This window comes from Vibrio sp. 5S239, assembly GCF_041439575.1.
Lineage (GTDB): Bacteria > Pseudomonadota > Gammaproteobacteria > Enterobacterales > Vibrionaceae > Vibrio > Vibrio kanaloae.
The window spans coordinates 57672-143556 of sequence record NZ_JBGOOM010000002.1; the positions used below are offsets into that span (position 1 = coordinate 57672).

The window sequence follows — 85885 nt, forward strand, 5'->3', positions numbered from 1 at the left end:
CCCTATGTTGGTGCAATCGTTCATGTGGCTTTTCCGCCCTCTAAGAGCCAAGAACGTGCAGCGGGAAATTTATTTAATTTTAATCAACAACTTAAAAGTCAATTCTGTTGCACGAAAATTACGCCATGCAGTTGGAACACATCTTGCGTTCACTGTTGAGTCTTTAATTAATTACATCATTGAATCGCACGATATCAGTGCAAATCAGATAAAGCGAAGGAGAATGCTTTAATGAGTGAAACGGTGACTCAAGTTCATAGTGCAGTACAAACCCTTACCCAAAGTTCAGATACTTTATTCCTATTACTCGGTGCCATCATGGTCTTCTTGATGCACGCTGGCTTCGCCTTTCTCGAAGTCGGTACTGTTCGAAAGAAGAACCAAGTCAATGCGCTGGTTAAGATTCTCTCGGATTTTGGTGTATCCGCTATTGCTTACTTCTTTATCGGCTACTGGGTCGCTTATGGCGCGCACTTTTTTACCGATGCTGAAACGCTATCACAAGGTAATGGATACGAACTGGTTAAGTTCTTCTTTCTAATGACCTTTGCAGCGGCTATCCCTGCGATTGTTTCTGGCGGTATCGCAGAGCGTGCACGTTTCTATCCCATTTTGATTGCGACACTGTTTACCGTTGGTTGCATCTACCCATTTTTTGAAGGCATCATTTGGAACGGTAACTTTGGCTTCCAGGCGTGGCTAGAAGGCCAATTTGGTTACGGATTCCACGACTTCGCGGGCTCTGTTGTTGTTCACGGCGTTGGCGGTTGGATTGCATTGGTCGCAGTTTACTTCCTAGGCATGCGCAAAGGCCGTATCCGCGCTGGCAAACACACCAACTTCGCACCGTCGAACATTCCATTCTTAGCTCTGGGTTCGTGGATCTTATGTGTGGGTTGGTTTGGCTTCAATGTGATGTCTGCTCAGGCTATTAATGGCATCAGCGGCCTAGTTGCGATGAACTCATTAATGGCAATGGTCGGCGGTATTCTTGCGGCGCTTGTGGCAGGAAAAAATGACCCAGGCTTTATCCATAATGGGCCTTTGGCTGGTTTAGTCGCGATTTGCGCTGGTTCAGACTTGATGCACCCACTAGGCGCTTTGGTGACGGGCGGCGTTGCAGGCGCTTTGTTTGTTTACTTGTTCACGTTCATGCAAAACAAAACACAGATTGACGATGTATTGGGTGTGTGGCCTCTACACGGCGTGTGTGGCGCTTGGGGTGGCATCGCAGCTGGCATCTTCGGTCAGCAAGTATTCTGGGGGCTAGGGGGGGTGAGTTTTGCTTCTCAGGTTGTCGGTACGTTAGCTGGTATAGCTGTTGCTCTGACTGGCGCTTTGATTGTTTATGGCGTGCTGAGCAGACTAACTGGCTTACGTTTGAGTGAAGAAGAGGAGTTCAACGGTGCGGACCTTTCAATTCATAAAATCTCTTCTATCAATGAAGACTAACGCTAGTTGCAGCGTTGAGTTGTAAGCTATTCAAGTAAATATAAATTAAGAAAACAGTGAATAATAAGCGGCTTCGGCCGCTTTTTTGTGTCAGTTGAAAACACATCGAAAGCTTCGGTAAGAAAGCCAAGCGATAGCCAATCGAGTTATGTCACAAATAACCAATGAATTCAGTTGGCTAAGACTATGGTCTAATTCCTAAAACTATTGTTGAAATTTGATCAGTGCTAAGCTGTTACAAAGTGACATATTGAAAAGGACGTTATATGCATTTCCCATATCGAAATATCGTAATTCTTACTGGCGCAGGTATTTCAGCGGAGTCAGGGATTCAAACATTCCGAGCACAAGACGGGCTATGGGAAAACCATAAAATCGAAGATGTCGCGACACCTGAAGGCTTTGAAAAAGATCCTGACTTAGTACAAGCTTTTTACAACAAACGTCGTTCCGGATTGCAAAGTGACAGCATTCAACCAAATTCAGCCCATAAGGCGCTAGGTGAGCTTGAAGACAAACTCGATGGCAAAGTCACGATCATTACTCAAAATATCGATAATCTGCATGAGAGAGGCGGTAGCAGCAATATCATTCACATGCATGGTGAGCTACTAAAAGCACGCTGTAGCGAGTCTAATCAGGTTATCGAACATAAAGATGACATCGACACTGGTGAGCTTTGTCATTGTTGCCAGATTCCCGCGCAAATGCGTCCACACATTGTTTGGTTTGGCGAAATGCCTCTAAGAATGGGCGACATATATTCAGCGTTAGAAGACGCAGACTTGTTTATCTCAATCGGTACATCAGGTGTGGTTTATCCAGCGGCCGGTTTTGTACATGACGCTAAAATGCATGGCGCACATACTATCGAAATAAACCTCGAACCAAGTGCAGTTGAAAGTGAGTTTGAAGAGAAGCGTTACGGCAAAGCAAGTATCGAAGTACCTAAACTGGTTGGTGAACTGCTGAGCACGGAGCCAGGATCTTTAACGGCTTAATTAAGGTATAAAACGACGACAGGCTGAGGCTGGTCGTTGTTATGCCAGCTCTACCCGAGCAGCGTCTACTAGGAACCATTTAGGGTAAACAAGTAAGTTGTCGTTTTGTTTGTGTATATCCATACAAAACACTTAAAACTCGTCTGTGTCAGAGCGCTGGGCTTTTTTCATGACATACATAGCTTTATCAGATTCAATCAATGCTTGTTTAAAATTTTCTCGTTGGGCAACTTCGATACCGTATGAAAATGATATGTCTTCATCAAGGAGTAAGTTGGTAACTTGTTTAATAAACTCCCCACCGCGGCCAAGTTGAATGGTTGCTACAAACTCATCGCCGCCAACACGAAACACCATTTCATCTTCAAGTACTACCTGATTTAGTGCTTGAGAAAAACGAACAATCATTAGATCACCGACTTGGTGCCCTTGGTGATCATTCACTTGCTTTAACCCATCTAAGTCGAAATAAATCAGCTCAAATTCTTCAAGCTTAATCGCATCGAACTTTTTACGATTATATAGTCCTGTAAGCTCATCTTTCTTACTTTGGTCTTTTAAGTGGGTATTTAATTTAGTGATACCGATGGCGATTAACAAAAAAGCAATTTGAAGTAAGCCATCTTCGAGAAAGGTATCAATTAGCTCATTTTGGTCAGCCCATTCATCGAGATATTGGACTTCACTCGATACATCATAAAATAAATTAAAGATAAGTAGCAGTGAGCCGAGCATAAGTGTTCTATTTCGGCGAATAGAACGGCGAGCAACAAAGCAGATATATGTCGTAATGACGAGCGTATTCGTTTCAAAGAACAGATCGTAATTAGAATCAACTTGAATAAGTGAGTTCAGCCCAAACAAAAGGAGTGACGTTAGAAGCGTTAAAATCACAACGAGTAGAATAGGGTTTGTTGGCATAACAAATAATACTCCGTATTGCTTCCTTTTAATCTTCTATAAAGTGTAGATAAAAATAAAGCGGCTTACGCCGCTTTATTAACCTATCGGTAAAAATCTAGTTGTTTACTTTAAGTTTTTGGAAGTACTCGTCATAAATGACGCTCGCTTCGCCAACTTCATCTTGCCAAACGCCGTTATCCATCACTGATTGTGGTGGGAAAATACTCTTATCTTCAGCAAATTCTTTAGGAAGAAGAGGGTAAGCCGTTTTAACTGGCGTCGGGTAGCCGATCTCTAGAGCAATTTTAGCTGCGTTTTCAGGACGAAGAAGGAAGTCGATCATTTTATGTGCCGCTTCAGTGTTCTTAGCGCCTGCTGGAATCGCTAGGCTGTCCATCCAGAAAATAGCGCCTTTCTCTGGCCAAATAATGTCAATTGTTGCGCCTTCTTGACGCGCCATGTAAGCAGAGCCATTCCAAAGCATACCAAGAGATACTTCACCCGCTAAGAAAGGGTTCGCAGGGAAATCTGAGTTGAATACCAATACGTTTGGCATTAGCTTACGCAGTTCTTCGTACGCTTCTTTGATTTCTTCAGGGTTAGTCGTGTTTGGAGAGTAACCTAGCTTAGACAGGGCAATGTGGAAAACCTCACGAGAGTCATCCATCATCATCAATTGACCTTCCCACTGCGTATCCCAAAGATCACCCCAGCCTTTAACTGAAGACTTATCTAGCATATCTGAGTTAATGCCAATACCTGTTGCGCCCCAAATATATGGTATCGAGTAGTTGTTGCTTGGGTCAAATGGCTTATCTAAGTAATTTGGGTCCAAATCTGCAAAGTGGCTTAGCTTGGTTTTATCAAGCTCTTGAAGCATGCCTTCTTTACGCATCTTAGAAACGAAGTAAGTCGAAGGAACCACTAGGTCATAACCTGTACCTTGAGTTTTTAACTTAGCGTACATGCTTTCGTTAGACTCATAGGTTGAGTAATAGACTTTAATGCCAGTTTCTTCGGTGAAGTCTTTTAGTACTTCATTTGGAATATATTCAGACCAGTTGTAAAAATACAGTTCTTGGTCAGCTGCGAAAGAGGGCGTAGAAAGTAAAGTAGCAGCACACAATGCGCCGGTATACAGTGTCTTTTTCATTACTGTTCCGTTCATTTGTTTGATTTGGAGCTGGGTAGTGAACCCAAAGTAAAAGGATTTTTAAAAATCGCGCTAGATTATATCAGCGATATAACAAAATAGGCAGCCTAAGCTGCCTATTCATTGATATTCTTATTTTTAACTTGTTTATTATCTAAATAGCCTTGTTAAGTAAACCAATGACTTATTAGCATCTGGTGACCAGAGCAACTAGACAACTAACTCTCTTACTGACCGGATTTAAGCTTCATGAAGTAATCTTCGTACTTCACGGTCTTGTCGCCAACCGCAGCTTGCCATTCAACACGGTCAAGGTCTTCTTGAGATGGGAACAGAGCAGGGCTGTCTTTAAACTTCTCATTAGACGCTTTAACTGCCGTTAGGTAGCCTGTGTCACGAGAGATTTGCTCTGCGATTTCAGGGCGAAGTAGGAAGTCGATCATCTTATGAGCCGCTTCTACGTTTACCGCACCAGAACTGATTGCAAAGTTATCAACCCAACCGATGCCGCCTTCTTTAGGGAAAATCAGTTTAATTGGTAACCCTTCATTTTGCGCTGCAGCCGCAGAACCGTTCCAAAGCATACCAAGACCTACTTCACCTGCCATGTACGGTGCGCCTGGATTGTCTGAGTTAAATACGAGAACGTTTGGCATTAGCTTTTGCAGCTCAGCGTAAGCTTCGTCGATCTCTTTCTCGTTGGTTGTATTACCTGAATAACCTAACTTGCGCAGTGCGATGTGGAACACTTCACGCGTGTCGTCCATCATCATCAGCTGACCTTCAAGCTCCGGCTTCCATAGGTCAGCCCAGCTTTGGAAGTCTTGTGGGTCGTACATGTCTGTGTTAACAGCAAGACCTGTGATCGCGACTACGTGTGGAATAGAGTAGTCGTTGTTCGGATCATATGGCTTATCTAGATAGTTTGTATCTAGATTCGCAAAATTGTTTAGCTTGGTTTTGTCGATCTTTTGAAGCATGCCTTCGTCGCGCATTTTAGACACGAAGTAGGTTGAAGGAACCACAAGGTCGTAACCTTTATTGTGTGTTTTTAGCTTTGCGTACAAAGTTTCATTCGACTCGTAAGTCGAGTAAATTACCTTGATACCAGTTTCATCAGTGAACTGTTCTAGAATCTCACTGTTGATGTAAGGCCCCCAGTTCATGAATACCAATTCTTTGTTATCTTTTGCAAAAGATGGTGCAGATAACATTGAAAGCGCACATGCACTACCAGCCAATAGAGTAGCCCATTTTTTCATTGACGTTAGCTCCAAACTAAACGTGGCCCGAAGGCACTAGATAGAAAAACAGAACGGCAATTTACCATTCTGTTTATGATTAACACTTTGTAGAACATGAAGTTTGTTAACTTCTTATCAAGTCCGTCTTTATATAGAATAGGAGACTTATTTGATCTTCTCTCTCGCTAGTAACTGAGAAATAATCACCAGTACTAACGACACCACTAACATCACTGTTGCTAGGGCGTTTACCTCAGGAGAGATACCCACTTTAACCATTGAGTAAATCTTCAGTGGCAAGATTTCATAGGTTGGGCCTGTTACGAAAGAGCTGATGATCACATCGTCCAGAGACAAAGTGAAGCTCAATAACCAACCCGCAGCAACTGCTGGCTTAGCAAGAGGTAAGATGATCTGTTTTAGGATCGTCCATTCGCTCGCGCCTAAGTCTTTTGCAGCTTCTAGCATCTTCACATCAAAGCCATTCAAACGACTGTAAACCGTAACAACAACGAACGGCAGACAGAAAGTAATGTGCGCCGCAAGTAGGGTAAAGAACCCCAGTTGAACACCCATTACCAAAAATAGTGCAAGAAGCGAAATCGCCATTACGATATCTGGTGACATCATCACGATGAACAACATGCCATTTACGATGCCTTTACCTTTGAATTGGTAACGGAATAGGGCTACTGCTGTAAGGCTGCCGACAATCGTTGCGGCTGTTGCTGAGAACACCGCTACGTTGATCGAGTGCCACGCAGCCTGCATTAGGCTGTCGTTGTTAATCAGCGCGTCATACCACTTAGTGGTGAAGCCACCCCATTTCATACCAAACTTATTGGCATTAAATGAGTTTGCAATCAATACAATAATAGGTAGGTATAGAAACGCGTATACCAGCGCCATAAAGCTGAACTTAACTGTACGACCCATTAGTCTAGCTCCACTTTCTTATTCAATAGCTTACCTGCTCGGTAGTAGGCGTATAACATCACAGCCATTGCCATGGTCAATGCGATACTGGTTGCTGCGCCAAACGGCCAGTCTCGAGCGTTGAGCACTTGGCTCTTAATCACGTTACCAATCAATAGGTTCTTAGCGCCGCCTAATAGGTCAGAGATGTAGAACATGCCTAACGCCGGAAGAAGTACTAATAAACAACCGCCGATAATGCCTGGCATCGTTAAGGGTAAAACAACCTTCAATAGCGTTTGAAGTTTATTCGCACCTAAGTCTTTAGCCGCTTCTAAATAAGTATCGTCTAGCTTTTCAATCGCTGAGTACAACGGCAAAATCATGAACGGGAGTAGGATATACACCAAACCGATCATTACTGCTGTTTCTGAATACATGATACGTAGCGGTGTATCGATAATGTCTAACGCTAACAAGCCCTTATTCAACACACCTTGAGTACCCAGCACCACTTTTAGTCCGTAAGTACGGATCAAAGAATTAGTCCAGAATGGTACAATCACTAGGAACAACATGATTGGACGCCACTTCACCGGCATTTTTGCCACGATGTAAGCGAACGGGTAACCAATAATTAAACAAAGTAGGGTTGCGACAATCGCCATATAGAAAGAGTGCATCAGCACTTTAAAATACAGCGGGTCAGCCAAACGCACGTAGTTATCGAGAGTGAAGGTCATCTCGATCAAGTTCGCTTCATCACGAGTTAAGAAGCTAGTACCGATGATCATGATGTTTGGAATCATCACGAACAGCACTAACCAACCTGTGATTAAAGCAACAATTGCGTTTTGTAAATTAAACTTCTTGCTCATCTTCTAATACCACTTCCCAGCTCTCAACCCAAGTTACTGCAACTTTTTGGCCCAGTGAGTGATCAACATCAGGGTCATCTTCGTTGAAGAATTCGCTAACCATGACACGCATACCAGATTCAAGTTCTACGACTGAATCTAATGTCATGCCTTTATAGGTTCGCTCGACAATGTGGCCAACAATACCGCGTTGCTCAGACTCTTTAATTTCTTCGATACGAAGATCTTCAGGGCGAAGCAATACTTGCAGTTTTTGACCCGGTGTTACGTCTTTATCGTGATAGATAATGGACTCTTCACCTTCGATTGTCGCAACAATGCGTTTTTCATCTTGACGAGATTTTGCTGTCGCTTCGAATACGTTAATTTCACCAATGAAACGTGCTACAAATAGGTTCTTCGGCTCTTCGTAGATCTCTCTTGGTGTGCCATCTTGTTCAATCACGCCATCACGCATAACAATGATACGATCAGACATAGACAGCGCTTCTTCTTGGTCGTGTGTTACAAAAATGAAAGTGATACCAAGTTGGCGTTGTAATTGTTTCAGCTCAATTTGCATCTGTTTGCGTAATTTGTAATCAAGAGCAGATAGAGATTCATCCAATAAAAGGACTTTTGGCTTATTCACGACGGCACGAGCGATTGCGATACGTTGCTGTTGACCACCGGATAGCTGGTGTGGTTTTCGTTGTGCCATTTGTTCTAAACGCACCATTTTTAAAGCATCCATGACACGAGGTTCAATCTCGTTGCTTGGAACTTTCTGCATGCGTAAGCCAAATGCCACATTATCGAAGACTGTCATATGCGGGAATAGGGCATAGCTTTGGAATACAGTGTTAACATGCCTTTGTTCAGCAGGAACTTGAGTTACATTCTGACCAGCTAATAGTATTTGACCACTATCTGCAGTTTCAAAACCCGCAATCATTCTTAATACGGTTGTTTTACCACAGCCTGATGGGCCTAAAATCGTGAGAAACTCACCATGATTTACGTTTAGATCAAGATTGCCGATGACTTCTTTACCATCGAAACTTTTACTAATGCCACTAAGTTGTACGACTGGCTTTCCTACTGATTTTTTAGCTTTCAACGTCTGTTTTTCTCCACCTTGGTTCTTTTTGACACCTGTTGCTATACACTTTTAAGGCGCGCATCATAATCACCAAAAACGTGAATTCAAAGCACTTTTTACCATTCGAAGATAAAAAATTTCGCAGGTAAAAGTAAACTTCTTTGACCATACTGATATTTACAAGCTTTACAGCCAAATAAGTGTTTAATTATTAACCATTAAGACTTAAAAGCAAAGCTTGTTACAGATTCATATTTTAGTTTATATCCGACATATGAGTATAATGAAGACAATTTTTTATCAATAAGTTAGGTGGCTTCGATAAAGTAAGTACACCTAGGTATCATTATGAACGACGACATCGAAAAAGATTTTAATCTGGGCGGTAGTATCGACCGTGCACTTTCTGGCGATTATGAGCTCAAAGCAACGGCTGTATTCCAAGAGGCTTGGAAACAAACCATCAGTCACTTTCTTTCGTTCTCTCCTGCTATTGTTGCTCTGATGTTCGTGCAACTGGCCATTTTTTATATCGCATTAAAATTACAACTGGGGGATCCTGCGGTTATCCTAGATGCCGTTATAGACCCAGAGGCTTTCACCCCACAAATCGTTGAATCTATTTTCATTGCTAACTTTAGCTATGAAGTAGTCAGCGCTCCTATTTACGCTGGTATTAGCTTAATGGCAATGAGCCACGCTGCAGGCTTACAAACCAAGACTCGTCACATAGGTAAAGGTCTACAATTTACAGTGCCTGTTATCTTAGTCACTTTGTTCAGCCTTATGTTACAAGGTATCGCGGGGATGATACTCCCGTTCCTTTCTATCTATTTCTCACTTGCATTTAGCCATGCAATTCTGTTGATTTGCGATAAAAAAGTACCTCCAATGCAATCACTGTTGCTTTCTTTGCGGGCCGTAAACAAGAAAATCCTCACTATCGCGTCTATCTACTTAATGGTGATGTTGATGTTCATCATTGCGGCGATGATGTATGGCATTGGTTTAATTTTCGTTCTTCCATTCTTTTTCCACGTGAAAGGTATTCTTTACCGTGAAATGTTTGGCATCAAGTTAAAGCTTATTGCGTCAGACAGGCCAAAGGATGATGACGACAATAACGACGGCAGCGGTAATAACGACAGTAACAACAAAAACCCACAGGTGTTCGATGCATAAAGACACGCAGGCAAGCGCAAGCAAATCACTTGCGCTTAAAGTGACGGCACTGGCTCTTGTTGGGTCTATCTCACTGATTGGTCCTTATATTTACCAAGAAGAAGAGCGTCGACGTACGACAGAACAGAATTCCAATTCGACCGACCAATTTGGTGACTTGACGGTTTCTTCGAGCACACCAAACTTTGCGGCCATCGAAGATGTGAATGAGAAAAAGGACACGTTCTTTTCGTTCCTGCGTCCAAGCATCAATATTGAAAACAAACGTATCACCAAAGAACGCGCGTTTTTAACTAAGCTCTTTGAGTCTGGTTTAGACAGTATTGATTCTGAAGACGCGTCTTATGCGAAAAGGTTAGGGAAGTTGTACAGCCTGCCAGTACCTACTGAAGGTTTGGATCAAGCATGGCTGACAGAGATGCTTAACCGCGTCAATGTGCTGCCAGAGGCGCTTGTACTGACACAGGCAGCGAATGAGTCAGCTTGGGGCACGTCGCGTTTCGCCACCAAAGCGAACAACTATTTTGGACATTGGTGTTACGCCAAAGGTTGTGGCCTTGTTCCGCTACAACGTAACGAAGGTAGCTCGCATGAAGTCGCAACATTCTCTTCAAGCCAAGAATCCGTACATCGTTACTTTATGAACCTTAATCGTAATCGTGCTTACGCCGATCTAAGAGCGATTCGTGCAAAACTTGCTGCGCAAGGTGATGATCTTTTAACAACCGCAACGGCGACAGAGCTCACCAATGGCTTGTTAAAATATTCTGAGCGAGGTTCAGACTATGTGACTGATTTACAAGCTATGATCCGTCACAACAAGGTATACTGGAAAAAGTAACTCATTTTGATACCAACTTGGTTGCCTTCGATAGTCGGCTTACACCAAGTAATATCACAAAAAGAGCAGCTCATTGGCTGCTCTTTCTATTTATAAACGCTCAACTTCGACAAGATTATAAGAATGAAAAAGACAGCACTCGCTTTATTAGCCTCATTAAGTCTTGGGGTTTCTCTTCCTGCTTCAGCGCAAGAATACATGTTCACGTATTCTAAGCTTTATACTCAGCTGAAAAACAACACCAAAGAAGGGCATGATGACGTCAAAGTAGCGGTCTTCTTTGTTGATCAACAAGCTCAGCAAACCTGTCACATCAGCAAAGCTTGGATGGAAAAAGAAGAACACTACGAAGAGCTAAAAGTCTCTCCAGCCAATGAACTGCTTCTACCGGTAGATCAAAACCTACGCTCAGCAAACCCTCTTATCTTTGTACAAACTACAGAACAAGAGTGTGCGTATTCTTTGGTTGTGATGACGCAAGAGCCTTTAGCCGGCGCAGTAGAAGTGACTCAACTAGAAAGCCTATTGCCACAGATGCAGGCGATGCTTGAAGATGTCAGCGGCATGTTCTCTGGTTGGTTCACGCCAGATATCCAAGGGTTAACGCTGGAGTTCGCTAATAAGCTTGAAGGCAACATCGAGCTTTCAAACGGCAAGCAACTACCAATCAAAGAAGGACGTGCGAAATTCACCTTAGAAGAACTGAATGGAAGTGACAGCATCACGTTACCAGAACCAACAGTTCGCGTATTGCCGTACATTCCCGCGCAATAATTTTTAACGGAATCATTGTTAGCGAAATCATTCCTCTATGCTTTCGTGACATATCTTAAAGCAGCCTCATCGGTTAAGAGCAGGCTGCTTTTCTTTATTTGTGATACCAACCGAGAGCTTACTAAAACGCGTCTCTCTAACCGTTTAGGGGCTTATCGAACAATAAAAGCAGAAACTTTCTAATACTCAGCTTGGTTATACTGCCGTTACTATTTCAACCTCAAATAAAAATCCGTATAATCCACGCCCTAAAACATCCCACTAGCAATCTACAGTCGGTAATACGACAGTGTGAGAGTCGCAATGAACCAAAACGATAATAGAAAAGAAACACTTGAATTCAACAAACTTCAGAAACGTCTGAGAAGAAATGTTGGAAATGCCATCATCGACTACAACATGATCGAAGAGAATGATGTTGTAATGGCATGTATTAGTGGTGGTAAAGATTCATTTGCGATGTTAGACATTTTGCTACGTTTGCGAGAAGCAGCACCGATCAAATTTGATGTTGTGGCGGTAAACCTAGATCAAAAACAACCTGGGTTCCCTGAACACATTCTTCCTGAGTACTTTGAAACGCTGAACATTCCTTACTACATCGTAGATAAAGATACGTATTCAGTGGTTAAAGAGAAAGTGCCAGAAGGCAAAACAACGTGTGGCCTATGTTCTCGTCTTCGTCGTGGTACTTTGTACTCATTCGCTGAGAAGATTGGGGCAACTAAGATCGCACTTGGCCATCACCTTGATGATATCGTTGAAACTATGTTCCTGAACATGTTCCACGGTGCTCGTCTAAAGGCAATGCCACCAAAGCTTCGTTCAGATGATGGTCGTAACGTTGTTATTCGTCCACTGACTTACTGTCGTGAAACGGACCTGATCAAATACGCAGAACACAAAGAGTTCCCAATCATTCCTTGTAACCTGTGTGGCTCTCAAGAGAATCTACAGCGTCAGAACATTAAAGCGATGCTAATTGATTGGGACAAGAAAACTCCAGGCCGTGTTGAGAAGATCTTTAAATCAATCCAGAACGTTAGCCCAAGTCAACTGGCTGATCGCGAGTTGTTTGACTTCATAAACCTTCCACTTGACCGTAGTGAAGATCGCAAAGCATACGAATTCGAAGAAGCTGAAATATCATCTTCAAACATTGATGAGTCAATGTTCATCGACGTAACGAATGTTTAGCCACTTGAGTGAATAAAGATGATTTTAGCCATTCTGTATTTGGAATGGCGTTGCTCTAGATAAACAAAAATGCCTCAAGCAATGCTTGAGGCATTTTTTATAAGTTAAACTTGTCGCTAACTTAACCTTTCGAAAGGTTAGGGTCTAATGGGCTCACGTAACCAGACGGTTTAAGAGCAAGCACGTCACAATTAATCTTGTCGATCACATGTTCCGCAGTATTACCAATAAACACAGCAGACAAACCGGTACGGCCCGTAGTACCAAGAATCACCATCGCAGCGTTATTTTCAGAAGCTACACGAGGAATAACATCTTCAGGCAAGCCTTGCTCAACCACGGTTTGTTCTTCACACATACCGTGCTTCTGACGCAATGCTTTCATTGCCGTTAAGTGATGGCCACGAACTGCGTCGGTATAAGATGTTGGATCAAACTCTGGCAATTCAATTGTTATATTCGCCGGTGTCACAGGGTAAGCATTAACCAAGAACGGTTCTGCATCCAAGCGGCCGGTGATCTCCAGTAATCTATCAACCATCGTATCGTTGAGCTCTAAGTGAGCTTCTGTCTCTGAGCCTACGTGAACTGAAGCAAAGATCTTCGCATCATCAGGCCAGAAGTCATTTTTAACCAGCAGCACAGGGCTAGGGCATTTTCTAAGTAGGTGCCAGTCAGTAGGAGTGAAAATAACAGATTCTAAAGTATCGTGCTTGCGCGTACCTTTGATTAAGATATCGTGGTCACCACTGTATACTTCTGCAATGATCGCCTCGTACGGGCGGTTGTGCCACACGACTTTAACGTTGAATTCAATGGAATCATCAAGGTAAGGTTCTGCTACTTTATTCATCCAGATCTCACGTTGATGAATAACTCCTCTGCGCATTGCGTCTCTTTCGTCGACAGAGAGCATCGATGTCATCTCATACGAGAAATCATAGATCGACAAAAAGAAAGTGATATGGCTTGTTGAGGTGCTCTTCTTCGCAAGTTGGATAGCACGAACTAGAGCAGGTTGCTCATCGTGATTAATGTCAGCGACAACTAAAATTTTGTTATAGATACTCATAACTAAGCCTACTTTTCAGAACGAATATATAAATAATGTAGCGTAGTTATAGAGAGATGAAGAGAAATATAAGAGGTTTTAAGGGAGAAATATGATGTAGCTCATTATTAGGCTACATCATTGATATCTAGACTATTCTTTTGAAACACCAGCGAGTTCCATCAACGTATCATGATCTTCGATAGTGATGTATTTTCCTTTAACACTCAAGATGTCAGCTTTTTGGAAACGCCCCAAAAGGCGACTAATCGTCTCGACAGTTAGACCTAGGTAGTTACCAATGTCGCCGCGAGTCATAGTTAAACGGAACTCTCTAGGGCTAAAGCCGCGTTGAGAGAACCGAGTAGAAAGATTGTAAAGGAATGCTGCAAGACGCTCTTCCGCATTCTTTTTAGAAAGAAGCAGAATCATTTCTTGGTCACCTTTAATCTCATTACTCATCAGGCGCATAATTTGCTGACGCAATTTAGGCATTTTCCCCGATAAATCATCAAGAATTTCGTATGGGATTTCACATACCATAGACGTTTCTAGTGCTTGAGCGAAACTAGGGTGTAGATCACCTGTAATCGCATCGAAGCCAACAAGGTCACCAGCTAAGTGGAACGCAGTAATCTGCTCATCACCTTGCTCGGTAATCGTATAGCTCTTGATCGTTCCAGAGCGAATAGCATACAGAGATTTAAGCTCGTCACCGGCTTTAAATAGCTCTTGGCCTTTTTGAATAGGCTTTTTTCTTTCAATGATCTGATCAAGTTGATCGAGTTCAGATTCATTCAAAGTAAATGGAATACAGAGCTGGCTAATACTACAATCCTGGCAATGGATTGCACAACCACCAGACTGAACACGTTTCGTCGCAGGCTTTTCAGAAATCATAACAATCTTTCACTATTTGACATACATCAATATTTTAGCATTCCTTAATCCTAAAGGGTAGTAAAAAAACCGGGTTTAAAGAATAGCTATACGGTATAAATAATAAGGTGTAGAGCCATATATCCAGTATAAAAGCCGTAAATTAGGATTAAAATTGCGCCTAACTGGCGAAATAAATCAACTTGTTGCAGTTTCTTGAAGAAATTAGCCCCCATACCAACGGCTAACATTGCTGGAAGGGTCCCTAAACCGAAGGCTAGCATGATTCCCGCTCCGTCATACCAGCTTCCAGATACCGCTGCCCACGTAAGCATTGAATAAACAAGGCCACATGGGAGCCAACCCCAGATGAAACCAAATGGTAAAGCGTGGCTGGGGTGCTTCAATGGCAGAAATGATTGACCTACAGGTGATATATAACGCCATAGCTTCTGCCCGACTTTTTCGAAAAACAACAATCCAAACCACCATTTTCCAATGTACAACCCTAAGATGATCATAAAGGCGGCAGCAAACAGACGAAGCCAACCAAGCAAAGCATTGAAATCGCTTAGTTGACCAATCGAAGAAATTGCACCGCCAATCAAGCCACCAATTACGGCATAGCTTAATAGGCGTCCAAGGTTATACAGGAGGGGAGTAATAGGGGAAGGTTTAGTGTTGCCAATCGAAAGAAGCGAAGCGATGCCACCACACATTCCCATGCAATGACCTGAGCCTATCAATCCAACAACAAAAGCGCCGATCCAATCAGGTGTCATCATTCTTTTTTTCTAAACTAGTTTGGCTTTCTACGCTAACGTAATTTTCTCTAGAGGCAGGGGCGCTCATCTCGGCTTTCTTGTCCGCAGCTGGTTTGTTGTCAGAGTTATGGTTAGCATGGCTGTCTTCATCGAATAGAATACTATGGCCTTGACGTTCAAGATCTTCAAACTGCTCGCTCTTTACTGCCCAAAGAAAGATTCCGACTGCGATGCACACAAGTACGATCGCTATTGGAATGAGGATGTATAAACTTTCCATTATTTCCCTTGCTCTTTTAAAAGCCTTAACGAGTTAGACACAACTATAATAGAGCTAGCCGACATGCCGACGACGGCAATGTAAGGAGCAACTAAACCAGACACTGCTAGAGGAAGGATAAGCAAGTTATACCCCAATGACCACGCCAAGTTTTCACGGATTATCTTACGCGTTTTTAGCGCTAATGTACGTGATTTAAGTAATCTATCGAGATTATCACCCAATAGCACCATATCCGCTGAGGCTTTCGCTACATCTGTACCTCCCCCCATTGCAACCGAAAGGTGAGCACCTGCAAGTATAGGCGCATCGTTAATACCATCACCAACCATCATAGTAATGTCATTTGCATCTCGAGAGTTCAGGTAGGCAAGTTTATCTTCAGGTTTCGCGTTAGCAACAATGTCTGTAATGCCGATCTCTTCAGCAACAGGCTTCGCGTTAATCAAAGAATCGCCAGTCAGCAGAGTCGTTTTGATTCCCGCTTCTTTAAATTGCTTAATAAACTCGATGCTTTCTTTGCGAATGGGATCTTCATAAGTGAACGTCGCGATATGACGCCCCGCCATTGACAAATAAATACCGTTACTTTCCGATGGTTGAGCTTCACCTAGAATGAATTCACTACTACCAATCGCCACTTCTTGGCCATTCCACTCACCAGTGATGCCTGAACCAATCACGTTATTGACTGACTCTACTTCGATATCATCAGAAAGATGAGTCTTGAACGCTTTAGCTATAGGGTGATTAGCGTGTTGTTCTAGGCTTGAAGCAATTTGTAAACATGTCTCTCTATTAAGGTCTGAAAAGGTGTCTACTTGGCTGATGCGAATATCCCCCTCAGTCAAGGTACCTGTTTTATCAATGATTAAGTGGTTAACTTTACACAGAGTTTCGAATACGTGCCCTTTACGCAGCAAAATACCAAAGTTCCCCATACAAGAGGTTGAACAGGTAATTGCCGTTGGTGTTGCAAGTGATAAAGCACATGGACACGTTGCAACGAGTACTGAAAGCATGATCCAAAACGCGTCTTCTGGACGTGTTTGATGCCAATAGAACCAGGTGCCGAATGAAATAACTAAGATAACTGCCACAAAGTACCGTGCGACCACATCAGCGATTTCCGCGATGCGAGGCTTAGACAACTGCGCTTCATCTTGCAGACGAACGATATTAGAAATCACCGAATCGGCCTTAGATGCCATCACCTCTAATTCAAACGATTCATCACCATTCAGTGTGCCAGCAAAGACGGCATCACCTTCGTTCTTAACCACATGAATAGATTCGCCAGTCAGCATTGACTCATCGATGTGAATTCTGCCAGACAATACTCTGCCATCAGCAGGAATATGTTCGCCCGGTAGAACACGAATCCGATCGCCAACCTTCAAGGTTTTCACCGGAACTTGATCGCCATCTAACGTTGTCGCCATAGCAGGAACGAGCTTAAGCAGGTTACCACTAGCAGCTGCTGCTTTACGACGAGCGCGCATTTCAAGGAAGCGACCAAGTAGAAGGAAGAAGGTAAACATTGAGATTGATTCAAAGAATACTTCGCCTTGTTCTGTAACTGTTGCCACTACACTCGCAACATAAGCAAATAGCAGAGCAATCGACACAGGCACATCCATGCCTAGCGTTCGGCCTTTAATGCTTCGCCACGCATTAATATAGAAAGGTAGCGCTGAGTAGAGCAGGACAGGGGTTGCGAAGATCAAACTAACCCAGCGGAAGTAACTCTTGAATTCCGGCTCTAGGCTACCAAACACTTCAAGATAAAGTGCCACAGCCAACATCATGACTTGCATGGTCGCCAAACCAGCAACACCAAGACGATAGAGGTAGTTTTTCATCGAGCGATGATAGGCGGCTTCTTGTTGATCGGCTTCAAAAGGTGCAGCTTTGTAACCTAGTGTATGGATTGCTGATAACAACTCGCTAAGTTTCACTTGCGTATTATCCCAACTAAGCAGGGCACGGTTAGTGGTGGTATTAACACGAATGCTACCGACCCCGGCCTTTGAAGAAACTTGTTTTTCAATAAGCCATGCACAGGCTGCACAAGAGACGCCTTCAAGTGACAATGTCACTTCAGAGGCATTTTCAGAGCTACGAACGAACTCTAGTTGGACATCTTCATTATCATAATGGCTGAGAGCCAGAAGTTGCTCTGGTACTAGATCAGCTTTTTCAGCTGGAGCGGTGCGATATTGGTAGTAAGAAACCAAACCGCTATCAACGATTGTTTGGGCTACGGTTTCGCAGCCCGGACAACACATCTTTCGAGTCGCTCCTAAGATCTCTACTTTAAAATCCGTTTCCGCTGGTACATCTTCACCGCAGTGATAACAGGATTCACACATAAGCTTTTAGTTCGTTAGTTGAGTAGAAGTTTCAATAGGGAAGTTCATGCGACCTTGCACTAACCATTCAGAGTTATGTGGAGAAAGCTCGATAAACCATGGACCTTGCATTTCGTGGTCTAGAGTCAACGTGTAATTGCCGCTCGCATCAGCGGTAAGCAGCTGAGTGAAATCACGGTCAGGCAGTGTTCTGTGAACGAACATTGCGTTAATAGCAGGGAAGTGATCAAGTTTGCCTTTATTTAGAGTAATGATAACAGAGTTACCTTTCTCATTAATTGAAGCCGAGAGACCAAGTTCTTTAGCGATGTTTACTTTCGAAATATCGACATTAATGCCTTTTCCTTTTTTATAGTAATCCTCAGTCACCAAATCTACAGAGTTCTCTGTAAACACAATAACCGTCATGATGGTCCAAATAACTACTGTCGCCGGCAACGCGATTAAGAACCACGGCCAAAACTGTTTATACCAAGGCTTTACCATAAAAAATATCTCAAAAAAGAATAAAAAGAAGGGGTTATAAAATAAAGGAAAGACAGCCTCTTAAAAAGAGGCTGTTATTGAAATGTTACTTATTATCTGAGTTGCTTAAACTCCACACGTATGATGCAACAAGCTGAACTTTGTCTTCGCCTAGAATATCTTTCCAAGCAGGCATTACGCCAGAACGTCCGTTCATTACTGTTTCAGTGACATCAGCGCGAGAATCGCCGAACAACCAATCGCGGTCTGTTAGGTCAGGCGCACCTACAGCAGGGTTACCCTTACCATCAGTACCGTGACACGCAGCACACACGACGAAACGTGCTTTACCAGCTTCTGCTTCACGTGCGTTCACACTACGTCCAGAAAGGCTAAGCGTGTAGCTAACCACTTCTTTAACGCCTTGCTCACCAAGTGCATCTTTCCAGCCTGGCATTTGACCAACACGACCGTGCATGATCGTCGTCACAATAGCTTGTGGCTCACCGCCATATAGCCATGCGTCGTCAGTTAGGTTAGGAAAACCTTTCTGACCACGAGCATCAGAGCCGTGACACTGAGAACAGTTTTGCAGGAACAAACGTTGACCCACTTTGATTGCGTCAGTATCTGATGCAATGTCAGGGACAGAACGTAGGCCGTTTTCGTCGTGAGCTAGCTTTTTAAACGCTTCACCAAAGTAGGTATTTGCATCATCAAGCTCTTTAGCGTATTCGTCTAACTGTTTGTTAGCTTGAGCTGCAGCGATTGCAGAGCGAGACTCTTCTACGCTACGAACTGTTTGATTTGAACTCGTCCAACCTAGTAGACCTTTAAAGTTACCAAGGCCAGGGTATAGAGCAAGATAAACAGCTGCAAACACAATTGTGCTAACGAAAAGGTACGTCCACCATTTAGGTAGTGGGTTATTGAGCTCACGAATACCGTCGTATTCATGGCCCATATCATGACCCTCTTCTACGCCTGTTTTATCTTTAAAACACCAACGAAGTAAGACCGCACAACCAATTAGGGTACCAATCGTAATCGCACTAACCCAGATACTCCAGAATGTACTCATTACTTTGTCACTCCTTCATTTTTAGAACTTGTTGCTGGCTCGTCGTCAGCAAACACTAGGTTCGCATCTTCGTCGAAACGTGATTTACGGTTCTTGCCGTATGCCCACCAAACGATACCGATGAAGCAAGCAAAAACAGTCACAGTCCAAACACTTTGAAATGTAATAATGTCCATAATTATTCCTTATTTCATTGCGTGGCCAAGCGATTGAAGGTAAGCGATGATTGCATCCATCTCTGTTTTTCCTTCAACATCTTGTTTAGCATTAGCAATTTGTTCGTCTGTGTAAGGAACACCAAATTGATTACGGAAGAGTTCAAGCTTCTGTTGAGTCAATTTGCCATCAAGTACATTCTCAGCAAGCCAAGGGAAACCTGGCATGTTTGATTCAGGAACAAGTTCACGAGGATCTAGAAGGTGAACACGATGCCACTCATCAGAATAACGGTCACCAACACGTGCTAGATCAGGACCAGTACGCTTAGAACCCCATAGGAATGGATGTTCCCAAACGCTTTCGCCAGCTACTGAGTAGTGGCCGTAACGTTCAGTTTCAGAGCGGAAAGGGCGAATCATTTGGCTGTGACATACGTTACAACCTTCGCGGATATAGATATCACGACCTTCCATTTCCAGAGCAGAGTAAACTCGTAGGTTTTCTACAGGTTCTGTTGTCTGTTTTTGGAAAATAAGAGGTGTGATCTCTACTAAAGCACCAAAGCTGATAGCAATAACGATCAAGATCGCTAGTAAGCCAACGTTTTTCTCGACCAACTCATGGCGATTATTTGAATTTGAGCTCATTCTAAATCTCCTTAAGCCGGTTGAGGGATAGCTTTAAGGCTATCTTTAGGTGCTGAAACAGTTTTGTACGTATTGTATGCCAGTAAGAACATACCAGATAGGAAGATGAAACCACCTAAGAAACGTACAAAGTAGAACGGGTAAGACGCTTCTACTGACTCTACAAAGCTGTAAGTCAACGTACCGTCAGAGTTAACTGCACGCCACATCAGACCTTGCATCACACCAGAGATCCACATCGCAACAATGTAGAAAACCGTACCAATCGTTGCTAACCAGAAGTGAACATTGATTAGAGATACAGAGTACATACGCTCTTGACCAAACAGTTTAGGAACTAAGTGGTAAACCGAACCGATAGAAACCATTGCAACCCAACCTAACGCACCAGAGTGAACGTGACCGATAGTCCAGTCCGTGTAGTGAGATAGTGCGTTAACCGTTTTGATTGCCATCATAGGGCCTTCGAAAGTCGACATGCCGTAGAATGATAGAGAAACGATTAGGAAACGTAGGATTGGGTCATAGCGAAGCTTATGCCAAGCACCTGATAGAGTCATAATACCGTTGATCATGCCACCCCAAGAAGGAGCAAACAGAACCAAAGACATAACCATACCTAGAGACTGAGTCCAGTCGGGAAGTGCAGTGTAGTGCAGGTGGTGAGGACCAGCCCAGATATACAGAGACACAAGAGCCCAGAAGTGAACAATCGACAGACGGTAAGAATAAACAGGGCGACCAGCTTGTTTAGGAACGAAGTAGTACATCATACCTAGGAAACCAGCTGTCAATAGGAAGCCTACCGCATTGTGTCCGTACCACCATTGTACCATTGCATCGATTGCGCCTGCATAAATCGAGTACGATTTAAACGCAGATACAGGAACAGAAAGGCTGTTAACGATGTGTAACACGGCAACCGTGATGATGAAAGCTCCGAAGAACCAGTTTGCTACGTAAATATGCGATGTCTTACGCTTAATCATAGTTCCAAAGAACACGACCGCATAAGCTACCCACACAAGAGTAATAGCAATATCGATTGGCCATTCAAGTTCTGCGTATTCTTTACCAGAGGTCATACCTAACGGTAAAGTAATTGCAGCGGACAGGATAATCGCTTGCCAACCCCAAAAGGTAAAGGCTACGAGAGGGCCACCAAAGAGACGCGTCTGACAGGTACGTTGTACAACATAATATGATGTTGCAAACAGCGCACTTGTACCGAACGCAAAAATAACCGCATTAGTATGCAGGGGACGTAAACGACTGTACGTCAGCCACGGCGTATCAAAGTTTAGCTGTGGCCAAACTAATTGAGCGGCAATCAAAACACCAACGCCCATACCGACAATACCCCACAAAATTGTAACGAGGGTAAATTGACGGACGACCGTATAGTTGTAGTTTTGTTCAAGCTGCTTTTCTTGGCTCATTTGCATGCTTCCAATTTCTTATTTACTACACTTTACTTCCAACACGACTCACGTCGTAATGCCACCCAAATTAGAAAAGGAAATTCAGCCTATTCATGACTTTATTTCCACTTGCTGATTTTAAAAAAAAGTGGCATTTTCAACGCGACACTATACTTGAATTAACAAATCAATGACAGAGTAGTAACCTTACGCATGGTCCGGAATTGGATTTTTCTTTAAAAACTTTGAACTTTGTAACAAGGAGTAAAGATTATAATGGCTGCACAAAAGCTAACAAAAGGCAGGCTTGTTCAAATTATCATCATATTGGTTGTTTTAATAGCTGCATTTACTTGGAGAACAGTAACATACGTTAACGACGAAACAATAGACTGTATAATTTCAAAACCTTGTCAATTTGGTATTGAACAACATAATGTTTTAATTTCAGGTTATAGCAAGGGGTATTCAATCAAAACATCCGAAACTGGTAAATTCATCATTAATTATGATGGCAGCGGAACCTTAGAACCAAACGGGGGCTCTCATTGGCTACTACAAACCAATGATGAAACTGCCTTAATAACGGTTACATTCCCACAACAGGTCAGTACATATTCTGTAAATCTATCTAAAGCAAACTGAATCACGGCATCGATACTTTTGTAGAAACATATACTAAATCAGTGAAACACAGTGCATTAAAGTGTTATAAAGAGAACATTAATAAATCCTTCAGCAATCTATGAAATTTATATCAAAAGTCTCTTATTCCTTAGATTATAAAGTAGCGGTCGATGAGTTGCTCTTCGGAGTAGTAAAAAGCGATGATATCGCCTGTCTTATTTGCTACTGCACAGAAGAGTACTCAACGTTAGCTGTGCAGCAACATTTGGTCAACGCTCTTCCTCATACTCCCATTCATGGATGCACTACTTGTCACGGCATAATGACCGAAACAGGGTTCCATTCTGGCCCTGTGATTGGCGCACTTATCATTTATGATACAGGGATCAACGCCTACGGAACGGGTATCGAGCACTTCGGTGATTCTATAGAAAAAAACACCTTCCGAGCGATCGATAAAGCACTTAAAAACGCCAACCGAGAAGGCGAAATACCCGATTTAATCTTGCTTCATTCTACGCCTGGCAATGAAGAAAAAATCATGGCAGCCATAGACAACAAGTTTGGAACAGCCGTACCAATTATTGGTGGCAGTGCTGCAGATAATCAGGTTTCCGGCAATTGGAGCATATTCACCGAAGAATCTCTCTCTGTTAACGGTTTATCTCTAATGGCGGTGTTCGCTTCTCAATCGATATATTCATCCTTAAGCGCCGGCCACACACCCACACAGTACTCTGGTACCGTGACTAAAGTCAGAAACAGAGTATTGTTGGAGATCGATCATAGGCCTGCTGTCACCGTTTATAATGAATGGACCAATTTCCACTTAGGTGACAGTGATGACGGCTATATATTCGAAAAGTCTTCTGTCTATCCATTGGGCAGAAAAGTAGGTTCTTCATACAACTACCCATATTTCAAGTTGTCGCATTCAATCCGAGAAACCGAAAACAACGGGATCGAGTTATTTACCGACATAAATGAAGGCGATACCATCTATTTGATGCAAGGCTGCAAACAACAATTAATAGGCCGCGCAGCCAACATCATTCATTCATCTTACTATAATGATATGGAATTTGAGGAAAAACTGGGGGCTATTAATATATTCTGTGCGGGTCCGATGTTAAATCTAAAACAAGACATGGATGAGGTATGCAACCAAATAAATCAAGCACTTGATGGACTACCTTACATTTGCTCTTTCACATTTGGTGAACAAGGTAGACTCTCTGGCGGCGAAAATGCACATGGAAATTTAATGGTGTCGTCAGCAACTTTCTATAGGCTAAAAAAATAATGAGTTCTGAAGGTCAAGAAGAGCTACAAGAAGCCCGTATTGAACTGCAAAAACTAAAATCACGTGAACGGAAATTAGCTGAAGAAAATAGGGTGATCTTATCAACCATTTCGGCTATCAGTAAAGCGAATAACATCGCAGAGATATTCTCTAGTATTGAATTTGTACTCAAAAAATACATAAAATTCGATGATTTTATCGTGATCTCAAGGGTCGGGAATGAAGGGAAATTCAAAACTTTGTTAACCAATAATAGAGTATTTGGAAAGATAAAATGGAGTGATAGCGGTAAACTATCGCGAGTGATAAATGGAGAATGCGTAATCCTTTTTGAACCCAAATCGTTGGGTGAATTTAACTCTTTGCATCCCATCATACTCGACCAAATTAACTCTGTTTTGATCACCGGCATTGATAGTGGATTAACTCAATCCGTCATTATCTTTGTTCATTCCAACACCAAGCATTTTGATATTGAAACCAAAGCTACCCTAAGCCGTTTTCGTCCGCTAATTGAACGAGCGGTGTTTGATATAGAAAATAAAGAGAAACTCGAAGCCACCGTTCGAAAGCGAACAGCGGAGCTTGTCACAGCAAGAAAAGAGGCAGAAAGAGCCAATAAGGCAAAGTCTGAATTCTTAGCAATGATGAGTCATGAGTTAAGAACCCCATTAAACGCGGTCATAGGCTTAATCGACACACTAAAGTCAACACAGTTAGATGAAGAACAACAGTCTATACTGCTTAATATGAGTACATCATCTGAGCTTTTGTTAGCAATTATCAGTGACGTGTTGGATTTTTCTAAAATCGAGTCTGGAAGTTTCTCTTTGGCTCCTCAATGGAGCGACATAAGAGACGCTGTAACTTTTGTGTTATCTGAACAAAAGAAGACAGCAGACAATAAGGGATTGGAGTTAACCTCTACGAGTTATATACCTGAAGGGGAACTTCATTATACCGATCCAACTCGCTTAACACAGATTCTATTTAATCTGATTGGTAACGCGATAAAGTTCACCGAATATGGACATGTTCACGTATCGATTGATTACCAACAGAGCTCTTTTGATATAACGGTGGAAGATACCGGGATTGGCATTAGCTCACAGCAAATTTCGTCATTGTTCAGCCCGTTCGTACAAGCCGATAGCACAATCACACGTAGGTTTGGTGGTACAGGTTTGGGGTTAGCTATCACTAAGCGACTTGTTGAATTGATGGGTGGTCGCATTAGCGTAGAGAGTAAGCTAGGTAAAGGTTCTAAGTTCAAAGTGCATTTACCCGTGCTCACTAGAGCAATGAACAAACAGGATTGCACTAAAGCAAATAAACGCTCTCGAAAGCTAAGAAGTCGCTATGCAGTTTTAGTTGTTGAAGATAACCCAACGAATCAAATGGTGATCAAGTTAATCCTAACGCGACAAGGGCACGAAGTTTTTATTGCAAGTAACGGTGAAGAAGCACTTAACTTTATCGAGAAAGGCCACGATCGGATAGACATTATTTTAATGGACGTGTCGATGCCAGTAATGGATGGATTGACCACAACAAAATATATTAGAGATGCCAATATCGAAACACCAATCGTTGCGTTGACAGCGCACACATCAATAGAAGACAGATATTCGTGTCTAAATGTAGGCATGAATGATTTCGTAACGAAGCCTGTACGAACCAAAGAGATAACAGAAGCAATTAATAGATTAATGCTTAACGCCTAATAAACATATTTCTTAAATGAAGATTAAGAAATATGTTTATTAGGTATTTTATGGTAAATACCTACCATGGTTAAATACACAGTATAAAACAAGAGAATAACAACACAATACGAAGGCAGGGCATCACACAAAGAGTCCTGCCTTATAAAAACTAAATATTATTTAACATAATATACATAATACGCACTTAGACTAGTTTGATTTTGAGGGGCTTTCTAAGCTCATACAGAACTTCTGAACGTTGTTACTGACAAGGTTTTACGTGCATGTTCCATTGCTTGTTGGTCTGTCTCATATGGTCCATAGATTTTTACGTTGTGGTTTTCATCTCCATCAATGTTTGTAACTGACATGAACCAGTCACCAACCAAGAATATCTCATCAGCAAGTTCATTCACTTCTTGGAAGTTTAAGCCAACAACATTCGACACCATACATTGAACTTGGTCTGTGTCATCTCGATAGCCAAGCATCTGTACATGATTTTTTGTTGGATTCACTTATGAGCAGCATTTCTTTTAGTAACTCTAAGCTGTCGAAGACTTTTTTGTACTGAGACGCTTGGCAACCATTATTTTAACTACCTCATGAGCTTGATACCGAAGCGTTTTAATTCCAGTCCACCGAAGTTATTCACGGTAAAGCTTGAGCTATCACGTTCATAGGTCCTGAACACCAATATCTTTTTGAAGAAAAAGTAACACAAGTGCGAATAATTATAACTTTAACCTATTGTTTTAAAGAAGCTTGAAATCAGACGTCAACCTAAACTAATGTCTCGACTACGTGGAGAACGCATAAAATTGGCGAGATTTATAATTATCTTTTAAATCAGGTGGTTAGATGTAATTTCTAATAGTTCAAAGCCCTTTATTTTGTTAAGATATTCTCTAAATCAATAATATAAAAGGCTTAATATGAAAATTAGTACAATCGCCCTATCACTATTCACCATTTTTGGGATGAACACATACACACTTGCTAGTAACAATGAAACCTATTCTAGAGACCTTGGTAATTTTTACGCTGGCATCGATGCCGGATTTTATAATGAAACTGAATTAGAATACCGTGGTAGCGCAATTGAAGATTCATCTGATCTATCAGGCTTCAGCTATAACTTAGTTGGTGGCTACGAATTCAATACGCACGATGCTGTCAAATTGGGATTAGAGGCCGAATACCGCAAAATCGGGAAAGTTAACTATAGCGACGTAATGGATGTTGAAGGTCAAGCTTTCTTCGTTAATATTAAACCTAAGTTTATTGTTAAAGGTGACGTACTAGATCTGTATGTGTCTCTATTAGCTGGCATTGGTTCTATGGATATGGAAGCAAAAGCATTCGGAGTGTCAGACTCGAAATCTGAAGCGGCTTATCAGGTTGGCGGTGAGCTTGGTGCGATCCTTACAGACAACATCGACATCCATCTTGGTTACCGAAATGCACGCGTGGAAATAGACTCCGTCGATGTTTCATCTCAAACGGCATACATCGGTGCAAGGTACCATTTCTAATCTCAATTCAATCGTAAGCTTTATTTCAAATCAAGCCGTTCTTTTCGAGTTCGGCTTTTAAATCTTCAGGTTCCCTACTCGACTTCTATTTTATAGTCGTAACTTTCTCTACGGTTAAAGTTACGTTGTATCTTATTCAAAAAATCCGAGAAGCTTATTAGCTGCTGTCCCACACTGTAAAATCACGCTACTATTTTTGTTTAAACTTTGATCTATCAATCAGTTACATGAACAAACAAGGTGATTAAGCAATCAAATGCAATACATTCTCACTCTTATTGTAATTATAAGTGGTAACATCAGGAAATTTTGTGAGATAGGTGTTTGATATGTTACCGAGGCTTTATAAGTTCAGATCTCTTCACGATAGAAATATACAGTCAATATCTGAGTGCTCGTTGTGGTTTGATTACGCAAAAACTTTTAATAACCCTTTTGAATCTAACCTCGCGCTAAACGAAAACCTTCAAAACGATTTCAAAGTAATGTGCTTCTCTCAATCTAGTGATCACCCAATATTGTGGTCACAGTATGGCGATAATTTCAGGGGTATGTGTATCGAGTATGATCTTAATCATTATAAAGGCAAAGCTGACCTCAACTGTTTTAAAGTCCAATATGAAGATGACATCACCGTTTTTAATTCGCCTCCCAAAGATGATAAAACGACTAAGGTAGGTACCGAATTATTTAAAATCAAACATTCTAATTGGCGTTTCGAGCAAGAATATCGATGGGTATTGCCTGATGAAGAGATCGTTGGGCATAAATTATATCTGAATAGAGAGTGTTTGAGGTCAGTGATTCTTTCAGAACACGCCCCTGTTGATAGAAAGCTGAAAGTCCTAATGACTTGTCAAGAGCTAGGCATTCCCGTTAAACATGCGAGAGCTAAGCAGGACTCATTTACTTTTCAAGTTGTTAACTAAGCTTAAATCGATCATAAAAAGTTACACTGCAACAAAAAAGAGTCACATTAAATGTGGCTCTCTTCTCTCTATTTCTACATATCTGTGGTTAGTTTACCAGGAACTTTACTTTGTACTTGCCCTATCGTCTCAGCCGCCATTTGTACTGTAGAGAACCAATACGACCGATGTTTGGAGTTAAATAAATCACTATTATCTAACGCTTCATACACAGAGAATTTTCTACCTTGAGCCAGTGCTGCACCACAAACGGTTCGTTCAAGAGTTGGAATATCATTTACTTCCTCAAGAAGCGCGTACTTTATGTATTGGTTGTCCGGGCTCCAATCAATAAATTCGACAATTTTTTTAAGTAACTTGAGTTCCAATGGCTTGACCATTGCTTCGAGAAACTGTGTATTGGGTAAAACTTCAGTACAAGCGTAATATTCATCATGCCTATCACTTGCATCTCGGTAATCCAGCATGGTTTTAACCAATGCGTCTTCAAACGTTGAAGAAAAGTGGTTACAAATTAAGAATAAAGGCAAAACTCGTATCACACCAAGCAAGATACCAACATTAGGATCTTTTACAGAGGTTTCTTGGAGTCTAAGCCGCGTAACGTTTGAAGTTACGACTAGGTGTTGCCAAACCTTAGGCACAATATGTTTAATATTGCCATCACTCCACTTAATCAGTTGCTGGCTCATTAACAAAGGAAACAATAAACGACAATTTTCTATTCCTATCTGCCGAACTGCTACTTTAGGATCAAGAATGACTTTAGATTTCTTTCCATACTTCTCGGCAAATTCTTGATTGGAAACAAATTCGATTAAACTTGAGCTCAATGACCTGCTTTTAGCTGATATTTCATGGAGTTTAGCAAAGTTTAAAGACGGCGAATAAGCAACGCTAGCAAGCTGATTGTAATCTGGTAATTCTGAAAACAACGAGCTTATTAAGGTGCTTTGGAGCTTATCAAGCATTAGATCCGAGGCTGCATTGCTAACATCATCAATAACGTATTGTAGTGTTTGTTGCTTCGCGACCACTTTCTCGCGATGTGCATTAACTCTGTCTTGTTCGCAACGTAATAAAATACGTTGGTTATGTGAAATACGGTCGGCTTCATCAAAAATGACACTATCACAATATCTATTTTCTAAACTCAGCAGCGTATCAACCGTAGATTGTTCTAGTTTGTATTGTGGCGATATTAACCATTTGGTAAAACGTGCCTCGACGTTCATCGAGACTTTCCTAGAGATTTCTATGACTTCAGGGGAATAACTTTTATTTACTAACAACAACCGTGACTTTCCTTTGCCCTAAGATTTATTTTCTGGCATATCCTGCCTTGATAACAAAACTAATATTAATAGAAATTAGATATTGGTTCACGAAATTGTTTCAATAAATTTACAGAATTTTAGTTATAGTGCTTTAGGTTATCAATCCGTGATATGAAGGCGGATATACTTTTCAGGAAAACTGTATTTGAACTTTTTCTTTTTCGGTAAATGCTTTTTAGCCTGTTTGCAAACTTTGCTATCACCCGATGTCCTCACCTTTTTGATTCTTGTGTATCCCTTCGAGTGCTTCATCTCGATCATTAGGTCACAATAGCCATACATATCAGTATTGCTATTGTTTAGCCCTTTAATGACGCTAGCTTTGATCTTTTTTGCTACAGGATTAATCAGTGAATCATCGGAAGATGCGGTCGGAGATAAAACACACAATAAGAATACTAAATATCTCATACTGTTCTCTCTTAGTGGAAATTAAGAACAGTATGCTAATAGTTAAGATAGGTTGAGAATTAACTTAGTATGACTGTTTACTAGGTAAGGCGTAGTTCTCGACAATTACGCCCTCTTTGAACCTTTAGATTTAAATCCATTGTGCGGGAATACGTTGCGAATGCGCTGCTGAACGCTTTTAGGTACATCTTTAGTGAACTTGAGATTATAACCAGAGCGTTTGGCATATACTTTAAGTTCTCCCTTGAAGTGATTTTTATGACCAATCTCTTCAAGGTTGTGTTTAAAACTAGGTGGAAGATGACCTTTAACTTGCTCGATCGCCCCATCGTTAAATTTGATTTTTAATACTGGCCTATCAATTGCGACCAACCAAAAAACCAATACTGCACCAATTAAGATTACGTACATCATAATGTCACCACTACAGTTGATGATTATTTATCGTCAGAAAGGAGTTTACTCAGGTCTTCTTTGAGACTGGTTACTGTCTTACTGGCTTGTTCACTACGAGATGCTTCACTGACTAAGTACTCGATGGCATCAGATAGAGTGCAACCAAGCTCGTTAGCTCGTTGGGAAAGTTTCTCCCATACACGATAATCAAGATCGATCGATTTCTTCTTCGTGTGAACTTGTTCTGCGTTGAAGTGACGCTTTCGCTTGGCTCTGATCGCTTGTTTAAGCTTGTTATCGATCTCTGGAGAGATGTTATTAGATATCCACTCAAGAACACCTGTGGGTTGATGTTCGAGTTTCAATAAGGCTTGTACAGCAACCTCAGCTTCACTTGAATCAATATGGCAGGTGATCACTTCACCTTCTTTCCATTTTTTGACCAGATAGTTCCATTTCCAACCACATTCTAGATTTTCAAGTTGCTGATATTTCATGTCTAATCTCGAGAGTTAATCCTAGTGACAGCGTAACCCATAATGGGCTGTTTAACAATTATTGTCTTGTAAGAATAGACTAAGATAATACTTATTTTGGCTTACTGAACTGTAACTACAACATAGAGCTACAAGCGAGATCGGTTTTTCTATATAATCCCTACCTCATTATCGTAATCAGAAAATTAAATGACTCAAGTAGATTGGCAACATGTTACGCCTCAGTACGACGAATATCACGCTCAATTAGAGCAATTCCCTGACATCTCGCCTTTCCCGTTTTCAAACATTCAACATAGATTTAGAGATGCGTTAACCCGTTTTACTCGCTTATCTAACCTTTCGCGTGTTTTACTTGTAAACGCTCCAGACAATTCTATCTATCGTCAGATGATTGTCGAATCTTTAGTTACTGCTTTAGATGATCAAACACAGCCTGTAATAAAAACTGAATCGTTAAATGCTATTTCTTTGTTTAACCAAGTTCAATCAAAAGACGGTAAAGTTATTGCGACAAAGCCGGGCTTACTGGCTAGAGCAAACAACGGCTACCTGATCGTTTCAGCAAACTTGATCTTGGCAAACCCGGGAAGCTGGCTATTGTTAAAGTCAGCGCTCCTTGGTGATGCGGTAGAACCAATCAGTAGTAACCCTGAACACTTAAACCAATCTCCGGCTTTACCTCTCACTTATGACATTAAGCTGATTGTTGTTGGAGACAGATCCCAATTAGGTGACCTTGATTATCTAGATAGTGATATTCAAACCGGTTTTTGCCTATTCAGTGAAATTGAACAAGACATCAAGCTTTCACACGACACTTTGACTCAATATCTTGGCTATCTAAAATGGCTTCAGCAACGTTATAGCTTGCCAAAAATTACGCAACAAGCGCTAATTGGAGTTCTTACCGCTGGCGCTAGGGAGACCGAAGATCAAAGCTATATTCCGTTGTGCCCTATTTGGCACAACGCATTGCTGAACGAAGCTTTGATTGAAGCTAATAACGGAGAAATTGACCTTCACCACGTTCAACAAGCTCAGCAACACAAGTACAACCGTGAATCATATCTGCCTGAGCGTGCTCTTGATGATATTCGAGATGGTCAAGTCATTATCGAAACAAAGGGTGAACAAGTAGGTCAAGTTAATGGTCTGACTGTTATCGATGTACCGGGACATCCAATATCGTATGGTGAACCTGCACGTATTTCATGTGTCATTCATTTTGGTGATGGTGATATTGCCGATGTTGAGCGTAAAGCCGAACTTGGTGGTAACCTTCATGCGAAAGGCATGATGATCATGCAAGCGTTTTTGAGCAGTTCGCTCAACTTAGAAGATCCCCTGCCATATGCAGCTTCCGTGGTATTTGAACAGTCGTATTGCGAAGTCGACGGAGATAGCGCTTCTCTAGCTGAGTTATGCTCGTTAGTAAGTGCGCTTTCTGAATACCCTATTAACCAGCAAATAGCGGTTACAGGCGCTGTTGACCAATTCGGTCGCGTACAAGCGGTAGGCGGGCTAAACGAAAAAATTGAAGGCTTCTATCATGTGTGTAAACACAATGGCTTAACTGGCGAACAAGGCGTGATCCTTCCAAAATCTAACTTAAGGCATCTGGCTCTGAAACCTGATCTCATTGAGAGCATCAAAAATGAAGAATTCCATATTTGGTCTGTGTCTAATGTAGATGAAGCAATTCCTCTGATTATGAACAAACCATTTAGAGACGATGAACAAGAAAACGTTCTTAGCAAAATAGCGGAACGTATTGAAAACTTTGAAAGACATGAACACCGTATTGGAATTGTTGGACGCATTAAAAACTGGTTTGTCTAGTACTGATCGGACTTGTTTAGCGTACACCTGTTCACTAATATGCACCTATCAAAAATCGGAGTAATTGATAATGCAAAACAAACGTGATTCTTACACTCGCGAAGATCTTCTAGCATCAAGCCAAGGCGAACTATGGCCAGAAGGTCCTCAACTACCAGCACCGAACATGTTGATGATGGATCGCATCACAAAAATGTCTGAAACTGAAGGTGATTTCGGTAAAGGGTTGATTCTTGCTGAGCTGGATATTACTCCTGACCTATGGTTCTTTGACTGTCACTTCCCTGGCGATCCAGTAATGCCTGGTTGCCTAGGCCTTGACGCAATGTGGCAGCTTGTTGGGTTCTACCTTGGTTGGGTTGGCGGCAAAGGTAAAGGCCGTGCTCTAGGTGTTGGCGAAGTGAAATTCACAGGTCAAATTCTACCTACAGCGAAAAAAGTCACTTATGAGATCCACATGAAACGCGTTGTTAACCGCCGCTTGGTGATGGGTCTTGCTGATGGTCGCGTACTTGTTGATGGTAAAGAGATCTATGTTGCTAAAGATTTGAAAGTTGGCCTTTTCCAAGATACGTCAGCATTCTAATCGAATCGTTAAAGTTTTAATAAAGTGGTCGCTGACCGCTTTATTTTTGCCTCAATAAATTTAGTTATAGTGCATTAAAATATACTGAGAACTTATTAAACCTATATATGTCCACCAGCTATAGTAAGACTCTAGATAATTTGCTCAGAATTACTAGCCCACCTCTAGTATCTGTATCATTTAAATATCTCTTTCAGAAACTAACAAAGCCCCAGCAGTTGTAGTTAACAACAGGCAATGGAGCCTTGATTTTGGAATACGTTACGCCCTATTACTTATAGAGACCTGAATGCTTATCATCTTTAGCATCTCGCCAGCCACCTAACCAATACGATCTAGAATCCATTTGGCTGTATGGGCAAGCTTCTTGCGACCTACCATTCAAACCAGCCTTGTAGCCTTGAGATTGTGCTCGTTCTAGTCGATCTCGCTTCTGTCTCTTCATCGTGCAGTCCTCATACAGGTGTTGATTTACTAACATATAATGATTACAACTTTGAGGAGTTTTTGTAACTCCAACTTTAAGAATCGATCAATTTTTCACTTTTCTCAAGGCGAAAAAAAGCCCGAGTTCAGAATTGTGAACTCGGGCTCATGAGGTGAAATTATTTAAATTTTCTACGGAACCCTAACAGAACAAACACAGTCAAAGTTAACCAGCCTAGGCTACCACCTTGGCGATCGACTTTCTCTGAGTCGGAACTACGAGTTTGAATATCATCTTTAGTAGCACCAGCTATTGGAACCAGTTTAACAGCAACAACTTCTTCTACTGCGTTAGATGCAGCGCCACCACAGTAAGAGTTATGAGATGTTGTATCATACGCTTGAGCTTTACCACCAACGGTACATTTGATAGCTGTTGCTGAAATCACACCTGCATCATTAATGTCAGTTGCGTCAATAATTCGGAACTGGTTGTTATTTCCAGAAACGTTACCATCATTGGTTAGATCATCTAACCACCAAGCTTGGCCGTTAAAGATGTCTACACGACGCTCATCTTTCGAGGAATCGACATTGTACGGGTAGATAAAACCACGATGCCTACGCTCACTACCATCAACCTCACGAGTCGTTTCTGCGTCAATCTGACCCACAAACTCATTGAAGTTGTTCACAGCTTTAGCTTCACCACTTGAGCCACCGAAGAAGATACCGCCAGACAGATATGTTGCAGTAGGAGTAGATGCAGACGCATCTGTCACAACGAACATCTTGTTACCTGCGCTACCACTCTCTGGTACATAGCCGTTACGCTTAGAGTAACCAACAGCGAACAAATTATCGTTAATATCGGTCGCTACTGAGTTACTGTACTTATAGTCATCAGATGAGTTCGAGTTAACCGCAGCACCACTAATCGATTTAGTTACCCATGTGTTACTGCTATCAGACAAGTCCAGAGATTTACTGATAAAAACCGCCGCATCCATATCTTGTAGGTCACCACTACCATCTGTAGTGTTATAACCTACACCATAAAAAACGGAATTTGACTCTGCGATAGAACGCATACTACCTTGAGCAAAGAAGTCACCCGTTTTCGCTGGAAAAGCAGAGTTGTTATCCCAATCGATTAGTTCAGTCGTCGTACCATCCCAAATCGCAGCTTTAGAACTAAATACTTTATCGGGTTTAGAGGTATCAGTCGTACCACGGTCTTCGGAAACACTACCTACATTATAAACGGTGCCATTGCTCGCTTTAATCGCTCGCCACGCACGAGTTTCCGAAGAGCCAACTGGAGCTACCGAATCAGTATGAAGGGCAGTATTACGGATACCGCCTTCTGATTTAACACCCAAAGGTTCAACTTCTGTCGCAGATTGAGCATAGAGTGAGTTAATGACTGTGTTTCGGCCTGTAAATGTATCCCCACCTTCAACAAAAGCCTTTGCATTCACATAAGTAAGATCTGTCCGCTCTTTGCTCCAAGCGTTCCAATGATCTGTAGCCCACGCTTCACATGTTGAATATCTTAACTCACGGTTACAGTAGTTTTCAAAGTCATCGAACTCTTGAAGGTATTGGAACGCAGCGTCCATAGCAAACGGGACTTCTTCGCGATAACCGATACCATCAACGGCATTGCGAGTTTCACCAGCAAGTTTAAATGAACTGTCCGCACAGTTAGTTGCATTAGAATCAAAGCAACCTAGAGGTAACTCATCATCAGGTAATGCTGGCAATTGTGCGTTAGCGTTTACAGCTTTACCTGGCTGAATCGCTACACCAAAGATCTCAGAGATTTCAGGTTCATCAGCAAAAGAAGGCGTTACTTCAACAACCTTGTAAAGCGCAGCGTTGGCGTTAGTTGCGGCAAAAACCAATGCTGCAACTGATGTTAATTTAAATTTAGTACAAGTCATTATTACTTCTTAACTTTCCTGTTGTAGTGCCTCGAGCTCTTCCCAGCGCTCAAAAGCAACTTCAAGCTCCTGCTCTGCTGCAGATAGCTTATCTAATACTGGTTGTGTCTGCTCTACAGATTTCGAAAAGAAGCTTGGATCGTTGACTTCTTCCTGAAGAGTTTCAATTTGAGTTTCCAATTCTTCTAAACGCATTGGTAACGCTTCTAGTTCTCGTTGTAGCTTATACGATAACTTCTTAGGTTTAGCCTTAGCTGGGGCTGTTTTGGGAGTTTCCTCAACTACTTTTTCAGGCTTTGATGGCTTTTCAACCTGTCGGTACTCTAACGCTTGCTTTCTTTGTTGCTGAGCATCGTGGTAGCCACCAACAAATTCTTCAATCACGCCGTTACCTTCAAAGATCCAGCTTGTCATCACTGTATTATCTACAAATTGACGATCGTGGCTTACTAAAAGAAGTGTACCCTGATAGTTGGCAAGCAAATCTTCTAAAAGTTCCAAAGTTTCGATATCGAGATCGTTGGTTGGCTCATCGAGAATCAATAAGTTGTTCGACTTAAGGAAGATACGAGCTAATAACAGACGGTTTTTCTCACCACCAGATAGTGCCTTAACAGGGGTACGAGCACGTTTAGGAGAGAATAAGAAATCTTGTAAATAGCTCAGTGCATGGCGCTCACGGCCACCGACTGTCACTTCTTGCTTACCATCCGCTAAGTTATCAATTACAGACTTCTCTGGGTCTAGGGTTTCCCGGTATTGGTCAAAGTAAGCAACTTCAAGCTTAGTACCGCAATGCAAGCGACCAGAATCAGGCTTAAGTTGGTCAAGAAGCAACTTAAGTACCGTACTCTTACCACAACCATTCGGGCCAATCAGAGCAATACGATCGCCACGCATAATGTTGAAGTTGAAGTCCTTGACAATCTCTTTGCCTTCGAAGCCAAAGTTAAGATTCTCAGCTTCGAATACAATCTTGCCTGAGCGTTGACCATCATCAATCTGGATAACCGCTTTACCCTGCACTTCACGACGATTGATGCGTTCTTCTCGCAGTTTCTTCAGTGCACGTACACGGCCTTCGTTACGAGTTCGACGAGCTTTAATGCCCTGACGAATCCATACTTCTTCTTGAGCAAGCTTCTTGTCAAATTCAGCGTTTTGCATCTCTTCAACACGCAACGCTTCTTCTTTCTCTACTAGGTAGTTTTCGTAATCGCCAGGGAACGAGCTCAGCTTTCCTCGATCAAGGTCAACGATACGTGTTGCCATCGATTTAATGAACGCACGGTCATGCGAGATAAAGATGATTGAACCACGGAAATCTTTCAGGAAGCTCTCTAACCATTCAATGGTCGCAACATCTAAGTGGTTAGTCGGTTCATCTAGCAGAAGCACGTCAGGGTCACACACAAGTGCACGAGCAAGCGCCGCTTTACGTTGCCAACCACCAGATAAATCAGTCAGCTTTGTTTCAGCTGTCAGCTTAAGTGCAGCCATTACGTTACTTACGCGATCTTCAAAGCGCCATGCGTTCGCATGATCCAACTGCTCTTGAACGCGAGTAAGGCGATTTAAGTTCTTTTCGCTAGGGTCAGTACCAATGAGATCCAGAAGATCATGGTAGATCTTCAACTGTTCGCCAATTTCCGCTAGGCCACCAGCAACGTAGTCATAAACGGTGCCTTCTTCATTACGCGGTGGATCTTGCTCAAGGCGAGATACAACCACATCTTGTGTGATTTGCATCTTGCCGTCGTCCATGATGATGTTCCCAGACAGGATTTTCATCAATGTAGACTTACCAGCGCCATTGCGCCCTACTAAACACACACGTTCGTTTTCTTGCAGTGCAAAGTCCGCACGATCTAATAACGGGTGATCGCCAAACGCTAATTGCCCGTTATGAATTGTAAGTAATGCCATTCTTCTTTAACCAATCATTAAGTTCTAACAAGCCAAATGGCCAGTTAAGCTCTGAGCTTTGAGAAAGGTCAGAGCTTTCAAATTTGAGTACCGGAATAGTGACCCCGTAACGGGAAAAGAGCTCATCATCAAATGCAATGTCGACAACGTTGACATGATGGCTAATGTTTAACTGTTCCGTGAGTTGAAATGCCATCTCACATAGATGGCACCCTTCTGTACTGTAGAGAGTCAGCAATATATATCCTTATACAATCTCTTAACTACTTATGAGTAATCAACCAGCAGTTATGAATGTGCTTATTGCGAGAGAAGTCCAATGGAAGCGTCTTAGCTGAGATATTCTGAGCTTTAAGACCTAACGCTTCCAGACCTTCTAGATCCATTTTGAAGTGACGTTTGTTGTTAGAGAACACAATCGTGCCTTCTTCACGAAGAAGACGCTTAAGGTTTTCCATCAACTGAATGTGATCACGTTGAACATCGAAAGATTGATCCATACGCTTAGAGTTTGAGAACGTAGGTGGATCAATAAAGATCAGATCGTAAGAACCCTGCTCTTTAACCAACCACTGTAAGCAATCAGCTTGAACAAACTGATGTTGACGACCAACACGGCCATTAAGCTCCATGTTCTGTTTTGCCCACTCAAGGTAGGTATTCGACATATCAACCGTTGTTGTAGAACGTGCGCCGCCCACTGCAGCATGAACAGATGCACTACCTGTGTAAGCAAACAAGTTTAGGAAATCTTTACCTGCAGCCATCTCACCAATACGACGACGAGTGATCTTATGATCTAAGAACAAGCCTGTATCTAGGTAATCATGAAGATTAACAATCAGCTTAACGCCGTATTCGTTCACTTCTAGGTTCGATGAGTCTTGAGCCATTTTTTGATATTGAGAACGACCTTTCTGTTTCTGACGCACTTTAAGCACAACGTTGTTCGCTTCAACGCCAGTCACTTGAATAGCTGCACGGATGATATCGGTTAGACGACGTTTTGCTTTATCTTCTGGTACGTCTTTAGGGGCTGCGTATTCTTGAATCACTAGGTGACCTGGATATACGTCAATCGCTACATTGTATTCTGGTAAATCCGCATCATAGATACGGTAACAATCTAATTGCTCTTTCTTAGCCCACTTGCCTATTTTACCGATATTCTTTTTAAGACGGTTCGCAAAATCAGGCGCAATCAATTGTTCTTGCTCGCCTGTCGGACGCTCTGACATCGGACGATCTGAGATTGAGTAATTCTTTTGGTGACACGGTAACGCACCGTTGTTCAATTTGAACTGTTTGTCTGCACGCATGCGTAAGCAGCTAAGTAGTTCGTCTGAACTAGAGAAGATAGACGCGTTACAACCGCCAAATTCCGCTTTAAGCTGCGCGCCGAACGCCGTGTAAAGTGCAATAAGACCCGGCTCTGTACCAAGACGCTCACCATAAGGAGGGTTAGAAACAATCACACCATCAGTAAACTCGGTAGGACGCTTAAGCTTTGCAGCATCGCCTACTTCGAATTCAATCAGTTCTTCAACACCAGCACGACGAGCATTATCGCGCGCTGTTTTGATCATACGTTCATCATTGTCGTAGCCATAGAACTTACATTCCACTTTCTTAACACCACGACGGCCTTGAACATTCGCTTCCGCTTTCACTTCAGCCCATAGCTCAGGTTCAAAGTCTTCTAGTGATTCAAAACACCACTTCTGACGTTTAACACCTGGAGCCATGTTTGCAGCCATCATAGCCGCTTCAATCACTAACGTACCTGAACCACACATAGGGTCTAAGAAAGGTTTAGTTGCATCCCAACCACTTCGAATAAGGATTGCAGCAGCAAGAGTTTCACGTAATGGTGCTCGACCTGATTCAGGACGGTAACCACGTTGGTGAAGACCGCTACCTACCATATCAACACCAAGAATCGCTTTATCACGGTGTAGACGAACGTGAATACGAACGTCTGGATTTTCTTTGCTGATTGAAGGACGTGGCAAAGACTTCTTCTCGAAGCAATCAACAACGGCATCTTTTACTTTCATCGCACCGTATTGGCTATTACGGATTTCGTTGTTCGTACCATTGAAGTCAACAACGAAACGCTTAGAGCTATGGAATTGATTTACCCAGTTAACCGCAGTGGTTGATAGGTACAAATCCATGTCGTCCATACAAGTGAATTCAGAAAGGACACGTACAAATCGAGAAGCCAGACGGCTCCATAAACAACAACGATAAATTTGCTCATTGGTCGCTTTGAATTTAACACCTGCTTGAACAGGTTTTGCGTTTGTAATCCCTAGTTGGGTTAGTTCTTCAACTAATAAATTCTCAAGGCCATTTGAGGTAACCGCTAGATATTGATTCATAGTGTTCTTTTATTGATAAAAATTAGCTCGATTATACCTGAATTTGCTACTAGAGCATCACACTAAACTCGGATTTTCATTGAATCTTTCAACTAACTGGCTAGCAAATGCGCAGTGTTGAAGCGATCGCTTACCCACATCCCCTGAGGACACAAGACCTATCAAACCAACTCCATTTCTGACCATCTATTAACCAAAGTAGCAATGTGAATTTATATTCACCTTAAAATTGGTATATACCAGTAAACATTTATAGGTGAAATTTAGTTACAAAAGACTTAAAACAGGGAATAATGGCAGGCAATTTCCACTTCTAGTAGTGGAAATAGGCAGAAATTAAGGTGAAAAAATAACCATAAGTTCACTATTTATATGATTGGGAGGTGATGTATTTATCAAGATGAGATTTTTTAGGCACAAAAAAATCGGCTATTAAGCCGATTATGAGGAAGGTTTCTGTGAGTTTTGTCTAGTGAGGAACGTTAAATGACATACTAGATTAGAAGCTAACCTACCATCGCTATGTGTGTTTTATGCAGGATAGTATTCGCGTCTACCATTCTATCGTGCATTACTTTGATTGAGTCTCCAAAGCGCAGCCCTTTTGAAGGCGTCAGCAGGAACTCTTCTAGGTCGACAAATGCACATAGGCTCGCACACTCTCCCACTTCTAATACAATGAAATACCCTAAGCTATGCTCGTTATTCATTTGTACAATATCCCCTTCCTGAGGATATTCATGGCCAGTGCCTTGTGAGTCGAAAAACCAACTCTTAGGCTGTACAGGCTTATGGAAGCGCTTTGCTGCCACACAATAGAGTGCCAGTTCAGCTTGACGAGGCTCAGATAGATCTAAGCCAGAAATTTGTTCTTTGAAGGTTTGGTATGCAGATGCATCATCAACAGTGAATTCATTATCTTTAAACGCGCAGTCCACCAGCTTGTTGCGGACCAGATTCGTTTTAAAAACCATATCCTCTCCGAGGTTTAGCATTAATGAACATTGCTGATCATCATAATACCAATTCCATGTATCGCTAGGTTTAAGCATCATTTCGTCTCACACTGTTGAACCATTCCGTTAGGTAAAACGCAAAATTACCTTCAATTACAGTAATTTTACTGAGCAATAGGCAAAAAAAAAGAGGAAATGAATTCCTCTTTCTTATCGCTTTTCTCTACAACTCAGTGAGTTACAGTGTATCTTTTAACAAGACGATGCCAGATTGTCGCTTTTATAAGGATAAAAGCTTTTTGAAGCTTATAAATTTTTGACGATGTCGCCTACAAGGCCTGGACCTTTGTAAATGAAACCAGAGTAAACTTGTACAAGCTTAGCGCCAGCCATCATTTTCTCTTTTGCAGCAACATAAGAGTCAACACCACCTACCCCAATGATCGGCAGTTGGTCACCCAACTCTTCGTGGAGTTTACGAACCACTTCAGTACTGCGAGATTGAACAGGACGTCCACTTAGGCCACCCGCTTCATCGCAATGCTTCATGCCTTCAACAATACTGCGATCTAATGTTGTGTTGGTTGCGATCACACCATCGATCTTATTTTTGATCAATGATTCGCAAATCTGGCTGATTTCGTCATCACTTAGATCTGGAGCGATCTTAAGAGCAAGCGGGACATATTTACCATGCTTCGCTTCTAATTCAGATTGCTTGGTTTTCAATTCAGACAATAAATCATCAAGAGCTTCACCATATTGTAATGAACGAAGTCCTGGAGTATTTGGTGAAGAGATATTTACCGCAATGTAACCTGCGTATTGATATACCTTCTCCATACAGATCAGGTAATCCTCCGCACCCTTTTCAATTGGTGTGTCTTTGTTCTTACCGATGTTGATACCTAAAATTCCGTCATAGTTTGACTTCTTAACATTCTCCACAAGGTTGTCGACGCCTAGGTTATTGAAGCCCATGCGGTTGATAATACCTTCGGCTTCAACAAGACGGAACAAACGAGGTTTTTCGTTACCTGCTTGTGGACGAGGAGTAACAGTCCCTACTTCCACGAAACCAAAACCCATTGCGCCAAATGCATCAATACATTCGCCGTTTTTGTCTAGGCCGGCAGCAAGGCCAACTGGGTTTTTAAAAGTAAGACCCATACACTCTACAGGTCGGTGAGGTAATTGTTGACGATACAAAAGATCAATAGGTGTACCGGTGAAGCGTTTGAAATTTTGGATTGCAAGATCATGTGCCTTTTCGGCATCAAGTTGGAAAAAGCCAGTTCTGGCTAGACGGTAAAGCATTGTGCCTCCGATAGAAAAAAGCGCCGTGTAAACGGGGCGATATTATTTACTTATTTACCCAACTATTCAATCTATTACTGTCTGTAAGGATAAGATAATCGAGTTTGCTAAAGAAAGAGGTTCATTATTAAGCAAACGTTATCGTATCCTCCAACGAGTGATCCACTTGACTATCATTCATGTAACGAGCATTTGTCAACTCGGCCAATTATAAGCTAACTTGACCAAGCATAAGTGACTCAACAAAATAATTAGACACGTCATTCACTATTCAGCTAAACGAAAAAGGCAGACCTATGGCCTGCCCTTGTTTCTTTTCGTTTTTATCTAATCGCTAGTCTGTCGACATGCAGTTTAAGTTCAATAGCATCAACTCTCGCAACGCTACTGAGAACTTAGCAAATTCATGAACCGAACCAACTTTGAATTCGTTCAAGATACTTTCCCAACGATGCAGAGAAACAGAGTTACTTTCCATCCAATCATCCAATGCTTTAATCACATCAAGGTCGGCACCACAACCGCAATTAAGCACTTGGCCAGTTAGCTGACGTTGCTGCCAATCCAGATCTTCTCTGAATGCCGCACGTGCCAGAGCTTGCCAGTTGTTGTCCACTGCTTGGCCATTGATTTGTTTCAAGAACCAGTGCAGAGACAAACGGTCACCAAGGTTAAAGTAAAGCTTAGACGCTTGTTGTACTGTTTTACCGGTTTCACGAGCCACTGTGGATATATCCAGTGCTGAGTACAGGCTAGACAAACGAGCCACTGAATTAGCCAACTCAGCGTTGACACCTTGGTCAATCCATAGTTGAGCCATTGCTTGATGCTCTTCTACTTCTGAAGCCACTAGGTTTTCATCCAGTTTCTCAGTAATAGCCGCCACATCCCCTTGGTAAAGTTCAATCAATGCATTCACTGATTGCTTACCATTGCGGTTTCTTAATAACCAACGCGCTAGACGACGAAGCGTACGACGCACATGATAAAGCAACTCGTATTGAGCTTCAGAGCTTGAGATATTATCCAGCTCACGAATGCTTTTCAGAACTTTACCTAAACCGTAAATCTCACGGGATGCCGCGTAAGCATTTGCAATCTCAACAATGTTTGCGCCTGTCTCTTCTTGCAAACGAGTCACGAAGTTACAGCCCATCTCGTTAACCATTTGGTTAGCAAGCGCAGTCGCAATGATCTCTGCACGAAGTGGATGGTTATCCATGTGCTGAGAGTAGTTACGGCGTAACTCTGTTGGGAAGTATTGCATCAGTTGTTGAGCATGGAACTCATCATTCGCAATATCATCGCTCACAAGATCTTCTTTTAGAACCATTTTACCGTAAGCGATCAATACTGATAGCTCAGGTCTTGTTAGTGCTTGACCTTGCTTCTCACGCTCTAGCAGCGTTTCGTCATCTGGGATGTATTCCAAACCACGATCCAAGTACCCTGCTTTTTCCATTGTGTGGATAAAGCGGATCTGCTCTTTCACTAAGCCTACACCTTGATGCTCAGTAACAGAGATAGACTCAGCTTGGCAGTAAGCGTCGTCTAGTACGATATCACCTACTTCGTCTTCCATAGATTCAAGAACTTGGTTACGTTGCTTAACGGTTAGATCACCATTAGACACCAAGCCATTCAAGAAGATCTTAATGTTAACTTCATTATCCGAACAATCTACACCACCAACGTTATCAACAAAGTCAGTATTAACTCGACCGCCCGTTAGAGCGTACTCAATACGACCCAATTGCGTCATACCCAAGTTACCGCCTTCACCAACAACCTTAGCTTTCAGGTCACGGCCGTCAATACGTAGCACGTCATTTGCACGGTCACCTACATCGGTATGAGTCTCGTTTGAAGACTTAACATAAGTACCAATACCGCCATTCCAAAGTAGATCCACTTTCATAGACAAGATCGCTTTGATCAAATCATTTGGCGCCATTGATGCTTTTTTGGTACCCAGCATTTTCTGAATTTCAGGTGTTAAAGGGATAGATTTCGCGCGACGAGAGAAGATGCCGCCACCTTGAGAAATCAAATCTTTATTGTAATCTTCCCAGCTTGAACGAGGCAGATTAAACAGACGATCACGCTCTACCCAACTTGATGCTGAATCTGGATTTGGGTCAATGAAGATGTGCATGTGGTTAAACGCAGCTTGTAAGCGAATGTGCTTAGATAGCAGCATACCGTTACCAAACACGTCGCCCGCCATGTCACCCACACCAACTGCAGTGAAATCTGTTGTTTGGCAGTTGATGCCCATTTCACGGAAGTGACGCTTAACGGATTCCCAGCCACCTTTAGCCGTGATACCCATTGCTTTATGGTCGTAACCGTTTGAGCCACCAGATGCAAATGCATCACCCAGCCAAAAGTTGTACTCTCCAGCTACTGAGTTGGCGATATCTGAGAATGTCGCGGTACCTTTATCGGCTGCAACAACCAAGTAAGGGTCATCTTCATCGTGACGAATCACGCTCTTAGGAGGAATAACCTCGCCTTCGATGATGTTGTCAGATACATCCAGTAATGCACGAATGAAACGTTTGTAACAACGTTGACCTTCAGCGAAGATTTCATCACGGCCAGACATTGTGTGCTGGCGTTTACAAACGAAACCACCTTTAGCACCAACTGGGACAATTACTGTGTTCTTAACTTGCTGTGCTTTAACTAAGCCTAGAATTTCAGTACGGAAATCTTCTTGACGATCTGACCAACGCAAACCACCACGAGCGACTTTACCTGCGCGTAAATGCACACCTTCTATATCAGGCGCATAGACAAAAATCTCGAATGCAGGGACAGGAGCCGGAATATCTGGAATCTCGCTTGGTCTCATTTTCAGAGCCAACCAAGGTTTAAACTGTTTGTTTTCGTCTAACTGGTAATAGTTAGTACGAAGTGTCGCAGTGATCATTTCCATGTAACGACGAATGATACGATCATCATCCAAGCTTTCTACATGATCCAACTGTTCAGTGATCTTCTTAATAAGATCTTGTTGACCTTTTGCGCTACCCTTCAGTTTCGGATCAAAACGCTTGCCGAATAAGCTCACTAACCCTTTAGCTAACTCTGGGTAATGAGACAATGTGTCTTCAATGTATTGTTGGCTGAATGGGAAACCAACTTGACGCATATAACGAGCATAAGCACGTAAGATTGAGATTTCACGGCCAGAAAGACCAGCGCCCAATACCAAGCGGTTGAAACCATCACTGTCTAACTCGCCCGCCCAAATTGCCGCAAAGGCTTGTTGGAAAAGATCGCGAGCTTCACGAAGATCAACGGTCTTGTCGCTCTTATGCAGCATTGAAAAGTCCAAGATCCAATATGTTAAACCATTGGTCTTACGCACTTCGTAAGGGGACTCGCCAATCACACGTAGACCAAAGTTTTCTAGCATTGGCATTACTTCAGAAAGGTGAATTGGCTCGTCACTGTGATAAAACAGTTTCAAACGAACGGCTTTCGAATCTGCTGCTTCTTCTTGAGGACGGTAGAACAGCATACCAAGTCTGTTATCTTCGCTTAATGCTTCCAAACTCTCGATATCGGCCACCGCAGAACCAGGCATCATGTCTTCTTTGTACGAGCGTGGGAACGCACGCATGTACTCTTTAGACAGTGGGAGTCCTTTACTTTCACCAAAGTTAGCAATGATTGACTCAGATAAGCGGTCATCCCACGTAGACGATACTTCCATTAAATTCTGCTCAATTGTTTTCACGTCGACATCCATGTTGTTGTTATCAACACGAACAATATAATGCGTTCTCGCCAACGGGCTTTCAGAGAAATAAGTTGTAAATTCAACTTCTTGTTCGCAGCCAAAGTACTGCTTCAAGATGCGCTGCGTTTGACGACGAAGTTCAGTGTTGTAACGATCTTTTGTTACATAAACCATACAGCTAAAGAAGCGACCAAACGGGTCTTTACGAACAAACAAGCGTAGAAGGTCACGATCTTGCATTTGCACAACGCCAGTACCGACTTCCAGTAGCTCTTCTTCACGAGCTTGAAGCAGTTCATCACGCGGGTAATTTTCAAGAATGTTATGCAGTGCTTTGTAAGAGTACGACCCCTCACGGTAACCACTCGCCTCAATAATACGCTCTACTTTTTCACGAACCAATGGAATCGTTTCAACAGTTTGATTGTACACGGCAGAGGTATAAAGACCGGTAAAACGATGTTCACCGATTACCTTTCCATTCTTATCAAACTTCTTAATACCGATATAATCATTGTAAGCAGGTCGATGAATACGTGAAGCCGTGTTTCCCTTGGTGAGAATAAGTACATAAGGTTTTTTTGCCTCTAAGCGTGCCGAATCAGAAAACTCCGACAACTTAACATTACGTACGCGATCTGAATTTGCGAACAAACCAAGACCTTGCTCTTTAGTCGGTTGCAGCTCAGTGTCACCATTCACAGATACAAGGTCATATTCCTTGTAGCCCATAAAGGTAAAGTTGTGTTCACCTAACCAACGAAGAAACGCCAACGTTTCATCAAAGCGCTGACCGTCAACTGGTATGCTATCTTTTTGCTTTTCAACTTTATTAGTTACTTCTTCAAGTCTTTCAACCATTTTAAGCCAGTCATTCACAACTAAGCTAGTATCTGTGAAAATATCCAGTAGTTCCGTTTTAAGCGCTGTCATTTCGGCTTTGCTGCTAAGACGATCCACTTCGATATGGAAAAGCGACTGGAACGCGCCTTTATTGTTACTCACGCCAACCACACTTCCGGCGCCAGAACGATCAATTTGCGTTGGGTTATGCAGCATAAGGTGAGAAGAAAGATCTAAGCGTGTTAATGCCATTTTTACAGAATCAACGAGGAATGGGCTGTCTGGTACCACTATCTCAACGATGGTGTGAGTAGATTGCCAACCTTGGCGACTTACTGTTGGATTAAATACTCGAACAGAAATTTCGTCAGGTTTTTTTTCGTTGATGTGATGCCATAAACTAACTACAGCACCATATAAATCAGATTCGTTTCTTTGGATTAAGTCGTCTTGAGAAACATTACTAAACAAATGTTGAGCAAGTTGAGTTACGAGAGGTCGATGAGCAAGGTCAAGTTTGTCTTGAATGAGTTTGTACACTTTTTCAAGTAAAACTGGAACCACAGTTTCACGTGCGGTCATAGTCACACTCCACAATTAGAATTGTATTTTATTATAGGGGGATCACTTAAGCTGGTGTTTGAATTCGCGCTGTAAAGCCCACTTCTACTAACGAGTTAAGCAAAGGTAATGCATTCGTTTATTGTAAAAGCATTATTGAAAAATAGTTAATTGTTTTGGAGGTGGTAAGAGGTGAAATGTTTGATTATGTGATTAAGATTCCTTTTAAGTCACTGGGCATGTCGAGCTTTACAGAGCTTCCAACTTTATAAACTTATTTTTTTGGTCAGTTGTAAGCCTAAACCGTCCTCTGACTCCTGTTTGTGTAAGAAGTGGTCTGAATCGAGTTGCCGGTAATTGTAAGCGTAAACCTGTTGTTGTTATCACTTGAACTTTACTTGCCACACCAGAATAGCTAGCCATAAATTGTTGATATGAGATATTAAGTTGGAAAATATAGTGGTTCATACATACCTGTTTAAATATACAGTATCGATGTTTTGCGCCACAAAATCAGTGACAGAGATGCTCTGTCACTGATTTGCAGTTTAATAATGCTTTAGTTTAACTCAAGCCTCTAATGCTTTATTAACTTTTTCAAAGAGATCTTTAGCTAAGTTATCCATATTCTTTAACGTCTCAAGTTCATTCTTGATCAGAGCTTGGCGCTCATCATCATATTTACGGAACTTAAGTAGCGGGTCAATTAAACGCGAAGCTACTTGCGGATTGCTGCAGTTAAGCTCACGTAATATTTCACCGGCAAACGCATACCCCTGACCAGACTTATCATGGAACTGTACCGGGTTCATGTTTAAAAATGAACCAACCAAGTTACGAGTACGATTCGGGTTTTTCAAGCTGAACGCTTGGTGTGACATAGATTGTTTGATCACTTCAAGCGCATTTGAACTTGGGTTAGTACCTTGAAGAGCAAACCACTTATCCATAACAAGACCATCGTGTTTCCACTTGTCACTGTAATCCGCCATCAAGGTTTCACGACAAGGTAGCTGTGCACTGTTTGCCGCGCCCATTGCTGCCATGGTATCTGTCATGTTGTTTGCGTGCTGATACATTGCAACAACCAAATCATTGCCCTGCGCAGTATGAGCCAAGTAACTTAGGCAAACTTTACGCAGAGTACGCTTACCTATCGAATCATGATCAATCGTGTAATCGTTTAATACATGACTGTGATAAACCGCCGACAATTCATCTTCAAGCTCTTTCGCTAGCGTAACTTTCATACTATTTAGTACCAATGCGATAGCATCGATATCTACACGCTCATACCAACCAGACACTTCATTGTGGCTTGGTAAAGAAAGCATCTCCGCAATAAACGCAGGTTCTAGCGAGTCACTAAGTAACACGCCACGGAATGCATCAACAACAGAAGATGAAAGTTCGAAACCTTGGCCCTGTTGAACCTTCTTAATATTACTGCGAATATACTTAGCCAATAGCATTTGGCCAGCATCCCAACGAGAGAACTCATTGCGCGCATTCACCATCAAAAAGATAAGCTCTTCATCTGAATAGTCGTACTCCAATTTCACTGGTGCAGAGAATTCACGAAGCAATGATGGGATTGGTTGCTCAGAAACGTTTTCAAATACAAAGGTTTGCTCCGCCTCTTTCACATCTAATACGTTATGAACTGGCTTTCCGTTACATTGTAACTCAACTACATCACCAGACGCTGTGTACAACTCGATATCTAAAGGGATATGCAAAGCCTGCTTTTCAATTTGATCATGAGTTGGCGCCGTCACTTGACGAGTTGTTAAAGTGTATTGTTTCTTTTCTGCGTCGTAGTGACTTTGAACAGAGAGCGTCGGCGTACCAGACTGGCTGTACCATAAACGGAACTGAGACAGGTCAACGCCCGATGCGTCTTCCATTGCTGCGACGAAATCTTCACACGTTGCAGCTGTGCCGTCATGACGTTCGAAGTACAGCTTCATGCCTTTTTGGAAACCGTCTTCCCCCAACAATGTGTGGATCATCCGGATCACCTCACAGCCCTTTTCGTACACGGTCAAGGTGTAGAAGTTATTCATTTCTATCACTTTTTCTGGGCGAATTGGATGAGACATTGGGCTCGCATCTTCAGCGAATTGTGGACCACGGATGATACGCACATTGTTGATACGATTGACTGCGCGAGAACCAAGGTCTGATGAGAACTCTTGATCGCGGAATACGGTTAAACCTTCTTTCAAACTTAACTGGAACCAATCACGACAAGTCACTCGGTTACCTGTCCAATTGTGGAAGTATTCATGACCAATTACCGCTTCAATACCCAGATAATCTGTATCCGTTGCGGTCTGGTCGTTGGCTAGAACAAACTTAGAGTTAAAAACGTTCAGGCCTTTGTTTTCCATCGCCCCCATGTTGAAGAAATCAACGGCTACGATCATGTAGATGTCTAAATCGTACTCTAAGTTGAAACGCTCTTCGTCCCACTTCATTGAGTTAATCAAAGAAACCATCGCGTGGTTAGCTCTGTCTAGGTTACCTTTGTCAACAAAGATTTCTAGGTCAACCTTGCGGCCTGATTGCGTAGTGTAAGCATCACGAAGTACGTCAAAATCACCCGCAACTAAAGCAAACAGGTATGCCGGCTTTGGATGTGGGTCTTGCCATTTCACCCAGTGACGACCATTTTCAGCTTCACCTTCATCAACACGGTTACCATTGCTTAATAAGAATGGGTTTTCTGCTTTGTCGGCGATAACCGTTGTGGTGAATTTTGCCAATACATCCGGGCGATCCATGTAGTAAGTGATGCGACGGAAGCCTTCAGCTTCACATTGAGTACAAAACGCACCACCCGATTTGTACAGGCCTTCAAGTGCACTGTTCCCCTCAGGATCAACTTCAGTCACGATCATTAATGTGAATTCTTTTGGAAGGTCATTCAATGTCAGTTGAGTTTCAGACAGCTCGTACTGCGTCCACTCTTTGCCTTCAACCAAAACAGACACTAACTTCAAGCCCTCACCATCAAGTACTAAGGTCGAGCTATCTTTCTCTTGCTTAACACTAGACACCGCCGTAATGATGGACGCTGAATCGTACAAATCGAAAGTAAGATCGATTTCAGAAATAGTGTGAGATGGTGATTGATAATCTTTACGATACTTGGCTTGAGGTGTATGTGCCATGACGGGTTCCTTTTGATCGTTATACGTAATTATTTGTTAACTGTATATATCTAAAGGTTGAGCGCCAAGAACACAAGGGGAATATTAAAAAAAGGAGGCATTGTAGGAAAATGCCTCCATGTTTTGCTATTTTATCAATCAAATCAGAAAGGAACGGCTAAGAAATGAACTGTGTGCCATATTTTCAGCGAGCCGGTTTTATGGTTAAAACTCGTGCTTAACGTATGCGATTAAGCACCGCGAACATGTCTCCCTCTTCACCTTGAAGCGTCAATACATCACTGTTCAATGTGTAACGAGTGCCGTGCTCACCATTCTCATAAAGTAGTACTAACTGGTCACCCTCAGTGTAATACACACCACGGCGAATGACTTCCCCCCCTTCTTCATCGGACACTCTGAACATGAAGATAAAATCAGGTTGAAGCACTAAATCCATTTTTTGAATGTTGCTTGCACGCAAATCGCTTCCAGACAGTTCGGCGCTTGACCAAATTCCTGCCAGGGCGTTAGGCAAGGCTTTGGTGAACATAACACCGTTAAGATTCAGCATATTGTGATTACTGCTGTACGCGTAAACCTGAGGCTCAGAAGTATTCAAACCCAAAATAATGGTGTCTTCATTGGCGTTATACAAACCTTCCCAATGATCCACACTGTAGTCTTTCTTTTGGATATCGATAGTGAATGAGTAATTGGAATCAAGAGTGAGTTTGATTGCTCTAAAATTTTCAGTACCTTGCTCAGGATCTGGATTCATCAAATACCAATCGCCAAGCAACAGAGGAAGGTCAAAATAGGATAAATTGCTATCACTTTTTGATTGTTGTTCGCCTGAAGTAACTTCGCTACCAAAAGCAACAAAGCTTAGACAAGATAAAAATAATAGAATCCATTTCATAATAGCCCCCTCGTTTCTTTTAATCTTAGGTCCGTAATGCATAGAAAGCGAAAAAACACGAGCTAGATCACTAAATTTTAAATACGAAGTAACATAAGTGACATAAGTGACATCATCATTAGCATGAATGTATCTACATTAGTCGATTATTAGAGGGCGGTTTGGCAAAGTAGCGAGGGATAAAATTTAAAGATTACGTAAAATTTAAGGAAAAAAAGCGAGCCTAGGCTCGCTTTTCAAATATTGCACGTTTGAATTACTACCTTCCGGTAACTATCCGATCTATTTTTTGATCATATCCAGCATGATTGCAACAGACTCATCAAGATAAGCATCCGGGGCTTCATAGTCTTTAGGAATATCATCCAACATTTTAAACGCCTCTAACTTAGCGGCTTTTTGACGTTGATTGATACGCTCTAAACGAAGTGCTTCCACATCATCACCTTCTTGCTTACGTACCTTTTCATTGAGAGAAAGGTCGTTGTCATCTTTATCTGCCTTATATTTTTCAATATCTTGCGCGATAAAGCCAAACTCCATATCAGAAGCAACACGAGCTTGGTGTTTAGCGGTTAAAGTGAGGATTTTATCATCATTACGTTGTAACATTGAGTAATTAGCTTTATCAATACTGTCCCAAGGCAAAGCATTATCTTCAACGCTTTCCCCCGTGTCATCTGACTCAATCGGTGTTGGGTAAGCAATATCAGGCACTACACCCTTGTTTTGCGTACTACCACCATTGATTCGGTAGAACTTCTGGATTGTATATTGAACGTAGCCCAACTCTTTATCAAACAAATCATAGATATGATTCAAAGAACGATGCTGTTGTACCGTTCCTTTACCAAAAGAGTTCTCTCCTAAGATGATTGCACGACCGTAATCTTGCATCGCTGCTGCAAAGATCTCAGATGCTGAAGCACTGTAGCGATTTATCAAGACCGTTAATGGACCTTGGTAACTGATTTCGCCATCAGTATCACTGTTCACCTTGACACGACCGTAGCTATCACGAACCTGAACAACCGGCCCCTCTTTGATAAATAAACCAGAGAGTTCGGTTGCTTCAGTCAATGCGCCACCACCATTGTTTCGAAGGTCTACGATAATACCTTCAACACCTTGCTGTTTAAGCTCAGTGATCAATTTATCGGTATCTTTAGAAAGGCCAACATAGAAACTTGGTACCTCAAGAACACCAATCTTCTTACCATCTTTTTCGATAATTTCAGACTTAACGGCACGGTCTTCTAAACGAATCTTATCGCGTACAATTGTGACAACGTGACTTTTTGCATCGTTACCTTCCGGCAAGATCTGTAGCTTAACTTTAGTCCCTTTCGGACCCTTAATCAGTTGCACTACATCGTCTAAACGCCAGCCGATAACATCCACGACTTCTTCACCGTCTTGGCCTACACCGACAATGCGATCACCATCACTCAATTGTTTGCTGTTTGACGCAGGGCCACCAGCAACTAACGAGCGAATAACGGTATAGTCTTCAGTCATCTGCAGCACTGCACCAATACCTTCTAGAGATAGATTCATCTCAGATTGGAATTGTTCTGCATTTCTTGGAGAAAGGTAACTGGTGTGCGGATCAACTTCACGCGCGAATGCGTTCATGTAAATTTGGAAAGCATCTTCGTTGTGCGATTGCGTAATACGCTTCATCGCATTGTTGTAACGCTTTTCCAAAACTTCTTGAATCTCTGGCCACTCTTTACCAGTAAGTTTTAGATTCAACGCATCGTATTTAACGCGTTTTCTCCAAAGCTCATTCACTTCAGCGATATCTTTTGGCCATTCAGCTTCACTACGATTGAGCTCAATACTTTCATCAGTATCAAACTTAATCTCTGTATCTAGCAAAGACAATGCGTATTGAAAACGTTCAAAACGCTTCTGCATAGACAAATTATAAACATCGAATGCAATCTGGTTATTGCCTGCTTTCAGTTGATCATCAATTTGTGTAGATGACGCAGCGAAAGAGTCAATATCAGCTTGAGTGAAGATATTACGATTATAGTCCAGCATCTCTAAATAACGATTAAAGATAGCTTGAGAGAAATCATCGTTGAGATTGAAGTGTTTGTAGTGAGAACGAGTAAATCGAGAAGTCACACGTTTACTAGCAGTTTCGTGTTGGGCCTCAGGAACGAGTAGAGGTAAATCGTCCTGAGATAATTTGGCTTCGAGAGCCTGAGTTGAAGCTGCTAGCCAAAAGCTAGCAGCAATCAATGTCAATTTTGAACGGCATTTCATGCGTAGGAGTATCTCCTTTAAGCGCGCAAGTGCTCCGCTTTAACAACCATTTGTAGGCCGTTTGCTAACTGAACACGCACATCTTCCTTATTGATTTCAACAATGGTCGCAGCCATGTTTCCTTTACCCATGTTCACATTTACTTCTTTGCCAGCGATAAATTCGTCAGCGTTCAAAGCGCGAGTTTCAACAGGCTTTTCGACTTTTGGTGCTTTAGGCGCTTGACGACGAGGCTGCTGAGCTTTCTTCGCCTTAGGTTTTGCTTTGCCTTCTTCACGAGCTTTTTGTGCTTGTTCTTTACGACGAGCTTGAACTTTCGCTTTGCTTTCTGCAAGTGTAGCTTTAGCGTGTTCTACGTGCTCTTCTTCTAGTGTGCCACACGCGTTGCCGTCTAGGTCAACACGTTCCGCACCAGCTTTTACGCCGTGCAGGTAACGCCATGATGATGTGTACTGTCTTAACGCTGCACGAAGCTGAGTCTTACTTACTTTTTCGTCTTCATTTAGACGTTCAGCAAGATCTTGAAAAATACCAATTTTAAGTGGTTTAGCTTCACCTTCTAGAGTAAAGCATTTAGGGAAACATTCAGCAATATATGCGATAACTTCTTTGCTGTTTTTTAACTTTTCAGTGTTTTCCATGTGGGTTCCTGGTTTTTGCGGTTTTCCGCGAGCATTAAGAAAATATTTTTACGTATTATAAAGAGATGCTTGGGAAAAACCACAGTAAGAGAATAATTTATACCTTGTTCGCGTGCGAATTAAGCAGCTTTTCCACTTCTTCCATAAAAAATGTCAATCCATCCTCATCGATTTGAGAGAAACGGCCAACATTTGGGCTATCGATATCTAGAACGCCCGCGACTTTCCCACCAATCGAGAACGGAATTACGATTTCTGAGTTACTTGCAGCATCACAAGCAATGTGTCCTTCGAACTCATGAACATCATGAATGCGTTGGACTGTATTTGTCGCAACCGCAGTTCCACATACACCACGCCCTACCGGGATTCGAACGCAAGCTGGCTGGCCTTGGAATGGACCTAGTATAAGTTCACCTTGTACCTCAGATGGGGTTTGCTTCATTAAATAGAAGCCCGCCCAGTTCAGATCATCCAATTCCATGAATAATAATGAGCTGATATTGGCTAGATTAGCAATAAGATCGGTTTCTGATTCAATTAATGCAACAGCTTGTTTGGTTAAGCGTTGGTAATGTTCTATTTTCATATTAACTTCCAATTAAATTGAGACTTCCATTATCAAGAGAACGCAGTAAAATGCGGCCATTAAACCAAATAGGACTTATTCTCATTACAATGAACAATTCAGAAGACACTATTAGCCGTTCTTGGTTAATAACTCAAGTAAAAAAACACAAGTCCAAATTACTGTTTGCTAACATTATTGCCATTTTTGCAACTCTCATTAGCGTTCCTATCCCGTTGCTAATGCCACTCATGGTCGACGAAGTTTTGCTTGATAAGCCCGCTTCTGGCTTAGAAATGATGAACCACCTACTTCCTTCATCGTTACAAACACCGACTGGCTATATCGCCCTGACTTTACTGTTAGTCATTATAATGCGTACGGCAAGCCAAACGCTGAATATTCTACAAGGACGTCAGTTTACACTCGTATCCAAAACGATCACCTATCAGATGCGCAGTAAGATGATAGATAAGCTTGGTCGTATCAGTATTAGACAATACGAAACTAGAGGCAGCGGCGGTATTAACGCCCACTTAATAACAGATATAGAGACTATCGATAAGTTCATTGGCTCTACCCTGTCTAAGTTTCTGATTAGCTTCTTGACGGTATTAGGGACAGCAATGGTTCTATTGTGGCTCGATTGGCGTCTTGGGTTGTTTATATTACTGGTCAATCCTGTTGTCATTTACTTTTCTCGTAAACTAGGTAGTAAGGTTAAACACCTTAAAAAGTACGAGAATCAATCTTTTGAACGCTTTCAGAATCGGTTGGTTGAAACGTTAGACGGAATCTATCAACTTCGCGCTGCTAATAAAGAGCGTATTTTCTTAGACGAACTTAAGGCCCAAGCAAACCAAGTAAGAGTCGATGCGGACAAATACGCATGGCAGTCTGAAGCCGCTGGTCGTTTATCATTCTTACTCTTTCTATTAGGTTTTGAACTGTTCCGCGCAGTCGCGATGCTGATGGTGCTATTTAGCGACCTAACTATCGGTCAAATTTTTGCGGTATTCGGCTATTTATGGTTCATGCTGGGCCCTGTGCAGGAGTTATTAGGGATTCAATTCTCTTGGTATAGCGCGAAAGCAGCATTACATCGTATCAATGAGCTTTTAATGTTAGAGGAAGAAAAACGTCCGATTAGTAAAGTCAACCCGTTTAATGAACATGAGGAAGTGACAGTCGACATCGAAAACGTTACCTTCTCTTACACGTTAGAAAACACTGTTTTAAATAAACTATCCCTACATATTCCGGCTGGTAAGAAAGTCGCTTTGGTGGGTGCCAGTGGTGGTGGTAAATCAACGTTGATCCAGTTGTTAATTGGGGTTTATCAAGCGGACTCTGGCTGTATACGCTATAACGGTGAAACGAGCGATGACATCAGCTTTGATGTGATTCGCAATCAAATTGCCGTTGTTTTACAGCAACCTATACTCTTTAACGATACATTAAGGCATAATCTGACCCTTGGTGCAGAATACGACGAAATGTCACTGTGGCGTGCACTTGAAGTCGCTCAAATGCAAGATGTTATCAAGCAACTGAATAATGGTTTGGATACTCCAATTGGTAGGAATGGCGTTCGACTGTCTGGCGGTCAACGACAGCGCTTAGCAATCGCCCGCATGGTACTGAGTAACCCCAAGTTTGTTATTCTTGATGAGGCGACATCGGCGCTTGATACGGCTACTGAGTCAGCTCTACATAAAGCGCTAAGCGAGTTTTTGAAAGATCGCACAACTTTGATAGTGGCTCATCGATTATCAGCGGTGAAACAGGCCGATCTAATCTATGTTTTAGAAGATGGGCAAGTCACACAGACGGGAACACATGGTGAACTGGTTGAACAACAAGGACTATATCAAACACTTTATGGCAGTGTGCAATCGCACGCCTGATGTACGCGACCCTATACATTTAAGTCAGGTTAATGGCCTGACTTACGTTCTAACTTCGGAGGTCATGTGACCTCCTCTACCAACAATCCATCATCAGATAGGCCAACGACAAGCCATCTATTAAGTAAACACTTGTGCGATAACAGTAACGTAAGACTGTGCCAAGGCTGCGAGCTTCCTGTTGATAAAGTGGAGATATCACAAGGAAAATCAGCGTATTGTCCAAGATGTGGCACTCAGTTATATCGTGGTGGAACACCAAGTCTCTCTGGAAATTTAGCTATTGCTCTCACGTGCTTGCTGCTATTTATCCCCTCTCACTTTTTTGATTTCATTAGTATACGTCTGATTGGAGTAATGATACCTGCGACTCTGCCATCCGGCGTGTTTACCTTGATGGGCGAAGGTTTCCCTTTACTTGGCTTACTTATCCTATTCTGTAGTTCTATTGCTCCTTTACTTGTCTGCGGTTCTGTTCTGGTCAGCCACTTATCGCTTCGCTTCAGACTTTTTACTCCGTTTCGTTACGCACTCACTATTGTCCAAACCCTTAAACATTGGATGATGTTAGATGTATTTTTAGTGAGTGTGGCGGTCTCATGCTTCAAGCTCCAAGATTATTCAGACATATTTGTCGGCCCTGGCTTGGCAGGTTTGCTCTTATTGCAACTGTTCAGTGTCTTACTGGTAAGTCGTATCAGCGTACGACGCTACTGGGAAGCGTGGACTAAAGAGTCGGACTACTCTTTCCCTGACAGTAAGAAAGTTCATTGCCACAACTGCCATATGTCTCAACCTGATGGACATGTGTGCATACGGTGTCACCACGACTTATATCACCGCAAGCCCTACTCTATATACAAGACTTGGTCACTGTTATTCGCCGCTACAATCGCAATTATACCGGCCAATATTATCCCGATATCGATACTTATAACGAACGGTCAAAGGCTTGAAGACACGATTATTTCTGGTGTTGCGTCCTTAGTTAATAGTGATATGTATGGCATCGCCGCGATCATATTTATTGCAAGTATCGTAGTGCCAGTTGCCAAAATACTCGGCCTCACGTACATCTTAATTTGCATTCAAATGAAACGCGCGGTCTACCACAGGCAGCGTATGACGATTTATTTCATAGTAAAATGGGTGGGTAAATGGTCCGTCATGGACTTATTCGTCATTTCAATCATGATGACCTTGATCGACCGTGGACAAATTTTAAACTTTACACCAGGTTATGGTGCTATCGCTTTTGGCTTCGTTGTCGTGCTTACGATGTTAGCAGCCGAAAGTTTAGATCCTAGGCTAATTTGGGATAACTACACCTCTAAAGATGAGTCAGTGAATGAACAACGATAACCAATCACAAACATCATATTCACCAGAAGTGAGAAAAAATAAAGGTATTTCTCCTTTATGGATTCTACCAATTTTAACCGTCGTTCTGGCTGGTTGGCTGGTCATGAAGTCAATACACGATGCAGGACAACGTGTGCAAATTTACTTCTCGGATGCTGCTGGCTTAGTGGCAGGTCGAACCACTATTCGCTACCAAGGTTTAGAGGTGGGTATGGTGCGAGACATAACTCTATCCAAGGATTTGTCTAGCATTTACGTCGATGCCGACATTTACCCTGAAGCACAACAGCTCTTATCAAAAGGCACGCGTTTCTGGTTGGTGAAGCCAACAGCGAGCTTGTCTGGTATATCGGGTTTGGACGCGCTAGTTTCAGGCAACTATATCGCGATTCACCCCAGTGAAACAAAAGAAGAGCCAGAAACCGTGTTTTACGCATTAGACTCTTCCCCTTCAGATTTATTAGCATCAGAAGGACTGAATATCTCACTAACGACAGAAGATCTTGGTGGTGTATCTGTTGGTTCTCAGATCGTGTACCGAAAAATCCCAATTGGCGAGGTCTACAATTACCAACTCAATAAAAATGCCAAATCTGTCACCATTCAAGCTGCGATCAAAGATGAGTATAGCCATATCATCACAGACCAAAGCCGCTTTTGGAACGTGAGCGGCTTAGGCGCCAGTATTGGTTTTTCTGGTGTTGACGTTCGCTTAGAAAGCTTGAGTGCCCTTCTTGGTGGTTCTATTGCGGTCGATTCTCCAGGAGACGGCCAACCCGTCAAAATGAACACCAAGTTCAAACTCTATCCTGATTTAAAGACTGCAGGACGTGGTATCTCAATAAAGATCGCGGTACCTGATGATAACAAGATCAGTTCGACGGGTGCTCCTATCATGTACCGAGGTATTGAAATCGGTCAAATTACCGACTTGTCCTTGAGTGAAGGTCGGGAAAATGTTGTTGCATCTGCGGCAATCCAACCAGCATTCAGCGATTTCTTAAACAGCGGCAGTAAATTCGTTCTTGAAGAAGCCGAGCTATCTCTTACTGGCATGAAAAATATCGCCAACTTAGTGACTGGTAACTTCTTGACCTTAGTACCTGGAGAAGGCAAAAAAGCGCGTCGATTTACCGCTATTCGTAAAACCGAATACAGCCAAGAACAAGAGAAATCAGTGGCAATTCGCCTGACGTCAAACAATTCATTTGGCTTAGATGTGGGCACTCAACTACTTTACAAAGGCATTGCCGTCGGCTCTATCATCCAAGTAGGATTAGTCGATGGTGTTGGTAAGAGCTCTGATAAACACGAAGTGTTCATGGATGCATTGATCGATAATGAATACGCTCACCTTATCAAAAGCCACAACCGTTTCTTTGTGACAGGCAGTGCCACTGCAGAACTAACCGAATCCGGTTTAAGTGTTACGGTTCCACCTGCAAAACAGCTTCTTACTGGATCAATTAGTTTTGTGAGCGAAGGTAAACCTGAAGCTCGAGCTGACTACCAGCTTTTTCAAAGCAAGTCGCTAGCTGAAATTGCTAAGTTTAATCAGTCTGGGTCCAAAACTCTTTCGCTGTTCGCTAGTGAATTACCCTCGATATCTAAAGGAAGCCCGCTTCTCTACCGCAATTTACAAGTGGGTAGCATTTCTGATTTTCAGCTTGCTGATGGTGGTGTAAGAATCAAAGTTACGATCGAAAATCGTTACACTCACTTACTCAATAAGCATACCGTTTTCTGGAACCGGTCAGGCGTTGAAGTTGATGCGTCGCTATCGGGTATCAGTATTAAAGCTGCACCGGTTAAAACCCTTATTCAAGGCGGTATTGCTTTTGACTCTCTACCGGGAATCGATAACAAACTCGGCGATGTGTGGAAGCTTTATAAAGATTCGAAATCCGCTCGAAAATTTGGCCGCGCGATTACTATCACCTCTTCCGGCGATCTAGAAGTCAGCAAGGGCATGGCGATCAAATATAAAGGTGTCACTGTTGGTGAGGTTACTCTGGTGATTCCGAACTTCAACAAAGGCGGTATTGAAATTACCGCGCGTATCTTACCTGAGTACGTTGACAAGATTGCCGTGGCGAACAGTCACTTCTGGTTGGCAGAACCTGAGATTGGCCTTAACGGTATCAAAAACGTCTCTGCGCTGCTCTCTAAGCACATAAATGTAGATCCGGGCAAAGGCGAAAGAAACACGAAATTTAAGCTCAGCAAGCGACCCGTGCAGCCTGAAGGCAAGATATTCCAGCTACAAAGCGAAACGCGAGGCTCGGTATCTGAAGGCACTCCTATCCTATTCCGTGAGCTAGAAATCGGTAGTGTAATCGATGTTCAGCTAGGCGAGTTTGCTGACCGCATCATCTCTACAATTCAAATAGAGCCAGACTACGCCTATCTAATCCGCGCAAACACTGTGTTTTGGAACATATCGGGCGTCGATGTCTCTATCGGTCTCTCTGGTGCAAACATCAAAGCCGGAACGGTAGACAGTTTATTAAGAGGCGGAATTACCTTCTCAACGCCACCGACGAGTGAACTACAGCCAGTGGCAAGCGAAGACCAGTCTTTCTACCTATACCCTCAAGCAGAAGATGAGTGGAAGTCATGGAGAACCGCGATTCCTAGTCCATAGAGTGTCCCCCCTAATGCTTAACGAAGATTAATTTTTCATCAAAATGCAGCTATTCGGCTGCATTTTTGTTGTTTGCCGTAAATATTGTTTAGGACGACCTCTTTTTGCTTTAAACTCCCCCGCATTAATGCAATAAATCGAGATACTCTTTTGCACGCTAACGTATATATCCCAGAAGAATTCCTAACTCACATTAAAGGCATTATGCCAAGCCACTTAGACATGGCTTCTTTTATCGCATCTTGCCAAAAGCCACTTCGTAAAAGTATTCGAGTAAACACACTAAAGATCAGTGTCGGAGACTTTCTCGTACGTGCGAAAGATAAAGGTTGGGAACTGGAACCTGTGCCGTGGTGTGAAACGGGATTTTGGATCACCGCTGATGAAAGCGAGGCGCCTTTAGGCAATACAGCTGAACACATGTCTGGCTTATTTTATATCCAAGAAGCCAGCTCTATGATGCCACCTTCTGCATTGTTTCAAGGCGAAAAAGACTATCAAGCCGTGTTAGATACAGCTGCTGCACCCGGCTCTAAAACAACGCAAATCGCGGCGCTAATGAATAATCGCGGCGTACTGGTTGCCAATGAATACGCAGCAAGCCGAGTGAAAGTACTTCACGCTAACATCGAGCGTTGTGGCGTTCGCAATACAGCGCTGAGCAATTTTGATGGACGTGTATTCGGCGGCTGGTTACCAGAACAGTTTGATGCCGTATTACTAGACGCCCCCTGCTCTGGTGAAGGTACGATTCGTAAAGACGCGGATGCGATGAAGAACTGGACGTATCAATCTGTAGTCGATATTGCCGACACGCAAAAAGACCTGATTGAAAGCGCATTCCAAGCTCTTAAACCTAATGGTGTTTTGGTTTACTCAACGTGTACGCTTAGCACCGAAGAGAACCAACAAGTGTGTTATCACTTAAAAGAGACCTTTGGTGACGCGGTAGAATTTGAATCTCTAGAATCCCTGTTCGACGACGCAAAAGCAACCACGACAGAAGAAGGCTTTCTACACATTTTTCCACAAGTTTATGACTCGGAAGGCTTCTTTGTTGCACGTATCCGTAAATTAGCGTCTGTTACTCCACCAGAAGTTAAAAAACGTATGGGTAAATTCCCATTTGAAAAAGCATCAAAGAAAACTCAGCAAGAAGTCGCTGAACAACTGATGAGCACTCTCGATATCGAATTGCCAAGCGATACTCAAGTTTGGATTCGCGACAAAGACGTTTGGCTATTCCCAGAAGCGCTAGAACCTATGATCGGTGAGTTCCGGTTTTCTCGCATGGGAATTAAGATCGCCGAAACCCATAAAAAAGGTTACCGCTGGCAGCACCAAGTGGCGACAACGCTTGCAACAGGTAATGAAGCTAATGTTGTCGAGCTAAGTATTGAAGATGCTCGTGAATGGTTCATGGGACGCGATGTTCGCCCTGAAAACTTGTCAGGAAAAGGTGAAGTACTAGTGAAGTACAATGGTGCAATCATCGGCCTTGGTAAGTGGGTTGGTAACCGAGTGAAGAACGGTTTACCACGCGAACTAGTGCGCGATAAAAACCTTTTCTAAAAGCTTTCGCACTCAACACACTTTGATAAACAAAAAGCCCAAACAACGTAAATTGTTTGGGCTTTTTCTATTCTATCGGTCATGTAACTCAGTGTGCGAGCGCTTGTAAATCAACAGCTAATTATATAAATATCAATTCAAGTCACTATTTCCAAAAAAGAAAAATTACATTTTAGGGAATCTAAACTAGACTTCAATCTAATAGTCAAAAGATTAAAATGATTAGCGTAGGCTCTTCGGAGCCCTTTCCCCTAAGCCCGAACAGGAAGGTTTGGGCTTTTTTTTGACCGAGAGGGCCGCTTATTTAACTAAGCTGATACCTTCTTTGTCGATAGTGATCTTGCCAGATTTGTACAGACCACCAATTGTCTTCTTAAACGTACCTTTACTGGTTCTAAATGCAGAGAAAATAACCTCAGGAGAAGACTTATCATTCAAAGGCAAGTAACCGCCTTTCTTCTCAAGCAGATCAAGAACCTTAATACTTAGATCATCCATTTTCTCCACACCAATCTTCTGAAGTGACAGATCGATTTTCCCATCTTCTTCACGAACGTTTTTGATGTAACCTTTCAACGTTTTACCAATGAACAACTTACCGATAATCTCCGATGGGAAAATCATGCCCCAGTGTTCACCATTCACGATCGCTTTGTAACCCAATTGGGTGCGTTCAGCGATAATCAGATCCACTTGCTCGTTTTGCTTATAAGTAGCAGGTGTATTGTCTAACCACTTATTGAACTTCGTTGTACCTACAATACGGCTAGATGCTTTATCGATATACACATATACTAAGATTGATTGACCTTCGTTTAAGCGGCCACGTTGCTCACTGAAAGGAACCAGTAGGTCTTTACCTTTCACGCCCCAACTCATGAATGCACCAGTGCTGTTTACACCTTCGACAGTCATCAAGCCAAACTGACCCACTTGAGCAACAGGCTTTTCTGTGGTTGCCGCTATCTGGTTGTCAGAGTCAATGTATAAGAAAACATCTAGTTTTTGACCAATTTCCACACCTTCAGGAGTAAACCGTTTCGGAAGCAACACAGTTCCATAGTCACTAGCATCAAGGAATACACCGAACTCTGCTTGTTTTACTACTTCTAAATTGTTTATTTGACCAATATTAATCATCAAGATTGTCTCTACTTTAAATTTGGCGGAGATTATACGTGATCTCTGATATGCTTTCGCTAGTTTCATTCATATTTTTATATTCTAGGAGACATCGTTGATCACCGTCGATAAACAAGATGCGATAACACTTAAAATTAACCATGCAATGGCTAAGACAAAGAAGCTCGACATGGACGTTTATCTATTCATCCCCGGTGAACTCGGACTGACGCCAGAAGTACTGTCTGAAAGTGCCTTCTTTTACAGTTCAATTACTCAGCAACGAGCTTACTACAGTGATAAAACACTCTTGCCACTGGTACACAGCCGTTTGGCAAAACGCAGACGCTTGTCCACCACACAATATCGTGTAAGTTTGAGTTTGTTTGCGTATCAATATGTCATCGCTTTAGATAAAGCAGTCAGTAGTTTAAATAAAACTGATAGTGACAATGTAACGGCTGATGAAGTCGACGAAGTCATTGAGTTAGCGTTGGATATTTTGAAGAAGCTTCGTCGAAGTATTCCTTATGAAGAAAACCTCAAACGTTACTACGAAAACATTGATAACTACCTCTCTTGGTACACCGAGCAAAAATTTTTATCGCTGGTTTCACACATGCCACGCGGTAGTGAATATTCCACTATCAAAGAGCGTCTCTTAATACTCTGTGATAAGGAAACGGCTCACCGTCAACTCAATCGTTATAACTCAGCCAAGGTAAGAGAAGACGTTACTCGTCTGAGTAACAAAATGCGCTTACTACGCCGCTTGATTGAGCACCCTATTGTTCTCAAAGAGAAAACCACATCACTGGGTAAAAACGTAAAGCGTGCCGTTAAAGGTATAGCTACAGGTTTAGTCATGGTAGTGGTTACCACAACCGTCATATTGGCTCGTGATTTCCTGGGGGAGATTACCGCTTCTTTCATTGTGTCTATGTCATTCATCTATGCTTTACGCGAGATATTCAAAGATGACTTAAGGGATATCCTTTGGCGTTGGCTTCGTAAAGGCAAACCAAGGTGGAAACGTCGCTACTTTGACCCAACTACCAACAAATTAGTCGGCCATAAGCTTGAATGGTTAGATTACGCAAACTTTTCTAAGTTAGCTGATCGCATTCAATTGCTCCGTAAGAGGCGGGTTGTACAGCGTGAAGAGCAGGTATTACATTATCGTTCGCACACAGAAATGTCGACATCTACATTTATGAGTGGTTACGAGGAGACTCGTGAAACGCTTTCTATCAGCCTAAGAGCACTGACACGTTTGATGGACAAGAGTTCAAATAAGGTTTATCGCTTGAATGAGGGGCAAGTCAGTCGAGAATCCGTTGAAAAGCGCCACCTTCTTAACTTGATCATCAAAGAAAACAACCACGATAGTGATCCAACATATTACCGTTGGAAAATAGTAATGAACCGTTCAAAAATTGTTGATATAGAGCAAATCACTCAAGAGTCTTAGCGTTGTACGGTATGCGGGAAGCAAAATCACATACCGCTCTTCCACTTATTCAAATTTCCATCAACTTCCGAGCTATTTCCTAGACGGGACTTTCTTGATCGAAAGCGTTAGCGTGAATTCGGCCATCGGTTCATCACCATGCAAAGATGGACAGGTAGCGGTAATAGTCACGGGTTGGTTAACACGCGCTCCAGTCGAGATCGTTTCGGCTAGCATAGTATTGATGAGCTCACCGTCGTTACATGTGAAATGTACGTCACCTTCAGGGCGTTTCAAAAAGTTGCCTGTTACCTCTTTAAACGCCAGAGAAATCTTCTCTCCTTGCTGCTGGGATTTACTCATAGCAAGAAAGCCTCCCGCGACATCAGCTCCCACTGCTAGTACACCAAAATACATACTATTTAAGTGGTTCTTAGTTCTTCTTTTTAGAGGAATCTTAAGCTCAACATGCTGATCATCAAGAGCGAGTAACTTCGGCCTACACAACCAAATTAACGGCACTTTAAACATACCAAACATAGTTAAGTAGAGATTAGCTTTTTGTAGATTAGTTAGCATCCAAGTCACCTAGCACTATTAGTCATCTGACCAGTTAATAGACTCAAGATAGCAATGTCAAAAAAATGTTACAAAAAAGAGATATCATCTAACGATAATATCTCTTTCATTCTCGAAGAATTAACGCTTCAAGCACACTTATATCGCTGGGCTTATTAGTCTATGCGGTAACAACCGTATCAACACCTTCAAGATCGGCAATGTAACCTTGTAATCGAGGATAATCTACCAACCCTTGAGTCACTAGCAATACTGGTTTCTTAACATGAAGTGTTGCTTTAACGATCATGTCCAATAAGGTAATAACCGCTTCGTTCTGGGGATCAAAGGCATGTTGTTGTGCTTCATTTTGCTTATCTACACCTAAAGTGAAAGACGCTAAACTATCGATATTCACTACCGTGCCATCAAAGTAATGCAATAATCGTTCACTCAAAATTACAGCTGATGGCACATCGCACGAAAACAACACTTTCAAGCCATTCAACCCACGAGGTAGCCCTTGTTCGGCAAGTAAATCGATAACCTTAGCAGCATCACTTAATGCTCGAACGTAAGGAGCAACGATTTCAACGTTAATGCCCTGCTCTCGCAGCGTTTTGATTACCTGACACTCAAGTGCGAATGCCTTACTGTATTCTTGTGTTGCGTAGCGACCTACACCACGAATACCAAGCGCTGGATTAATTTCTTCTGTTTCGCAACTCCCGCCCAACAAAGAGCGAAAACTGTAACTATCTGCATCGCTCAAAGCAATACGTACCGTCTTGTGATGGGGTTGCACTGCTGCTTGAATCGCTATAACGAGTGTTGAAACAAAATGTTCATCGACACTCTTATCACCAAGAATGGCATTTAGCGACGTTTTCTCAATGTCAGAAAGTGTTTCAAAGTGAGAGCCAATGCTTGGATGATAAAAAACACGCTCCATGACCAATTCAGATAGTGAAACGTATAAGTGATTGGAATTATGATTATCGTTATAAGAAGGCAGCACATCGCCTAAAACAAGTTCTGGGTGCAAAGTGCTTTGATTTTTTTGAGTCATTGCTGCTCCAGCATTTTTTATGTTGTGTTCAAACGAAAGTACCGATAGCTGCCTGTTAATACAAGTGAAAATCCCTTATTTAGCATTGGCACACGGATAAAAATAAGAATATTAGCAATAACAGAGATAACTTTGACTTAGAGAGTTTATTCCTCTGTTCAATTCCGTTATCTTAACCACTTCGCAATAGAATAAAAAACTATCACATGCCATTAAAAACTGATGAGTTGAGAACCCAAGCTCTGGGTCCTATGCCAACTCCTGCCGAATTAGGCAATGCACACCCTATTACTGATGACGTTGCTGAACGCATTAAAAATTCTCGCCGCCAAATCGAAGATATCCTAACGGGTCGTGATAACCGCCTATTAGTTATCGTAGGCCCTTGCTCTGTTCACGACACAGAAGCCGCACTTGACTACGCTGAGCGCCTAAGTCAGATTCAAGAAAAATACAAAGATGAGTTGTTCGTTGTAATGAGAACCTACTTCGAGAAGCCACGTACTGTTGTCGGTTGGAAAGGTTTGATTACCGATCCCAATCTTGATGGCTCATACGCACTTGAAACAGGCTTAAACAAAGCTCGCAAACTTCTGCTTGATATCAATAAGCTTGGCCTTGCTACTGCGACTGAATTCCTTGATATGATCACTGGTCAATATATTGCAGACCTTATTACTTGGGGCGCAATCGGCGCTCGTACGACTGAATCTCAGATTCACCGTGAAATGGCTTCCGCACTTTCTTGCCCTGTGGGTTTTAAAAACGCAACGAACGGCAATATCAAGATTGCTATTGATGCGATTCGTGCTGCACACGCTTCCCACTACTTCTACTCACCAGACAAGAATGGCCGCATGACAGTTTATCGTACTGCTGGTAACCCATACGGTCATATTATTCTACGTGGTGGTGATAAAGGCCCTAACTTCGATGCTGAATCTGTAGATACTGCATGTAAGCAACTTGCCGAGTTCGATCTTCCTCAGCGCTTAGTTGTAGACTTTAGCCACGCAAACTGTCAAAAGCAGCACCGTAAACAGTTAGAGGTTGCGCAAGATATTTGTGAACAGATAAAATCTAACAAGAATCAAATTGCAGGCATCATGGCGGAAAGCTTCATTGTTGAAGGCAACCAGCCAATGACAGACATCAATAACCTAGAATACGGCAGGTCTATAACTGACCCATGCCTAAGCTGGGAAGATACCGCAACAATGCTAGACATGCTTGCAACGGCAATTAAAGATAGAAATTTAGCTTAAGGACACAACACAATGCCATCATTTGACATTATCTCTGAAGTAGAATCAGTAGAACTACGCAATGCTGTAGACAATGCTAACCGAGAACTATCGACTCGTTTCGATTTCCGTGGTGTAGAGGCTAGCTTTGATTACAAAGATGAATCAGTAAAACTGAGCGCTCAAGACGATTTTCAGCTAAAGCAGATGCGCGATATTCTTCGTAGCAACCTGACAAAGCGTAATGTTGATCCTAACGCGATGGAAGCAAAAGCTGCTGACCAAACAGGTCGAACTTGGCACCAAACGGTTATCTTTAAACAGGGCATCGAAACTGACGTTGCTAAGAAAATCGTTAAGCTAATCAAAGACAACAAAGTAAAAGTTCAAGCTTCCATTCAAGGTGACAAGGTTCGTGTCACAGGTAAGAAACGTGATGACTTGCAAGCAGTCATGGCTTTAGTTCGTAACGGAGAACTTGGTCAACCTTTCCAGTTTGACAACTTCCGTGACTAATCACACTGGTTATATCCAGCGGATTTTGTTTACTATTCACCTTTTGTTTGCTCTTGATTAAACAGCAAAGTATGGTTTTAAAATATCAAAAAGCCACTTCCTTATGGGAAGTGGCTTTTTACTTGTGTGATTATTTTGATTGGAGCCTCCCAGCTGATTTTAAGTAACTAGAAGGCTCTCACCTCAACTGAGTATTTTAGCAGAAGAAAGTTTTAGGTCTTTACCGACTAAAAGGTTGAATTCAACGCTCGCTGGTGGAATAAACACACACACTCGCAATTTATCTACTCTTGCTTTCTCAAGTTTGGTAGATAACTCTCCGCTGTTAGCATAACCTTCTCTTTCTGCATCTCGACGGCACAAGTCAATAAACTCGAATGGACAATCGCTCGGGGAAAGGACTAACTCTGCCTCTTGCATCAAACGTAAGGCCTTCATCGGTAGCAACTCTACATCTTGCCCGAATTCAACCCAGGTTACCTGACCTTCGGTATCAATGCCCTCAGCTAACGCTTGTTGGTAGTATAACTCTAACTGATCTCTGTCAGCCACCTGCTCAATAAGGCTGGATGATAAGAATCGCTCCCAAAATTTACGACGATCATCAACGGTAGGAAGAGATTCTTTTATCGAGTTACGTTTTGATGCACCAAAGTCTGCGATTAAACCGATGTTCTGAGGAAGCACCGTTTCGAGTTTTTCTCTAATATTTCTCACCAAAACAGGTGACGCTCCACCACTTGAGATCGCAATCTGAATTCTCCCACGATTAATCATTGATGGAGTGATAAAATCACAGTAAGGCAAATCATCAACCACATTGACTAAAACACCGAGTTTTTTCGCATCATTATATACTTGATGATTCAGGCTCGGATTATCTGTAGTGGCCCATACCTGCAGGTAGTCTTTCGAAAGAATTTGTGACGAGTAAAAGTTTTGAACCCAGTGAAGCTTACTCTCCTCTACAAGCTTACTTAAGTATGGTGCTACCTTGGGAGAAACCAAAGTCACATTAGCACCTGCTCGTAATAAACTGTCAACTTTTCGGCAAGCAACCTCACCCCCACCAACCACTAGAATTGGTTTATTTTCTACATCCAGAAACATTGGGAAATAACGCATGTTCTTCCTTGAGAGTACTGCAATAACTATTCAGCCATGCTACCAAATTTGGAGCATATTAATAACTAGCAAAGTGTAATAAAAATATTTATTGACCAAATTTCAATCTTTTTAAGGATTTATATTTCATCGTTAACGGCTAAGTTAAGAAGATTTATCTACACGATTATCAATATTAAAATCTAAATCTCGTTGCACCAACAGTGTGAACCGTTGCACTATTTACATTCAGTTAACATTTAGCCATCCTAGTTGTGTTGGGATTTGTGGTTTCTTTCAAAATTCTTTTTAAATTATACATTTGTGAAACTACGAATCCTTTCCTAACCTTATAAATAGTTGTTTAAACCACACAAAGCTTTATTTGCATAATGCAATTTTTTTGATTTAAACAACAAGGTCACAGTAAAAGCAATACAGCTAGAAAAACAAAAACGAGCACGAGTATCAGGTGTCACCTGGTTAACAAGGAAGGATACAAATGACAAATAAACTAACACTTCTTGCTTCAGTAGTCGCTGCATCAACTGCGCTTATGGCAACATCAGCATCAGCTGCAGAAAGCACACTGGACAAAGTCACATCTCAAGGTTTTTTAACTTGTGGCGTAAGTACGGGTCTTCCAGGTTTCTCTAACCCTAACTCAAAAGGTGAGTGGGAAGGAATCGATGTTGAGTATTGTCAAGCTCTTGCAGCGGCTGTACTCGGAGATAAAACTAAAGTTAAGTATGTACCTTTGACTGCAAAAGAGCGTTTCACTGCCCTTCAGTCTGGTGAAATAGACGTACTATCTCGTAACACGACATGGACGCTGCATCGTGATACCGCTTTAGGTCTAAATTTCGTCGGTGTTAACTATTACGACGGTCAAGGCTTTATGGTGAAAAAAGAGTTGGGTCTTAAGAGTGCTCGAGAACTTGATGGTGCTTCGGTGTGTGTTCAGTCAGGTACAACAACAGAACTCAACCTAGCTGATTACTTCCGAAATAGTGGTATGTCTTATAAACCTGTAGTATTTGATACCGCTGCTCAAACCTCTAAAGGTTTCGATGCTGGTCGCTGTGATGCACTTACCACTGACCAATCTGGTCTTTACGCACTTCGTTTGAACTTAGCTGATCCTAAGTCTGCGCAAGTACTTCCTGAAATCATCTCAAAAGAACCACTAGGTCCTGTTGTTCGCCAAGATGACGACAAGTGGTTTAACGTGGCTAAATGGACTCTTTCTGCGATGATCAATGCTGAAGAGTACGGTATTTCTTCTAAAAATGCAGATGAAATGCTTAAGTCAAAAGATCCAAACATCAAGCGTATTCTCGGTGTAGACGGTCCTAAAGGCAAAGGCCTTGGCATTCGCGACGATTGGGGTTACCAAGTAATTAAGCAAGTTGGTAACTACGGTGAGAGCTTTGAGCGCACTGTTGGTACGGGCTCTCCACTTCAGATTTCTCGCGGTGTAAATGCACTTTGGAATGCGGGCGGCTTTATGTACGCTCCACCAATCCGTTAATAAGATTATAAACATCAATTAGGGCGGAGGTTTCCGCCCTCTTTATTAAATGGATTTGAGGTTATAGCAGTATGAAACCTAATGAAACTCCTTCGCCATCTCAGGCGAAGCCGAAAACAAAGAGTGCCAACCTTCTTTACAACCCGACTTTCCGCTCTGTTGTGTTCCAAGTCCTTGCTGTTGGAGCTCTCGCAGCGTTAATTTATACCATCATAAATAACACGCTCACGAACTTAGACGCCCGTGGAATTGCCACTGGTTTTGACTTTTTATCCCAAGAGGCTGGTTTTGGTATTGGCCTAACACTTATCGAATACGATGAAACGTTCTCTTACGGCAGAACTTTCTTCGTAGGTTTACTTAACACGGCACTTGTATCTATTCTTGGCATCATATTAGCCACTGTCATTGGTTTTAGTATGGGCATTGCGCGACTTTCTTCGAATTGGTTAGTAAGTCGCTTTGCCGCCGTTTACATAGAAATATTTCGAAATATTCCCCTTCTTTTACAGATCTTTTTTTGGTATTTCGCAGTGCTGCAAGCTCTTCCGTCAACTCGTCAAAGTATGAGTTTAGGTGAAGCGATCTTCCTTAACGTTCGTGGTTTATATTTCCCAGCACCTATCTTTGAACAAGGTAGTAGTATTGTTATCATCGCGTTTATTGCTGGTATTATTGCCACATTTTTTATCAATATTTGGGCTAACAACAGACAAAAACTCACCGGTCAACAAACACCGATGGGGCGCGTTGCGACGGCTCTAATTATTGGTTTACCACTAGTGACATATTTTATTATGGGCATGCCTATTTCGGCCGAATATCCGGAGCTTAAGGGTTTTAACTTTAAAGGTGGCATTAGCATAATTCCAGAACTTGCCGCATTAATGCTTGCCTTAAGTATCTATACAGCGTCTTTCATAGCTGAGATTGTACGATCAGGTATCAATGCTGTAAGTCACGGTCAAACTGAAGCAGCGATGTCCCTTGGTATTCCTCGCTCTCGCACTCTTAAGCTTGTCATCATTCCTCAAGCACTAAGAATTATTATCCCACCATTAACCAGTCAGTATCTAAATCTGACCAAAAACTCGTCACTGGCCATGGCAATTGGTTATCCAGATCTTGTTTCTGTTTTCGCAGGTACAACTTTGAACCAAACCGGGCAAGCGATTGAAGTAATCGCAATGACCATGGGCGTTTACTTGACCTTAAGTCTGTTAACGTCAGCTGTAATGAATATATACAACCGCAAAGTAGCGTTGGTGGAGAGATAAGATGAGTACACATCAATTTCAACCAGACCTTCCGCCTCCAGCGAATACCGTTGGACCTGTTGGTTGGTTAAGAAAAAATCTATTTAATGGCCCTATTAACAGCGTAGTCACTGTAGTTCTTGCTTACTTTGCTTTTACCCTGTTGTGGGCAATTACTGATTGGGCATTTATTAGTGCCGATTGGATAGGAACAACACGTGATGCTTGTACAAGTGAAGGGGCTTGTTGGGTTTTCATTAGTGTTCGCTGGGATCAGTTCATGTTTGGCTTTTATCCTGAAGCAGAACTTTGGCGGCCTCAACTTTTCTATATCACACTAGCTATATTTGTCGTTTTACTCGCTTACGAAAAAACACCTAAACGTACTTGGATTTGGCTTTTCTTTGTAAACATTTACCCATTCCTTATCGCAGGTTTGTTATATGGTGGTGTTCTCGGCCTAGAAGTCGTAGATACACATAAATGGGGAGGATTGCTAGTTACGCTAATCATTGCTCTCGTCGGCATCGTTGTTTCATTGCCAATTGGCGTGGCTTTAGCACTAGGACGACGCTCCGAGATGCCAATAATCCGCAGTATGTGTACTGTTTATATCGAAATTTGGCGCGGCGTACCGCTAATTACGGTTCTATTCATGGCCTCAGTAATGCTTCCGCTTTTCCTCTCTGAAGGAACTGAAACAGACAAATTGATTCGAGCTTTAATCGGTGTCGTTTTATTCAGTTCAGCGTATATGGCAGAAGTAGTTAGAGGCGGTTTACAAGCCATACCAAAAGGGCAATATGAAGCCGCAGACGCACTTGGCCTTAGCTATTGGAAGAAGACGGGGTTAATTATCCTTCCTCAAGCATTAAAAATTACAATCCCTTCAATCGTTAATACCTTCATTGGGTTATTTAAAGATACGAGTCTTGTCTTAATTATCGGTATGTTTGACGTACTAGGAATTGGCCAAGCCGCGAATACCGACCCTGAATGGCTTGGGTATTCAACAGAAAGTTATGTATTTGTCGCGTTAGTGTTCTGGGTGTTTTGTTTTGGCATGTCGAGATATTCGATATGGTTAGAAAACAGACTTCACACCGGTCACAAACGATAATTAACAAGATCAAGGACGTATTATGACGCAGCAGACAGAAAACAACTCTCAAGGTCTTATGATCGAGTTGAAAGACATGAATAAATGGTACGGTGAATTCCACGTACTTAAGAACATCAATCTAGAAGTTAAAAAAGGTGAGAAAATCGTTATCTGTGGTCCTTCAGGATCTGGTAAATCAACGATGATCCGTTGCATTAACCGATTGGAAGAACACCAAAAAGGTCATATCTTCGTTTCAGGTAATGAATTAACGGAAGATCTAAAGAACATCGAAGCTGTTCGTCGAGATGTAGGCATGTGTTTCCAACACTTCAACCTCTTCCCACACTTGACAGTTCTAGAAAACTGTACTTTAGCGCCTATTTGGGTCAAGAAGATGCCTAAAGACGAAGCCGAAGCGATAGCAATGAAGTACCTAGAACGTGTTAAAATCCCAGAGCAAGCGGATAAATTCCCAGGTCAGCTTTCTGGTGGTCAACAACAACGTGTAGCTATCGCTCGCTCTTTGTGTATGAACCCTCAAGTGATGCTGTTTGATGAACCAACGTCGGCGCTCGATCCAGAAATGGTTCGTGAGGTGTTAGACGTAATGGTTGAGCTTGCAGAAGAAGGCATGACGATGCTTTGTGTAACGCACGAGATGGGCTTTGCTAAAGAGGTCGCGGATCGCGTTATCTTCATGGATGCCGGTGAAATCATCGAAGAGAACAACCCTGTCGATTTCTTTGAAAACCCACAATCAGACAGAACGCAGAACTTCTTAAGCCAAATCTTACACCACTAATGTGTTATGATGCATAAACTACAGAGGCGGCTTAGGTCGCCTCTTTGTTTTCAGTGTTATAATTAGTTTTTCAAGATTATAAACAGCGACTCAGTGCGATAAAAATTGAACATCGAACCTTAACTTCACTTTAAGAAATACTTTGTTACACCTTAAGAAACACTTAACCGACTATTTTGATTATTATTTTACGTATACAAGAGGAATGAGAGACTTGATTTTTCGAACTTTCACCCCCATAAATGTACTAATAACTATTGAAGTCACCTTACGAGGAAGATTATGAACAGCCCTATGTTTTCACGCACAGCATCTCAAGAAAGTGCTCTGCAAACCAATAAAGTGTTGCGTAACACCTACGCATTACTGTCTATGACACTACTTTGGTCTGCTGTTGTAGCAGGCGTATCCATGGCGATGAACCTTCCTCGCCCGGGTCTTATTATCATGCTAGTTGGCTTCTACGGCCTACTTTTCCTAACAGAAAAGAACCGTGACAACAGCATGGGTCTAGTCTTCACATTCCTATTTACAGGTTTCTTAGGCTACACCATCGGTCCAATCTTAAACATGTACGTTGGCGCAGGTATGGGTGATGTCATCCTAACTGCACTTGGCGGTACAGCACTGGCATTTATGGGCGCATCTGCTTACGCACTAACAACTAAGCGTGACCTGTCGTTCCTTAATGGCATGCTATTAGCTGGTTTCGTAGTACTACTTGTAGGTATGGTTGCAAATATCTTCCTACAAATGCCTCTACTATCATTGGCAATGAGCGGTATGTTCATCCTATTCTCGACTGGTGTTATCTTGCTTACAACGCAAAACATCATTCGTGGCGGTGAAACAAACTACATCTCTGCAACGATCAGCTTGTATGTATCGATCTACAACATCTTCATCAGCCTACTAAGCATCCTAGGCATCATGGGCAGCGACGACTAATCGTTCCCATCATTGAAGAATATCTAGCCCAAGAGTCCATCTCTTGGGCTTTTTTGTATCTATAAGTGCAATATTTCTTTAGATAACTACAATTTCTGTTGAGAAAGATAAACTTGGTCATGTACCCTATCCTCATAGTTAATTGGATTCTGGATTAAACATGTTTGAATATAACGGCAAGCAAATCGAAACCGACGCTCAAGGCTACCTATTGGATTACACGCAATGGGAAGAAGGCATGATTGAAATTCTTGCTCAAGACGAGGCGATTGAACTTACGGATGCGCACTTAGAAGTCGTACATTTTGTAAGGAGCTTTTACGAAGAGTTCAACACCTCACCAGCGGTTCGCATGCTCGTTAAAGCAATGGAAAAAGCCCACGGCCCAGAAAAAGGCAACAGTAAGTACCTTTTCAAGTTATTCAAAAAAGGCCCTGCAAAACAAGCAACCAAGCTCGCCGGTTTACCTAAACCAGCAAAGTGCTTGTAGAACCTAATCCGCTTTAGGCTATTAAGTTACGTTCCATATAAATACTGTAGTGCTATAACTACAGTATTTTAAACGCCCCTATTCGAACGTCATGGCGCTCACTATCTTTCACTTGATGCATCACAACGTTGTCTACTGTTGCGCTCGAAGGGCCAATATTGAGCCAAGCATGTAACTTCTCTATTTGTTGACTCTCTCCGACAGCTAATACTTCAACTCGGCCATCATTTAAGTTCTTCGCATAACCTGAGAGCCCCATGGCTTGCGCCTGCTTACTGGTGTGATAACGAAACCCAACACATTGAACTACGCCTGACACGACAAAAATATATTGTGAACTTTCCATAACGTTGCCTCATAAATTATATGAATGATATAGTCGAGCTTCTATTCATTCACCGCTTATTGGTGGACTTACTTCGAGTATAACGATTATGAAAGAAATCCCATTTCGTTGGATTGACAAATATCTCATTCACCTAAAAATCCAAGAAAAGTTCTATCTACTCTTCTTATTACCTCTTCTCGCCCTGGTTATATTAACTCTCGTTTTAGATAGTGCAGCGGACTCTTTACTTGCTCACCTTTATCAAGAAGAAATGCTCTTAATGAAAGGGCTTATCGAAGCAAGTCAACTCACTAAAGATCAAGTTGCTCAGCTTGTCAGCAGCTCTGAAACTATCTCTTTAGGCTACGGTGCTGGTTCTGTTTCAGTAATGAATGGTGCGTTCAGCCTAGTTGCCAACCATGACCAAAACCTTTGGTCTGCTCTATCGACCACTCAGGTTTCTATCATCGCTGTAACCCTAACGCTTATTGCATTAGGTGTTTACTACATTATGACCTTCATTGGCGGCGCGATGTTCTCTATGAACAAAGCTTTGAACACCCTAGCAAATGGCGACTTAACTTGCCGCATGAACTACTTCTTAGTTCGTGACGAGTTCAGTGAAATCGCGATTACAATCGATAAAGTCGCTGAACGTGAACAAAACATGGTTCTATCAATCCAAGAGTCTGTCGCTCTCATGCAGCAAATCAGCTCGGACTTGAACCAGTCAACACAACAAAGTTCAGACATCTCAGGTAACCAACAGGAGCACTTGAATAGTTTGGCAAGTGCAACAGAACAAATGGCAGCTACCATTCGCGAAGTCGCTACCCTTGCTCATGAGTCTAGTTCACAAACGATGGACGCTCGTGGCGTTGCTCAGAACGGTCAAGTCAAGGTTTCAAATACATTGGAGTCTATCTCTAGCCTATCTCAAGAGATCCAATCCGCTTCACAAGCAGTAGAAGAACTGGATGCCAACGCGGCGCAAATCGATGAAGTAGTCACAACCATCAACGGTATTTCAGAACAGACTAACCTGTTGGCGTTGAACGCCGCTATCGAAGCTGCACGTGCTGGCGAGCAAGGTCGTGGATTTGCTGTTGTTGCCGATGAAGTTCGTGCCCTTGCCGGCCGTACTCAACAAGCGACGGTTGAAATCCAAAGTATGATTGAATCATTACAACGTAACAGCCAATCACTGACAAAATTGATGGAAGTGACTGTTAGCAATGCTAACGAAGGTCAAACATTGATGTCGGAAGTAAACGTTGAGATTGGATCGTTAGCTGAAAAGAACCAATCTATTTCTGATAGCAGCACTCAAATTGCTACCGCGGCTGAAGAACAAGGCGTAGTCGCTGACAACATTGCACAGAGTGTTGAAGAGATTCGTCATCAGTCAGACAGCATCTGCGAGATGATCAGTAAGAGTAATTTAAATGTTGACCAACTTCGTAAACAAAGCGATACGATGGAAGGTTTGCTGACAGGTCTTAAAGCTTAATACTGATATCCAACCTCAATGTGTTGATTAATCATTACTAGGGCTGCTTTGACAGCCCTTTCTTATTTGCTTTTCACCAGTACTTCCCCGACAATACCCCTCCTTCAAATTCAACAAACAGAGTAAATTATGACTCCTTCAATTCATCTAGCTAAAGGCCGAGATAAATCACTACGCCGCAAACACCCTTGGGTATTTTCACGCGGTATCGATAAGGTCGAAGGCGAACCAAAACAAGGTGAAACTGTAGACGTATATGCTCAAAATGGTCAGTGGCTTGCAAAAGCAGCTTACTCACCGGAATCTCAAATTCGAGCTCGTGTTTGGACATTTGAAAAAGAAGAGATCAACAAGGCGTTCTTCGTAAAACGAATTCAAGACGCACAATCTTTACGTGAAGACATCATTGAGCGTGATGGTCTAACGGGCTACCGCCTAACGGCTGCAGAGTCTGATGGCTTGCCTGGTATCACAATCGACAAATACCAAGACTTCCTTGTTTGCCAACTGCTAAGTGCTGGCGCTGAGTTTAACAAAAGCGTACTGGTTGAAGCGTTAATTGAATGCTTCCCTGACTGTAACATCTACGAGCGTTCAGACGTGGCAGTTCGTAAGAAAGAAGGCTTAGAACAGGTTGTTGGCGTTCTTTACGGTGAAGAACCACCGAAGTCTATCGTGATTGAAGAAAACGGCGTTAAGATCAGCGTGAATATTATGGAAGGCCACAAAACGGGCTTCTATATGGACCAACGTGATAGCCGCAAAGAATCTATGAAATACGTTAAAGGCAAAGATGTCCTTAACTGTTTCTCGTACACAGGTGGTTTTGGTCTGTATGCCCTTAAAGGTGATGCTAAGCGTGTAATCAATGCTGACGTCTCGCAGCTGGCTCTTGATACAGCTAAGTTCAACGCTGAACTAAATGAGTTCGACATCTCGAAAAAGCGAGCAGTATTCCTAAACGCAGACGTTTTCAAACTGCTTCGTGAATACCGTGACCAAGGCACCAAGTTTGACGTCGTTATCATGGATCCACCAAAGTTTGTTTCAAGCAAAAATAACCTAACATCAGGTGCTAACGGCTATAAAGACGTTAACATGCTTGCGATGCAAATCCTGAAACCAGGTGGCACTCTACTCACCTACTCTTGTTCAGGTTTAATGGGTGCTGACTTATTCCAAAAGATCATTGCAGATGCCGCTCTAGATGCAGGCCGAACAGTGAAGTTTGTTGAACGCTTCGAGCAAGCTGCCGACCACCTAACAGACACAGCCTACCCAGAAGGTTTCTACCTAAAAGGCTTTGCTTGTAAGGTCTTGTAATCGAGTTCCTTGACTCGCTCTCAAGCTTTCGAGCCAAACATTTATCATAAAAAAGACCACCATTGAAAATGGTGGCCTTATTCTTTTCGGCCTATCCAGCCTAAACCACTGAACTTCTAGCTATATTAGCGTGGGATAAACACAGCCCAAGGGTAATCAAGCGAGTTCAGGCGTTGATTAAGCGCCTGAAACTCTGACTGGTCAATCATTAGTTAGTGTTTTCAAACTATCCAGCAAACTGCTGGTAATGTCCGTGGTATCCGCTCCATTAAAGTCAATCTGCATAGTCTGATCACCTTTCGTAATCGTCAGTTCTGCTACGTCATTATGCTCACTAATAGTGACAGTGTAACCACCACCTTCACCAGAGTGCGGGTCACTATCTTGCAATGAAGTAAGCAAGTCGGCAAGCTCTTGCTGATCATCCTTGAGGTCAGCAAATAAGTCAGCTAAATCAATACGGTCACCTTCATCATAATCAAAGTCGGTAACGGTATCGGTTGAGCTATCCATATCGACCCACTTGAACAAGTCCGCATCCGCACCGCCGGTCAGAATATCATTACCCAAACCACCAATTAGGATGTCATCACCAGTGCCGCCCATAAGGAAGTCATCACCTAAGCCACCATCGAGGACATCATTACCTGCATGACCGAGGATGACGTCATCACCATCGGTTCCTCTTACTTGGTCATCGCCAGTGGAAGCAGTGAAAGACGAGGACTCAACACGGTTGACCTGACCATTGTGGCTGACATTCAGTGTAACCAACTGTTCAGTCGTTTGACCATTGCTATCTTCGACCAAAAGCACGATCTCGAAACCAACAGCCTTACCTTCGTCAATTGTCGGAGCAGTGTCACTTGGTTGGAAATAGTAAGAACCATCTGAACCAATACGGAATACACCATAATCGGTATCAACAACCAGCTCATTGCCGACAGTATCTTTGGTGAAGCTTAATCCAGAAGGTGCAACAGATACATCGCCATCTTGGTTAATAAACTGAGCCACTTGTGCATTCGACTCATCAATCACGATGGCAGCCGCCTCAGCCCCCGCTATCGCCATCAGCAACGAGCCAGAAACACCAATAGTTGGCCGCAATTTAGGTAGATCTGTAGTGATTTTTGAGTCAGGAATATAAACAACATTTTCTGCACTACCCGCTACCTTAATAAGACCGTCAGCCGGTACCCGATTAGGATCGCCCACTCCAACTGCAGTTACCTGTTTATCCGCCATAAACTGAGCCCAGTCTGAACCAATATTACCCCTATTACTTTCACCATCACTCAAGAAGTAAATAACATCATTGGTTTCACCTTTGATATTAGTCACTTGGCTTTCATTATAGCCCTCCATCACTGCATCCAAGCCAGAATCATAGTTAGTCCAGCCATCTGGATCGAACTCACCATCATAGTTCCACTTATCTACAGTATCTGACGCTTTTTGCAATATGGAAATCGCCTCGGATACCGTCATCCAAACACTGGTATTCGCTCCTCTACCACTCTCGACTAAAGATGCGCTCGTATCAAAATCAACAAGCTGTACTAAGACATCACCACTACCATGTTGGCTTTTAACATTATCTAATAAAGAAATGGATGCCTCCAACACGTATTCAATTCTCATGTCGGAGAGCCCGCTTGGGACATCATCCATAGATCCAGAAGAGTCAATGACTAGAGAGATAAGTGTTATTGGCACATCACCACCTTGATCGGCTATAGCATCCGCACTAGCACCACTATTAACCGTGGTCGTATTGCCAGCTTGGTCACTATCCAAGCCGATTTCTTTGGCCACGGCAGTGACGTCAATGTCTAGGGTATCTGTTGATTGGTACTTAACAGCTAGGGTGTCGTAATTCACAGCCTGAGTTGACTGTCCTGTTACATCGATCACCCAGTCATCACCATCTTTAATACCAACAACTTGACCCGTGCCCTTATCGAAGATTTGGGCATCACCCGGCAAGCCACTAATACGTACTTCATCAAGATACTCACTACCATCACGGTCCGATACGGAAGCTGAGATATTCAGCTCTGTTACAACCTCTTGAAGTACAGTGGGCGTACCATCTGTATTGAGCTCTACGATGGCATCAGCAAAGATTAGGCGCTCTATTTCATAAAGGTGCTCGCCTTCTGATACTGGAGTATTGTCGTCTTGAGTATCAATACCGCGTTTATCTACAACATGCCAATATGGTTTGTCAGTATTCCCATGATTATTATAAAAATCAAACGTATAGTCGGAAAGATTACCAGTGTAAACCACTGTATCCAGACCTAAATCAAGTGACGAGCCATCACCACCTACAATATTGTCATTGCCCTGACCACCAACAAAGACGTCATCTCCATTAGTCTGCATCACCCAGTCATTGCCATCTTTAACCCAACTCCCGGTATCACCAGTTAATTGATCGACTTGGTCTGTTCCAACTTTAATATCACTGGTTTGTTTACCGATATCGCTATGACCTAACTCTGCGTGCTCTGGATCCGATAGGCTTGTCGATGAATCAGCAAAAATTAGCTTTTGATAAAGGCTAGAGTTGATTGTCGTATTACTGTAAGTCGAATCACCAAGACTCACAGTGAGATTCGGCGCATCTGTTACTGGCATAACTTCTAGGTTAAGCGACTCAGTGGCCCCTGTATTAGTGGTGTACTCGACTGTTGGAACACTGCCTGACCAATCGTCTTTCGGTTCAAAGCTATAATTACCATTAGCATCGATAGTAAACGTACCTTCATCAAGGGTTATCGACTGATCCACCTGATAGTCAGTGCCATCGATCTTAACGCCTACCACTTGCAGCACATCGTCAGCATCGCTGTCGTTCGCTAATACATTACCAGTAATCATCTGATCTTCATTGGCAGAGTTGGTGTCGCTTTCTGTTAGTGTAGGCTCACTTTCATGCACCACTACCTCGATATCGAGTGTGGATTGAGCTTGGCTATCATTAGCATTCTCTGAGCTCACAGCCGTTACTGTCAAAGTGAAGTCTTCGTGGCTCCCAGGAGGCGGCGTGACCGTCAAATTATCGAGAGCCCAATCAGTCACGGTAATTGGCTGAATAGGCTGACCATTTTCATCTGTCTCACCGTTTATGGTGATAGTATTACTACCATCACTGATAGTAGCACCCACAGGAATACCAGAAAGTAGAACAGACAAGGTTTCTGAATCATCAGTCAATGATGCGTCAATTTCCGACAATGGAATGGCAGTGTCTTGACGCCCTTCATTAACAGAATATGTCTCATAATAATCGAAACCCTTATCATCAGTCTGCAACGCAGAAAGACGAACGTCTGTACCTTGCGCTGAATCGACGTCAGTCACGATCGAAAGCTGGCTATTCGCCAAGTCAACAGGATCAGCGCCATTAATAGATACATCAACGTTAAAGTTGCCCTGTCCACTTTGGTTATGGTGGTAAATCGCGATTGGATAGTAGCCTGACTCGGTTGGCGTAAACGCCGCACCCTGAATATCACCGCTCGAGTCGCCCCAACGGCCCTCATCGACCAGCTGTCCACCCAAAGTAATCGCAATGCTATCATCCCCGCGCCCAACAAAATCGTAAGAAACGTTGGCTTCCAAGTAAACGAGTCCAGTTACTATTACCGCTTGATCCGGATCAGTAGCATTGCTTGCACTATCCTCAGTATTCGCCGTCGTAGACTGCGCCGCATCCGCTGTATCCAGTTGAGATAGCTGCGCAACCAAATCACTACCTGGCACCCCACTGCCGCTACCATACGTCGAATCATCGATGACCACATTGTCCCAAGTCGAGACATTAAACTCCTGCGACGGCAAGTCAGGATCTTGCGTTTTTAGGCTTAGGTTTGGTGCATCAGCGACAGGTGTCACATTGATAGTCAACGCGGCTGATTCACTCATGTTGACACCGTCAGACGCCTCAAAACCAATTTGGCTGCTACCAGACAGGTTATTGTCTGGTACAAATCGTACCTGGTTGTTGTCAAATACTGACTTATCCAACTCTTGATCTGCTGCTACCGCTTGCCAGCCATCAATCTCATCATAATATTTTAACAGTCCACCTTCAGGTAAAGCGGTGATGGTAACTGACAATGAGGATTCATCTGAATCACTGTCAACAACGCCTAAAGAAGCCCAGCTAATGACCGTAGAGTGATCTTCATCAGTGGTGACTTCACCTGGATTGGCAACTGGCGCCGTATCCACATGATAACCACCATCTCTATTGTCTCCGCTAACCGTTGTCGTCACTGTGAATGGGTTACCGGCCTCATCACTGCCAGTGACGCTCGCTACAAGGGAACTATCCGCATCCGACGCCAGCACACTGCCCGGTACACTAATGCGATACGTACCATCCGACGCAACGGTGCCTGTATATGTAGTCACCGCTTGGTCTTCTGCCTGCAGCGTCAACGTCACCGTATCACCTTTTTCCGCATCACCACCAACACGGCCCGTAATGACCACACTTTGAGCCGCTTCTTGAGCATCAAGAATGTCATCGCTAGTGATAGCATCAATGGTAATACTGGCCGAAGCACCTGTATCCACAATCACCTCGAGATCGCTAGAGGTAGCTGTATTGCCAGAATCATCAGTGACCTGGACACTCCACTGCTGATTACCAGCGTTGACTTCATTTTCTGGAGTAAAGTACCAGACCCCATCAACCTGATCTAAATCTCCTTGAACGACGACGCCATCTTTAAGTACCTCAATACCTTCGGCTACGACGTCGCTATCAACATTACCCAGAGCAAAGGTTGGCGTTGTATCTTTAGTGATGTTGTCTGTATCACTATCACCCGTATCACTTGATGCAACAAGATCTATCGTTGGCGTAGTTATTGAGCTATCCGTTGTTGAACTGTTCACGGTGATCACACTGCTACCTTCGCCTTTATCGCTATCCGTAGCGGTGTAAGCGATCTCTTCCGATACAGCTGCGTCAATTATATCGACGCCTTGTAAGGTGATGTTTGAGTTATGACTGGTATCTTCTGTACCACCTTTCGTCGTAAACACGCGGATTTCATCAAAACCGCCCTCATAATGGATATTGGCAACAAACTCGCCTGAGCCATCATAGACAGACGGGTCAACACTATCATCGAAAACAAACTCAACAGGGTCTCCGTTTGCATCTGTAACAACTTGACCATCTTTAAACAGTAATATGTGGATCTGAGCGTCTGCGCTATCACCGTCTTCATAGTTACCCCAGATACTACCGATCTTCACATTAACTTGTGTAATCGTAATATCTGTGTTGCCCCCACCGACGTGACTAAAGTCTACGGCAATAAAATCTTTCTGACTCACATCGATTTCTTGGTCGCCAACTCCCAGTCCTTCGGAACCAGCCTTAACGCTGCCTTCTTGACCATTGTATAGCTTGCTACTCGTTTCGTTACCACTGCCATCTGGGCGAACACCTTCAAATCGGCCGCCAGAAATAACAATACCATTACTAGCTTCAAACTCCGATACGGTATTGTTATCAACGTTAAAATCAACAGACGCATCAAAACTCATAAACTCATTGATATCGTCACGAAGTTGATATTCTACGACGTCACTTTCACTAATTTGCATCCCAGTTGTTACTTCAGTTCGAACATCACCGTCAATAATGTACAGAGTGCCTAACTCTGGATTTTGATCAATTGACACAGTCAACGCATCTTCATCTTCTTGGTCAATAACATGCTCATCGAAACTAAAGCTAGCGCTTGACTGACTCCCAAGTTCAACTGTGAAGTCGTCTGCGTCAGGAGCATCATTCATCGCCAAGGCATCGTTATCGCTGAACTCTTGACTGTTACCGTAGTTCAAACTCGCTGACACGTTAAGCTCTGAGTCAACTAAGGTAGCATTGATGCCGAAGTTTAAAGTTCCAGTACTGATGTGGTCATCGGTTAGCGTGATTGGGCTTTGTGCAATTGCTTGTCCTTCCGCCATGATTATCAACGTCGCCCCAGCAACAGCACCGGCCGGCAAACCAATCGTATAATTAATGGTACTGCGATCGCTATTGATTACTTCATCTTCATCGCGTTCGATCTCAATCGTTGGCGAGAACAGCTCATCAAAGGTCGCCTTATCGCCGCCTTTAAATTCGAACTCCTCAAACTCGATAAAGGTATTCACATCTCCGCTATCGGTATTCTCAGAAATAGTCACAGAGCCATCAGCATTGAGTACGATACTCGCCTGGTCAATATTAAAATCAAAGACAGCTTTGTCATTACCCGCGCCGCCATCGGCAACCATTAGATCATTAGCATCATCAACGTCAACTTTGAGAACATCATCACCCTCACCAAGCAGGACAAAGTCGTCACTGCCTTCATTAAGCGCAGGATCAAAGTCACCGTGGTAATAATGCACCGTCTCGCTTGCATCGCTCTCGTTACCTGCTACGTCGACTTGGGTAGCCGTGAAGAATTCATTGTCGTTGACTTGAGTATTGGTTAAGTCTGAAATATCAAACGACCAATTACCCTCGCCATCCACAGTAACGGTACTGTTTTGATTAATTAGGTTTCCATCTTCATCAAATATCTTAATCACGAGACCTGGCTCACCTGTACCATGTAAGATAACAACTGAATAATCGTCATCAGATGAATCGTCGGTGATATTGGTAATGACCGGTGCATCTGGGGCTGTGGTGTCTTTCTCTATAGTTTTCGCCAAAGAATCAAAAGTATTACCAGCTTCATCTGTTGCATTTACCACAACGGACAAATCTCCGTCTTCTAAGTCGCTCACATCAACGCCCGTAATAACGAAGTCGGTATACGAGGTACCACCACTATTATCAATCACCTCTTGTACTACGGAAGAGCCATCGATAACCACGGTATCTCCATTAGAGTCAGTGAATGTAATAGAGTTTATTGTCGCAGATTCGTTGACAAACCCACTGACGTTAACACTGGTTTGTTCGGTGAAATTAATAATGTTATCACCATCATTAAAGGTTCCGTCTGTAGGAGTGAAATCAAACACAATACTACGGTCAACTTGGTACGATTCGTTTTCACTGGCCTCGAACGTGTTGCCTGCAGCATCAGTACCAGTAACTTTTGCAAATACCTGAGGTGATGTTGCGTTGTTATTTGCTAACTCGGAACCAGCAACGATAGCTGAGAATGTGTAACGGCCTTGGTCATCCTTCACTTCTAAGACTTCTACCTCGACCAATGAATCGCCACTCTCCTCGTTCAACCAGATGCTGACCGTATCACCAGGCTGAGCGTCACCAGTGACATAACCACTAATAGTAATATTGGCTTGGGCCTCGTCGTCATTGATGATTCCGTCTTCGGTGATGGTGTCGATGAAAATACCGGCATTGGCGTCGGTATCGATGGTCACTGCGAGTGCGTCTGATGTGTCGCTATTACCCGCATCG

69 protein-coding genes are annotated in these 85885 nt (G+C 42.5%); 28 read left to right on the forward strand and 41 right to left on the reverse strand.

Annotation, left to right across the window (positions count from 1 at the left end):
- Positions 1 to 231: 231 nt before the first annotated feature.
- Entirely contained in the window at positions 232 to 1452 is a 1221-nt protein-coding gene (locus ACED48_RS02490; protein WP_017057265.1) for an ammonium transporter, read from the forward strand.
- Positions 1453 to 1718: 266 nt separating this feature from the next.
- Positions 1719 to 2453 carry a Sir2 family NAD+-dependent deacetylase gene (gene cobB / locus ACED48_RS02495; protein ID WP_017057264.1) on the forward strand — a complete coding sequence of 245 codons (735 nt, stop codon included), beginning with the start codon at positions 1719 to 1721 and terminating at the stop codon, positions 2451 to 2453.
- A 132-nt stretch (positions 2454 to 2585) separates the two neighbouring features.
- Here the strand turns inward: cobB and ACED48_RS02500 are convergent, their stop codons facing one another.
- The 6 genes from ACED48_RS02500 to potA all read right to left on the reverse strand — a co-directional run bounded on the left by ACED48_RS02500 (position 2586) and on the right by potA (position 8645).
- Positions 2586 to 3374 (reverse strand): GGDEF domain-containing protein, encoded by a 789-nt coding sequence (locus ACED48_RS02500; protein WP_017057263.1) that lies wholly within the window; start codon positions 3372 to 3374, stop codon positions 2586 to 2588.
- Positions 3375 to 3471: 97 nt separating this feature from the next.
- Complete coding sequence (locus ACED48_RS02505) at positions 3472 to 4509, reverse strand: extracellular solute-binding protein (protein WP_017057262.1); 1038 nt, start codon at positions 4507 to 4509, stop codon at positions 3472 to 3474.
- Between the two features lie 227 nt (positions 4510 to 4736).
- Positions 4737 to 5771, reverse strand: coding sequence for an extracellular solute-binding protein (locus ACED48_RS02510; protein ID WP_017057261.1), 1035 nt, complete (start codon positions 5769 to 5771; stop codon positions 4737 to 4739).
- A 147-nt stretch (positions 5772 to 5918) separates the two neighbouring features.
- Positions 5919 to 6689: a spermidine/putrescine ABC transporter permease PotC gene (gene potC / locus ACED48_RS02515; RefSeq protein ID WP_009846722.1), complete on the reverse strand. Its 771-nt coding sequence runs from the start codon at positions 6687 to 6689 to the stop codon at positions 5919 to 5921.
- Positions 6689 to 7546, reverse strand: coding sequence for a spermidine/putrescine ABC transporter permease PotB (gene potB, locus ACED48_RS02520; RefSeq protein WP_017057260.1), 858 nt, complete (start codon positions 7544 to 7546; stop codon positions 6689 to 6691). Before potB ends, potC begins: the two co-directional genes overlap by 1 nt.
- Positions 7530 to 8645, reverse strand: a complete 1116-nt coding sequence (gene potA, locus ACED48_RS02525) for a spermidine/putrescine ABC transporter ATP-binding protein PotA (RefSeq protein WP_017057259.1) — start codon at positions 8643 to 8645, stop codon at positions 7530 to 7532. The genes potB and potA overlap by 17 nt, the downstream gene beginning before the upstream one ends.
- 330 nt (positions 8646 to 8975) lie before the next feature.
- On the opposite strand from potA, the gene ACED48_RS02530 reads away from it, so the two are divergent.
- From ACED48_RS02530 to ttcA, 4 genes are all read left to right on the forward strand, one after another.
- Positions 8976 to 9809, forward strand: a complete 834-nt coding sequence (locus tag ACED48_RS02530) for a hypothetical protein (protein WP_017057258.1) — start codon at positions 8976 to 8978, stop codon at positions 9807 to 9809.
- Positions 9802 to 10650 (forward strand): glucosaminidase domain-containing protein, encoded by an 849-nt coding sequence (locus tag ACED48_RS02535; RefSeq protein WP_017057257.1) that lies wholly within the window; start codon positions 9802 to 9804, stop codon positions 10648 to 10650. Before ACED48_RS02530 ends, ACED48_RS02535 begins: the two co-directional genes overlap by 8 nt.
- 123 nt (positions 10651 to 10773) lie before the next feature.
- Positions 10774 to 11424 carry a DUF2987 domain-containing protein gene (locus ACED48_RS02540; RefSeq protein ID WP_017057256.1) on the forward strand — a complete coding sequence of 217 codons (651 nt, stop codon included), beginning with the start codon at positions 10774 to 10776 and terminating at the stop codon, positions 11422 to 11424.
- 303 nt (positions 11425 to 11727) lie between these two features.
- Positions 11728 to 12621, forward strand: a complete 894-nt coding sequence (gene ttcA, locus ACED48_RS02545; RefSeq protein WP_017057255.1) for a tRNA 2-thiocytidine(32) synthetase TtcA — start codon at positions 11728 to 11730, stop codon at positions 12619 to 12621.
- A gap of 121 nt (positions 12622 to 12742) precedes the next feature.
- On the opposite strand, the gene uspE is transcribed toward ttcA, so the two are convergent.
- From uspE to ccoN, 10 genes are all read right to left on the reverse strand, one after another.
- Positions 12743 to 13693 carry a universal stress protein UspE gene (uspE, locus tag ACED48_RS02550; RefSeq protein WP_017057254.1) on the reverse strand — a complete coding sequence of 317 codons (951 nt, stop codon included), beginning with the start codon at positions 13691 to 13693 and terminating at the stop codon, positions 12743 to 12745.
- A gap of 132 nt (positions 13694 to 13825) precedes the next feature.
- Positions 13826 to 14572, reverse strand: a complete 747-nt coding sequence (locus ACED48_RS02555) for an FNR family transcription factor (RefSeq protein WP_017057253.1) — start codon at positions 14570 to 14572, stop codon at positions 13826 to 13828.
- A gap of 86 nt (positions 14573 to 14658) precedes the next feature.
- On the reverse strand, positions 14659 to 15333 hold the full coding sequence (locus ACED48_RS02560; RefSeq protein ID WP_029627112.1) for a sulfite exporter TauE/SafE family protein: 675 nt from the start codon (positions 15331 to 15333) through the stop codon (positions 14659 to 14661).
- A complete protein-coding gene (gene ccoS, locus ACED48_RS02565; RefSeq protein ID WP_017057251.1) occupies positions 15323 to 15595 on the reverse strand; it encodes a cbb3-type cytochrome oxidase assembly protein CcoS in 273 nt (90 codons plus the stop codon). Before ccoS ends, ACED48_RS02560 begins: the two co-directional genes overlap by 11 nt.
- Complete coding sequence (locus ACED48_RS02570) at positions 15595 to 17967, reverse strand: heavy metal translocating P-type ATPase metal-binding domain-containing protein (RefSeq protein ID WP_029627111.1); 2373 nt, start codon at positions 17965 to 17967, stop codon at positions 15595 to 15597. The genes ccoS and ACED48_RS02570 overlap by 1 nt, the downstream gene beginning before the upstream one ends.
- A gap of 6 nt (positions 17968 to 17973) precedes the next feature.
- Positions 17974 to 18453, reverse strand: a complete 480-nt coding sequence (locus ACED48_RS02575; protein WP_017057249.1) for a FixH family protein — start codon at positions 18451 to 18453, stop codon at positions 17974 to 17976.
- An 85-nt stretch (positions 18454 to 18538) separates the two neighbouring features.
- Positions 18539 to 19513: a cytochrome-c oxidase, cbb3-type subunit III gene (gene ccoP / locus ACED48_RS02580; protein WP_017057248.1), complete on the reverse strand. Its 975-nt coding sequence runs from the start codon at positions 19511 to 19513 to the stop codon at positions 18539 to 18541.
- Positions 19513 to 19689: a CcoQ/FixQ family Cbb3-type cytochrome c oxidase assembly chaperone gene (locus tag ACED48_RS02585; protein WP_004742291.1), complete on the reverse strand. Its 177-nt coding sequence runs from the start codon at positions 19687 to 19689 to the stop codon at positions 19513 to 19515. Before ACED48_RS02585 ends, ccoP begins: the two co-directional genes overlap by 1 nt.
- Positions 19690 to 19698: 9 nt before the next feature.
- Positions 19699 to 20319: a cytochrome-c oxidase, cbb3-type subunit II gene (gene ccoO / locus ACED48_RS02590; RefSeq protein ID WP_017057247.1), complete on the reverse strand. Its 621-nt coding sequence runs from the start codon at positions 20317 to 20319 to the stop codon at positions 19699 to 19701.
- Positions 20320 to 20330: 11 nt separating this feature from the next.
- The gene (ccoN, locus tag ACED48_RS02595; RefSeq protein ID WP_032547951.1) at positions 20331 to 21758 is read right to left on the reverse strand and encodes a cytochrome-c oxidase, cbb3-type subunit I; all 1428 of its coding nucleotides are present in this window, start codon (positions 21756 to 21758) and stop codon (positions 20331 to 20333) included.
- Positions 21759 to 22016: 258 nt separating this feature from the next.
- Here ccoN and ACED48_RS02600 point away from each other — a divergent pair, with 258 nt between their 5' ends.
- The 3 genes from ACED48_RS02600 to ACED48_RS02610 all read left to right on the forward strand — a co-directional run bounded on the left by ACED48_RS02600 (position 22017) and on the right by ACED48_RS02610 (position 25394).
- Positions 22017 to 22385, forward strand: a complete 369-nt coding sequence (locus ACED48_RS02600; RefSeq protein ID WP_017057245.1) for a hypothetical protein — start codon at positions 22017 to 22019, stop codon at positions 22383 to 22385.
- 100 nt (positions 22386 to 22485) lie between these two features.
- Positions 22486 to 23670, forward strand: a complete 1185-nt coding sequence (locus ACED48_RS02605) for an FIST signal transduction protein (protein ID WP_029627109.1) — start codon at positions 22486 to 22488, stop codon at positions 23668 to 23670.
- Entirely contained in the window at positions 23670 to 25394 is a 1725-nt protein-coding gene (locus tag ACED48_RS02610; RefSeq protein ID WP_017057243.1) for an ATP-binding protein, read from the forward strand. The genes ACED48_RS02605 and ACED48_RS02610 overlap by 1 nt, the downstream gene beginning before the upstream one ends.
- Positions 25395 to 25615: 221 nt before the next feature.
- Here the strand turns inward: ACED48_RS02610 and ACED48_RS02615 are convergent, their stop codons facing one another.
- Entirely contained in the window at positions 25616 to 25894 is a 279-nt protein-coding gene (locus tag ACED48_RS02615) for a hypothetical protein (RefSeq protein ID WP_017057242.1), read from the reverse strand.
- A gap of 417 nt (positions 25895 to 26311) precedes the next feature.
- On the opposite strand from ACED48_RS02615, the gene ACED48_RS02620 reads away from it, so the two are divergent.
- Complete coding sequence (locus tag ACED48_RS02620; RefSeq protein WP_017057241.1) at positions 26312 to 26911, forward strand: outer membrane beta-barrel protein; 600 nt, start codon at positions 26312 to 26314, stop codon at positions 26909 to 26911.
- 329 nt (positions 26912 to 27240) lie between these two features.
- Complete coding sequence (locus ACED48_RS02625; protein WP_017057240.1) at positions 27241 to 27840, forward strand: DUF2971 domain-containing protein; 600 nt, start codon at positions 27241 to 27243, stop codon at positions 27838 to 27840.
- A 74-nt stretch (positions 27841 to 27914) separates the two neighbouring features.
- On the opposite strand, the gene ACED48_RS02630 is transcribed toward ACED48_RS02625, so the two are convergent.
- The 4 genes from ACED48_RS02630 to matP all read right to left on the reverse strand — a co-directional run bounded on the left by ACED48_RS02630 (position 27915) and on the right by matP (position 30481).
- Complete coding sequence (locus ACED48_RS02630) at positions 27915 to 29135, reverse strand: hypothetical protein (protein ID WP_029627108.1); 1221 nt, start codon at positions 29133 to 29135, stop codon at positions 27915 to 27917.
- 141 nt (positions 29136 to 29276) lie between these two features.
- Positions 29277 to 29588, reverse strand: a complete 312-nt coding sequence (locus ACED48_RS02635) for a hypothetical protein (protein WP_017057238.1) — start codon at positions 29586 to 29588, stop codon at positions 29277 to 29279.
- Between the two features lie 105 nt (positions 29589 to 29693).
- Entirely contained in the window at positions 29694 to 30002 is a 309-nt protein-coding gene (locus ACED48_RS02640; RefSeq protein ID WP_017057237.1) for a DUF3634 family protein, read from the reverse strand.
- 23 nt (positions 30003 to 30025) lie between these two features.
- Positions 30026 to 30481 (reverse strand): macrodomain Ter protein MatP, encoded by a 456-nt coding sequence (matP, locus tag ACED48_RS02645; RefSeq protein WP_017057236.1) that lies wholly within the window; start codon positions 30479 to 30481, stop codon positions 30026 to 30028.
- Positions 30482 to 30670: 189 nt separating this feature from the next.
- On the opposite strand from matP, the gene ACED48_RS02650 reads away from it, so the two are divergent.
- Together ACED48_RS02650 and fabA are read left to right on the forward strand one after the other, a co-directional pair.
- Entirely contained in the window at positions 30671 to 32323 is a 1653-nt protein-coding gene (locus tag ACED48_RS02650; RefSeq protein WP_017057235.1) for a Lon protease family protein, read from the forward strand.
- A gap of 70 nt (positions 32324 to 32393) precedes the next feature.
- Complete coding sequence (gene fabA / locus ACED48_RS02655; protein ID WP_010440782.1) at positions 32394 to 32909, forward strand: bifunctional 3-hydroxydecanoyl-ACP dehydratase/trans-2-decenoyl-ACP isomerase; 516 nt, start codon at positions 32394 to 32396, stop codon at positions 32907 to 32909.
- A 271-nt stretch (positions 32910 to 33180) separates the two neighbouring features.
- Here the strand turns inward: fabA and rmf are convergent, their stop codons facing one another.
- From rmf to ACED48_RS02725, 14 genes are all read right to left on the reverse strand, one after another.
- Positions 33181 to 33354, reverse strand: coding sequence for a ribosome modulation factor (gene rmf / locus ACED48_RS02660; protein WP_017057234.1), 174 nt, complete (start codon positions 33352 to 33354; stop codon positions 33181 to 33183).
- Positions 33355 to 33514: 160 nt separating this feature from the next.
- Positions 33515 to 35281 (reverse strand): DUF3466 family protein, encoded by a 1767-nt coding sequence (locus ACED48_RS02665; RefSeq protein WP_017057233.1) that lies wholly within the window; start codon positions 35279 to 35281, stop codon positions 33515 to 33517.
- 9 nt (positions 35282 to 35290) lie between these two features.
- Positions 35291 to 37207 (reverse strand): ABC transporter ATP-binding protein, encoded by a 1917-nt coding sequence (locus ACED48_RS02670; RefSeq protein WP_017057232.1) that lies wholly within the window; start codon positions 37205 to 37207, stop codon positions 35291 to 35293.
- Complete coding sequence (locus ACED48_RS02675) at positions 37185 to 37445, reverse strand: glutaredoxin family protein (protein WP_019823251.1); 261 nt, start codon at positions 37443 to 37445, stop codon at positions 37185 to 37187. Before ACED48_RS02675 ends, ACED48_RS02670 begins: the two co-directional genes overlap by 23 nt.
- Before the next feature lie 25 nt (positions 37446 to 37470).
- The gene (gene rlmKL, locus ACED48_RS02680; protein ID WP_017057230.1) at positions 37471 to 39591 is read right to left on the reverse strand and encodes a bifunctional 23S rRNA (guanine(2069)-N(7))-methyltransferase RlmK/23S rRNA (guanine(2445)-N(2))-methyltransferase RlmL; all 2121 of its coding nucleotides are present in this window, start codon (positions 39589 to 39591) and stop codon (positions 37471 to 37473) included.
- A gap of 506 nt (positions 39592 to 40097) precedes the next feature.
- Positions 40098 to 40646 carry a cell division protein ZapC gene (locus ACED48_RS02685; protein ID WP_029627105.1) on the reverse strand — a complete coding sequence of 183 codons (549 nt, stop codon included), beginning with the start codon at positions 40644 to 40646 and terminating at the stop codon, positions 40098 to 40100.
- Between the two features lie 207 nt (positions 40647 to 40853).
- On the reverse strand, positions 40854 to 41864 hold the full coding sequence (pyrD, locus tag ACED48_RS02690) for a quinone-dependent dihydroorotate dehydrogenase (RefSeq protein WP_017057228.1): 1011 nt from the start codon (positions 41862 to 41864) through the stop codon (positions 40854 to 40856).
- Between the two features lie 334 nt (positions 41865 to 42198).
- The gene (locus tag ACED48_RS02695; RefSeq protein ID WP_017057227.1) at positions 42199 to 47040 is read right to left on the reverse strand and encodes an NAD-glutamate dehydrogenase; all 4842 of its coding nucleotides are present in this window, start codon (positions 47038 to 47040) and stop codon (positions 42199 to 42201) included.
- Between the two features lie 228 nt (positions 47041 to 47268).
- Positions 47269 to 47487: a DUF2835 domain-containing protein gene (locus ACED48_RS02700; RefSeq protein WP_077680351.1), complete on the reverse strand. Its 219-nt coding sequence runs from the start codon at positions 47485 to 47487 to the stop codon at positions 47269 to 47271.
- A gap of 101 nt (positions 47488 to 47588) precedes the next feature.
- Positions 47589 to 50195, reverse strand: coding sequence for an aminopeptidase N (gene pepN / locus ACED48_RS02705; RefSeq protein ID WP_017057226.1), 2607 nt, complete (start codon positions 50193 to 50195; stop codon positions 47589 to 47591).
- Positions 50196 to 50412: 217 nt separating this feature from the next.
- Complete coding sequence (locus ACED48_RS02710; RefSeq protein WP_017057225.1) at positions 50413 to 51096, reverse strand: hypothetical protein; 684 nt, start codon at positions 51094 to 51096, stop codon at positions 50413 to 50415.
- 282 nt (positions 51097 to 51378) lie between these two features.
- Positions 51379 to 53373: a carboxy terminal-processing peptidase gene (gene prc, locus ACED48_RS02715; protein ID WP_017057224.1), complete on the reverse strand. Its 1995-nt coding sequence runs from the start codon at positions 53371 to 53373 to the stop codon at positions 51379 to 51381.
- Between the two features lie 17 nt (positions 53374 to 53390).
- Positions 53391 to 54014, reverse strand: a complete 624-nt coding sequence (gene proQ / locus ACED48_RS02720) for an RNA chaperone ProQ (protein ID WP_017057223.1) — start codon at positions 54012 to 54014, stop codon at positions 53391 to 53393.
- A 97-nt stretch (positions 54015 to 54111) separates the two neighbouring features.
- Positions 54112 to 54603: a GAF domain-containing protein gene (locus tag ACED48_RS02725; RefSeq protein ID WP_017057222.1), complete on the reverse strand. Its 492-nt coding sequence runs from the start codon at positions 54601 to 54603 to the stop codon at positions 54112 to 54114.
- An 89-nt stretch (positions 54604 to 54692) separates the two neighbouring features.
- Here ACED48_RS02725 and ACED48_RS02730 point away from each other — a divergent pair, with 89 nt between their 5' ends.
- From ACED48_RS02730 to rsmF, 4 genes are all read left to right on the forward strand, one after another.
- Positions 54693 to 56489 carry an ABC transporter ATP-binding protein gene (locus tag ACED48_RS02730; RefSeq protein ID WP_017057221.1) on the forward strand — a complete coding sequence of 599 codons (1797 nt, stop codon included), beginning with the start codon at positions 54693 to 54695 and terminating at the stop codon, positions 56487 to 56489.
- A 66-nt stretch (positions 56490 to 56555) separates the two neighbouring features.
- On the forward strand, positions 56556 to 57851 hold the full coding sequence (locus ACED48_RS02735) for a paraquat-inducible protein A (protein WP_029627102.1): 1296 nt from the start codon (positions 56556 to 56558) through the stop codon (positions 57849 to 57851).
- Positions 57838 to 60495 (forward strand): MlaD family protein, encoded by a 2658-nt coding sequence (locus tag ACED48_RS02740; protein WP_017057219.1) that lies wholly within the window; start codon positions 57838 to 57840, stop codon positions 60493 to 60495. Before ACED48_RS02735 ends, ACED48_RS02740 begins: the two co-directional genes overlap by 14 nt.
- A gap of 150 nt (positions 60496 to 60645) precedes the next feature.
- Complete coding sequence (gene rsmF / locus ACED48_RS02745) at positions 60646 to 62067, forward strand: 16S rRNA (cytosine(1407)-C(5))-methyltransferase RsmF (protein WP_017057218.1); 1422 nt, start codon at positions 60646 to 60648, stop codon at positions 62065 to 62067.
- Positions 62068 to 62367: 300 nt separating this feature from the next.
- Here the strand turns inward: rsmF and ACED48_RS02750 are convergent, their stop codons facing one another.
- Entirely contained in the window at positions 62368 to 63276 is a 909-nt protein-coding gene (locus ACED48_RS02750; protein WP_017057217.1) for a S1 RNA-binding domain-containing protein, read from the reverse strand.
- Between the two features lie 28 nt (positions 63277 to 63304).
- Here ACED48_RS02750 and ACED48_RS02755 point away from each other — a divergent pair, with 28 nt between their 5' ends.
- The gene (locus ACED48_RS02755; protein WP_017057216.1) at positions 63305 to 64660 is read left to right on the forward strand and encodes a hypothetical protein; all 1356 of its coding nucleotides are present in this window, start codon (positions 63305 to 63307) and stop codon (positions 64658 to 64660) included.
- 72 nt (positions 64661 to 64732) lie between these two features.
- Here ACED48_RS02755 and ACED48_RS02760 read toward each other — a convergent pair whose 3' ends face one another.
- Both ACED48_RS02760 and ACED48_RS02765 read right to left on the reverse strand, forming a co-directional pair.
- Positions 64733 to 65218 (reverse strand): PaaI family thioesterase, encoded by a 486-nt coding sequence (locus tag ACED48_RS02760; RefSeq protein ID WP_017057215.1) that lies wholly within the window; start codon positions 65216 to 65218, stop codon positions 64733 to 64735.
- Positions 65219 to 65378: 160 nt separating this feature from the next.
- On the reverse strand, positions 65379 to 66266 hold the full coding sequence (locus ACED48_RS02765; RefSeq protein WP_017057214.1) for a putative PEP-binding protein: 888 nt from the start codon (positions 66264 to 66266) through the stop codon (positions 65379 to 65381).
- 206 nt (positions 66267 to 66472) lie between these two features.
- Between ACED48_RS02765 and ACED48_RS02770 the strand changes: the two genes are divergently transcribed.
- A complete protein-coding gene (locus ACED48_RS02770) occupies positions 66473 to 67531 on the forward strand; it encodes a 3-deoxy-7-phosphoheptulonate synthase (protein WP_017057213.1) in 1059 nt (352 codons plus the stop codon).
- Between the two features lie 12 nt (positions 67532 to 67543).
- Complete coding sequence (locus tag ACED48_RS02775) at positions 67544 to 68026, forward strand: YajQ family cyclic di-GMP-binding protein (protein WP_017057212.1); 483 nt, start codon at positions 67544 to 67546, stop codon at positions 68024 to 68026.
- A gap of 183 nt (positions 68027 to 68209) precedes the next feature.
- On the opposite strand, the gene ACED48_RS02780 is transcribed toward ACED48_RS02775, so the two are convergent.
- Positions 68210 to 69151 carry a bifunctional precorrin-2 dehydrogenase/sirohydrochlorin ferrochelatase gene (locus ACED48_RS02780; RefSeq protein WP_017057211.1) on the reverse strand — a complete coding sequence of 314 codons (942 nt, stop codon included), beginning with the start codon at positions 69149 to 69151 and terminating at the stop codon, positions 68210 to 68212.
- 481 nt (positions 69152 to 69632) lie between these two features.
- Here ACED48_RS02780 and ACED48_RS02785 point away from each other — a divergent pair, with 481 nt between their 5' ends.
- The 6 genes from ACED48_RS02785 (at position 69633) to ACED48_RS02810 (ending at position 75262) form a co-directional block, all read left to right on the forward strand.
- Entirely contained in the window at positions 69633 to 70661 is a 1029-nt protein-coding gene (locus ACED48_RS02785; RefSeq protein WP_017057210.1) for an amino acid ABC transporter substrate-binding protein, read from the forward strand.
- Positions 70662 to 70732: 71 nt separating this feature from the next.
- Positions 70733 to 71938 carry an amino acid ABC transporter permease gene (locus ACED48_RS02790; RefSeq protein ID WP_017057209.1) on the forward strand — a complete coding sequence of 402 codons (1206 nt, stop codon included), beginning with the start codon at positions 70733 to 70735 and terminating at the stop codon, positions 71936 to 71938.
- A 1-nt stretch (position 71939) separates the two neighbouring features.
- Complete coding sequence (locus ACED48_RS02795) at positions 71940 to 73037, forward strand: amino acid ABC transporter permease (RefSeq protein ID WP_017057208.1); 1098 nt, start codon at positions 71940 to 71942, stop codon at positions 73035 to 73037.
- A gap of 22 nt (positions 73038 to 73059) precedes the next feature.
- The gene (locus tag ACED48_RS02800) at positions 73060 to 73824 is read left to right on the forward strand and encodes an amino acid ABC transporter ATP-binding protein (protein ID WP_017057207.1); all 765 of its coding nucleotides are present in this window, start codon (positions 73060 to 73062) and stop codon (positions 73822 to 73824) included.
- Between the two features lie 282 nt (positions 73825 to 74106).
- Positions 74107 to 74772 (forward strand): Bax inhibitor-1/YccA family protein, encoded by a 666-nt coding sequence (locus ACED48_RS02805; RefSeq protein ID WP_017057206.1) that lies wholly within the window; start codon positions 74107 to 74109, stop codon positions 74770 to 74772.
- Between the two features lie 160 nt (positions 74773 to 74932).
- Positions 74933 to 75262, forward strand: coding sequence for a TusE/DsrC/DsvC family sulfur relay protein (locus ACED48_RS02810; protein WP_017057205.1), 330 nt, complete (start codon positions 74933 to 74935; stop codon positions 75260 to 75262).
- Between the two features lie 58 nt (positions 75263 to 75320).
- Here ACED48_RS02810 and yccX read toward each other — a convergent pair whose 3' ends face one another.
- Positions 75321 to 75608 (reverse strand): acylphosphatase, encoded by a 288-nt coding sequence (yccX, locus tag ACED48_RS02815; protein WP_017057204.1) that lies wholly within the window; start codon positions 75606 to 75608, stop codon positions 75321 to 75323.
- Between the two features lie 88 nt (positions 75609 to 75696).
- Here yccX and ACED48_RS02820 point away from each other — a divergent pair, with 88 nt between their 5' ends.
- A complete protein-coding gene (locus ACED48_RS02820; protein ID WP_017057203.1) occupies positions 75697 to 77100 on the forward strand; it encodes a methyl-accepting chemotaxis protein in 1404 nt (467 codons plus the stop codon).
- A gap of 129 nt (positions 77101 to 77229) precedes the next feature.
- Positions 77230 to 78423 carry a class I SAM-dependent methyltransferase gene (locus tag ACED48_RS02825; RefSeq protein WP_017057202.1) on the forward strand — a complete coding sequence of 398 codons (1194 nt, stop codon included), beginning with the start codon at positions 77230 to 77232 and terminating at the stop codon, positions 78421 to 78423.
- 201 nt (positions 78424 to 78624) lie between these two features.
- On the opposite strand, the gene ACED48_RS02830 is transcribed toward ACED48_RS02825, so the two are convergent.
- The coding region (locus ACED48_RS02830; protein ID WP_371717124.1) for an Ig-like domain-containing protein at positions 78625 to 85885 on the reverse strand (7261 nt) is incomplete at its 5' end.

What these genes read in the sequence shown, in the direction of transcription:
- ACED48_RS02490 (WP_017057265.1), top strand. Translation starts at nt 232, where the DNA reads ATGAGTGAAACGGTGACTCAAGTTCATAGTGCAGTACAAACCCTTACC.
- cobB (WP_017057264.1), top strand. Translation starts at nt 1,719, where the DNA reads ATGCATTTCCCATATCGAAATATCGTAATTCTTACTGGCGCAGGTATT.
- ACED48_RS02500 (WP_017057263.1), bottom strand. Translation starts at nt 3,374, where the DNA reads ATGCCAACAAACCCTATTCTACTCGTTGTGATTTTAACGCTTCTAACG.
- ACED48_RS02505 (WP_017057262.1), bottom strand. Translation starts at nt 4,509, where the DNA reads ATGAAAAAGACACTGTATACCGGCGCATTGTGTGCTGCTACTTTACTT.
- ACED48_RS02510 (WP_017057261.1), bottom strand. Translation starts at nt 5,771, where the DNA reads ATGAAAAAATGGGCTACTCTATTGGCTGGTAGTGCATGTGCGCTTTCA.
- potC (WP_009846722.1), bottom strand. Translation starts at nt 6,689, where the DNA reads ATGGGTCGTACAGTTAAGTTCAGCTTTATGGCGCTGGTATACGCGTTT.
- potB (WP_017057260.1), bottom strand. Translation starts at nt 7,546, where the DNA reads ATGAGCAAGAAGTTTAATTTACAAAACGCAATTGTTGCTTTAATCACA.
- ACED48_RS02530 (WP_017057258.1), top strand. Translation starts at nt 8,976, where the DNA reads ATGAACGACGACATCGAAAAAGATTTTAATCTGGGCGGTAGTATCGAC.
- ACED48_RS02535 (WP_017057257.1), top strand. Translation starts at nt 9,802, where the DNA reads ATGCATAAAGACACGCAGGCAAGCGCAAGCAAATCACTTGCGCTTAAA.
- ACED48_RS02540 (WP_017057256.1), top strand. Translation starts at nt 10,774, where the DNA reads ATGAAAAAGACAGCACTCGCTTTATTAGCCTCATTAAGTCTTGGGGTT.
- ttcA (WP_017057255.1), top strand. Translation starts at nt 11,728, where the DNA reads ATGAACCAAAACGATAATAGAAAAGAAACACTTGAATTCAACAAACTT.
- uspE (WP_017057254.1), bottom strand. Translation starts at nt 13,693, where the DNA reads ATGAGTATCTATAACAAAATTTTAGTTGTCGCTGACATTAATCACGAT.
- ACED48_RS02555 (WP_017057253.1), bottom strand. Translation starts at nt 14,572, where the DNA reads ATGATTTCTGAAAAGCCTGCGACGAAACGTGTTCAGTCTGGTGGTTGT.
- ACED48_RS02560 (WP_029627112.1), bottom strand. Translation starts at nt 15,333, where the DNA reads ATGACACCTGATTGGATCGGCGCTTTTGTTGTTGGATTGATAGGCTCA.
- ccoS (WP_017057251.1), bottom strand. Translation starts at nt 15,595, where the DNA reads ATGGAAAGTTTATACATCCTCATTCCAATAGCGATCGTACTTGTGTGC.
- ACED48_RS02570 (WP_029627111.1), bottom strand. Translation starts at nt 17,967, where the DNA reads ATGTGTGAATCCTGTTATCACTGCGGTGAAGATGTACCAGCGGAAACG.
- ACED48_RS02575 (WP_017057249.1), bottom strand. Translation starts at nt 18,453, where the DNA reads ATGGTAAAGCCTTGGTATAAACAGTTTTGGCCGTGGTTCTTAATCGCG.
- ccoP (WP_017057248.1), bottom strand. Translation starts at nt 19,513, where the DNA reads ATGAGTACATTCTGGAGTATCTGGGTTAGTGCGATTACGATTGGTACC.
- ACED48_RS02585 (WP_004742291.1), bottom strand. Translation starts at nt 19,689, where the DNA reads ATGGACATTATTACATTTCAAAGTGTTTGGACTGTGACTGTTTTTGCT.
- ccoO (WP_017057247.1), bottom strand. Translation starts at nt 20,319, where the DNA reads ATGAGCTCAAATTCAAATAATCGCCATGAGTTGGTCGAGAAAAACGTT.
- ccoN (WP_032547951.1), bottom strand. Translation starts at nt 21,758, where the DNA reads ATGAGCCAAGAAAAGCAGCTTGAACAAAACTACAACTATACGGTCGTC.
- ACED48_RS02600 (WP_017057245.1), top strand. Translation starts at nt 22,017, where the DNA reads ATGGCTGCACAAAAGCTAACAAAAGGCAGGCTTGTTCAAATTATCATC.
- ACED48_RS02605 (WP_029627109.1), top strand. Translation starts at nt 22,486, where the DNA reads ATGAAATTTATATCAAAAGTCTCTTATTCCTTAGATTATAAAGTAGCG.
- ACED48_RS02610 (WP_017057243.1), top strand. Translation starts at nt 23,670, where the DNA reads ATGAGTTCTGAAGGTCAAGAAGAGCTACAAGAAGCCCGTATTGAACTG.
- ACED48_RS02620 (WP_017057241.1), top strand. Translation starts at nt 26,312, where the DNA reads ATGAAAATTAGTACAATCGCCCTATCACTATTCACCATTTTTGGGATG.
- ACED48_RS02625 (WP_017057240.1), top strand. Translation starts at nt 27,241, where the DNA reads ATGTTACCGAGGCTTTATAAGTTCAGATCTCTTCACGATAGAAATATA.
- ACED48_RS02635 (WP_017057238.1), bottom strand. Translation starts at nt 29,588, where the DNA reads ATGAGATATTTAGTATTCTTATTGTGTGTTTTATCTCCGACCGCATCT.
- ACED48_RS02640 (WP_017057237.1), bottom strand. Translation starts at nt 30,002, where the DNA reads ATGATGTACGTAATCTTAATTGGTGCAGTATTGGTTTTTTGGTTGGTC.
- matP (WP_017057236.1), bottom strand. Translation starts at nt 30,481, where the DNA reads ATGAAATATCAGCAACTTGAAAATCTAGAATGTGGTTGGAAATGGAAC.
- ACED48_RS02650 (WP_017057235.1), top strand. Translation starts at nt 30,671, where the DNA reads ATGACTCAAGTAGATTGGCAACATGTTACGCCTCAGTACGACGAATAT.
- fabA (WP_010440782.1), top strand. Translation starts at nt 32,394, where the DNA reads ATGCAAAACAAACGTGATTCTTACACTCGCGAAGATCTTCTAGCATCA.
- rmf (WP_017057234.1), bottom strand. Translation starts at nt 33,354, where the DNA reads ATGAAGAGACAGAAGCGAGATCGACTAGAACGAGCACAATCTCAAGGC.
- ACED48_RS02665 (WP_017057233.1), bottom strand. Translation starts at nt 35,281, where the DNA reads ATGACTTGTACTAAATTTAAATTAACATCAGTTGCAGCATTGGTTTTT.
- ACED48_RS02670 (WP_017057232.1), bottom strand. Translation starts at nt 37,207, where the DNA reads ATGGCATTACTTACAATTCATAACGGGCAATTAGCGTTTGGCGATCAC.
- rlmKL (WP_017057230.1), bottom strand. Translation starts at nt 39,591, where the DNA reads ATGAATCAATATCTAGCGGTTACCTCAAATGGCCTTGAGAATTTATTA.
- ACED48_RS02685 (WP_029627105.1), bottom strand. Translation starts at nt 40,646, where the DNA reads ATGATGCTTAAACCTAGCGATACATGGAATTGGTATTATGATGATCAG.
- pyrD (WP_017057228.1), bottom strand. Translation starts at nt 41,864, where the DNA reads ATGCTTTACCGTCTAGCCAGAACTGGCTTTTTCCAACTTGATGCCGAA.
- ACED48_RS02695 (WP_017057227.1), bottom strand. Translation starts at nt 47,040, where the DNA reads ATGACCGCACGTGAAACTGTGGTTCCAGTTTTACTTGAAAAAGTGTAC.
- ACED48_RS02700 (WP_077680351.1), bottom strand. Translation starts at nt 47,487, where the DNA reads ATGAACCACTATATTTTCCAACTTAATATCTCATATCAACAATTTATG.
- pepN (WP_017057226.1), bottom strand. Translation starts at nt 50,195, where the DNA reads ATGGCACATACACCTCAAGCCAAGTATCGTAAAGATTATCAATCACCA.
- ACED48_RS02710 (WP_017057225.1), bottom strand. Translation starts at nt 51,096, where the DNA reads ATGAAATGGATTCTATTATTTTTATCTTGTCTAAGCTTTGTTGCTTTT.
- prc (WP_017057224.1), bottom strand. Translation starts at nt 53,373, where the DNA reads ATGAAATGCCGTTCAAAATTGACATTGATTGCTGCTAGCTTTTGGCTA.
- proQ (WP_017057223.1), bottom strand. Translation starts at nt 54,014, where the DNA reads ATGGAAAACACTGAAAAGTTAAAAAACAGCAAAGAAGTTATCGCATAT.
- ACED48_RS02725 (WP_017057222.1), bottom strand. Translation starts at nt 54,603, where the DNA reads ATGAAAATAGAACATTACCAACGCTTAACCAAACAAGCTGTTGCATTA.
- ACED48_RS02730 (WP_017057221.1), top strand. Translation starts at nt 54,693, where the DNA reads ATGAACAATTCAGAAGACACTATTAGCCGTTCTTGGTTAATAACTCAA.
- ACED48_RS02740 (WP_017057219.1), top strand. Translation starts at nt 57,838, where the DNA reads ATGAACAACGATAACCAATCACAAACATCATATTCACCAGAAGTGAGA.
- ACED48_RS02750 (WP_017057217.1), bottom strand. Translation starts at nt 63,276, where the DNA reads ATGAAACTAGCGAAAGCATATCAGAGATCACGTATAATCTCCGCCAAA.
- ACED48_RS02760 (WP_017057215.1), bottom strand. Translation starts at nt 65,218, where the DNA reads ATGCTAACTAATCTACAAAAAGCTAATCTCTACTTAACTATGTTTGGT.
- ACED48_RS02765 (WP_017057214.1), bottom strand. Translation starts at nt 66,266, where the DNA reads ATGACTCAAAAAAATCAAAGCACTTTGCACCCAGAACTTGTTTTAGGC.
- ACED48_RS02770 (WP_017057213.1), top strand. Translation starts at nt 66,473, where the DNA reads ATGCCATTAAAAACTGATGAGTTGAGAACCCAAGCTCTGGGTCCTATG.
- ACED48_RS02775 (WP_017057212.1), top strand. Translation starts at nt 67,544, where the DNA reads ATGCCATCATTTGACATTATCTCTGAAGTAGAATCAGTAGAACTACGC.
- ACED48_RS02780 (WP_017057211.1), bottom strand. Translation starts at nt 69,151, where the DNA reads ATGCGTTATTTCCCAATGTTTCTGGATGTAGAAAATAAACCAATTCTA.
- ACED48_RS02785 (WP_017057210.1), top strand. Translation starts at nt 69,633, where the DNA reads ATGACAAATAAACTAACACTTCTTGCTTCAGTAGTCGCTGCATCAACT.
- ACED48_RS02790 (WP_017057209.1), top strand. Translation starts at nt 70,733, where the DNA reads ATGAAACCTAATGAAACTCCTTCGCCATCTCAGGCGAAGCCGAAAACA.
- ACED48_RS02795 (WP_017057208.1), top strand. Translation starts at nt 71,940, where the DNA reads ATGAGTACACATCAATTTCAACCAGACCTTCCGCCTCCAGCGAATACC.
- ACED48_RS02800 (WP_017057207.1), top strand. Translation starts at nt 73,060, where the DNA reads ATGACGCAGCAGACAGAAAACAACTCTCAAGGTCTTATGATCGAGTTG.
- ACED48_RS02805 (WP_017057206.1), top strand. Translation starts at nt 74,107, where the DNA reads ATGAACAGCCCTATGTTTTCACGCACAGCATCTCAAGAAAGTGCTCTG.
- ACED48_RS02810 (WP_017057205.1), top strand. Translation starts at nt 74,933, where the DNA reads ATGTTTGAATATAACGGCAAGCAAATCGAAACCGACGCTCAAGGCTAC.
- yccX (WP_017057204.1), bottom strand. Translation starts at nt 75,608, where the DNA reads ATGGAAAGTTCACAATATATTTTTGTCGTGTCAGGCGTAGTTCAATGT.
- ACED48_RS02820 (WP_017057203.1), top strand. Translation starts at nt 75,697, where the DNA reads ATGAAAGAAATCCCATTTCGTTGGATTGACAAATATCTCATTCACCTA.
- ACED48_RS02825 (WP_017057202.1), top strand. Translation starts at nt 77,230, where the DNA reads ATGACTCCTTCAATTCATCTAGCTAAAGGCCGAGATAAATCACTACGC.